The sequence below is a fragment of the Polaromonas sp. P2_G11 genome (genome assembly GCF_056403595.1).
Map to the genome: position 1 here is coordinate 1 of NZ_JBFUFE010000006.1, position 114609 is coordinate 114609.

The window sequence follows — 114609 nt, forward strand, 5'->3', positions numbered from 1 at the left end:
GGGCAACGTCAGGCAGAGCGGCTTTGACGCGGAAGGCCGCGTCGTCAAGACCACGGTCTATGCAACGGCTATCACACCGGCGGATATGGCCGGCTTGCCGGCGGCCGCCAGCGTGGCGCAAATCCAGGCCAGGGTGCTTGCCGCCGCGGGCTCGGACCTGGTGGAGAACCGCGTCTACGACAGGGACGGCCGGCTCACGGCCACGGTCAACGCCCTGGGCGAGGTGGTCAAGTACGTGTATGACGCGGCCGGCAACGTCATTGAGCGCGTGGCCTATGCAAACCGTGTCGCGATGTCCGGTGGCAGCGCCTGGGTGGCTGGCACGACTCCCGCACCGGCCGCCGATGCCGCACACGATCAGCGCCTGCGCACCGTGTACGACCAGCTTGGCCGCGCCGTGCTCTCCGTCGACGGAACCGGCGCCGTCGTCAAGCAGGTCTACGACTCCAACGGCAATGTGCTGGAGCGGCTGGCTTACGCCAGGCCGATAGCGCCGGCAACCACTGCCACCGCTGCGGCCATCACGGCCGCAGTCGTGGCTTCCGGCAGCGATGTGCGCGTGCGCAATGTGTACGACCAGGCCAACCGGCTGGTGTACCGTGCCGACGGCGTCGGCGCCGTCACGCGTTTCGTCTACGACAGCAACGGCAACACCGTCAAGACCGTCCAGTACGCCACGGCCATCGCCGGCTCGGCCGCGCCGGCCAGCGTCACGGCCAGCGCCGCCGACCGCATCACCGTGTTCGCCTATGACAAGGCCAACCGCCAGACCTTCAGCGTCGACGCCCTGGGCGGCATCACACAATTGGTTTACGACAGGAATGGCAATGTGGCGCAACGCCTGAGCTACGCTGCGGCCATGACGGCGCCCACGGCAGCCGGCACGCCCAGCGCCCAGGCGATCCAGTCCGCGGTGGTCCCCGATGCCGCCAACGACCGCATCGAGCGCTTTGCCTACGACCTGGCCAACCGAAAAGTCTTTGACATTGATGCCAACGGCGCGGCCACCGAAACAACATTCGACGCTGCCGGCAACGCCGTGCAGCTCAAGCGCTATGCCGCGCTCGTCAATGTGTCGACCCTTGGCGCCACGGCCTCTGAAGCGGCGGTTCGCGCCTTGCTCGTGGCTGACGCGGCGAACGATCGCGTGGAAAAGCGCGTGTTCGACGCCAGCAACCGCCAGGTCTACGGTGTTGATGCCCTGGGCTATGTCCGCAAGACGGTGTACGACGGCACCGGCGCCATCAAGGGCGTGACTGAATACGCCCTGGCCATACCGGCGGCCACGGCCGGCACGGCCACCGCGATCGCAGGCGCCGTCGTTGCTTCGGCCGCGAATGACCGCAGCAGCAGCTTTGTCTATGACGCCGCGGGCCGCCTGACGGGCAGCACCGATGCGTTGGGTTTCACTGAATCCAATACCTACAACGGACTGGGTGAAAAGCTCAGCTTCACGAACAAGAAATCTGCGACCTGGACCTACGACTACGACGCGGGCGGTCGCCTCATCCAGGAAACCTCACCTCAGGTTTCCTTGACATCCGTGGTGGTGAATGCGGGCGGCAATCTCGAGGTCAATGAGACCGCCTCCGGCGCGGCAGGTGTTGTCACGCGCCTGGCATACGACGCGCTCGGCAACCTCGTTTCCCGCACTGAAGCTTTCGGGCGTGCGGAGCAGCGGCTAACCAGCTATGAATACGACGCCCTCGGCCGGCAGGTCAAGACGACCTACCCCGCGGTGGGCGTGTACAACGCCGCCACCGACAATCTCACGACCAACGGCGCGACAGGCTTGGCCACGCGTACTGAAACGCAGCAGACGCTGTTCAGCCAGGTCAGCTACGACATGCTGGGAAACGCCATCGCCAACCGCGACGTCGCCGGCAACTTCAGCTACAAGGCCTATGACAAGCTTGGCAATGTCAGCTATGAGGTCGACAGCCTGGGCTTTGTGACCGGCTACACACGCAATGTCATGGGCGAGGTCACCCGTCTGGTGCGCTTTGGATCGGCGACGACTTTGCCGAACGGCAACCCTGCAAGCCTGTCGGTGGCTCAGGTCGATGCCGCGGTCAACGGGGCAGGCGTCAACCACGGCATGGACCGCAACCTCCTGACCCAGTATGACCGTGTGGGGCGCGCTGTCCGGATCACCGAGCCGCAGACCTATGTCTACGACCCGGACGCCGCCAACGGCAGCCAGTATTTCATTGCGGGAAAAACCACCCGCAATACCTTTGACGCATTCGGCAACCTGATCCGCGTCGCCTTGCTGAAAAACCCGGCGACCGATACCTGGACATCCACCACCAACTATTTCGACAAGCGTGGCCAGCAAACCGCCAGCGTGGACGCCTTGGGCTACCTGACCACCCAGGCTTTCGACGCCGCTGGAAACCTCAGCGCGCACACCGAATTCGCCACGGCGATCGCGGGCTGGAACAGCGCATCTCCCGCCGCTGCCTCGCCGGCCGCCACTGGCAGCGCCGACGACCGGACCACGCTATACATCTTTGACCGGGGCAACCGCAAGACCTCGGAAGTCAGGGTGAACGTCGAGTACAGCGACAACAGCAATGCGACCAGCGTACGCGGCAACCTGAGTACGACCTACGGCTACGACAGCGTCGGCAACCTGACCCGCACGACTGACGCCGCCGGTGCCTCCACCTACAGCTACTATGACGCCATGGGCCGCGTCACGGCGATTGCGGCCCCTGCACGGGCAAGCACGGCCGACGGCAGCGTGTTGACCCCGTTGACGGTGTTTCGCCGCGATGCCTACGGCAACGTGGTCGTCAAGACCGACTTTGCCAAGGGTGCCAGCGCTGCCAGCGAGAGCGCTTACACCGCGGCAACGGCCGACGCAGCGGATCGCCAGACCATGGCATATTTCGACCGCTCGGGCCATGTGACCCAGCTCGCGGACGCACAAGGCTACAACCACTACAGCTCCTACGATGCGCATGGCAGCATCGCCAAGGAATGGCAAGCCGTCACGGGCAATGACGGTGTCACCAGAACACTGTTTCGGGCTTATCAATACGACAAGCTGGGCCGCCAGACCCACGTCATTGACCCGGCTTCCACCACCGTGCTGCAGGGTGGCCTCAATACGGTGCAGGTCGGCTCGGCCACCACGGTAGCGAATGAGGCGGGATCGCTGACGCTGGCGGGCAGCAACAGTGTTTCCCTGACGTGGTCCAGCTTGGTCAATGCTGCGGGCGGCTTGGTGCGCGTCCAGGTCGACTACCAGACGCTGTCGACCTACAGCCCGGTCGGCTCCAACGAGTCCGGCATTATCTATGGCGGCACGCCCAGCCACGCGGCGAGCCAGGTACAGGATTTCGGCGCCGCTGCCGCGAGTGGCGGCGTTACGTTAGGCTGGGGAAATGCCAGCGCAACAGACGGCGGCATTTCACAGCTCAGCTACATACGTATCTGGCAGCAGGATGCTGGTGGCAACTGGATCGCCAAATGGGAAGGCAGCGCCGCGCAGGCGACCGGCTCCGGCATCACCACCGTCAGCCAGGCGCAAGCCGGCGTGGTGGACACCGCGGTCGAGTACAACGCCTTCGGCGAGATGACGCGCAAGGGCGTCAATGGCGGGCGGCAGGAGTATTTCGACTATGACAACGCCGGCCACATCTGGCGGACTAACGGCGGCGATGGCGTCGACAAGGTCGCGCTCTACGATCTGCAGGGACACCAGACGGCGGACATCCGCAGCGCCGGCTCAGGCCGGGCCAATACCAACCTGCTGGCTTTCACCAGCGCAGACCAGGTTGCTGCGCTGACCGACGTGCGCCGCACCGACATGCGCTACGACGCGATCGGCCATCTGACACAGCAGCTGCAGCCCGAGCGCCTGCAGACGCAAGGCGGAGTGCTGGTGCGCCAGAACGCCACCCACGCTTATGTTTCCTCGTCTTCAAGCATCATCGGGCGCGACGAATCCGGCAACATCCTGGGCTGGACCGGCACCAATAGCGTGTCCTTGAGCTGGACCAGCCTCGCAAGCCTGGGCAGCGGCGACGTCAAGGTGGTCATGGACTACGTGACGCCGATCTATACCAATTTTGTGGGTGCCACCATCATTGGCACCGACGAAGCCGGCCAGCCGATCTATGCCAGGGACGAAGCCGGAAACATCATCGGAACGGTTGTGCAAGCCGGCGGCGCCGCGGGTAGCCGCAGCCAGATACTGACCGCCGAGCAAGGCGCCAGCGGCGTCACCATGAGTTGGCAAGATCCTGCCGGCACCATTAACGGCGGCCTTGGCAGCGTAACGCGCCTGCGTCTCTATAAGAAAGACCTGCAGGGCAACTGGCAGCAAATCAGCGACCAGACCAGCTTGGGCTATAGCGGCAACACCATTGAAGTGGCCGTGCCCACCGACCCCGGGACCGACATCCAGCTGCAGCTGCGCCCTGCGGGCACCGCCGGAAGCGGCGGCTGGAGCAACGTAGCCCTGACCAATTTCGGCGACGCGTTGCGCTTTGACGCGTCCGCACTCGGTATAGGCAACTATGAATACCGGGTGCTGACCACGCCGCCCGGTGCCGCGACGCGGACCACGGCGACCGGCAACCTGTCGATGGCGATGCCGGCCCTGTCAACCATCAGCGCGCCGCTGGGCTTTGTCCAGACCGGCGTTTACGGCTGGGCAAGCCCGGGCGCAGGCGTCGAACAGGTCTTGCGCGTCAGGCCGGCCGGCAGCACTGGTGCCTGGCAGGTCCGTACGGTGGCTCCGCGCGGCGGTGGCTACGATGGCGCCGACGTGAGCAACCTGGGCGCGGGCACCTACGAGTACGAACTGCTCTGGATACACGCCGGGGAGGGAGCTCCCTACGCGCACGCCACCGGCCAGATCGCGGTCGTCGCGCCCTACGTCCAGACCCAGTGGATCACCCCGGCCAATCCGGCCAACTACATCACCGGGTACACGAACGCCCAGTACAGCGCGCCGGTCATGGTGCAAACGGTCACCTACAACGAATCCGGCCAACCCGTCTACACCACGGTGCTGGGTGCCAATTACCAGTGGAGCGGTAATGTCGTTGTCGGCGTTCCTTACCCCGTGTGGACGCTGACCAGCTACACCACGGCGTACTACACCGTGCAGGTGCCGACGCAAGGGCCACCCATCATCATCGGGTACGACGAAAGCATGCAGCCGATTTATGCGCGCGATGAATCCGGCAACATCATCTACCAGACGATTTACGTTCCCACGACTTACAGCTACCAGGCGCCGGTGTATTCGAACGTGTGGTATTTGCCGCCGGACCCGGCTCAGTACATGACGGTCCCGAGCAAGCCTATTTACGGCCCGCCCATCGCGTACCAGGTCGTTGTCGGATACGACGAAAGCACCGGTTACATCTACGGCACGCAACTGGCCGAGCATTACCAGTGGAGCGGCAATGTGGTGGTCGCCGTACCGTATTCGGTCTCTACCTATATCCCGACGCAGTATTACGCCAGCAATACGACGGCAGCGGGCAGCAGCTCGGTCAGCCAGAGTGCTGGTGCCCAGCTGGGGCAAACCGCCGTCCAGAACGGAGACAGCCAGTGGGTTCGCCCGGTCATCAACCAGAAGACCGACCGCTGGGGCAACGTGCTGGAGATCAACGACCCGCGCTCCGCGAACTGGAAAACCAGCTATCGCTACAACGCCAGCAATGAGCTGATCCAGCAGATCCAGCCCGACAGCGGCGGCAACCAGGGCGCAGGCAGCCCGGTGACCAATATCTACTACGACCGCATGGGCCGCCAGGTTGCCCTGAAAGATGCGAACGGCAACGTCAACGGCCAGGTATTTGATGCCGCCGGCAATCTGGTGCAAGACATCCACGCGGACGCCGCCGTATCCAGTTACCGCTACGACGCCTTCGGCAACCGCGTCAAGGCCACCGACGCGCGCGGTTTTGTCACCACCTTTAACTACGACAAACTCAACCGCCTGCTCAGCACCGTGCGCCCGGCTGTGGGCATCTACAGTGTCAACAGCGCTAATTCCGCTTACTACATCGGCACCGGCGCCATTGTGGAGTCCAGCACTTGGGACCAGGCCGGCAACAAGCTGACCGACACCAACGGCAACGGCGAGACCCTGAGCTACACCTACGACCTGCGCGGCAACGTGGTGGCCACCCGCCAGCCGCTGGGCCAGACGGTGCGCGCTACCTTCGACCTGCAGGGACGCAAATCCGGCGAGGTCGACGCCAACGGCTACACCAGCACCTGGAGCTACGATTACTTCGGCCGGCTGTACAGCCACACCGACCTGGGCGGCGCGAAATACAGCTACAGCTACGACAACGCGCGCCAGCTGACTTCGCAGACCAATACCCGTGGCCAGAGCCTGGGCTACATCTACGACGCCGCCGGACAGCTCACCCGCATCACCGACTACGCGCTCGGCAAGGTCACCAGCTACGCCTGGGACCTGGCCGGCCATCAGTTGCGCGAGCAGATGTCGCAGAACGGCACCGTCTACCAGGACAACCACATGGCGTACGACGCCCTGGGCCGCCTGCGCTGGGTGAATGACACCCATGCCTACATCAACATCGACTACGACAAGATGGGCAACCGCACGCACATCCAGACGCACGTCATCAACGGTGACACGGCCAACGACAGCAGCCGCTACTTCCAGTACGACGCGATGAACCGCCAGACCGTGGTGGACGCGGTGGACGCCGCGGGCAATCTCGGCGCCCAGGGCCACCGTATCACCTATGACGGCAGCGGCAACCGCACCAGCGACACCTATTACGGAAACCGGGTCAATGCCGTGCAGGTGGTCGACCACTACAACAGCGTCAGCACCGGCATTCCGGTCTGGGTCCTCAATGAATCCGGCCAGCCGGCCCTGGACGAGTCGGGCAACCCCATCCCCGCACGGGACGAATCTGGAAACATCATCTACCAGACCCAGCAGGTCCCCGTATACCGCACAGACTACGCCGCGGGCCAGGGCCAGACGACGGAGGCCTATGCCTACGACGGGCTGAACCGCCTGACCGGCGTCGTGCGCGACGGCGTGCAGCTGGACTACCGCTTCTATGACGGCGCCAACCGCAGTGTGCAGACCGGCCCGGCGGGCCACCTGCCGGTCGGTTACATCAACGCGCTCAACGGCGGCGCGTCCGGCGCCAGCGGCACCGAAACGCGCATCAACCGTTTCGACGCCAATGGCCGCCTGGTGCATCAGCGCGTGTTCAAGAGCGACGACAGCGCCAAGTACGAGATCGACTACAGCAGCTACGACGCGGCCGGCAACCTGCAAAGCTACACGCTGCAAAACTACGATGGCACGGCCTACACCAACTACTACAGCTACAGCCAGGCGCGTTACGAGGGCTACAAGGAAGCCAGCGTCTACGGCAGCAGCAGCTACTTCCAGCCGGGTACTACCACCAGCTACTACGATGTCAACGGCAACCTGTCCGCCATCACAGACAGCACCAACGGCGCCGCCAACCGCAGCTTCATCAACGACGCAGCCGGCAAGGCCCTGTACACCAACCAGAACGGCCAGGTCCAGCGCCAGCTGATCGTTGGCGGTGAAGTGCTGGGCCGCTACGGCAACGCCGCCGGCGGCGTTAACGTGGCTGACTTCAACTTCGGGTACCAGCCCATCAACGGAAACTACCCGTCGGCCAGCCCGGGCATCTACATCGTGGCACCGGGCGACACGCTGCAAAGCATCGCCAAGGGGGCCTTCGGCGACAGCGCCCTGTGGTACCGCATCGCAGAGGCCAACGGCTTGTCGGGCGACAACGACCTCAAGGTCGGCCAGACCCTGACCATCCCCAACCGCGTGGGGACGCTGAGCAACAACTTCAATACCTTCAAGCCCTACGACCCGAGCGCGATCGTGGGTGACACCACGCCCAACCTGCCCACGCCACCGCCGCCTGCGCAGGATGATGGTGGCTGTGGTGGACTTGGTGCCATTATTGTGGTGATTGTGGTCATCGTGGTAGCGGCAGTGACGCAACAGTACTACCTCATGAACTATGCCGTTCCCGAGGGTGTTGCTTACAGCGCTGCCGCCATAGAAGGAGGCACTGTTACCTTGTCATCTGCTGCCACATATGGGGCGGCAGATATGGCAATCGCCGGCGCTATCGGGGGTGCTGCGGGATCCATAGCAGGGCAACTTGTTGGCAACGCTCTGGGTATTCAGGACGGATTTAGCTGGAAACAGGTCGCAATGGGAGCCATCAGTGGTGGGGTCGCCGGTGGCCTCTCAAACGTGGCTCCTTTGGGCGGACAGGCTAGCAGTCTGGGCAATACCATCGCGCGTGCTGCCTTGAGCAACGCGCTGACGCAGGGGATTGGCGTCGTGACGGGCCTGCAAGACCATTTTGACTGGCGTGGAGTAGCGGCCAGCGCCGTCGGCGCGGGTGTTGGCAACATTGTTGGAGGTGCGCTGGGCAAAACGGATATCAGCCCCTTTGCCGCAAGAGCCATTACCGGCCTAGCCGCGGGTACCGCCACCGCCATCGCCCGGGGCGGCAGGATCGCTGTGCAGCAGATTGCCGCTGATGCGTTTGGCAATGCGTTGGGTAACTCCTTCGTCGATGCTATGCAGCCTACGCAAGGGGGGGGAGCCTACTCGGCGGGGGACTATACGAATGAGATGGATCGGGCAAGCGACAGTTACAACCCAGCCCATGCAGGTGACTATGTCAACGAGATGGACCGGGCTAGCGATAGCTATAACCCTGCGAGCGAGTACGGCTATCGCAATGGATCTGATATTCAGAGCGATGGTGATGGGTACACGGGCGGGCAGGATTGGGCCATCGATCTGGCTGAACGTCGTGCAGCAAGACTAGGCTGGGCCAACTCTTCGACAGCAATAAGAGCGCCTTCCACGCTACGCACGTATACCGTGCGTGAGGGCGATAACCCGGCAAGCATCGGGCGCGCCTTCTTTGGTGACGAACGCGCTGGAGCCCTGATTTTGGCTGACAACGGCCTGAGCGCGTCTGCAAAAGGGGCGCGTAGCTTGCAGATTGGCACAGTACTGACGCTGCGCGATGACATCAGTGCTAGCAGCTTGCGCATTGGAGGGAAATTGATCAGCATGGACTCGGCAATCCGTGCAGAGCAAGCAGAGGCAAGCGCGCAAGCGGCGACCGATAGTTCTGGTTTGTCATGCACGCCAACCAATCCGTATGGAATTGCAACGCCAAGCACGCCACAAGAAGTGGCCGCTTTGATGCGAAGCATGCCGCGCCCGTCGGTGCTAGATCAGTTTAGTGCGGCTGCGCTGAATCAGTATGACGGGCGGGTCATGAAGGCGTGGGATGGCAAGCAGACGGTAGAGATGTCTGCTGGCGATCTAGCCAGAATGAACTCGTTTGGGATGCAAGCAGGGCAGAACTTGGCGGTGTCGTTGGTTGGCGCGGCGCAGTTTTCTCCACCGGGTTTGACGGTAAACACTTTCTTTGCGTCCTTGAATGGGACCACCAATGCCTTGCAAGGGAACTATACGGACGCTGCTTGGAATGGGGCCGAGGTTGTGTTGAACGTTGCAGCCGTTGGTGGCGCAAATAAGGTGGCTTCGCTATTTCGTTCAGAGCTCAATACTGAATTGAACGCAGTGATCCGTTCTGGGCTTGCCAGGGACTTGCCGAGCATGGCAGCGATGGATGGGATTTCGCCTTCCTTTGGGGCGAATATGGGGGGCGCAAGTTTCAGGAGTGAGGCGAAACTCATTGAGCACTTTGAAAAGCATGGATCAGAGTTTCTCTCCCGCAACACTTCCCGCATCGGCAATGCTGACGACTATCTGAGAGTCGGGCAGGACATAATGCAAAACGGACAACAAGTTAGCTATTTCTATGAGCCAGCGAACGAAGTGAGAACGGGCTACGTCTCATTTATGAGAAACCGGCAGAAGACTGGCGAGTCATTGTTCGGATTTGTTGGGACGGATGCGGATGGGTTCATTACTACAATTCATACCAAGCCACGGACAGAGTTATTTGATTTGCTTGGTGATAGCTCTCAGAGCAAGCTCAAGGCCTTTCGTACTGATACTGTGGGGCCATTGCCGCAAAATGGTTGGAAATTCCCATATACAAAATAATCAAATATATTTATGAAGGCTACGACCGTGCAAATGGTTCGACTTGAAAAACTAAGTGAAATTGTTGATGAAGAAGTGATTCTTCGCATTGGCGATTGCGAACTCGTTTGCTTTGCCGGTGGGCGTTTGCGTAACTTAGTCGAGGGTGTCAGCTACCCAGTTAAATTGAGCTTGCTGATATTGAATGACTATCACGTTGAAGAGATAGAAGATGAGTCCGAGCAAAGTGTCATAAGGCAAGGAAGCGCTTACTCTTACAAGATAAAAGGCAGACTTTTTGAAGGGCGCTTGCATGCTTGCGGGTTTGTATTTGAAGACGGCGCCTTTGATTCAGACTACGGCTACCTTGAAGGCAAGATGATATCCATGGACGTTGACAGAATAGACGCCCAATTTTTGCCCATAAAGGCACTTGCGTGAGTGCTGGTTGTTGAATTCCGTCGAAACTGGCCGACTTATGAAAAGTACCCATGGACTGGACCAGAGAGAGTAGGAACTAAGCGGCTAGCAGGACGAGTTACCATTCGAATTCGCTCGATGAACGGTAAGCCAGTGCCAATGAAGGCACTTCGCGTTTTAGGCATCTTCAATGAACCCTTGCAATCGGGTAGTTACGTTGGCAGAGGCCTCGTAGCCCGCAATATAGACTCCTCGGCCTTAGGTGTCTTATGCCCAGGCAGTGCGTCTGGTGAAGGCAGACTGTCTGAGCATCAATTGGGAGAACAATTCGACCGCTGGGGTGAGAATTTAGTTCCAGCCGCTATAGCTGGCCTTCGTCGTATCGAGTACGGTATCTACAGAGGCTAGGGGTGCGGGCGGGATTTCTTGCAAGGCGGTGCGCATCAGTGCTCCCAGCATCGATATACCACTGGCGCTGGCAGCGCTAAGCTCTGTGTTCGAGGGCCGATGACTATCGTCGGGTTGCATTCACCTCACGGCTCGCTCGGTAGCCTGACCCCGAGCGAGCTCGGGCGTAGAAGGTCGGCTTAACCAGAAGAAGTGACTAGTCTCCCGTTATGAACTGTCCGATTTAAGGGGCACGTGACGGCGGCTTAGTTCCGGTGAACCTTGCGCTCCAGCCCAAGGGGTTCACCCCATAGTCAAATCAAATCTCGACGAAATTCAATATGGAGCTGTTTCAACAGGGTTTTTAGGTATGGCGAGCGTCTCCTTTTTGCGGTACCGGCTATGAAATTTATAGCAAAAACATGTACCTCATGCTACGGGATGTAGCCGGGAACTATCATGAAAAGCTAAAGGAACCTAGGCATCCTGCAGCCTCTTTTTTATGGGCGTGAGGGTTGCAAATGATTGCGCTGCAAATCGGAGCTGGCGAAGTCAGTGGGGCAGAATTGGAGTGGGCGCGGGTTGTGCGATCACAGACACCGCGGATGCGGCTTTACCCAATTTCCCAAGCGGATACCCATCAAAAATAATATGCACGCGCGGCGTACCCGATGGGTTCGCGGCCCTGTGCATCACCTTGTTGTCAAAGAACCAGAGCTCCCCGGGCTTCACATTGAAGCGGTTGTTGCCTGACTCCAGTACATTGCACTCGCCGCAGCTGAGCACCAAGTGGTAGCGGTCTCTTCCCTCAAGAGACTCTTCGTCATCGTAGTGCCGGTAAACCTGGTGGTGAGCCGGTAGCTTGACCAACACAACGCGGCCCAGGGCCAGGCCCAGTTCCTGCGCCAAAGAGGTCACGAGCGCATTGGTTTTGGGGTATTTTCTGGAGAAAGCGGTTTCCTCGCTCTCATGGACGCCATTGGCGGGCAGGTAATCGCGTTCATGCTTCTTTCTGTTCCTGACCACAATGGATTGCGTGTGCCTGTGGTGATCAAGAGCCTCCTGCCTGTGGGTGTGAACGCCCCACCAGTAAGGCGCAATGCCTTTCACCTCCGCGGCAATTTCGCGCACATCCACGGTCTTCTGGAACACAAGGTACTTTTGTTCGCCAGCGTCTGCGGGCGGCATGGACTGCATCACGCGGGACAGGCTCCTTAACTGGCGAAAGATGCCCGCCCGTTTCCACAGGGAAAGCTCTTTTCTTTGCAGCCCCATCCGTAAAACCTCCCGCAGGCTTTCGAAATCTGATGATGTCCAGTGCGCCAGGGTGTTTAGCTGAAGCTCGCCGCCGCGGTAAAGCGTGGCCGCTGCGGCCAAGGCATCATGCAGGACTCCGGCATAGAGTTCCTCATGGTCTTTTTTCTGGGCACTCCACAACATCTCCAGATGCCCCCGCATGAAAAAAGGGTCCTGGTCCAGCAGGGTTGCCACATTCCTCAACAGCTCCGGCTCAAAAAGACTCTGGCAAAGAAGGTCTTCAAAAATGCCGCGGGAACAGTTTGCTTTTTGCATGGCAACTCAAGTGTTTTGTGTGAGAAATGGATAAGGCTCGCCTCTGCTTTGTTGTGCGAGCCTGCGCGGGATGATGGTTTAAGTATATTCACGCCACGCGCCGTTGCCGGTGTTTTTGCACTGGAGATTGGCACCGAATCTCGAGGTGAAAAAATGTTGGAAAAGCTTCTGCTGGACACTGCGGCAAATGTTCTTTGGGAAGTTGAGCGCAGTCCGGCAGGCGCTGTAGGCTCTTCCCGCTTTTTGCCCACCGCGTGTCGCGTGGAGGGCGCGTGTGTATGTGAAGCCGCACGCACAACTGCGTCTGACAAAAGAAAAAGCCGGATCGGTCTGAAACCGTCCGGCTTTTCGGGATGTGGTGCCCGGGGCCGGAATCGAACCGGCACGCCTTGCGGCGGGGGATTTTGAGTCCCCTGCGTCTACCAATTTCACCACCCGGGCTGCGAGGAGCGAAGCCTCAAATTATGGCACAGTGTGGCCATGAACTATCCAACCATTGAAGACGCGATTGGCAAAACGCCTCTGGTCGCGCTGCAACGCATTTACGCCGTCGAAAACGCCGCCCGCGGCAACGTCATCCTGGGCAAGCTCGAAGGAAACAACCCCGCAGGTTCCGTGAAAGACCGCCCGGCGCTGTCGATGATCAAGCGCGCGGAAGAGCGCGGCGACATCAAACCCGGCGACACGCTGATTGAAGCCACTTCCGGCAACACGGGCATTGCACTGGCCATGGCCGCGGCGATCAAGGGCTACAAGATGGTCCTGATCATGCCGGAGGACCTGAGCATCGAACGCGCCCAGACCATGAAGGCTTTTGGCGCCGAATTGATCCTGACACCGAAAAGCGCCGGGATTGAATATTCCCGCGACCTGGCCGACCAGATGCAAAAAGAAGGCAAGGGCCGGGTGCTGGACCAGTTCGCCAATCCGGACAATCCGCGCATCCATTACGAGACCACCGGCCCTGAAATATGGACAGATACGTCAGGCAAAGTGACACATTTTGTCAGTGCAATGGGCACAACCGGCACGATTACCGGTGTTTCCCGCTATCTGAAAGAGAAAAACCCGGCGATCAAGGTCATCGGCGCCCAGCCCAGCGAGGGCTCGCGCATTCCCGGCATACGCAAATGGCCACAAGAGTACTTGCCCAAGATCTACGACCCCCGCCAGGTCGATGAACTGGTACTGGTGAGCCAGGCTGACGCTGAGGACATGTGCCGGCGCATGGCGCGGGAAGAGGGCATTTTTGCCGGCATCTCGGCGGCCGGAGCCTGCTGGGTGGCACAGGAAATCGCCAAAACCGTGAAAGACGCCGTGATTGTCTTTGTCGTTTGTGACCGCGGCGACCGCTATCTGTCTACCGGCGTATTTCCGGCTTGAGCCATTTTTTTGAGATCAAAATGGGCTTTGACCCATATGTGACGAGCGCAAGCAGCTATTAAAACGATAGCGGGCTTCTTTCCTCAATATCCTCTTTTCTCTTCCTTTTTTCACCATGACCCACGAATTCAGGTTTTGCCCCAACTGCGCGACGCCGCTGGCCATGGTGTCGCAGATGGAAGACGGCGGCGAGAAGGCCCGGCTGCGTTGCCCGGCCTGCGGCTATACCCACTGGAACAACCCTACGCCCGTGCTGGCAGCCGTGATTGAGTACAACGGCCAGGTTTTGCTGGCCCGCAATGCCGCCTGGCCCGGCAAGATGTACGCGCTCATCACGGGTTTCATGGAAGCCGGGGAAACGCCACAAGGCGGCATAGCCCGTGAAATCAAGGAAGAAACCAGCCTGGACGCCACCTCGCTGGACCTGATCGGCGTCTATGACTTCCAGCGCATGAACCAGATCATCATTGCCTACCATGCGGTCTGCACGGGGGAGGTCAGCCTGTCGCCAGAACTGGTGGACTACCGGCTCTACGACCTGGACAAGCTCAAATGCTGGCCTGCGGGCACAGGTTACGCGCTGGCCGACTGGCTGCGTACGCGCGGCCATGAGCCTGAGTTTGTGGATTGGGCTACCGTGCTGAGCAAAGTGGAACCGGACGGCGACAGCAAGGCCGGGTAAAACCGGATATTGCCGGGCAGAAGGGGCTTTGCGCTTTGCTTAAAATCGCGGCAACCCAAGGATTTTCATGAACATCGACAAAGAACTCGACACCCGCGGCCTCAATTGCCCGCTGCCCATCCTGAAAGCCAAAAAAGCGCTGACGGAAATGCTCAGCGGCCAGCTGCTGCGTGTGGTGTCAACCGACGCCGGCTCTACCCGTGATTTCCAGGCATTTGCCAAACAAACCGGCAACGAACTGGTCGAGCAACAGGTTGCCGGTAGTGACTTTATTCACGTTTTAAAGCGGCGCTGATTCTGTAACAGGCTGTTATCAGGCCACCTGTTTGCGACGTTCACGGCCCGACCAGCCAATTTGCAGGTTGTCCAGGTAATTCCGGAAATACACGCCCACTTCAGGGTGCTCCAGCGCCAGCTCTACGGTTGCTTCCAGGAAACCTTCCTTACTCCCGCAGTCATAGCGTTTGCCTTCGTATTGGAAGGCATACACGCTCTCCTGGCCCAGCAGGCTTGATATGCCGTCGGTGAGCTGCAGCTCGCCACCCACGCCGGAAGTCTGCTTTCGGATGTGCTCAAAAATCGCGGGCGTCAGGATGTAGCGTCCGGCCACACCCATGCGTGAAGGTGCCACTTCCGGCGCCGGTTTTTCGACAATCCTTTTGACTTTCATCAGGCCGGTGCTGGCGCCTTCCGTGGCTACGATGCCGTAACGGCGGGTTTGATCGAGGGGGACCTCTTGCACCGCCAAAATGGATTGCTGGACCTCGGCAAATTGCGCCGCCATCTGGGCCAGCACCGGCTGGCCGCCTTTCGGGCCGACCATCAAGTCGTCGGCCAGCAACACGGCAAAAGCCTCCTGGCCCACCAGGTGCTCGGCGCAGAGCACTGCATGGCCCAAACCCAGGGACCGGGGCTGGCGCACATAAGAAAAATTCATGTCGTCCGGCTGGACTGAGCGCACCAGCGATAGCAGTGCGTGCTTTTGGGCTACTTCAAGTTCGTTCTCTAGTTCATAAGCAGTATCGAAGTGATCTTCGATGGCCCGTTTATTGCGTCCAGTAACAAAAATCATGTGTCGGATGCCTGCGGCGTAGGCTTCTTCCACTGCGTATTGGATCAACGGTTTGTCCACCACAGGGAGCATTTCCTTGGGTTGGGCCTTGGTGGCTGGCAGAAAACGGGTGCCGAGACCAGCAACCGGGAAAACGGCTTTATTTAATGTAAATTTTTGCATCGACTTTGACCGAATAAAAGCCTAAAGTGTTGCGTTGTTGGTACAGCGCGTGGGTCGGACAAATGCCCGAATCTGCGTGAGCACAGCACGCAATCGAGAGTTTGCAGGAAAAAGGATTGACTGAGTGGACATCTTACTTCTTGATGCGTTAGTGCCCGAAGCAATGGCCTGGCTTGAAACCCGGCATGGCGTCGCCTACCATCCAGAGCTTGCCGACGATCTGACATCGCTGCGCAAGATCGCGTACAAAACCAAAGGCATTGTTTTTCCGCGCCAGACTGTGGTCACGCGCGAGTTCCTCGATTTCCTGCCCAGGCTCAAGGCCATCGGGCGCCTGCACGTAGGAACCGACAACACCGACCTGGAGGCCTGCAAGGAGCGCGACATCAAGGTCGTGCATGCCAGCAGCGCCAACGTCCGCTCCAACGCAGAATATCTTTTGAGCAGCCTGTTGTTGCTGTACCGTCGCGGCCTTGTCTCGGCCTTGATGGGACGCCGCCATCCCACGACGCAAATGGGGCGCGAGCTTCATGGCAGCACCGTGGGCATTCTGGGCCTGGCCCCGACGGCGCACACGCTGGCCGGCATGCTGAGCGGGCTCGGCGTGCGGCTTGTTGGCTATGACCCGGCGGTTCATCACACCGCGCCCATTTGGGAGCGCCTGCGCATACAGCCTGTTTCGCTGTCCGAGCTGGTCAGCCAGTCTGATGCGGTGTCAGTGCAGATGCTGTACGCCACCCGGTTCCGGGGTTTCGTGAACGACAAACTGCTGGCGGGCTGCAAGCGCAGCCAGTTGTGGGTTGGCATCAGCCGCAGTGAATTGTTTGATGAAGGCGCATTGGCCGCTGCGCTGTGCGACGGCCGGATTGAGGCCTGCATCCTGGACGGCGCTGAAGCAAGTTTCCTGGGTGACACCTCACCGCTCAAAGGGTTGAAGAACCTGTTTGTTACGCCACGCCTGGGCTCCCACACACGCGAGGCACGCCTGCGCTCGAGCTGGTATGTAGCCCACCGTATGCATGAAGCTCTGGGCACGCAGCACAGCGGCATGGACCAGTTGACCAGCACTCCCATGGGCCTGGAGCCAGGCAGTGTCCCGCCGTCGCAGTGGTCTGAACCTGAATTCATGATCAGATAGATGTTGGCCCCCACGTTCGCTCACTTCGTGTAGCTCTCTGCCCCCCGAGGGGTGCTGCGCCTGCGGTCTGGCAAAGCCAGTCCCGCGGCCCCTGCTGGTGAAGAACCATCCATCTTTTACCGTTGCAGTTGACTGGTCTTGGCGTATACGCAGCTCGCGGGTCTTACGGGGGCTCGCTTCGCATCCCGATCAATAAAAAAAGCCCCGCAATGCGGGGCTTTTTACTGGTGGTGGTCTGGCGCTTATTTCAAACGTGTCAGTTGTTCGCGAATCTTGGCCAGGGCTGCCTGGTTATCGGCCAGGCGCTTGCGTTCCTGTTCCAGTACGGCCGGGGGCACCTTGTTGACGAAGGCTTCATTGGCGAGCTTGGTTTCGGACTTGGTGATTTCTCCTGCCAGGCGGGTTTCTTCCTTTTGCAGGCGAATCTTTTCTGCCGCCAGATCGACTTCCATGTAAAGGCACAGGCGCGCTTCGCCGACGATGGCCACAGGTGCAGACTGCGCTGCAGCGGCCCAACTGGCTTCGTCGTCGAACACCTTCACTTCGCTGAGTTTGGCCAGTGCCTTGAGCACCGGGGCGACGCCCTGCATAAAGGCGGTGTCACCCAGCACATAAAGCGGCATGCGGGTAGCCGGAGACACCTTCATCTCACCGCGCAGATTGCGGCAGGCATCCACGAGCGTCTTGAGTTTGATGACATGCGCTTCTGCTACCACGTCAATTTTCTCGGGCTGGCTTTGCGGGTAAGGCGCGACGCCGATGAATTTGCCTGTTTTGCCGGCGACGGGCGCCACGGTTTGCCACAGCTCTTCCGTGATGAACGGAATCACCGGATGCGCCAGCCGCAGGATGGCTTCGAGTGTGCGGATCAGCGTGCGGCGTGTGGCGCGCTTTTGCGCGTCGGTGCCGGTCTGTATCTGTACCTTGGCAATTTCGAGGTACCAGTCGCAGAATTCGTCCCAGACGAATTGGTAAATGCTTCCGGCGACGTTGTCGAGACGATAGTCGGCAAAGCCCTTGGCCACGTCGGCTTCCACGCGCTGCATAGTCGATGAAATCCAGCGGTCGGCCTGCGAGAAGCTCAGGTAGTTGTGGAACTCGCCGCCGGGTGCGCATTGCTCTTTGGTGTGGTCTTCCAGCCCGCAGTCCTGGCCTTCGCAGTTCATCAGCGTGAAGCGCGTTGCGTTCCAGAGCTTGTTGCAGAAATTGCGATACCCCTCGCAGCGCTTGCTGTCGAAGTTGATGCTGCGTCCCAGGCTCGCGAGCGAAGCGAACGTAAAGCGTAGCGCGTCGGCACCGTAGCCGGGGATGCCGGCCGGAAATTCTTTCTCGGTGTTCTTGCGAACCTGCGGCGCGGTCTCGGGCTTGCGCAGGCCTTGCGAGCGTTTTTCCAGCAAGGGCGCCAGTTCGATGCCGTCGATCAAATCGACCGGGTCCAGCACATTGCCTTCGGACTTGCTCATCTTCTTGCCCTGCGCGTCTTTCACCAGGCCGTGGATGTACACGTGTTTGAAGGGCACCTGGCCGGTGAAGTGCGTCGTCATCATGATCATCCGGGCGACCCAGAAGAAGATGATGTCGTAACCGGTGACCAGCACGCTTGATGGCAAGAAGAGGTCGAGCTCTTTCGTCTTTTCGGGCCAGCCGAGTGACGAGAAGGGCACCAGCGCCGACGAGTACCAGGTGTCGAGTACATCTTCATCGCGCGTGAGTTTTTTACCGGGCGCCTGGGCCTGTGCTGCTGCTTCGTTTTCAGCGACATAGACCTTGCCGTCTTCGTCATACCAGGCCGGGATCTGGTGGCCCCACCAGAGCTGGCGCGAAATGCACCAGTCCTGGATGTTGTTCATCCACTGGTTGTAGGTGTTGACCCATTGCTCGGGCACGAACTTCACGTCGCCGCTGGCCACCGCATCGCGCGCCTTTTGCGAAATGGATTTTCCGGTCGGATCCTGATCGCTCACCTTGCTGAGCGCCACAAACCACTGGTCGGTCAGCATGGGCTCGACCACCGCGCCGGTACGCGCGCACACCGGCACCATGTTTTTGTGCGGCACGGCTTTTTCGAGGAAGCCTTGGGCTTCCAGGTCTTTCAGCACGGCCTTGCGGCAGTCATAACGGTCCAGGCCCTGGTATTGCGCCGGGCCGTTCTCGTTGATCTTCGCGTCCAAGGTGAAGATGGTGATCAGCGGCAGGTTGTGGCGCAGGGCGACCTGGTAGTCGTTGAAGTCGTGCGCGCCGGTGATCTTCACCACGCCGCTACCGAATTCGGGGTCGACATAGTCATCGGTGATCACCGGAATTTTCCGGTCACACAGCGGCAGGTCGACCATCTTGCCGACCAGGTGCTTGTAGCGCTCGTCGTCCGGGTGCACCGCCAGCGCACCGTCGGCCAGCATGGTTTCGGGCCGTGTGGTGGCAATGTGCATGCCGCGCAGCGCCGAGCCGTCAGCGGCTTTCTGCGGGCCGTCGCTGAAGGGGTACTCGATGTGCCACATGAAGCTGTCGCGCTCTTCGTTCTCGACTTCCAGGTCGGACACGGCGGACTTGAGGATCGGGTCCCAGTTCACCAGGCGCTTGCCGCGATAAATCAGGCCCTGCTTGTAAAGCTGCACAAAGGTCGAGGTGACGACCGTCGACATCTTCGGGTCCATGGTGAAGTACTCGTGCTTCCAGGCCACAGAGTCGCCCATGCGGCGCATCTGGCGCGTGATGGTGGTGCCGGACTCTTCCTTCCATTCCCACACCTTGGCGACGAAATTTTTGCGGCCCAGGTCGTGGCGGCTTTCACCCTCGCCCTGAAGCTTGCGCTCCACCACGATCTGCGTGGCGATGCCGGCATGGTCGGTGCCGGGCACCCACAGCGTGTTGTGGCCGCGCATGCGGTGGTAACGCGTGAGCGAATCCATGATGGTCTGGTTGAAGGCATGGCCCATGTGCAGCGTGCCTGTCACATTGGGCGGCGGCAGCTGGATGGAAAACGAAGGCTTGGCCGCGTCCAGCGTGGGTTCGTACTGGCCGCTTTGCTCCCATTCGGGCCCCCAGCGGCTTTCAATGGCGGCCGGCTCGAAGGACTTGGCCAGGCCGTCCAGCCCCGGCGTGGAGACTTTCACGGCCTCGGGGGCTGTGTTGGCGGTATCGGCAAGGGCAGGGGCGGCAGCGTTGGTCATGGGGCAATGAAAAACGGCATCGAAGGGATGCCGCCTTGGGTTGGGTGAAACTCCGCTGATTTTATTCGACTGGGGCTGGCCGTTGCGGCTAGCCGGCCGTTGGCCCTGTAGTGCTCAGGCGTGGCGGGCCGCGGCCACGCAAGCCTGCAGTACTGCGGTGTCGCCCAGCTGGTTGGCCATCAGCAGGATCAGCCGGGCGTTGAGCAGCTCGGATTCCTCCCTGGAGAGGCCCTGGTGGGCGTCCAGCAGGTATTCGTAAAACGCATCGGCGTCCTGAAAATGCAGGCGGGTGATCAGGGGGCTGTCTGGCTTCATGATGGATCCCTTGTTTCGTGGCGGGCGCCCGCACCCATGGCGCTTGCGACGGCGTGAACCACCGAGGCATCCGTACTTTCGCCCGTTGCGGCGACGTGTCCGTCGGGCCGCAGCAGCGCCCAGGCATGGCCAAAAACATGGCAGGTCGCCTGCAGATGGCCTTCGCGGTCGATCACGTGCTCCCTTGCGGCGGCTTTCTCGCCGGGCCCGAGCACTTGCACGCAGCGCACGTCCGCTTCCCTGGAAAGCGCCGCCAGCCGCGCCAGCCCGGCGCCGGATACATCGCAAAACACCAGCAGCAGCAGGCGCCCATGAGCCCACGTCAACAAGTCCAGCAGCTCGCCTGAGCTGCCATCGGCCCAGGAGAAGCCCGCGTTCTGCGTGGCCCGCCCGCCCGCAGGCCCGCAGACGCCGGACCGCGTGTAGTGGTTGGGCGTCGACATGCGCCCGGTGTTCACCAGCTGCCGGGCAAACGGGTGCTCACGCGCCAGATCCAATGCCGCCGTGCGAAACAGCCGCTCCGCGCCGTCGGCCGGCCGCAGAAAGCGCGCGGTGCGGTTGGTGATCAGCACGTTGTGCTTCGCCGCCTCATGCCTTTCGTGGTGATAGCTGTCGAGCAATGCGGGCGCGGCGCGGCCTTGCAGCACAGCGGCCAGCTTCCACGCCAGGTTGTCGGCGTCCTGAACACCCGAATTGCCGCCGCGTGCGCCGAAGGGGCTCATCACATGGGCCGCGTCACCGGCAAAGAACACGCGGCCATGGCGCAGGTTGTCGAGGCATTCGCTGCGGTAGGCATAGGGGCCGACCCAGACGATTTCATAGTCACCATCGTCCAGCACCTGTCCCGCCTGGCTTTTGAACTGCGCCTTCAGGCGGGCGCGCACCACGTCCTCACGGCTGACTTCTTCGGGGTTGGCGTGCGGCGGCATCTGGTAGTCGATGCGCCAGACACCGTCGGCCATCAGGTGTTGCCACACGGCGCGGCCTTCGTTAAAAGGTGCTTCGATCCAGGTGTGGCGCTCCACCGGCGGCGGGTTTTTAAAGCGTACGTCGGCAATGCACCAGCGGTCGTCGCCCTTTTGCGCGGTGACCGTCGCACCGCACCAGGCGCGAAACGGGCTGCGCGAGCCCGTGCAATCGATCACATGTTCGGCCTGCAGGGTGTAGCTGCCCGCAGGCGTTTCAAGCTGCAGCGTCGCGAAGTCGTCGTTTTGCTCAAAGGCCGTGACGCGGTGGCTCCAGCGGAGATCAATGAGGCGGTCCTCAGGCGCGGGTCGGTAGAGCTGCTCCACCAGGAAGCCCTCGACATAAAACTGCTGGATATTGATAAAGGGCGGTTGCCGGCTCAGTGAATGCGTTTGCTGCTGGCGCAGGTCAAACGAATACACCTCGTCGGCGCCCGCAAAGGTGCGGCCCACGCTCCACTGCACCCCTTTGGCGGCGATGCGCTCGTAAATGCCTAGGCGCTTGAAGATTTCCAGGGTTTTCTGGGCATAACAAATGCCGCGCGACGACGCGCCCTTCACGCCCACGGTGTTGTCTTCGTCCAGCAGCAAGGCCTTGATGCCGTACTGCGCCAGCGCACAGGCCAGCGTCAGGCCGGTGATGCCGCCGCCAACGATGACGACGCCGTGCCGTTTGACCTCGCCTGTTTGCAGCTCGGGCGGTTCCACGAACGGGTATTCGGGCAGGGTGTAGCCCGTGCCTTGGGCAAATTCATAGCCGTTGGTGAACGCGGCCGGCAGTGTGGCCGCAGCGGCGCTGCCTTTTGTGCTTGTCTCCGGCATGGATTGTTCCTGCGGTTCTTACGTGTTTTAGGCGTTTTAGCCATACCGGTCAAGCGCAAGCAGCTATCAAAAGAGTAGCAAATGCGAGGCGCCGGCACGCGCTTTTCCTGGAGGCCCGGTGCGGTGGGCAACTCGGACAGTATTGTTTACCTATCCGTAATAAATTTACCATAACGTAATTGATACGATGAATTTGTCTGCCGTACGTCGCTGGCTATGGTTGCCCTTCTTTAATTTGTTAAATTTATTAATAATATTAATTTGATAGTTTTAATTAATGGCATGCATTGATTCCGGCAATTAGACGAATCCCTCCAACAGGTCTATGGTGTTTAGGTCTTCGGTCCTGCGCCAGAAGTCGGGTGTGGGTTTGAAGCATTGGCGATTTGTTCGTTTATCAACCCACGAAGGAGATTTCCATGGCTGCTCTTAAAGGCTCCAGGACGGAAGAGAACCTGAAAGCCGCATTTGCCGGCGAATCACAGGCCAACCGCCGCTACCTGTATTTCGCGAACAAGGCCGACGTTGAGGGCCAGCCCGATGTCGCGGCGCTGTTCCGCTCCACTGCGGAAGGTGAAACCGGCCACGCCCACGGCCACCTCGAATGGCTGGAACAGTGCGGCGACCCCGCGACCGGCCTGCCGTTTGGCGCCACGCGCGACAACCTCAAGTCTGCTGTGGCCGGCGAAACGCACGAGTACACCGACATGTACCCAGGCATGGCCAAAACCGCACGCGACGAAGGCCACGATGAAGTGGCCGACTGGTTTGAGACCCTGGCCAAGGCCGAGCGTTCACACGCCAACCGCTACAGCAAAGCGCTGGCCGAACTGGTCGACTGACTGGATGGACAAGCGTGTCCCTCGCTGCGCCGCGAGGCGTGGCGGGTTTTGGAAAAGATTTCGCACGAGAGTCTTTTCTCAAACCCCCACCTGAGATTCAAAAGAAGAGGCAAGCATGGCCACAGAAGGCAACCTCCAGGCGCCCACGCGCCACGCGATCGACTGGAAAAACCCGGACTTCTACAACGAAGACGCGGCCCTTCACGAGATGGAACGCATCTTCGACATCTGCCATGGGTGCCGCCGCTGCGTGAGTTTGTGCGGCGCTTTCCCTACGCTGTTTGACCTGGTCGACGAAAGCAAGACCGGCGAGGTTGATGGTGTGGACAAGAAGGACTACATGAAAGTGGTCGACCAGTGCTACATGTGCGACCTCTGCTACATGACCAAGTGCCCTTATGTGCCGCCGCACGAGTTCAACCTCGACTTCCCCCACACCATGCTGCGCGCCAAAGCCATCAAGTTCAAGAAGGGCGAGGTGGGTGCGGGTGAACGGTTTTTGTCGTCCACCGATGTGCACGGCCAGTTCGCGGGCATTCCCATCGTGGTCCAGGTGGCCAACGCGGTCAACAAAACCAAACCGGCCCGCGCCGTGATGGAAAAAGTGCTGGGCGTCGACAAAAACGCCTGGCTGCCCGACCTGGCCACGAAAAAATTCCGCTCCGGCGCGCTGGAGTCGCCGCCCCACGCGGTGAAAGACGGCGCCAAGACGCCCGGCAAGGTCGTGATTTATTCCACCTGTTACATCAACTACAACGAGCCTGGCATAGGTGACGACCTGCTCAAGGTGCTGGACCACAACGAAGTGCCCTATGTGCTGGTCGAAAAAGAAAAATGCTGCGGCATGCCCAAGCTGGAGCTCGGCGACCTCGCTTCGGTGAACACCAGCAAGGAGGCCAACATCCCGGTGCTGGTGAAATACGCCAAAGAGGGCTACGCCATCCTGAGCGCCGTACCCAGCTGCACGCTGATGTTCAAGCAGGAGCTGCCGCTGATGTATCCCGACGATGCCGACGTGCAGCTCGTCAAGGAACACATGTGGGACCCGTTTGAATACCTGATGGCCCGCAAGCGCGACGGCCTGCTCAAGACCGAATTCAGCAAGCCGCTGGGCAAGATCAGCTACCAGATCCCCTGCCATGGCCGCGTACAGAACATCGGCAAGAAAACCGAGGAAATGCTCAAGATGGTGCCGGGCACCAGTGTGCACACGCATGAGCGCTGCTCGGGCCACGCCGGCACCTTTGGCGTGAAGGTGCCCTACCACCAGCAGGCCATGAAGATCGGCAAGCCGCTTTTTAAAGCCATGGCCAGCCACAAAGACGGCGGCCTGCCTGACGTCATCAGCAGCGACTGCCCGCTGGGCGGCCACCACATCGCCCAGGGCTTTGACGTCAACAGCCTGGGTGCACCGCCGCAAAAGCACCCGCTCACGCTGATACGCACGGCCTACGGCCTGAAATGAGATCACACCATGAAGACCACCGGAAAGATCACCCGCGAATCCCTGATGACGCTGGAGGCCTACAGTAAATACCGCAAGGAGAACAAGCCGGCCATCATCGCCCACCGCAAGCTGCGCAGCGTGCGCCTGGGTGAGCACATCAACCTGCAGTTTGAAAGCGAAACCAGCATCCGCTACCAGATCCAGGAGATGCTGCGCGTGGAGAAAATCTTTGAAGAAGAGGGCATAGAGCAGGAGATCGAAGCCTATGCCCCACTGATGCCCGACGGGACCAACTGGAAGGGCACGCTGATGCTTGAGTACCCCGACGTCAACGAACGCAAGCGCGAACTGGCCCGGTTGATCGGTGTGGAAGACCGCATGTTCATCGAGGTCGAAGGCCATGCCCGTGTCTACGCCATTGCCGACGAGGACATGGACCGCGAGAACGACGAGAAGACCTCGGCTGTGCACTTTGTGCGCTTTGAGCTGGACGCGGCCATGTGCGCGGCTGTCAAGGCAGGCGCAAGCGTGAAACTGGGCTGCGACCACACGCATTACCCGGCGCACACCACGATTGCGGCTGAAACGCTCGCCTCTTTGGCCAGCGACCTGCGGTAGTTGAAGGCTCATGGCCTGGCGCCACCCTCCTGTCGTAAAGTGGGGGTTTCGCCTTACTTGCCTTACCCCCACAACTCCAAAGCATGCTGTTTCTCATCTCGCCGGCCAAATCCCTGGACTACGACACGTCGCCGCACGTCGCGACCCACACCCAACCCCTCTTCACCCGCCAGTCGGCCCAGTTGATTGACGTGCTCAAAACCCGAACCCCGCAGCAGATCAGCGAACTGATGAAGCTGTCAGATTCGCTCGCAGGCCTGAATGTCGCGCGCTACCAGGCCTGGTCGCCGAAATTCACCGCGAAGAATTCCAAACAGGCCGCGCTGGCGTTTGACGGCGATGTGTATGGTGGCCTCGATGCAAAAACGCTAGGCGAGGCACAACTCGCCTGGGCGCAGGAGCACGTTTGCATTCTGAGCGGCCTTTACGGCGTGCTGCGCCCGCTGGACCGCATGCAGCCCTACCGGCTTGAAATGGGCACGCCGCTGGCCACACCCCAAGGCAAAAATCTTTACCAGTTCTGGGGCTCACAAATCTCCGCCTACCTGAACGAGCGCGCCGCTGCCCACACCACACCGGTCATCGTCAATCTCGCCAGCGAGGAATACTTCAAGGCCGTGGACCGCAAGACGCTCAAGGCGCGCGTGGTGAGCTGCGTCTTTGAGGAATACAAGGCCGGCAAGTACAAGGTCATCAGTTTTTTTGCCAAGCGCGCCCGTGGGCTCATGGTGCGCCATGCGATTGAAAAGAAGCTGTCTACCGTCAAGAAGCTTGAGAGCTTTGACGCCGAAGGCTACCGATTTGATCCCAAAGTGTCCGAACCCGACCGGCTGGTGTTCCGCCGCAAACAGGCCGCCTGAGCAGCCCATCCCCGCATGAGCACGCCCGCCCGGACCGACCAGCAGCTCACGCCGGAAGTGCTGGCGTGGATGACGGCGCAGGCAAACCTCGGCCACTCCAGGGACGAGATTTTTAACGCCATGCTGGCAGCCGGCTGGAACCGCGACGCCGCCACGCGGGCGGTGCGGCTGACGCCCGAAGATCTCGCCGCAGTGGTTGTGCCTGCGCTGGCTTTGCCGGTCACCAACAACATGGTCGATGCCGGCGACAAGTGGGTAGAAATACTTTTTTTCGCCCAGATACCCAATGTCATCGTGCTGGGCAACCTGCTGGGCCCGAGTGAATGCGAGGCGCTGATGGAGGCCGCCCGGCCGCGTCTGGTGCGTTCGCTGACGGTAGACACCAAGACCGGCGGAGAGGAACTCAACCCTGACCGTACCAGCGAGGGCATGTTTTTCAGGCGCGCTGAAAACGCCGTGGTGCGCCAGGTGGAGGCACGTATTGCCAGAATCTTCGGCTGGCCGCAGGAAAACGGCGAAGGGCTGCAGGTACTTCACTATGGGCCCGGCACCGAATACAAGCCGCACTATGACTACTTTGATCCGACCGAGCCCGGCACGCCCGCCATACTGCAGCGTGGCGGCCAGCGCGTGGCGACGCTCATCATGTACCTGCATGAGCCCGAGGAAGGCGGCGCCACGGTGTTCCCCGACATCGAAGTGCGGGTGGCGCCGCGGCGCGGCAATGCGGTGTTTTTCAGTTATCCACTGGCGCTGCCTTCCAGCCTCACGCTGCATGGCGGCGAGCCGGTTACCACTGGCGAGAAATGGATTGCCACCAAATGGCTTCGCCAGCGGGAGTTCACGTAAACCCCTGTCGGACGCTCACTGCGTGTAGCGCCTTCCCCCTTGCAGGGGACGGCGCCTGCGGCCGGGCAAAGCCCGTTCCGCGGCCCCTGCTGGCAGGATGCATGGAGACGCTTCGGCGACGCGGCGATTGACGCGATTCGGGGAGCGGAGACCATAATGCCTTATGAAAATACGAGCCAACAACATCGACATTGAGATTGAAGACACCCACCCCGGTGACGCCACGGGCCGGCCTGTGGTGTTGCTCATCATGGGGCTGGGCATGCAGCTGATTGCCTGGCCGCCGGCCATGGTGCAGGCGATCGCTGATGCCGGCTTTCGTGTGGTGCGCTTTGACAACCGCGATATCGGCCTTTCGCAGCACTTTGACCACCTTGGCTCGCCTAGCCTTTTGTGGGAGGGGCTCAAGTTCCGTATGGGCTGGCGTATCCGGCCGCCCTACAACATTGAAGACATGGCCGCCGACACCGTGGGCGTGCTGGACGCGCTGCAAATCGGCAAGGCACATGTGGTGGGTGTGAGCATGGGCGGCATGATCGCGCAGCGCGTCGCGGTGCTGGCGCCATCGCGCCTGCTCAGCCTGACCAGCATCATGAGTTCCAGCGGCGCGCGCGGCCTGCCGGAAGCCAGCCCGGCTGTGACCCGCGTGCTGCTCAGCCGGCCTGCCGGCAGAGGTGTGCAGGCCGCCATCGACCACACGGTGAAGCTGCTCAAGGCCATCGGCAGCCCGGGCTTTCCCATGGACGATGCCGAGATTCGCGAAAAAGTCGCTGCTGCGGCGCAGCGCAGCTTCCATCCGCAGGGGGTTCTTCGCCAGATGGTGGCCGTTGCCGCTGACGGTGCGCGCGCCTCGGCACTTGCCAGGGTGACGGCGCCGACGCTGGTGGTGCACGGCCAGGCAGATCGGCTGGTGCCCATGGCCTGCGGGCAGGACACGGCAAGACGCATTCCTGGTGCGCGTTTTGAAAGCATTGAAGGCATGGGACACGATTTGCCGCCGGGTGTTGTTGACCGTTTGCTGGCGCTGCTGATCCCCCACTTCAAAGCGGCAAGCTGATACAGCCCATAGCCTGGGGCTTTGTACGGCGGCTTTCAGCCTGGCAGCGGTTAGCGGCGAAAATGGGTGCATGAACACCCCTGAACAATCCCAGCTCGGCAAATCGTCGGCCTATATCGACCAGTACGACGCCTCGCTACTATTCCCGATACCGCGCGAAGGCAAGCGTGCCGAGATCGGCGTCACCGGTACACCGCCGTTTTTCGGCGCAGACATGTGGACGGCGTTTGAGCTGAGCTGGCTCAATATGCGCGGCAAGCCGCAGGTGGCACTGGCCCACATCACCGTGCCTTGCGAATCACCCAACATCGTCGAAAGCAAATCCTTCAAGCTTTACCTCAACAGCTTTAACAACACGCGTTTTGCCGATGCACGCGATGTGCGGGAACGCATTCGCGCCGACCTGAACGGTGCTGTCGGCATGGGCGTGGGCATCAAGACGCTGGGCCCCGAGCTGTTCGACCGCGAACCAGTGCATGAACTCGACGGCCTGAACCTGGACCGGCTCGACGTGGAGTGCATTCATTTCACGCCCACGCCCGAGCTGCTGTTTGCCGAGTTCGACGAACCGCCGGTTGAAGAGACGCTGACCAGCAACCTGCTCAAAAGCAATTGCCTGGTCACTGGCCAGCCCGACTGGGGCAGCGTACAGATTCGCTATGCCGGCCCGCAGATCAACCAGGAAGGCCTGCTGCAGTACCTGGTGAGCTTTCGCAACCACAACGAGTTCCATGAGCAATGTGTGGAGCGCATCTTCATGGACGTCTGGACGCGCTGCAAACCCATGAAGCTCTCGGTATATGCGCGCTACACGCGCCGCGGCGGGCTGGACATCAATCCGTTTCGCACCAGCCATCCGCAGGCGCTGCCGCCCAGCATCAGGACTGCCCGGCAGTAGCGGGCGACCGGCCTGACCATTCGCTGCAGCCAAGGAGGGTTTTCTTGAAAAGCATCTGCTGCGCCGGTGCAATCACCGTTCCCTCCGTATCGTTCCAGATCTGGCGCTGTTCGCAAAGGATGGGCTTGGTGTTGTCCAGAAAATCCGATGCTCCCTGCTGGAAAAAGCGAAGAACCGTTTTGGGATCACACAGCGCTTCTTGGGCGCAAATGGCAATTTCTTCATAAAAAAGAGACAACCGCCCGATAGCGGCGCTGAATTCCGGGTTTCGCCTGTAACGCCCTATGTAGGCGTCGAAGTAGAACTGGGTCTTGAATTTTTTCTTCTGCTCCGCTGAAAGGCTTGGGTCGCGAGCCAGCTCTTCCCGGTACTGTTTGTATTCGCTGGTCACGGCGTCGCTCACGGCCTGCACAATGATGTGGTTTTTCATCATCGCCTCGGACTTGAATTCATTGACGTAGGCGAAGGCGCGATCAACCCGGGCTTTGTCTTTGGCATCGATGTATTGCACGCCGCTGAAGACCGCGCCGACCAGAGCACCCAGCAATGCCGTCCATGGCAGCAGCTGTTCAGGAAGCGTCTTTTGCGCACGGAGCGTGCCCGCAACGGTGGCTGTGCTCATGGCACCACCTTTTTCTGTTTCGGAGGGACGTGATCGTCCGGGCATCGGTCGGGATCCACATGGCAGATGGTGCCTCCGCTCACGCCCAGCTCGGAACTCTGTTTCGCGGACTTGTCATAGGCTACGGGTTTGTCTTTCCCTGCATCGTGTTTTACGGTCGTGGGTTCTGATTTGGCCGGTGCCGGTCTTGTGTAGGTCGGCTTTCCGAGCTGCGCATGGTTGTTCCCCACCGAGAGCAGCAGGGCCAGTACGGTAAATGTGAAGCGGGCCGCAGTGGGGACGGAAGGCGGTGTTTTCACGAACAGCTCCTCGGTTGCACGGGAAACCACTCTAGAACTTGTATCGCACTACTGCATCCTCCAATTGAGGGAGATTCACCGGCTCGGCGCCGCAGGCCTCAGAGGTCGCGGAAATGGTTCAAAGGCGCCAGCGCACTGAAGTCGCCCGCGCGCTTCTCCTTCATGGCCGTCACCGCCTCACGCACATGCGCATTGCTCCAGATCGCGCCCTGCAGCCAGCCCATCTGCTTGAGCGCGTCGTCCACCGAGTGGTCACGCGTGTAGTGGATGGCCTGCTTGGTGCCCCAGATGGCCACCGGCGGCTTGGTGGCAATCTCGCCGGCGCATTGCATGGCGGCCGCCAGCATCGCCTCGGCCGAGTCAAACACTTCATTGACGAGGCCGTAGCCCAGCGCCTTGGCCGCCGGCATTCGCCGCCCGGTGTAAGCCAATTCCTTGACGACCGCCAGCGGCACCAGTTTGGGCAGGCGTTGCAGGGTGCCCACGTCGGCCACCATGCCGATGTTGATTTCCTGGATGCAGAAGAATGCGTCGGCCGTGGCGTAGCGCAGGCAGCAGGCCGTCACCATGTCGACGGCCCCTCCTATGCAGCCGCCCTGGATGGCTGCAATTACCGGAATGCGCAGCGTCTCCAGCTTGGTGAAGGTGGCCTGCATGTCGCCCAGCATGTCAAAGATGGCAGCTCGGCCTTCGGGGCTTTTGTCGTCCATGGCAATGTCGCTGCCAAAGGTTTCCAGCGCCATGCCGGCGCTGAAGTGCTTGCCGGTGCTGGAGATCACTAGCACGCGCGCCTCGCCGGCCTTGTGGATGTGCGTGAGCGCCGCATCCAGCTCGCGCCAGAAGCTCGGGTGCATGGTGTTCATCGCCTCGGGGCGGTTCAGCACCAGGTGGGCGACGTGGCCGGTGATGTTGAGGGTGAAGCAGGTAAGAGGGGGGAGGGGGGTGGCGTTCATGCCGCCACTCTAAGTGAGGCTTCTCTATGCCACAAGGTCCAGCCAGTCACACCTGAGACGCCGCGCAATGTGCGCCCGTGCCCGAACATAGACATACATTCGCGGCGCCAGTGTGCCGAGCACGCACAGCGGGTAGGCCCAGGCCGCCTCAAAGGTAAAGGCCGGCAGCCAGCCCATCCAGCCCATCACCCAGGCCGTCAGCACTATCTCCCAGAGCTGGCATTCAAGCGGGTGCGCCGCTCGCTGCGCCTCGCGCCAGTCCTTGACGCGTTGCAACTGTGCCAGCGTGATGGGGTGCCAGTACGGCGACCGGGCAGGTAGTGATGCCTTGGACGGGTCAGAGGGGTCAGACATAAAGCCTCCGTGCGGAAGCTTCAATGTAAGTTTCGTGAAAGCTTCTGTCAACGGCCCGAAAGGCCTGAAAGAAGCAAAAAAAGCCTCGAAAGGTTTCTGGATACGGCCGGCTAAATCCGGCGGCGGCGCGGCACCACGCTCAGCTGCAGCGTGAGCTTGCCGGGCGACGCGGTCACGGTATAGGCCTGCGGGGCGATGTCGATCAACTGGTCGGCATGCCAGACCTTGATCTGCGCAGCGCCTTCGGGCAACTGCTCGACCTGCGCTACGCCGTCGGCGCCTGTCAGCACGGCCCAGGGCGACTCGCTTACGTACACATGGCCGCGCATCGAGCCGTGAATGTGGCAGCCCAGCAGCACGGCGCCGGCCTTGTTGAAAGTGGCATCAGCGGTTTTGGCAGGTTTGCTTTCGGGCTTGCCGTCGAGCCGGAGCTCGAACCCCTCGCCCGGCGTTGCGTTGAACTGCGCTGCGCCGGCGGCCGAGCCGCGCACATGGTGTTCCCACGGATCGTTGTTGACGAACTGGGCCTTGGCGCCCAGCGCCACCACGCTGACTGCCGGCACAAAACGCATCTTTTCCTGGTAGATCGTCACCTGGGCGGGCAAAGGGCTTTGGGGCGCCCCGGTTTTGGCGGAAGGCACCACGACGACTACGGCGTCCGGCGCCGGCTTGCCTTCCTTGTCGAGCACTTGAATGGAAATGTTTCCGGCTGCAGACCATATGGGTAGTGCGCAAGCAGCTATGAAAAACAGAGCAGATGGCAGTATCCGGGAAGCAGGGCGTATAAGCTTGGGCATGGGATTCTTTCGGCTTAACCTTCGCGGGGAGTCAGCAATGCCAGCACAGCCGCCACCGCGAACAGCGCCAGGACATCACCCCAGAGGTGCCCCATGTTGTGGTGGCCCTGAAACGACTGAACTGCCATCACCCCGCCGTGTGCAATGCTGGACCAGACGGTAAACCAGATGAGGCTGCGGTGCAAGAGAGGGTTACGGGCGGCGAGCATGAGGAAGATCCCCAGCGTTGCATAAAGGGCGAGGATCATCTCCAGGTAATACGAACGCCCTTCCGCATGCCACGACCAGCCTGAAGGCCAGACGACGGTGAGCGGCCACAAGCCGAAAGTGAACGTCACCCCTATCAGCACCAGGGCAATGCGCAGGTATTTGATGCGATCAGCGTCAGTCATTGTTGTCTCTTTCGGATCATCAGAAATCGCGCATTTCGGAAACCTGCTCTCGTGTGCGCTGGAGGTGAGAGCCCGTGAGGCATGGCCTGGGGGTGAACGGCAACAAGAAACCATTGCAGCGCGCATGGCACCGCAATGGCAGTCCGGTTCAAGGGCGGTTTACTTGGCAGCCGGTTTGTACTCGGCCACAGCCTTCGCCAGGTCGCGGGTTTCTTCGCAGGTGGCGCAAATCGCCTGCAGCTTGGCCAGCTGCGCGTCGGCCTGGGCTTTCTGGTTGGTCTTCAGATAGGCAATGCCCGAGTATTCCAGCGCGCCCTTGTGCTTGGGGTCCAGCGCCAGCGCCTTGCCATAGGCGGCAAAGGCATCGTCGTACTTGCCCATCCAGCGGTTGGAATAGCCGAGGTAGTTGTAGGCGTCGGCATTTTTCGGGTCCTTGGCCACCACCTTGTTAAAGCTGCTCACGGCCTCCGACCAGTTCTTGGCGCTGATGGCTTTTTTACCCGCCGCGAAGTCGTCGACCTGGGCGTTTTTGGCTGGCGTGGTTTCGATGTCGGCTGCCAACGCTGCACCGGCCAGGGCCAGGGCGATGACGGGCAATGCGACCAAGTTGCGGATGGAAAAAGTGTTCATGTCGGGCTCCTTGAGATATCAGTTGATTGAAACGCGCTGCAAACCAGCACCTTATACAAACGGTATGACAGGGAAAACGGATGCAGGGCGAGTTGTAATTTATTTGTAAACACCACGGCGGCTGCGCTTGATCGATGGCAGGCTCGCTGATTTCTCATCTGATGGGGAAAGCTGGGCAGCCGTGGGATCACTGGCAGGGCGCTGAAGTCAGCATTTTTACCGCGGTCAAAAAGTCGCCCGGTTTGACCCAGCTCACGTTCCAGTCGCCGGATACAGGGACTTGACGCTTGTGAGCGATGACCATGCGGTGCTTTGGTACCACGAGGATGTATTGCCCATGGACGCCCCAGGCCATGTAAGCGCCACTTAGTGGCGAATCGGCCGGCTCTTCCAGCGTCCACCAAAGGTAGCTGTAGCCAAAGTGACGGCTGGCCGTGCGCGCCGGATGCATTTGCGCGGCCGCGGTGACGGGTGTGGTGATTCGAGTGGCCCATTCTGGGGGAATGAGTTGCTGGCCGCGCCAATTGCCGTGTTGGAGCATCAAGTAGCCCAGCCGCGCCATGTCTCTGGTTGACAAGAAAAAATGATAGGCGGCGTGCCGGGACTTTGTAAGGTCCCCGGTGCGCTGGTGACGAGCGAGGTCGAAGTCTTCAAGCTGCAGCGGCGTCGCAAGATCGTCCGCGAATGTGCGGTAGATGCTGCGATTTGTCAGCGCCTCGAAGACTGTGCCCGCAGCGTTGAAATCCCAGTTGTTGTACAGAAAATAAGTGCCGGGCACTTGTGAGCCGCGCGGTGGCGCCGATGCCAGGTCATCGCCTGTGTTGGCCGCCGGGTGATAGACGCCAGAGCGCGCGGTCAGAAGGTGGCGCAACTTTGCCTGGCGCTCCAGAGGCAATAGACCACCCAGGTCGTCAATGTCGAGGTCGGCCAGTGTTTTCTCCAGATCGATCGTGCCATCTGCGACATATTTCCCATACAGCATCGCCAGCACACTTTTGCGAGCCGAAAACACGATGCTGACGGTATCGACGGGGCCATAGCTGAACAACACCCGGCCGTCCTGCACTGCCAGAACTGCGGTGGAATCAAGGGTTCGCAAGTAGTCGCGTGCAGCATCCAGGCGCTCATGACACGCGGGGCTTAGTGAAGTGGGGGAAATGGGTTCCCACGCCTTCGCCGGAAAGACGGGCGCAGGGGCTGCCGGCGTTGTTGCCCATCCGGCTGCCGGCATCGAAACCAGCAAGGCCGTGACGGAGGCAAGAAAAAAATGCTTCATTCTTGGTCAAATCTTTGCGCAAGGTTGTATCAATCGCCAAACCAAAGAGCCTTCTGGTGCCAGGCGAGATGTTTCTCGCGGGCACGGCAAACTCAGTCGTGCATGACCCGCGCTGTCCCTGACACCTTGATCGAGGCGCCGGGGTTGGGTGGAATTTCGGCGCGCAAGCACGAGCGCATGCCCATGTCTTCACCCTGCACGATATCGATGGCGCCGCCGTGCGGCCACTTCAGGTCGCGCAGGTAGCCTGCAAAAGCGGCTGTGGCTGCACCTGTGGCGGGGTCTTCATACACGCCGCCCGAAGCAAACGGATTCCGGGTGTGAAAAAACCGGGGAGTTTGCGCATGGGCCAGCAGGATGGTCACCAGCCCCGCCTTGTTCATCAACTCGCGGCCCGTGTCCAGGTCATATTGCATGGTCGCCAGTTTGTCGCGGCTCTTCAGAACCAGTACCAGATGGTCTGCGCCGCCATGGGCGAGCGCGGGGGCAATGCGCGGGTCCAGGTCATCCGGTGTGTAGCCGAACAGCGCCAGGGTGGCCAGCACCAGCGGCTGTGGGGCAGCCTGGCTGCGCGTGGGCGGCGATTGCAGCGCGGCGGTGATCGTCTCCCCGTTGCGCCGGCCTTCAACCGTGATGCTGGCCTGGTTCAGGGTCAGCGCAAACACGCCATCGCCATGCTGAAGGGCCAGTGCTGCGCCCAGGGCTATCGTTGCATGGCCGCAGAAGGGCACTTCGGATTCCGGCGAGAAATAGCGCACCCGCCAGCCGGCGCCGCTTGCAACGGCAAAAACTGTTTCCGAGAAGCCAAGCTCCGCAGCGATCCGCTGCATCTCACGGTCATCCGGAAATTGGCCGGCGATCATCACGCCGGCGGGGTTGCCGCCGGTGTTTCCGTCAGAAAAGGCTGCAATCTTCAAGACACTCATCGTTTTCCTTGTGAAATGGAAGGCGGGCTGCTTGCCTGTCCGGCGCAATTCATATTGCGCGCTGCCACCGCAGGCCGAAAGGCAATGCTCGCGGGCCGAACAAAAAATGCAGCACCCTGCGCATGTTGCCGCTGGTGGATCTGGACGAAGCATGCAGCAGCAGCGGGCGCATGGCCATCGCGCTGCCTTGCCCGGCCGTGCAGGTGAACCCGGTTTGGGCCTGGCGGGCTGCTGCGGCGTCCTTCGCCTGCATGCGGCCGTACAGGTGTGACCCCGGAACCACCCGCAGTGGACCGTCCCCCGGGCCGCAGGCATCGATGTGCAAACGCACCGCCACCAGCTGCTCCAGCACCTCGGCAGGCGGCTGGACATAAAGAATGCCTTCCTTCCTGGACCAGCCACTCAGGCTCGCGTGCTCTACGTGATCTGCCACTGGAATGCTCAGGTCCTGGTGCACCGGAACCAGCCAGTTGCGCGACGCCGACTTCTCGAAGTAGGTGCATTGCACAGCCGCAAAACCGGCCGGAACCAAGGGGGCCATTGACACGTGCCGGCGCACTCTTGCTGCGAGCGCCTGGCACCAGGCCTCCGACAGCAGGCAACGTGTTCCCGCCGAGTTGGCGGAAATCCCGGCAAGGCGCGAAGCGGCCGATTCACACTGGGCGGCAGTCAGCACCTGCGGAACAAGTGCGAAGCCCTGCGTGGTGAATGCGGCGTGGTCCATCCCGGCTTGTTTTGCAAAGAGGGGTTGAATGCTCACAGCATCGACTGAAACAGCAAAAGGTACTGGGGATGCTGCGAGACCGTGTTGTGGGAGGTTCCGGGCAGCATCTTCAGCACCGCTGTGCCATTCTTGAAGTGCGCGTGCAACTGGTCGGTGCTGGCTTTCGGAATGACTTCATCGTATTCGGCCGAAATCAGCAGCGTGGGCACGGTGACTTTGGCCGCGTACTTCCAGGACTCGAATTTATCGACAAGAAGCCAGGGGATGGGAAACCAGGGAAAGCGCTTCGCTGCCAGTTCCTCGATGCTGTTGTAGGGCGTCACCAGAATCAGGCGCGACGCCGGCCGCTGGCTGGCCACCCAGACCGCAACGCCTGAACCCAGACTCCTGCCAACCACAGTGACATCCGAATGCATCCGGCTGACATGGTCGAACAAGGCCAGGGCGTCGCTTTGAAGCGCCGCCTCGGTGGGGTTTCCGGTGCTTCCGCCATAACCGCGGTAGTGAAGCAGGTAGAGGGCATGGCCTGGAAAAGCTTCCGAGAAAGACGGCAAATTCGGCGAAACGTCTTCGGCATTGCCCCCGAAGTAAATGATGGCCTTGGGCCCGGCCGTTTGCCGGGCGGTGACCACGAGCGCCGCGTCGGGTGTCTGGAGGTGAAGCGTCGTGGCCGGGCCGCCCCATGACCTCGGCTGCGGGAAGTAGATCAGCGAACGCTGAAACGCAAACAACGCCGCGCAGATGCCCAGGTAAGCGAGCACAAGGGCGATCAAAAAAAACGTCATTGCACGTGCCATAAATGAAGGGAATGGATGTCGCAAAGCCCGGATGCCGGCCCGCTCACCACAGCTTGGCGCAATTGCCGCTGAACACCACGGTTCCGCTCGGGCTGGCGGGTGTGGCGCTGGTCTCCAGCGTTACCACCAGCTTGCTGACTTTGGACAGCAGCTTTTCCGAGGTGTCGGGCAGCATGGAAACCGCCGATCCGCTTGTAGGCACGGCGCCCAGCGAGAACGCCGGGCCATTGGCCGGCACCGCCCACAGCACCAGGGTTCCGGTGGCAGGTGGTGTGATCGGGCCTATGACCTTGACTGTCATGGTCTTGCCGTGGCGCAGCGAACTGGCCAGCAGCTTGCCGTTGCCCTGGGCGTCGGTGAGCAGGCCCACATAGCTTTGCGGCAGCCTTTCGCCGGAGCGCATCGCGATCTGGTCGCTGGACATGAACAGGGTGGGCATGGCGACAAAAAACACGCTTGCCGCGATCACGCCCGCGGCCAGGCCGCCGAAGCCGAAACCAGCAGGTTTGAGCCAGCCCAGCCAGGACGGTTTTGTTTGCGGCGCCTGTTGCGGCGCCGCAGGTTTGGTGCGTGCGGCGATCGCAGCCCACACCCTGGGAGACGGTTTGTGCGCCGGCACCGACATGGCGAGTTGACCCAGCCGGGCCTCCCATTGTGTGACGCGCACGCGCACATCAGCACGGTCGCGCTGCAGGCGCTCAAAGCGGCGGCGCGCGCCATCTTGCAGCGTACCCAGCACATAGGCCGATGCGAGGTGTTCGAGCAATTCGGGGCTGGAATATCTCATGACGCCACCACCCCTTGCGCCGCCAGGCAGCCCTTGAGTTTTTCGAGTCCGCGCCGTATCCAGGCTTTCACCGAGCCCAGCGGCGCGCCCATTTGTGCGGCCACTTCGGTATGTGACATGCCCTGGTAGTAGGCCAGCGCCAGGCTTTGGCGGTAGCTGCCTTCCAGTGCGCTCATGCAGCCTTCGATGTGCAGGGCCTCGGTGGCCTGTTCCAGCAGCTGCATGGCGCTGGGGGTGGGTGTGGCGGTGGTTTCGGTGTCTTCCTCATCCACATCACCGGAGTCGGGCAACTCGCTTTCCTTGCGGCGCGTGCGGGAGCGCAGGGCGTCCAGCGCCTTGTTGCGGACGATGGCAATCAGCCACGTCATGGGTTGAATGGTTTGCCCGTCTACCTCACTGCGGTAGCCGGTGGCATTTTTCCAGATGCTCACGTAAGCCTCTTGCAGCACATCTTCGGCCGCGTGTCCTTGTCCCAATATACGTACGGCAACGCCAAACAGATGCGTGTGGGTGCGTTCATAGACCTGCGCAAAGCAGGCGTGGTCGCCTTGCCCTGCGCCGGCAATCAGCGCCTGCAGGCTGCGGGTGTCCGTGTCGGGGGCCAGTTTCATGCGGCTGAGTATAGGGAGTTACGCCCAAGCGGCAAATCTTCCCCGACTATGGCATTTTTCTCAGAAAAACCTGCATCCAATCGGCGCTTGCTGTCGTTTGTCCCTGGTAGGCCGGGCGCCGCGCCGGCCCACGCCCCCTTCCGCCATGTGGTTGTTGGGACTTTTTTACTTTCTTTTAACCCGGAGACCTGTCAATATTTGCAGGACTCCTCTCAGGAGATCGCCATGACACCGATAGCAACCGCCACCCAACCCAGGCTTCACGCAGGCCTTGCCGCTGCCGCGTTGTGTACTGGACTGCTGCTAAGCGCCTGCGCCGGTGGCCCGGCCGCACCAATGGATGCCAAGCCGGTGCCCGCCGCGCTCAAGCCGGCCGACGGCGAACGCGTGGCCTTCACCTGGCACGCGGTGGGCTCGCAGATCTACGAATGCCGCTCCGGCGACAAGGGCTGGGCCTGGGTGTTTGTTGCGCCAGAAGCGGACCTCTTCAACCAGAAAGACGAAAAAGTCGGCACGCATGGCGCCGGCCCGAACTGGACCGCGCTGGACGGCAGCAAAACCGTGGGCACGGTAAAAGCGCGCGCCGACGGCGAGCGTCCCGCCGACATCCCATTGCTATTGCTGACGGCCAAATCCGCCGGCATGCCCGGCAAGATGGCCACCGTCACCAGCGTGCAGCGCCTGAACACCGAGGGCGGCAATGCGCCGGCCAAAGGCTGCACCGCGCCGGCCGATGCGGGCAAACGCGTCAAGGAAGGCTATACCGCCGACTACGTGTTTTTCACCGCCCAAAAAGCCTGACCCAAAAGCCAGAGGAAGCGAGGCCTGACATGTCCGTGCTCAAGAACCTTTTCAGCGCCAGCAAGAGTCCCAAGCACGATGCCACGGGGCCTGAGACGGGTCCGGTCAAGATGAACCTTGACGAGCGCATGGCGTTTCGGCGCGAGATGCTGTTCGAGGCCATCAAGGTCACGATGCAGGCCCACGGAATTTTGTCGGCCAGCTACAAATTCCGCGTGGTGCGTAACGACAAGCGAGGCCACCAGTACATGGTGCTGGTGGACCTTTCCACCGACTTCCTGGACAACCGGGAAGGTGGGCCGGCCCGGCTGGTCGAGGTGGGTGCGGCTATCGCCAAAAATGCCGCTGCGCGTTACAACCTGCTGGTCAGCGGTGTGTACTGGCAGATCAATGAGCAGATTCAGGCCTTCGCGCCCAGCCGGCCCGTCTCCTTGCCCGCGAGCCAGGATGCGGCCAGCCCACCGCCACCGGTACAACGCCGGGAGCGCGCCACGGCTGAAGAACTCGCGGCCTTTGAAGCCGCCTGGGAGAAGGGGCGGGCGCTGCATATCGGCGACCGGGTCTATTCGTCCGACCTGTCGCCGCTGGAGCCTGATTCCCAGAAGGACGACAGCCGGCGCTAAAAACCTCGGGGCCGGCCGTTCAAGACCTGCGCCTTCGCGGCACCACCGTGAGCTGCATGACGCTTTTGGCCGGCACGGGGCCCACCGTGACCTGCTGCGGCGCGATGTCCACCAGCTGGTCGGGGTGCCAGACTTTCAGCTGCGCGGCACCCTCAGGCAGGTCCTCAAAACTCGCGATGCCTTCCGGGCTGGTTTTGGCCGCCCAGGGGGATTCACTGGCGTAGATATAGCCGCGCATCGAGCCATGGATAAAACAGCCCAGCAAGGTGGCCCCGACAACGCCGGCCTTGTCCAGCGTCACCTCGCTGGACTTGCCCGGTTTTCCGTCGGGCTTGCCTTCCAGCCGCAGTTCGAAGCCGGCATTCGTCGCGTTGAACTGGCCCATGCCGGCAGGTGAGCTGCGCACGTGGTGGTCCCAGGGGTCGTTGTTCACAAACTGAATTTTTGCCCCCACGGGCACCACCGTCACTGCGGGAACAAACTGCATCTTTTCCTGGTGAATGGTGGCCTGCGCGGCCAGCGGCGTCCTGGGCTGGGCGCTTTTGTTGGCGGGTGCCACCACGACCACGGCATCCGGCACCGGTTTGCCGTCTTTGTCGAGCACCGACACCGTGAGACTGGCCGCATGAACCCCTGCGCCGAAGGCGAAGAGCGCGCTAATTGCTGTGAGCTGGATCGCTTTTTTCATGGTTTGACCGCCGTTTCAGGGGGCGTGATGATGTCCCGGTTCATCGGGGCCAGCAGTGCCAGCATTTCATTCTGTTTGCGAAAAGGGACGCCCCTGGCGTCCATGCTTTGCTGAAGCACCTCCACCAGGGCGTGGAAGTCCGATTTTTTGATATCAAGGTTGGCATGCGCGCTCTTCATGTCTGCGCCCTTGTAAATGCAGGGGCCGCCGCTCAGGGCGCAGAGCTGGTCCACCAGCTGCTCTTTCACGCGCTGCTGGTTGGAGGGCTTGAAATGCGGCCCGGTGCGCGGGTCGGCCAGCAGGCGAACCATGAAGTCGTCCATCAGCGCGACCAGGCCGGCTTTCTCACCGAAGGCCTTGTAAAGCTGGTCGTCTTTGGGTGCCGTCTGGGCAAATGCTGCGCCGGCCGTCAACAGGCTTGCCGCGAGGGCAAAAGAAACAAAAGGGTTTTTCATGGGGCGGTTCCTTGAAGGGGTGATTCGTCGGGCTTAAAAAGCGACCTGGGCCGAGAGGTAGTACCCGGTCTGCTTCCGGCTGCCGGTGGTGGCAGGCACGATCACGCCCAGGTCCACATACGCCAGCGTGAGCGAAAGGTTTTTGGTCGGTGCCCAGGCAATAAAGATGTCTTTCCAGTCTTCAGAGCGCAGGCCGTTGCCCAGGCCGGCCGCGCGGCCGGCGCCCTCGAGCTTGTTGCGCATAAAACGGTATTCGGCGCCGATGGCGATGTTTTTGCTGAGCAGGTAAGCCACCGAGAATTCCGGTTGCAGCGTGTACTTGTCTTCGCTGCCGCCCAGCGTGGCGCCATAGCCCAGCAGGCCGTTCTGGTTGGCCTTGGTTGCGCGCAGCGTGCCGTTGAGCAGCAGGCTCTGGCCCAGGAAGAGTTTGGTGGCGCTGACATACACATCCACGCCGTGGCGTTTGGCGCCCAGTGCGGTGAGCGTAGGGTCCAGCCCGGTGGAGCCCAGCGTCTTGTACTGCACGCCCACTGCCACCTGCGGCATCAGCGTGTCGCTGTCCAGGACGGCATCGCCCAGCACGCGAACCTTGGCGCCCACGATGGTCTGTTTCAGGTGCAGCCCGGGCAGGCCCAGGGCCACGCCGGTGCCGCGGGTGTTGAAGTCCTGCTGCGCAATCGACAGCTCGTAGCGGTCATGGATGCCGACGGCCGCGCCGTACACATTCAGGCCGTAGTCGGTGGTGCCGGCGTGGGTGACGTAGGCAGAGCCGCCAATTTCGCCCGCCGTGGCGTTGCTGCCGATGACGGCCCAGGGCGTGAGGCCGCCGCCGGCCGCGCCTTCAATGGTGCTGACACCGCCGGTCAGCAGCAGTTTGCCGGTGTCGGCGTGGGCGCCGGCGCAAAGCAGGGTGAGCAGGCTGGCAATCAGGGGGGGTGATACGGAGTGGCGCATGGTGATCCTGTGGGTGGAAAGGAAAAAGCCGGTTGCCGGCGTCAATGGAAGTGAACCTGTGTGGAATACGGAAAACCGGATTCACTGGATTCAATGAAACGAAAAAAAGATGCGAAAAGAAGCGGGGTCGCTCTTCGAAAGGCTGAATCCGCGGGCCGGCCGTCAACGTATTCAGAACAGCTTGCGGGATGGCCTGGCAGATTGCATGGCTTTCCCACCCGTCAAAACCAGTGTCTGGAGTGCCGAATGCCTGCTTGTTCCCTGTTCATGCGCAATGCGCGTCATCTTTTTAGTACCGTGGCGGCACTGACGCTCTTTGGCGTGAGCGGTGCCCCGTTATGGGCCCAAACGGCGTCCGGACGCGAATGGGTCACGCCGCCGCCCGGCAACGTGGCGCGCGGCCTGGCCCTGTACCAGGCGCGCTGTACGGCATGCCATGCCGTCGACAGCAACAAGATCGGGCCCGCGCACCGCGGTGTGATGGGCCGCCGCGTGGGCAGCCTGCCTGGGTACAAATATTCGGACGAACTGGCGCGCTCGCGATTGCGCTGGACGCCGCAAACCCTCAACGCGTGGCTGGAAGACCCCGAGCAGCTGGTGGCCGGCCAGCGCATGGGCTTTCAGGTGGAAAGCGCGGCGGAGCGTGCTGACCTGATCGCATACCTCGCTACGCTGAAGTGAACAGGCTGCTATCAATTCAGGAGCTGCTTGCGCCAGTCCTGCCTGCCTGGAAGGCCTTTTCTTCATAAACTCTTTGTTCCATGCCCGCCCATGAGAGAAACGCCAGTCCGCCCTGATGCCGCAGCAAATGGGGCCCTGTGGGGACTGCTACCATCGCAGCCATGAAACGACGCGACTTTCTGGCCACCACCACACTCGCTTTTACCGGAGGATTTGCCATGGCCGATGTGCCCAAAGTCCAGTCACTGGATGAAGCGCTGCGCTGGCTGGACAAGGTTGACCAGGCCGCCAGCGTCAAAACCACCGGCCAATGGCCCCTGGTGTCGGTGCTGGAGCACATGGCGCAAAGCGTGGAAATGAGCCTGGACGGCTTTCCGCAGCCGAAAAGCGCGGTGTTCCAGAGCACGGCGGGCGCTGCGGCTTTCGCCTTTTTCAAATGGCGCGGGCAAATGAGCCACAGCCTGAGCGAGCCCATCCCGGGTGCTGCGGCGCTCAGCCGTGAGGGCGACTGGCGGCCCGCGTCGGCGCGGCTGCGCGCGGCCATTACCCGCTTCGCTGGGCACCAGGGCCCGCTCAAGCCGCACTTTGCCTACGGCGCGCTCAGCAAGGCTGATTTTTCACTCGCGCATACCTTCCATATCGCCAACCACCAGGATGAGATTGTCCTGGTAGCGCGCTAGGCACTGCTTAGAAGAGCTGGTCGGTTGCTATTGAATCAGGAGCTGCTCGCGCATGTCCTGATTGGGCTGCAGACACTTTTTGTTCGTAAATACCCTCTTCGCCGGGCTTGGCCAGCGTGGAAGCGCGAACACCGAGCAGGCGCAGTTTTTTGTCCAGCGGCACCCGCTTGAGGCACAGCCCCGCCAGCTGGCGGATGGTTTTCCCGTCCGCGGTGTAGGTGTCTGAGGTCTGGTCGCGTGTCGCGATCTTGAAGTCGTCGTAGCGCAGCTTGATGCCGATGGTTTTGGCCACGTAACCCTTGCGTTGCAGGTCTTCGCCCAGCCGTTCGCACAGGTCGGTAAAGATGGCGCCCAGCGTCGCCTTGTCGCGCACCGCATGCAGGTCGCGGTCAAAAGTGGTTTCGCGGCTCATGCTGACGGGTTCGCTCTCGGTGACCACCGGTCGGTCGTCGCGGCCCCAGGCAGCCTCGTGCATCCAGGCGCCGGTGGCCTTGCCGAAGTTGTCGATCAGCCATTGCGGGTCTTGCGCGGCGAGCTCACCGATGGTGTGAATATGGAGCTTCGCGAGTTTGTCGCCGGACTTCGGGCCGATGCCGTTGATCTTGCGTACGTGCAGCGGCCAGATTTTTTCCTGCAGGTCTGTTTCGTAAATGATGGAAATGCCGTTGGGCTTGTTGAACTCACTCGCCATCTTGGCCAGCAGCTTGTTGGGCGCCACGCCGACGGAGCAGGTCAGGCCCGTCTTTTCAAAAATCGCTTTCTGGATGAGCCGGGCCAGCACGCGCCCGCCTTCACGCTGGCCGCCGGGTACGTCGGTGAAGTCGATATAGACCTCGTCCACGCCGCGGTCCTGCATGAGCGGCGCGATGTCGGTGATGGTGCTTTTGAAGAGCTGGGAGTATTTGCGGATTTCCGAAAAATCGACCGGCAGCACAATGGCCTGCGGGCACAGCCTGGCGGCCTTCATCATGCCCATGGCCGAGCCCACGCCGAACTGCCGTGCCGCATAGGTGGCGGTGGTGATGACGCCGCGGCCCACATAGTCCTTCAGCAGCGGAAAACTTTCCACCGGAATGAAGCGCAGCGCGCGCTCGCCCTGCGCCGCCCGCAGCTCCTCGTCAACCTTGCGCCAGCCGCCGCCTATGACGACCGGCAGGCCCTTGAGCTGCGGGTAGCGCAGCAACTCGACGGAGGCGAAAAACGCGTCCATGTCGAGGTGGGCAATGCGGCGGATTTTGGGTGCGGGGGAGGGGAACGGGGCGCTCACCCGGTAAGCATAGCAATTCGCAATGCCTTGCGCGCGGTCGCCCCGACACGATTTGGCCCTATTTGGCCGGCTCAGCCGCAAGGCTCGTGCGCTCCTTGGTACGGCGCCGGCCAGGCCTTTCGGGCAGCGGTAAGCGGGCGTAAACGGCACTCAGGAAGCGCGGCGCTCTGGCATCATGGCCGGCTTGCCCACTCCTCTTGTCGAAAGTGAAACGCCATGCCCTCCCACGCCACCGGAAGTTTTGAAGTCATGCTCGCGCCGCAATCGCTGGCGAATGCCGATGCCGGCCCGCTGATGGGCCGGCTGTCCATCAACAAGACCTTCAGCGGCGACCTGCAGGCCACCAGCCAGGGCGAGATGCTGAGCGCCGGCACGGCAGTCAAAGGCTCGGCCGGTTATGTCGCGATGGAATGCGTGACGGGCACGCTGCACGGCAAAAGCGGCAGCTTTGTTCTGCAGCACAGCGGCACCATGAACCGTGGTGCGCCGCAGCTGGCGGTGAACGTGGTGCCTGATTCCGGCACCGGCGAGCTCACGGGCCTGAGCGGCACGCTCACCATCCAGATTGCCGACGGCAAGCATTCGTATGCGATGGACTATGAGATATCGCCTCAGGCTTGAGTGAGCGAAATAGGCGTGCCTCAACTTCACCGATTCTGGTTTTCTTTCGAAGACCTCCCACCCTTTTCCATATTGGGCGCTGGTTGTGGCGTAACTGCCTATAGCCATGACGACGCGGTTCAAATACTGAAGGACCGCGTGTTTCAGCAGTCGTTGCCGGCCTGCTCCGTGATTGCGGATGTTGATGTCAGCACGCTGGACGAGAACCACGTGCGGCCCAATATAGGGGTGGTGACACAACGCGGTGTGTGGTTTCCGTTGGGTTATTGAGCGGCTTGGTACCCAAAGACTTACCTGCCGCTTTCCGTCCTCAACTCAGGTCATGTGCGCTGGCAGCATAGGCCAGCTGGTAGCGGCCGGCCAGCGCACCGGGCTGGGCGCCGTGGCGCTCGATACCTTCGCCGAGCGCCTCCTGCTGCAGGGCGTCCAGCGCCGACGCTGCATAGGCGACGGCGACCACGACCCAGTCGGCCGCCTTGTCCTTGCCGCCGCGAATTTGCTGCTCCTTCGTGCTGGCGGCCTGTGGTGTTTCCGTGCGCAACACATGGAAAGCGACGCCACCGGGCTGATTGACGAATGCCGCTCCCCTTGCCGAGAAGTGGCTTAACAATTCGGCATCGCGGCCTTCTGCAGGCGACAGCCGCAAGGTCAGCGCAAGGCGGCCGATGCCGCCCCCCGCGCTGTGCAGCAGACGGCACTGGCTTCTCACCATGTCCCTATGGTGCGGCATCATCTTCGTGGACCAGGGCGTCGGGTTGTTCAGGCGTTCCAGGTAGCCGCTAGAGGTCAGGGTCTCATAGTCCTCCAGTTCATACAGCACGAAAAAACCTTCCGCGCTATCGACGCTGGACCAGCGTGAGCCGCGCAGAAAACCGGGGATGCCCATGCGCTCGGGAAAGTGTTCGTGCGAATGCCAGTGCTCGAACTCTTCACGGTGTTCAGCCGCCATGTTCCACCACATGGCGACGGCGGCTTGTCCCAGGAAGGCCATGGTGTTTACCGCCTCAGGCTCAGTAAGTACCGGGCACAAAGATGCTGGTGTCCACCGCCTTGATGTCGGTACGCCCGCAAAAGGCCATGGTCAGGTCCAGCTCCTTGTGGATGATCTGCAGCGCCTTGGTTACGCCTTCTTCACCCATGGCGCCCAGGCCGTAGAGGAAGGCGCGGCCGATGTAGGTGCCCTTGGCACCCAGGGCGGTGGCTTTCAGCACATCCTGGCCGGAGCGTATGCCGCCGTCCATGTGCACCTCGATCTGGTTACCGACTGCCGCGACGATCTCGGGCAGGCAGGAAATGGAAGACATCGCGCCATCGAGCTGGCGGCCGCCGTGGTTGGAGACCACCAGCGCATCGGCGCCGGAATTGACGGCGAGCTTCGCGTCTTCAACGTCCTGGATGCCCTTGAGGATCAGCTTGCCGCCCCAGCGTTTTTTGATCCACTCCACGTCTCCCCAGTTGAGGGCCGGGTCGAACTGTTTGGCCGTCCACTCAGAGAGCGAGCCCATGTTCTCGACACCCTTGACGTGACCCACGATGTTGCCGAAGCCGTGGCGGCGGGTAGCGAGCATGCCCAGGCCCCAGCGCGGCTTGGTCATCAGGTTGAGGATGGTCGACAGCGTCGGCTTGGGCGGTGCGCTCAGGCCGTTTTTCAAATCCTTGTGGCGCTGGCCGAGGATCTGCAAATCGAGCGTGAGCACCAGTGCCGAGCAATTGGCTGCCTTGGCGCGGTCGATCAGGCTTTCAATGAAAGCGCGGTCCTTCATCACGTAGAGCTGGAACCAGAAGGGGTGGCGGTCTGTGCCGGTGGCCACGTCTTCGATGGAACAGATGCTCATGGTCGAGAGCGTGAAGGGGATGCCGAATTTTTTGGCAGCGCGGGCGCCCAGGATTTCGCCATCAGCGTGCTGCATGCCTGTGAGGCCCGTGGGCGCGATGGCAACCGGCATGGCTACCGGCTGGCCGATCATCGTGGTCGCTGTGCTGCGGTTTTCCATGTTGACGGCCACGCGCTGGCGCAGCTTGATCTTCTGGAAGTCGCTTTCGTTGGCGCGGTAGGTGCTTTCCGTCCACGAGCCGGAGTCGGCGTAGTCGTAAAACATGCGGGGCACCCGCTTTTTGGCCAGGACGCGCAGGTCTTCGATGTTGGTGATCACGGGCATGGGGTCTCCAGACGACAGTTTTTTTGGGGAAGCTGCCGCCATGGTAGCGCCCGTGTTTGCGTTCTTGCGTGAATTCTGGTCCCGAGGCTTTGAAATTATTGATAAGCCACTGTCCCGCATAATCTGCGCCGGTGCGCCCCCGGGGGCGCTACCTCAACAAAAAGCGGCGACCAGGGCCTGTTCGCCAATACAAGGGAATTACTTATGCAACGCACTCTCTTCACACTGATTCCAGTCCTGACGCTCGCACTGCTGGCCGGATGTACCCGCATTGAAACCGGCGAAGTGGGCTTGCGCATCAACTTTGACAAAACCACAGACCCGACCGAGCGTCTGCCGGGCTCCTTTAACCAGACGCTGATCGGCGATATCCTGACCTTCAAGATTCAGGACGTGGCGGTGGCCGTGGACAACATGACCCCGCTGGCGTCCGACAACTCAACCGTCAAGGACTTTGACATGACGGTGGTCTATAACGTCAATCCGACGGCCGTTTCCGAGCTATGGACCACCAAAAACCGGACCTTCCATGGCCTGTCGGACAAAGGCGGCGATATCCTGCTGATGCAGAACTATGTGGCGATGAGCGCGCGCAATGCGGCTTACAAGGTGGCGCGCGAATATGAATCGCTCAAGATGGCCGACAACCGGCCGGCGATTGAGCAGAAAATCCGCGAAAACGTCATCAAGACGCTGACCGAGGAAAAGCTGGCGGACAAGATCACGGTTTCCCAGATCCAGGTACGTGCCATTACCCCCGCCGATGTGATTGTTCAGAGTGCCAACGAACTGGTGCGGGCGCAGAACGAGCTGAAAACCAAAGAGGTCGAGGTGCAGACCGCCAAAAAGGAGGCTGAGCGCATTGCTGCCTTGAACGCCAACGCGGGCGCGATTGGCTACATGAACGCCATGGCCAACCTGAAGATCGCCGAAGGCGTTGCCGCAGGCAAGGTGCATACCATTGTGGTGCCCTATGACTTCAAGGGCATCGTGAACGCAAAATGAGCCTGGGCCGGCGGCGCGCATCCCGCGCTGGCGGGGCTGAAATTATTTCCACACCCCCGCCGCCGCCGCCGCCGTCTCTTACCAGCTGCCGGACGACCCACCACCGCTGCTGGAGCCACCCGACGAACTCCGGCTGCTCGAGCTGGAGCTCGAACTGCTGCCCGACGAGCTGCTGCCATCCCGGTCATCGCGCCCACTGCTGCTGCCGGAACCCCCCGTGAAGAAGCCGAACAGCATCGCCAGCCCGAATGCCATGCCTGTCGGCATCCAGGATTCCCAGTCAGTTAGAAGCAGGTCTGGCGGGTTTTGAAACGCCACATACCCCACAACGCAGGCCACCAGGGCGCTGCGCACGCCAAACTCCACCAGGCTGCGTTTGTAGGCCGCGCGCATACCCATGGCGATCAGGCCGAGCAGTAAACAGCCTATACCGCCTCCCAGGGCGTAGAGCAGGCCCAAACCGAAGCGGTTGGCGCCCACCACGAAGGCAATGCCGACCATGGCGCTGATCGCCAGTGCGATACCACCCGTCACCAGGCGCACCGTGCGGGAACGGCCGCAGCCGAACCCCAGCGCAAACGCCAGCGGCACGGGGAAAGAGAGCAGGATGGCGCCGATGGCGGGACTCTTCAGGACAACCACCGCCACCGCCGGGACGGCCGCGACGACGCCGACCGTCACCGGCCACTTCCAGGTGCGGCGCGCCCGAACCACGCCCACGGCAAAACCCCACAGCAGTGCGGCAATAAAAGCCCAGCCAAAGGGCGTGATGCCACCGCGGCTCGCTTCCGGGGGGTCAATGTCGCCCCGCACCAGCGCGCCGATGTGGCTGATGGCCGCTTCCAGTCCGCCCGCGTAGTCGTTCTTGCGAAACCGCGGCTTCATGTCCTGGTCGATGATGCGGCCCGCCAGCACGTCGGGCACGGTGCCCTCCAGGCCCTGGCCCACCTCGATGCGCATGCGCCTGTCCTCCAGTGCCACCAGGATCAGGATGCCGTCGTCGCGCTGGGTGTCGCCGAGTTTCCATTTCTCAAACACGCGCGTGGCGTATTCCTCGATGGAGTCTTCGCCCGTGGTCGGCAGCATGTACACGACGACTGCTGCGCGCGTGTCTGCTTCGATTGCCAGGATTTGTTCGTTCAGGGCCGCGACCTGGGCTGTGTTCAGCGTGCCGGTGGTGTCGAGCACGCGCGCGCTGTAAGGCGGAACCTGCACCCGGACGGCACCGGCGGGCGTGGCGATTTGCGCGGTATCGCTCGGCGTGGCTCCCTGTGCGGCATCGGACGGCACGTCTGTCTGTCCGGCACGCGCCGGTGCTGCCATGGCATCACCCGCCGCCAGCATGCACAGCGCCACCCACAGAACAACCAGCGTTCTATAGAAAAAACGCCGGGTTTCAGCCGCTGAAGGAAATAACGGGGCGCGTTGAAGGTGAAGCATGGAAGGTTTGGGGTAGAGCATGGCCGGTACAGCGTTGTCGGATGCCGGCGCTGGAAAGATCAACGTGCCGCAGTCGCGCCGCCGCGCACGCTGGCTTCGCGCACACCGGCACCGCGCACTTCGAGCCGTATCTCGTCGGCCACCTTGCCGCCGGCATCGACCAGTTGCACCACATGCCGGCCCGGCCAGGGCATCCACTGCGCTTGGGCCCCGCGCGCAAACTCCTTGCCGTCCATCAGCCAGCGCGTGCCGCGGCCTTCGGCGCTGAAGCTGACGCGCTGGTGTTTCGGCGGGATGTCCGGGTCCAGGGCAATGATGGTGCCGGAGGCAGGGGCGGTGATGCGGGGCGGGGCGTCGGGTTCGGCAACCGGTTTTCTCAAGCCATTTCGTGCTGTAGCCCTTTCAGATCGGGCGCTACCAGCTCCTGAATTCATAGCAAAAACGGTTTGCTCCGTGCCTTTCAGGAACCATTCGTTGCGGGCTGCTTCGAGCGGCGTGCCGCCCTGGTTGCCAAACCGGGTCTGGCTTTGCACCAGGCCGGCGGGCGGCAACGGCGCGCGGCTGGGTTCGGTTTTATGCAGGTAATTCATCACCGCCGCCCAGATGGGGGCGGCGCCCGTGGTGCCGCTCACGTCCCACATGGGCGCGCCGCTGGCATTGCCCACCCACACGCCCACGGTGTAGCGCTGCGAGAAGCCCATGGCCCAGTTGTCGCGCATGTCCTTGCTGGTACCGGTTTTCACGGCGCTCCAGAAGCGGGTGGCCAGGATGCTGTCGGTGCCGAAGGTGCGGGCGCGCGCCATCGGGTCGGCCATGATGTCGGTGGCGATAAAGGCCGCGCGTGCATCCAGCGCGGGCTTGAAGACCGGTTTGGGGTTTCTCGCCAGCGAAGTCGCGCTGTAGCGACCGCCGTTGGCCAGCGTGCGGTAGGCATTGGTGAGGGACAGCAAAGACACCTCGCTGCTGCCCAGCGCCAGGCTGTAGCCGTAATAGTCACCCGACTCCTTGAGCGGCAGGCCCACGGCTTTGAGCTGTTTGTGAAAGGCATCGGGCGTCACCATCACCAGCGTACGCACGGCCGGCACGTTCAGCGACGCACCGAGTGCGGTGCGGGCCGATACCAGGCCCTTGAACTGGCGGTCGTAGTTTTGCGGAATGTAGAGCCCGCCCGCGGTCTGGATCTGCGAGGACGAATCTTCGAGCAGCGACGCTGCGGTGATGCGGCGCTCGGCAATGGCCTCTGCATACAAAAACGGCTTGAGCGTGGAGCCCGGCTGGCGCAGTGCCATCACACCGTCGACTTCGGCGGCGCCGCTCAGTTCGCCCGACGAACCTACCCAGGCCAGCACCTCGCCGGTGGCGTTGTCCAGCACGACAATGGCGCCGTCTTCGACGTGGCGGCCGCGCAGCTCGCGCAGCTGCTGGGTCAGGGTCTGCACGGCAAAACGTTGCAGCGGCGCGCGTGCGGTAGAAACCAGCGTGCGGGGCACGCCCGTACGCCCGGGGGTATCGGCCTGGGCCGCGAGCAGCCGGCGCGCCAGGTGCGGCGCCACGCCTTCACTCGGGTCAAACGCCTTGCGCTGCAGCGCGGCAGTGGCAAGCAGGTCCAGACCCTCGCAGTCGGCCTTGGCCGGCGCTTGCATGGTTTTCAGCACGCCGCAAGCTCGCTGTGACACCTGCGCGGCCTTGGCGTTGGGCGCACGCACCAGCGCGGCGGCGATCGCGGCCTCGCGCTCATCCAGCCCATGCGCAGCCTTGCCAAACAGTGTGCGGCTCAGCGCGTCGATGCCGACAAGTTCGCCGCGAAACGGCACAAGATTCAGGTATGCCTCCAGGATCTGGTCCTTGCGCCAGCGTGCCTCCAGCACCTGGGCCGACACGGTCTGCCCCACCTTTTGCGCCATGCTGCGGCCACCCGCACCGGCGCGCCAGTCCTCGTCGAGCAGTCCGGCCAGCTGCATGCTGAGGGTGGAAGCGCCGCGGGTTTTGGTGTTCCACAGATTGCCCCAGGCCGCTGCAGAGACAGCGCGCCAGTCCACACCGCTGTGCTCGTAAAAGCGCTTGTCCTCACTCAGAATCAGTGCCGTGCGCAGGGCCGGCGACACATCGGGCAGCGCTACCCACTGGCCGCGCCGCACGGCGCTGTCGATGCGCAGGCGCTGGATGACTTCACCACTGCGGTCGAGGATGAGCGTGTCGGAGGGGCGGAAGTCGCGTTTGACTTCGTCGAAGGTGGCGACGGCATGGGCAGGCGATATCGCCCCGCCCGCCAGAGCAAGGGCCAGCGTCAAGCTTGTGAAAATGCGTTTCGGCTCGCGATTCATTTCTTTGTGCAAAGTCTCAGGTTGGTCCGGGTGGCTTGCACCACCGGCAGATAGGCCTCTGAATCGCTAGGAGGGTAGCTCCCCTTGATTTCATCGTCAGACTTTGCGGCGTCAGGCGCGAGGCCTTGCAAAGTCTTGATGCAGGCCGCGCGGTCACCCAGCTTGAATTGTGTGAGAGCAAGGTCGTTCAATACCCAGGCCGATTCAATCCAATGGAGGAATGACTTGCACTGCATTGCAACAGGCTGGATCACAGCCAAGGCGGCAGCGTAGTCTTTCGCCACATAACTCTTCTTGAAATTCTTCTTCGACTCATTAATGCTCTTGCGCACGCAAAGAGGCTCAGGCTTGCGGTACGTCCCCTCAAACCATGCCCGCATGCCGCAGAAATCGCGGCATGCGTCGGCGCCGTTGGTTGAGACCTTGACATCCTGGCCCTCGGTCTTGAAGCTCACCTGGCATGCGGATTTCCCGATCTTCGACTTGCCATCGACGATCACGCCGTCCAGGTCGCATACGTGTGCGTTGGCTCCCGTGGTCTCTATCGCGAACTTTCCGCGCGGCTGAACCCGCAGCGTGCCCGATGCACCGTCACTGATCACGTATTCACCCTCGGCAGGCGTGCTGAACTGTGCAAGGACCAGGTTGGCGCCCAGGAGCATGAATGCATAAAGGGCAAGTTTCACTTTGACGCCTCCAGTCTTTTTCATGCCGGCAACCCAATCTTCGTCGCCGCGTTGAAGAGCTGGAACAGCTGCGCCTGCCACGGCCCCTCGGATTCCACCGCGGTCTGCACCAGCACAGTTTGCGTCACCCGGTCTACCAGCACGCGCTGTCCGTGGTGGCCATTCATCATCATCCAGCTGCCGTCGGCCTTGGGATGCCAGAAGAAATTCTTGTAGCCGAAGCCGCGCATGGCCGTGCCGTGCCGGACTTGCGCATCGGCGGCCGACCATGAGGAGCATTCGTCTATCCATTTTTTGCTGACGACCTGGCGGCCTTCCATGGCGCCGTCCTGCGCGATCAGCTGCGCCAGGCGCGCCCAGTCGCGCAGCCGCGCGCCAAAGCCTATGCAGTTGAACTCCTTGCCTTTGCTGTCGCACAGCCAGCTGGCGCCGCCCTCTGCGCCCAGCGGCTGCCACAGGGCTTCTTCGCAAAAGGCCGCCAGCGGTTTGCCGGTGACCTGGCGGATGACCATGCCGATGGTCAACGGGCACAATTCGTTGTAGTTGTAGCGTGTGCCGGGTGGCTCCTGCACGGCGTTCCAGCCGCGCACCACGGTCTCCAGGTCGCTGCCGCTGCCGAGGAGGGCTTGCGGGTAGATCGTGGGGTTGTCGCGGTCGTGCAGGATGGCCGCGCCGCTGGACATATTGGCCAGGTGGCGCAGGGCAATACCGCCGTGCAGCGTGCCCTTCAGTTCGTCAACGTACATCTGCGGCGTGTCGTCCATGGAACGGATCAGGCCGCGGTCCAGGCAGATGCCCAGCAGCAGGGACGTCACGCTCTTGGCCATGGACCAGCTCGTCATGCGCATGTCGGGTTTGCGGTCGAACTGGTAGGACTCCAGCAGCACCGTACCCTTGCGCGCGATGAGCAGGCCGGTCACCGGCCAGGCCTTGAGATAGTCCGCCGCCGATTGCGCGACCGGCGCGAAGGCCTGGAGGCTTTCGGCCGATGCCGCCTTCAGCGTGGAAGCCTGCGCGGGCGCGGCGATGGGTCGCGCCCGGAACATGGTTTCATAGCCGCCGGAATAATTTCCGACGCGGTAGTCCTTGTCGGTCCAACTGCGGTTGCCGCCCCAGCCGGCCGGGTAGCCGGAGCGTTGCTGCCAGTCGGCGGCGGCCGCGGCCGCCCCGCGCGGCAGGGCAATGCCCGCAGCCAGTGCGACGGCCAGGGAACGCCGCTGGATCATTTTGCGGCTTCCACCTTCACCCGTGCATTCGGCGACTCGCCAAACATCTCGGGCGCATACATGGCCTCGACCCGGCTAGGCGGCAGAGCGAAGTCACCGACGTTGTTCAGTCGCACGGTGTATTCCATCTTCACCACACCCTTGGGCAGGTATTCGTAATAACTGCGGAAGGCCTCAAAGCTGCGCTCTTCAAACGCCGGCCAGCCCGCACCGGTTTTCTTTTCGCCGCTGGTGGCAATTTCGGAATCACGGCCCAGACCGCCGCCGAGGATCGTTGCGCCGCCCGGCACCGGGTCGCTGATCACAACCCAGGTCATGTCGGCGCTGGCGTTGACTTCGAGCGTGATGCGGATCACGTCGCCGCGCGTGTAGACGCCTTTGACGGCCTGCTCCACCGGGGTGATCGTTTTCTTGATTTGGTAGCCAGCGTTGAAAGGCGCCTTCAGCTGGATGGCCGCGATGGATTGCAACGTGAGCCACGGTTTCCCGGGGCCTTGATGCGTCACGGTCAACGTGTCCTTCGCTGCGCTGCCCCAGGGCAGGAACATGCTGTTGTTGCGCAGGTTGCCGGGCGAAGCCGGTGCGCCGAAGAAGGTGGTCTGGTTGGGTGCGCCGGCTGCGTCGGTTGCCTTGACGCGGTCAACCTTGGCCCAGTCCACGCTCGCTACGCTGGCGGCTGCCGCTGCCAGCGTCGCCTTGGTCACGCCCGCTACCGGCGTGGCTTCAAACCTGGCCGAGAACTTGTCGAGGGCCAGGCCACCCCACAGGTTGGCCGTGGTGGTGTGCCACGCACCCTTTTGCTGGCGCGCGATAAAGCCGTTGGCCAGGCGGCCCATGTCGTCTTTCCAGGCGGGGTCGTCCATCACGGCCAGCATCAGGCGCGCGGTGTTCACATCACCGTTGGTCATCAGCCACCACCAGTAGTCGTCCTTCTCGGTGCTGAAGATCAGCTTGGTGCCCTGGAAGGACAGGCGCGAACGCAGCACCTGGTTGGCTTCGGCGATGCGCTGCTCACGCTGCGGCACATCGGCCACGCGTTTCAGGATATTGAGCCAGTCGATCACCGCGTGTGTGGGCCACTGGTTGGGCGCAATCGTGATGCTGCCCAGCATGCGGCCCTGCGCCTTGCCGTAGCGCGAGAGCGCTTCCAGCGCGGCCAGCTTGCGCACGTCGAGGTCTTTGCGTGGGCTCCAGAACTCGCGCTGGATACGGCCTTCCACAAACGCGATCAGGCCGCGCTCCATGGGGGCGCGCGCATCGTCGGGCAGGGCAAACGCCGGGTTGAGGCCAGAGGCTTCGTGCGTGGCGGCCAGCAGGTAGGCCGTCAGTGCATCGCTGCCGCGATTGGCTTCGCCGTCGCGCGGCGGGAAGTAATTGGCCAGGCCATCACTGTCCAGGTAGCTGGGCAGTTGTGCCAGCACGGTCTGCCAGAGCTTGCTGTCGCGCAGTCCCACCGACTTGCTGGTTTTTTGCTCCAGGCAGATGAACGGGTACATCGCGAAATAGTCGCGCACGCCGTCCATGCCTTCGGCCAGTTTCGGCTGCAGCGACATCTTCAGGCCGCCGCGGCCGGGCAGGGCGTCAGCCGGCGGGTTCACGTCCAGCGTGAAGCTGCCGTCGACCTGCACCAGTGTGGCTTGCTGCACGGTCAGTGGTACGGCCGGGATGATGCGCTGACGCGCCTTGAGGCCGTCGCGTGCGCCGGAAATCGTGTCTTTGGCCTCGATCTCCCACAGGATGGCTTCGGCGCGTGTGAACGCGAGCTGCGCCGGCGCGGTGACTATCCAGGCCACCTCACGCGCTTCGCCCGCGGGGATGTCTACCATTTGCGGTTTCAGGTCCAGCATCGTGGCGCGCGGGCTCACTTCCACCTTCATGGCCACCTTGGTGGTGTTGCGCAGCGTCAGTTGCGCGCGGAACTGGTCGTCTTCCCGCACCAGTGGCGGCAGGCCGCTGATGATTTGCAGGTCCTGTGTGGCCTTGATGCTGGTCTGGCCCGTGCCGAAGAGGCCGGTGCCTGCGTCAGCCACTGCCACAATCTTGAAGGTGGTCAGCGCGTCATTGAGCGGCACCATCACCACGGCCTGGCCGTTGGCGTCCAGTTGCACCTTCGGGTTCCACAACAGCAGGGTATCAAGCAGTTCGCGTGTGTTGCTGCGCCCGCCGCCACCGCCGGCTGCTACAGCCTTGCGGCCGAAATGCCTGCGCCCGATGATTTCCATTTGCGCGGTCGAGGTTTCCACGCCCCAGGCGCGGCGCTGCAACATCGCATCCAGCAGGTTCCAGCTGCTGTTGGGCATCAGCTCCAGCAGGGCCTGGTCTACCGCGGCCAGCGCCACTTCGGCATTGGCGGCCGGCTGCCCATTGGGCAGCTTGGCGGTAATGGTTACCTTGGCCTGGCTGCGCACGGCATAGCTTTCCTTGTCGGTTTTCACGCTGACGTCGAGCTGGTGCGCCTTGGTGCCCACACGTATTTCAGCCACGCCCAGGCGGAAGGCCGGTTTGCTCAAGTCGACCAGCGCAGTGGGCGCGACGTATTCACGGCCTTCGTACCAGAAGGATGTCCACCATTCACGTGGTGCCTTGTAGCCCCAGGTGAAGAAGCTGTACCAGGGCACTTCGCGCAGCCGGCCGCGCAGGGCCAGCACGCTCACGTACACATTCGGCCCCCAGCCTTCCTTGATCTGCAGGTTCACCGTCGGGTCCTGGCCGTTGAGCTGTACCACCTGGGTTTCAACAATGCCCTCACGCTCAACGGCGACCAGTGCCGTGGCAAACCGGAAGGGCATGCGCACCTGGAACTTGGCGGTTTCGCCGGGCTGGTAGCTTTTCTTCTCGGGCAGCACGTCCATGCGGTCGTGGTCTTCACCGCCAAACCAGAGCTCGCCCTGGCGGGTGACATACACATTGCTGGCGGCCTGGATGGTGTTGCCGTCCTTGTCCTTGGCCGTCACGATGAGTTCGACCTCACCGGGTTCACCGAGCTTGGTCTCGCACAGCAGCAATCCGCGCGAATCGCTCTTGCCGCTGCAGACGCTGCCGAGGTCTTTGACCTCAGTTTTGTTGTCGTAGGTGTAGAAGCCGCCCACCATGCGCTTGCGGCTGGTGGTGGTGATGCGCGCCACGGCCTTCACCTCGAGCGACACGCCAGGGGCGATCTTGCCGGTCAGGTCAAGCGCCAGCGCCTGGAACTTGATCTTCTGGCTGGAAGACACCCAGCCTTCAGTCTTGATGCCCGCCACCACAGCCGCCGGCCAGACGGTGGAAGTGCTGCGAATGGTCTGCACTTCGCCGTTCGGGTCGGCATAGGTGGCTTCCATCAGCAGCTCCTGCGGCTGCCTGCGCTCGGGAATGTCGTTGATGGTGAGCTTGCCTGCGCCATTGCGGTCCAGCGTCAGCGGGAGTTTGTCGGCAATCACGCGCTGGTCCTGCGAAGAGGTGCTTTCCTCTTCGCCCTGGTTGCCGGCGCTACCGCGGCCGGTGCTCGGTGGCGAGAAGTTGAATTCGTCGAAATCGCTGTAGCTCAGGGACTTGCCGCGCACCAGCGCCGACACCCGTACGGGCAGGGCCACGGCGCCGCCGCCCGCCACGTAATTGATCTGCACGTCGGTTGGCACGGACTTCACATTGACGAGTGGCTTTTTATCGGAAGGATTGATGCGGCCTTCAAGCACCGGCAAACGGAACTCTTCCACACGGAACTGCCCGCTGGAAAAACTGCGCTCGCGGCTGCCGCGTTCGCCCTTGAGCTGCACTTCATACACACCCAGCTTGGCAGCAGGCGGAATGGCAAAGGTGTTTTCGGCGCTTTGCCCGCCCGTGGCGGTCTTGCGCCAGGTGATCGGCTGGGTGTATTGCTGGCCGCTGCCGACATGCGTGATGACCAGCGTGGCGGGTGCGCCCTCGGGCAGGCCAAAACCCTTGCTGGTTTCGGTGCGCAGCAGGTGTTTCATCGACACCGTTTCGCCGGCGCGGAACAGCGTGCGGTCAAAGACAGTGTGTGCCCGTTCGTTGGGCAGCGGGTCGCGGCTGGTCGGCACATTGAAGCGCCAGGGTTCAATGCCCTTGTGCCAGTCGCTCCAGGTGAAGGCGAGGTCTTCAATGCCGGCCACTGTGCTGCGCGCGCTCACGAAATAGGCATTGGCGGAGTCGCTGCCTGGGCAACGAGGCGGCTCGGAAGACAGGCCGCTGAAATTGGCGATGCCCTGTGCGTTGGTGACAGCCTTGGCGATCTCGGTGCCGTTGCAGCCCGAGACGCGCACCGTGGCGCCAGCCACCGGGGCGCCCTTGTCGAGCGTGGTGACCCAGGCCAGCGAGTTCTCGCGGCCCAGCTTGAAGTGCACGCCCAGGTTGGTCACCAGGGCGGAAGTGCGCACATACATGGTCCGGCTATTGCCGTAGCGTTCGTCGAGCAGCGAGCTGCCCAATTTTTGCGAAGCGATCTCGACCACGTGAAAACCGGGTGCCAGCGGGATGCCGACCACCTCAAACGGACGTGGGTCGGTGCCTGCGGCGGGCTTGGGCAGGTCCAGTGTCTTCACGCCGGCCTGGCCGGCCAGCAGCGAGACCATGCGCGACTGCACGTAGTCCCGGTCGCGTGATTCGAGTGGTTTGGGTAGCGGCCCCTTGATATCAGCAGCCGCTGCCTTGCGTGAAACCTGGTAGTCGTCGTAGCGCTGTACCTTGCGGAACCAGGCAATGATGTCGGCGTCGGTGCGGGGCTGGAGGTCGCTGACCTTTCCGGCCGGTGCCGCGCCGGGTGTGAGCCCTTTCACGGGCAGCAGGGCTTCGACATTGCGCAGCGTGACGGGCAGCAGGGCCGGGTCGCCCGGTTTGGTGTTGGGTTCGGCAAAGCGTTCGACGATGCCGAAGGGAGAGGCGGCGAACTTGGCCAATGGCGGCATGGAGCCTGTAGCCACCTTGAGCGGGAAGCTGTCGGCATTGCGCAGCGTGCGGCCCGAAGCATCCTTGAAACCTCTGGGCAGCTCCAGCATGAATTGCCCCTGTTCAGGAAACAGCGGCTTGAAGGTCACGTTGCTGACCAGGCTGTCGCCGTCACTGTTGCCTTCCTCGAAGGCGGGCTTGAACGTGTCCTTGTCGCCCTTCAGGCGTATGGCCTCGGCCAGCTTGCGCGGCACGGGGGTGTTGAAGTTCAGGGTCATGGGCCGCATCGGCAGGCAGGCCGACTGGGCGTTTTCGCGTTCGCAGGTGAAGCTGGCCGCAAACGGCTCGCGTACCTGGAAGTTGTAGCGTTTTTCCACCGAATTGGGTATGCCGCTGGGTGTGCTGACGCCTTTGCCGTACACCAGCTGCACTTTGGCAGCCGATGTCAGGCGCCGGTTGCAGGTCAGGGTGGCGTAGCGCAGCGGATCCTGGGCTGCAGCCTTTTCCAGGCCCAGCGACTTGAGCAGTTCGTTGCGCTCGTTACCGTCGATGAGCTTGACAGGAACACGTTCACCCAGGCCTTCCACGTTGCACCAGACGTTTTCGCGAATGCTGGCCAGTGTGGCGGCGCCGTTGAACTGCAGCACGAAGTACTGTTCTTCGTCGATGCGCTCATAGGTGCCGGGACGGAGGTTCTGGATGAAGGGGCCGCCAGTATTGAATTTATAGGAAGTGTTGCCGCCCACGGGCTGGCTTTTGGGCGACTTGAAGGTGCTGACCACCTGCACCGAACAACTCACGCCAGGTGGCAGGTCGTTTTCAAATTCGAACGCCCATTCGCGTTCATTGATCCAGCGGCCGGAGCCCTTGGTGGCCTGTGCATCACTACAGCTTAGTGACAGCGGGGCAGGCGCCTTGGGATCGCCGAAATTGACGGCGCCTTCGTCAAATTTGGCGACGATTTGCCTGACACGGGCGACTTCGCCTTGCGGCGAAAGGCTGGTGATTTGCAGGGCATGGGCATGCAGCGAGACAGCCGCGATCAGTGCCAAAGCGGCTTTTTTCATTATTGGGCTCACGTTTTCCTCTCCTTCGGGAGGCCAAGCGTAGCCGATTTGGATGTAACAAAATGTCCCGTGAAATGGGCGAAAACCGCTCAAAAAAAAGCGGGCCTGGAGCCCGCTGGTGTGATTTTCAGAGGGCCTCCAGCAAAAAGCGGAGAGCCCCTGCGTCAGGATGCTCAGCTGAAGTTCACCGGCACAAAAATTTTGCTGTCGCCCCGCTGTATCAGAAGCGCCACGGATTTCTCTGCTTTGGCCACGGTGGCGCGCACCTGGTCGATGTTTTTCACCGGAACGCCGTTGATGGACAGCAATACGTCGCCAACCTGCACCCCGGCCATTGCCGCCGGGCCGCTGGCCTGTTGGACCACCAGGCCGTTGTCCACGCCGGCTTCCTGCTTTTCATCGGGCTGCAGCGGGCGCAGCGCCAGGCCCAGCTTGCCCTGGTTGGGCGTGTCCTTTTTGGCTGCGGCCTGGGCCGTCTTCTCGTCGGCATTGGCCAGCCTGGCAGTGACCACCTTGGCGGCGCCCTGCCGCCAGATGTCCAGCCGGATGCTGTCGCCGGGCGCTGCCAGGCCGATCAGCGCGGGCAAGTCGCCCGAGGACACGATGGGCTGGCCGTTCACGCCGCGGATCACGTCACCCGACTGCAGGCCGGCCTTGTCCGCCGGGCCGCCTTTTTCCACACTCGAAACCAGCGCGCCTTCGGGCTTGTCCAGCTTGAAGGAGTCGGCAAAGGACTGGTTGACCTCCTGCACCGCTACCCCCAGGCGCGCATGCTCGACCTTGCCGGTCGCCACGATCTGGTTCTTGATCCGAACGGCCACGTCGACCGGGATGGCGAAAGACACGCCCTGGTAGCCGCCGCTGCGGGTGTAGATCTGCGAATTGATGCCCACGACTTCGCCGCGTGCGTTGAACAGCGGGCCACCCGAGTTGCCCGGGTTGACGGCCACGTCGGTCTGGATGAAAGGTACGGCGCTGTCGTCAGGCAGCGAACGGCCCTTGGCGCTGACCACGCCGGCGGTCACGGTGTTTTCAAAGCCGAAGGGCGAGCCGATGGCCAGCACCCATTCGCCGACCTTGAGCTCGCTGATCTTGCCGAGCGTCACCACGGGCAGGTTTTTGGCGTCAATGCGCAGCACCGCCACGTCGGTCTTGGGGTCGGCGCCCAGCACCTTGGCGCGGTATTCGCGCCGGTCGGTCAGCTTGACGGTGACCTCTTTTGCATCGCGCACCACGTGGGCGTTGGTCAGGATGATGCCGTCGGGGCTGACGATGAAGCCCGAACCCTGACCGCGTGTGGGCATTTCCTGTTGCTGGCCGCCGCGGCCGCCACGGGCCCCCGGGCCCTGCTGGAAGCGTTTGAAGAATTCGAAGAACGGATCACCGGAGGGCGTGTCGTCGTCATCGCCGTCGTCCTGTGCCATCGGGGAGTCGTTTCGTACTTTGGTGATGCCGGTCACGCTGATGTTGACGACCGCCGGGCCGTAGCGTTCGGTGATCTGCGAGAAGTCGGGCAGGGCCATGGGCACCGAGGCTGTGGTGCCGGCGGTGATGGCCGGGGGGACGGCTGCCGTGGCGGCAGGGTGCACAGCATTAAGCGCACTGACGCCGGCGCCACCGATGGCGCCCGCAGCCAGAAGTGCAGCGACAAGCCGGGTATTTTTCAATGCTTCAGATTTCATGGATGGGCTTCCTTGCGTTGAGGGCACACACCGGTGCCGATGGGTACAACTATGGGGCGGCAGCCTTAGGCGGGGCTTAAATTTGCGCGACACAGGAAGGGCAGCGCTGCGGGCGTGAATTTTGATAAAAAGTGGCTGTAGACCACAATAGTACTGCGCGAGCAGCTATAAAAATGGTAGCAAATGATGGCTGCTAGCCGGTGATCTCGCCCGCCGGAAACCGGACTTCAATCCGCAGTCCACCCAGGCGGTCTGACGTGCCGAGCTGTAGCGTCGCGCCGTGCCGCTCGGCAATCACCTTGACGATGGCCAATCCGAGGCCGCTGCCGGCTTCCGGAGAGATCGCCGATCCAGCCGACCCGCCCGCCGTGTCCGTGACGCTGGCGGCACGAAAGAAGCGGTCAAATACGCGGTGGCGGTCTTCTGCGGCGATGCCCGGGCCGCTGTCTTCCACCGTCAATTCCGGCTGTCCGTCCTGCACGCCCACCGACACATCGACCTGGCCCGCCACCGGCGTGTACTTGACGGCGTTGTCCAGCAGGTTGCGCAGCAGGATGCGCAGGGCCTCGCTCTGGCCCTTCACCTGCACAGGCTGCTGAGGCTCGCTGCCCGCCAGGCCCAGGTCAATTTGCCTGTGGCCGGCATGGGGTAATACATCGGCCACGGCCAGCTTCACCACGTCACGCAGGTCCACAAAGGCGGCAGCGGCAGGTGCCTGGCCTGAATCGGCTCCGGCTTGTGCCGTGCCGGCGGCTTCTTCGCGGGCCAGCACCAGCAGCTGCTCGACCAGCCGTATCGCCCGGTCTATGCCCTGGTTCAACCGGCCAATAGCGGCCTCCCGTGCCGCAGGTTCTTCGTCGTTTCGGCGCAGGGCCTGCGCCTGCAGCTTGAGCGCCGTCAGCGGCGAGCGCAATTCGTGCGCCGCATCAGCCACAAAATGCCGCTGCGCCTCGAAAGCGCCGCGCACCCGGCCGAACAGCAGGTTCAGCTCTTCCACTAGCGGCCGCACTTCGTCGGGCAGGCCGTCGTCGGCCAGCGGCGACAAATCGTCGGCCGGGCGCCCGGCCACCTGTCGCCGGGCACGCTCGACAGGCGCCAGCGAACGGCTGATGACCCACCACACGGCCAGCATGAGCAGCGGGGTTAGGTAGGCAAAGGGCAGCACGGCGCGCACAGCCAGCGTGCGGGCGCGCGCCGAGCGGGCGTCCAGGTCTTGCGCAATCTGCACGGTTTGCAGCGCGGTCTGCAGGGTGTAGACGCGGTACCGGTTGCCGTGCGCTTCGACGTCCGAAAAGCCGAGCACTGCGCGCGGCGGAAGCGCCGATCGGGTGGAGCGGAAAATCTGTGTGCCGTCCTGGCCCCAGATCTGCACGTAGACCTCGAAGCGGTCGTCTTCGTCGGTCTCGTCCAGGGGAATGTTGAGTGGAATGCCGCTGCGCAGTGAGCGCGCCATTTGCTGCAAATGGTCGTCGAACATCGCGTCGGCCTGCTGCAGTGCGCCGCGATAGGCGGTGGCCGCCTGCAGCAAGGCGGCCAGGAAGATGGCGGCCAGCACGAACCATAGCAGCCTTCTTCTCAGGGAGTGACTTGCCGGCTTCCTCATTGCTTGGGCACCAGGTACCCCAGACCGCGCACGGTCTGGATCACGTCGTTGCCAAGCTGAATAGGCCCCCACGCTCTCCACTTCGTGTGGTCGCTGCCCCCCGAGGGGGCGCTGCGCCTGCGGCCCGGCAAAGCCGGTTCCGCGGCCCCTGCTGGTGTTTGATCTGCGGGAGTTGTCATTGTTTGGGTACCAAGTATCCAAGGCCGCGCACGGTCTGGATCACGTCGTTGCCGAGTTTTTTGCGTACGCCGTGGATGTAGACCTCGACGGCGTTGCTGCTGATGTCGTCTTTCCAGCTGAAGAGCTTTTCTTCAAGCTGCGCGCGCGACAGCACCACGCCCGGGCGTGCCAGCAGCGGTTCGAGCACCGCCCATTCGCGTGCCGAGAGCGACACCGGCTGGCCGTTGAGGCTGGCCTCACGCGTGGCGGGGTTCAGGCTCACGCCCTTGTGTTCAAACGCCGGCTCGGCCCGGCCCGCACTGCGGCGTATCAGCGCGCGGATGCGTGCCAGCAGTTCGTCGGTGTCATAGGGCTTGACGACGTAGTCGTCGGCGCCGGCATCCAGCCCGGCGATGCGGTCGCCGACCGCATCGCGCGCCGTGGCCACCATCACCGGGGTGGTGTTGCGTCGAGCCCGCAAAGCGCGCAGCACTTCCAGGCCGTCGCGCTTGGGCAGGCCCAGATCCAGCAGCACCAGGTCGTACTGTTCGCTGTTCAGGGCCTCGTCGGCCATGCGGCCGTCACGCACCCAGTCGACGGCATAGTGCTCACCGCGAAGCACCTGTAGCACGGTCTCGCCGATCATGGCGTCGTCTTCAACGAGCAATAAACGCATGTTTCTTTCGTCAAGGGTTAGGCCGCTTGCCTTTTGCAAAGATTATGCGGCGGCGGGACTTAGGCGGGCCTTAAACCACGATGGGCAGGCTGTTTTTCCCGCATGCCCTGCCCAGACGGAGAGCCCGTCCCGAAAGCCTGGCCCTGTAGCGAGCCCGGCGCACTAAAATCACAACACAACAATAGGGAGCTTAGATGGGAGAGTTCATGCGGGCGGGGCGGTTCGTCACAACACACGGCGCTCTTTAGACATGGTGGCCGGCAAGTCCGCGGTCAAGCCGTTCTGGCATCGCCTCAACAAATTCTTCGCATTCCCGTTCCAGGGGGCGCCTTTGGCCTATGGGCTGTTCCTGGCGTTTTGCAGCCTTCTGCCGCAGCTATTCCTTTTCCTCCCGCGGGGGATGATGTGGGTGATTGTCGAACTCGGCATCCTGCTGGCCGCGAGTCGGTACGGCTTCAAGGTCGCCGTGCTCGGCTCGCGCGGAATATCGCGCGCCAGCGATTTTCCATCGCGGCTTGACGACGAGTGGAGCAGCCTTCCCTGGAAGCTGTTCGGCGTCTTCGTGGTGCAGGCCGTTATCCTGGGCCTTGTGGCATCGCTCAACAGCAAGCTCGCCACGGTCGCGACTTTCGCGTTTTCATTCCTGCTTCCGGCGACCGTCATTGTCCTGGTGCAGTCGGGCAGCGCGATGCGCTCGTTGAACCCCGCCGCGATTCTGGGTGTTGTGCGTGTCATCGGCGCGCCTTATCTCGCGCTATGCCTGTTCCTGTTTCTGTTGAGCAGCGGTGCGCAGGTCGCGCTGGTGCTGCTGCTGCCACTGGTCAGCCTCTGGCTGCTGGTGCCGTTGTTCAATTTTGCATTCATCTATTTCGGCTGGGTCATGGCCAGCCTCCTGGGCTACGTGATGTATCAGCACCATGAGGGGCTCGACATCGATCTGCTGCCCGGTGCCGGCGCAGACGACGCGCTACCCGAGCGGCGCAGCCCCGAACAGATCGCGCGCCAGGAAACCGACGCGCTGGTCGCTGAACTGGTGACCGAAGGAGATATCCCCGCCGCGCTCAATATCGCCTACGAAGACCAGCGCATGCGGCCCAGCGACGTCGCTGCGCTGCGGCGTTATCACCGCGTATTGCTGATGGCCGACAAGACGCCGACGCTGGTTGAGAATGCAAAGCGGTTTATTGCGGTGCTGCTGCGGCAGGAGCTGGGAGCCGAGGCCGTCAAGGCCTGGCAGGACTGCCGCGCCCGTGAGCCGGCCTTTGTCATCGAGGATGCGGAGCAGGCCCTGGCCCTGGCGCGCGCCGCCTGGCGCATCAGCGACGCGCAGGCGGCGCTGGCCGTGCTGCGCAGCTTCGACAAGCGTTTTCGCGGCCACGCCGCGATCCCGCAGGCCTACGAACTCATCGCGCGGGTGCTGACCCAGGGCATGAACCGTGCCGACATGGCTCGCCCAGTGCTGGCCGTGCTCGAGGAACGCTATCCCGACAGCGAGGCGACGCGCGAGGTGCGCTGGCTGCTGCGCGACCAGCCGGCCGCCTGAAGTGGCTGAGACGGCGGTTCAGACCTGCGCGAGCGCGCGCGTGGCCATGTCGTTGGGGGCGAGCCGCTGCAGGTGCGGCAGCCAATACAAGGCGCGCTCGCGCTGCCCTGCGCGCAACCAGCCCTGGGCGCAGACGCCCAGCGTGTCGGCGAGTCCCGAATGCTCCGGCGCGCTTTTGAGCAGCGCGCGGCACAACTTGTCGGCGTCATCGAACTGGCGGGCGCGCGTGAAGCGGCGCGCCAGCCGCGCCATGTCATCGGGTTTTAGGCGCGCGCCGGGTTTGGCCTGGTCCAGATAGGTGCGGTAGCTGGCATGCTGCAGTTCCAGTGTGGCGTCATCGCTGGGCGCGAGGCGGAAGATGCGGCGCGCGGCACCGTGGAAATCTTCGCCGGCCGGCTGCAGCCGCGCGGTGTTGAACCAGGCACGCAGCACTTCGCCGTCGGTGGGCCGCAGTTTCGCCGCGGCCCGCCATTGCGCGCAGGCGGCGTCGAATTTCATCTCGGCCGCCAGCCGTTTGGCCTCGGCGACATGCCGCTCGAATCCGTCTTCGGCCTGCTCGGCCGCCGCGGGCGGTGGCGTGAGTTTGCGCCAGTGCATAGCCGCGGCCATTAGAAGCGCACCGGTGAGCAGCCCGCCCAGATGCGCCATATAGGCCACGCCCTTGCCGCCGATGACATGCTGCAGCAGTTCGTTGGCGATCCAGGCGGGCAGCAGCAGCAGCGCGGGCGCTGTGACGTAGTTGAAATAGAAAAACAGCTGGTAAAAAAACCGGATGCGGCGCAGGCGGTACATCACGGCATACATGCCCATCAAGGCCGAGATCGCACCCGAAGCGCCCAAGCCATAACTGCCTTGCCCGGCATAGGCCCAGCCCGCCAACAGCGCGGCACCGAGCGCCCCCGCGAGGTAAAACGCCAGGTAAAGGCCGCGGCCCAGCGCGAGTTCCACGGAAAAACCAAACAGGAAGAGGAACACCATGTTGCCGATCAGGTGGCTGGTGTCAGCGTGCAGGAAGGCCGCGGTGATCCAGGTCACCGGGCGAAACGGCGCGTCTTTGGTATTGTCCTGGGCCCAGTGGGCTGTGAACGGCGCAGGTTGAAGTGCTTCATACCGGCGCCGGTCTTGTTCCCACTGTGGATGGGCCGGGTGGCCGGGCCGGATGATGAGGCCTTCGTGCAAGCGCGCGAGAAAGGTTTTTTCGTGCTCCAGTCCGTCGAGCAGTGCGCCGTAACGGCGCTGCTCCAGCATGCGTCTGGCCGCCGGCGCGCGTGGTGACGCGGTCTCTCCAAGCCAGTCGACGAAGGCCGGCAACTCCAGCGCCGGCAGGCTGCTTGAAAGATAGAACGCTGCGGCCTTTTTCTGGGCATTTTCTTCAGCGCGCTGCGGGCCCCAGAACACCGCCATGTTCACGAGGATCAGCAGAATCGTCAGCCATGGCGGATTGCGCCAGGTCGGCCGGTTTTCCAGCGGAATAGCGTAAAACATGCCTCCGCCGGCGCTTCAGTTCAGCCCAGCCGCACCCGGTGCCGCGCTATCTGCGCCTTCACCTGCGCCGGCGCGGTGCCGCCCAGGATGTTGCGGGCGTTCAACGAGCCGCGCAGGCTCAAGCAGTCGTAGACGTCTTTTTCGATGCTGGGGTTGAATTCCTGCAGTACAGCCAGTGGCAACTCGGACAGGTCCACCGCATGGGTGGTGGCAGCTTTGACGGCGTGGGCCACGGTTTCGTGGGCATCGCGGAAGGGCAGGCCTTTTTTCACCAGGTAGTCGGCCAGGTCGGTGGCGGTGGCGTAGCCGCGTAGCGCGGCCTTTTCCATGGCTTCGGGCTTGACGGTGATGCCGGCCACCATCTCGGCAAAGATGCGCAGCGTGTCCTTGAGCGTGTCGACGGTGTCGAACAGCGGCTCCTTGTCTTCCTGGTTGTCCTTGTTGTAGGCCAGGGGCTGGCCCTTCATCAGCGTGATCAGGCCCATCAGGTGGCCGACCACGCGGCCGGTCTTGCCGCGCGCCAGCTCTGGCACGTCGGGGTTTTTCTTCTGCGGCATGATGGACGAGCCGGTGGTAAAGCGGTCGGGGATGTGGATAAAGCCGAAGTTCTGGCTCATCCACAAGATCAGCTCTTCGCTCATGCGGCTGATATGCACCATGGCGAGCGACGCGGCTGCCGTGAATTCAATCGCGAAGTCACGGTCGCTCACGGCGTCCAGGCTGTTCTGGCAGACCTGTGGCTTGCCGTTTTCGTCGACCATGCCCAGCGTTTTGGCCACGCGTTCGCGGTCCAGCGGGTAGCTGGTGCCGGCCAGTGCTGCAGCACCCAGCGGCAGGCGGTTCACGCGTTTCCTGATCTCCAGCATGCGCTCGGCGTCGCGGCTGAACATTTCCACATAGGCCAGCATGTGGTGGCCAAAACTCACCGGCTGGGCCACCTGCAGGTGGGTGAAGCCGGGCAGGATGACTTCGACATTTTTCTCGGCGATGTCAACCAGCGCTTTTTGCAGGTCGGTCAGCAGCCCGCCGATCAGGTCGATCTCACTGCGCAGCCACAGGCGCACATCGGTGGCGACCTGGTCGTTGCGGCTGCGGCCGGTGTGCAGGCGTTTGCCGGCGTCGCCCACAAGCTGGGTCAGGCGCGCTTCGATGTTGAAGTGCACGTCTTCGAGGTCCAGCTTCCACTCAAAAGCGCCGGAGTCGATTTCGGACGTGATTTGCGTCATGCCTTTCTGGATGTCGGCGTAGTCGGCGGCGGGAATGATCTTTTGCGCTGCCAGCATTTCGGCGTGAGCGAGTGAGCCGGCAATGTCGGCTTGCCACAGGCGCTTGTCAAAAAACAGGCTGGACGTGTAACGCTTCACCAGGTCGCTCATGGGTTCGGAAAAAAGGGCGGACCAGGCTTGGGACTTTTTGTCGAATTGATTCACGTCAGGCTTTCTTTGAGGCAGTCGCTGGCCGGTCTGTGGGGTAAAGCACGCCATTTCGGGCAGTTGTGCAGCCGGCCGGGCCTAAATAGTGTTTAACCCATGGCCGAATCGCCTTGGGCAGTGCAATACTCTTCCCAATGATTTTATCTGGGTGCCGGACCCCGTGGGAAACCCCTGCCGTGCGCTGCCCCAGCTGATCCGTTTTTCCACGATAGCCGAAGAGCCGCCGACGTCCATGAAGCCTGTGCCCGATCAGAAGAATTTCAGCGAATCCACGTTGCTGGGCAGCTTTATTCCGGGCGATGAGGAAGCGGCGCCGCGCACTTCCACGCGTACCAGCATGTTTGATGCTTGCCACGTGGGTGTGGTTTTGCGTGCCGTACTGTTTGTAGAGGCGGTGACCGGCGTGTGTGTGATGTTCGCTGCGCGCGAACCCCTGGACTGGCTGCTGAGCTTTTCACTGCTCACCGGCGGTGTGCTGCCGGCCACCCTGGCCTGGCTGATTGCGGTGTGTGCGCTGAAGGGGCAGTTGAACCGGCTGGAGCCTTCGCACCAGTGGGCGGCGGGTATTGCACTGGGTGTTGTGTCGGGGCTGTACGGCTGTGGCTTGCTGGCCCTGCTGGGCCTGCTCCAGCCGGTGCCCTGGTGGGCCAGTGCGGCGGCGGGTGCCTTGCTGTCCGCCATGATGCTGGCGGGGCTGTTCTGGCGGGCCAAGGCGCGTACGCCGGCAGCCACGGCGGCACGCCTTGCCGAATTGCAATCGCGCATTCGCCCCCATTTTCTTTTCAATACCCTGAACAGCGCCATTGCGCTGGTGCGTGCCGAGCCCGCCAAGGCCGAGGCGGTGCTGGAAGACCTGAGTGAGCTTTTTCGCAGCGCACTGGCCGACCCGGCCGAATCCGTGACGCTCGGCCAGGAGATCGCGCTGGCGCAGCGTTACCTCGCCATTGAGCAGATCCGCTTTGGTGAGCGGCTGCAGGTGCAGTGGAGCCTGGACACCGAAGCGGACCAGGCCAAGCTGCCACCACTGCTGCTGCAGCCGCTGGTAGAAAACGCCGTCAGGCATGGCGTGGAACCCAGCGCCAGCGGCGCGCAGCTGAAAATATCCACCCTCCGGCGAGGCAGCACGGTGGTGATCAAGGTGACCAATTCAACCCCCGCAGGCGCCGGTGAGCGCGGCCACGGGTTGGCGCTGGCCAATGTGCGCGAACGCCTTGCGCTGCTGCATGATGTCGAGGCGAAATTCAAGACCGTGTTCAAGGACGGCATATTTCAGGTTCGACTGGAGATTCCCGCATGACGCTCAAGGTACTGGTAGTTGACGATGAAGCCCTGGCGCGTTCGCGCCTGCGCACCCTGCTGGGCGATTGCACCGCCCCGGCTGCAGTGGCGGCAGCTGAAGCCGCCGATGCTGTTCAGGCCATGAAGGCCTTGCAGCGTGAGTCATTCGATGCGGTGCTGCTTGACATCCGCATGCCCGGCGTTGACGGTATCGCGCTGGCACGCACCATTGCTTCACTTGCACAGCCACCTGCCCTGGTGTTTGTCACGGCCCATTCCGAACATGCCGTACAGGCCTTTGAACTGGAGGCCGTCGACTACCTCACGAAGCCGGTGCGCCTGGAACGCCTGCAGCAAGCGTTGCAGAAGGTAGAGCGTTTGGGCCAGTCTGCCCGGATGTCCACGGCGGATGTGGCGGAAGAAACGCTCATCATCCAGGACCGCGGCCGCACCGAACGTGTGCCGCTGGCCGAGGTGCTGTATTTCAAAGCCGAACTCAAATACATCACTGTGCGTACCGCGACCCGCAGCTACATACTCGATGGTTCCCTGAGCGAGCTGGAAGAGCGCCACGCGACCCGTTTCATGCGCATTCACCGCAACGCACTGATTGCGCGCCGGGCCGTGCGCGCGCTGGAAAAACATTTTGATCCAGAAGAGGGCGAGGGCTGGGCGGTACGGCTCAATGGTATTGATGAACTGCTGGCGGTGTCCAGGCGCCAGCTCAGCGCCGTTCGGGAAGCCATTGCGGCCTGATTTCATTTCTCTTGCTGCTTCTTCCAATCCAAAATCCTGTTTATGCATACACGTGCCGATTTCATCCAGCGGCACGTCCGCCGCTTCAGCAATGAGCCTGCCGTAGAGCGCCAGCTCGTACGCGACTTCTTCGGTGGCAAGACTGGCTTTTATGTTGATATAGGGGCTAACGATCCGGTGCTGGATTCGCAATCTCAGCATCTGGAACAGATGGGTTGGACGGGCCTCCTCGTGGAACCTGACCCGGACTGTTGTGAACTGCTGCGCAGGAGTCGAACCGGCGTGGTCATTGAAATGGCTTGTTCCAGCCCTGAAAACGCAGGAAGGTACCTGGATTTGAATCGGGCCGGACCCCATTCAACGCTCGAAGCGAGGCCTATTGCCATGGGCGCCGTGGTCCGTTCAACGGTACAGGTACGGTGCGAGACGCTGGATGCCATCCTGGAAGGAAATGCTGTGCCAGAGGGATTTGATTTCCTGTCGATCGACATCGAAGGGCACGAACTGGTTGCGTTGTCCGGTTTCAACTTTGCACGCTGGCAGCCCCGCCTGGTGCTGATTGAGGATCACGTGACCCATCATAAAAAGCACGACCTGATGCGCGACAACGGCTACCAGCTGATCCTGCGAACCGGCTTGAACAGCTGGTACGTTCCGGCGAAAGCGTCCTACACATTTTCCTGGCCAGCTCGGTTTGAATACCTGCGTAAGTACTATCTGGGGCTTCCATTGCGCAAATTTCGTTACGCGCGCCCCGGCACAAAAACGGATATGGGAGACACATGAACGAAGAACCCGCAGAGCGTGTCGTACGCGCGGCGCCGCCAGTAGTGCCGGGCGATCCTGAACAGCTGCATGTTCGGGTTCCGGTCGATATCCGCAGCATGTCGCTGGTGGTACTGGCGGGTCTGGCCTGCCTGTTTGTACTGCACTGGGCCAAGGCCGTCTTTATTCCGGTGATGCTGGGTGTGCTGTTCAGCTATGCTTTTTCACCGGTGGTCAACTGGTTTGAAACGAAACGCGTTCCACGCTGGCTGAGCGCCGCCGTGGTGTTGTTGACGATTGTGGGCAGCATCGGTGCGACGGCGTATTCGCTCAGCGACGAAGCGGCGCAGCTGCTGGAAGCGCTGCCGGCTGCGGCGCAGAAATTCCGCCAGGCCGTGAAGGTGCGCACCAACCAGTCTGACAGTGCCCTGGAAACCGTACAGAAAGCAGCCGCACAGCTTGAGCAGGCCGCGCAGGAAAGTGCTGCGACCAGCAACACGCGAGGGGCGATGCGTGTCGTGGTTGAGCCTGCCCGTTTCAACATCAAAAATTATCTCTGGTCAGGCACCATCGGGCTGATTGCACTGATCGGCCAGGCGACCGTGGTGATTTTCTTTACCTACTTCCTGATGCTTTCGGGCGACAGCTTCCGGCGCAAGCTGATCAAGCTTGCGGGCTCCAGCATCAGCAGCAAAAAAATCACGCTGCAGGCGCTCAATGAGATCACCGACCAGATTCAGCGCTACCTGCAGGTGCAGCTGCTGACCAGTGCGCTGGTCGGGGTGTTGACCTGGCTTGCGCTTTGGGCGTTGCGGCTGGAAAACCCCGCCGTGTGGGGCGTTGCCGCTGCCGTGCTGAACCTGATTCCTTACGTAGGCTCGCTGGTCACGGCGGCGACATCGGCCCTGGTGGCCTTTATGCAATTTGGCTCGCTCAACATGGCGCTGGCTGTGGGTGGGGCCTCGCTGGCTATTCACACCGTGGTGGGTAACCTCCTGACGCCGTGGCTTACCAGCCGCGCCAGCCGTATGAGTCCGGTGGCGGTGTTCGTCGGCTTGCTGGCCTGGGGCTGGCTTTGGGGGGTATGGGGCCTGTTGCTCGGCATTCCCATCCTGATGATTGTCAAATCGATTTGCGACCGCATCGATGACCTGAAGCCGATTGGTGAGTTTCTCGGCAGTTGATATGGCCCCCACGCTGGAATAAAGCCCCCACGGTCGCTCACTTCGTGTAGCTCCCTGCCCCCCGAGGGGGCCGCTGCGCCTGCGGTCTGGCAAAGCCAGTCCCGCGGCCCCGGCTGGCCTGGAGCGTCTGGGGTACTTTTATGATCTTGTTGTACTAAATTGATGAGAAAGAGAAAAAGTCATGATGGAACTGCTGACTGATCCGCAAATGTGGATTGCTTTTGCCACGCTCACTGCGTTGGAGCTGGTGCTGGGCATTGACAACATTATTTTCATCTCCATCCTGGTGGACAAGCTGCCCAAGGACAAGCAGGAACTGGCCCGGCGCCTGGGCCTTTTTATGGCGATGTTCATGCGCATTGGCTTGCTGTTTGTGCTGTCGTGGATCATCGGGCTGGTGGATCCGCTGTTCACCATTTTGAAGCAGGAAATCTCGGGGCGCGACCTGATCCTGATTGCCGGTGGCCTGTTCCTGATCTGGAAGAGCACCGGCGAAATTCACCAGTCGATGGAGGGCGAGGAAGGCCACGCCTCCAGTGCGGTCAAGGCCACATTTGCGGCCGTGATCGTGCAGATCATGATTGTCGACATGGTGTTCTCGCTGGACTCCATCATCACCGCAGTCGGCATGGTTGACAGCCTCCCGGTCATGATTGCCGCGGTCATCGCTTCGGTGGGCCTCATGATGCTGTTCGCTCCGGCCATCGGCCGCTTTGTCTCCGACCACCCGACCATCAAGATGCTGGCGCTGTCCTTCCTTGTCGTCGTCGGTGTGGTGCTGATCGCCGAGGGCCTGGACCATCATGTGCCCAAGGGCTATGTCTACTTTGCCATGGCGTTTTCTGTGGCGGTGGAAATGCTCAACATCCGCATGCGCAAGAAAAAGAGCAAGCCGGTGCATCTGAGAAATGCCTATGTCGATGGCGACAAGGCAGACGTGGCCGACAAGCGCAAGCCCTGAGACGGGTCGCTGCCCGTGACACGCCCGCGCTGCGCCGCGTGCCTTCGCCCACAAAGCGCCTGCATCTGCGCCTGGATCAGGCCGACGGCGCATGAAGCGGAAGTGCTTATCCTCCAGCACCCGCTGGAGGTCGACCACGCCAAAAACAGTGCCTGCCTGCTGCATCTGAGCTTGCCGCGCAGCCGGATGCTGACGGGTGAAGCCTTTGACGAGGCTGGCTTGCATGATGTGCTGAAAGAGACGAGGTACACCGTGCTCCTGTATCCGCAGACGCCGGAAGACAAAGCAGCCGCCGTGGATACCGCGCAACTCAAAGACCCGTCGCGCGTGCGGCTCGTGGTGCTGGACAGCACCTGGCGCAAAAGCCGCAAGATGCTGCACCTGAGTCCGGTGCTGCGGCAACTCCCTCGCTTGTCGCTGGAGGATATGCCGGCCTCAAACTACCTGATCCGCAAGGCGCACAAGCCGGGGCAGCTCTCAACATTGGAGGCAACGTGCGCGGCACTGGCGCAATTGGAAAGTGATCCCGAAAAATATCAGCCGTTGCTCAAAGCCTTTGACGGGTTTGTCGCGCAGCAGCTGGCTTTCGTTCCGAAGTAATTCGGTTCCCGTTCAGTCGCCCAGGTCGATCACACCGGCCAGCGGCACTCCGCTGGGGGCCTCATAGTCCGCAATCACGGCAGCGCGCCCTGTATGCGCTGAAATGTCTTGAAGCCGTCCTTTGACGAAGGCAATCGAGGGTGCATCCAGCGCGGCAAAGGGCTCATCCAGCAACAACACCGCCGCACCCGATGCAAACGCCGCTGTCAGCCAGACCTTGCGCTTCGACCCGGTGGACAGCATGAAAAGCTGCTTGCCCATGTGCGGCTCAAGCCCGAGGCCGTCGACCAGCGGCACTACCAAATTCGCATCAAAACCCGGGTACCGGCTGCGAACATCTTCGAAATACTGCGCCGGCGTGAGTTGATCAAACGTGTTGGCGCGCGGCTCCATCCAGAAGAGCTGCCGGCGGTAAGCGTCGGGCTTGTCGTTGAGCGAGATGCCATTGAGCGTCAACTTTCCCTTATCGGCAGGCAAGGCCCCCGCCAGTAAACGAAGCAGGGTGCTCTTGCCGCGCCCGTCGCCGCCTTGCACCAGCGTGACGCCTGGCGGGATTTCGCCGGACCAGTTGGCAAGGATTTCAACCTGTGGGTTGGGGTAGCGGAACCACAGGTCTTCGATGGTGAGCATGCTGGTGTTTGACAGGGTGGCTTGATAGAGGATCTTTGAAATATCTATTCGGAGGAAAGCTAGGCCACGTGAGCAATCGCCTTCAGTTGGCGCAGGCGCATGACAAGGCTTTCTGCCGCGACCTCGGTTGCCACCGGGATTGATACGGGCGTACCTTCCAGCACTGAATCTGTGGCTGCCTTCGCCTCGCTCAACGACATGGCTGCAGTCTCTTGAAGCAACTTGGAATGAGAAACCTTGAGGAAGCCGGCTTCCCAGCCAGTGATGATGACGGTGTGCATTTGACGGCCTGATTCTTGAATTGGTGCGAGAGTCTGGGCAAATGTTAATCTGCAATTTTGGGTCCTATGCCGGGCCACTATTCAATTGGACAAGAAAGTTGCAGTTATGAGCTTCGGAAAAACCACCCCCATCCTTCGCATCTTCGATGAAGCCAAGGCCAGGGAGTTTTACATCGACTTCCTCGGCTTCAAGGTCGATTGGGAGCATCGCTTTGAGCCCGGCATGCCGCTCTATCTGCAAATCTCCAAAGGCGGCTGCGTGCTGCATTTGTCGGAGCACCACGGCGACTGCAGCCCGGGCGCGGCGATGCGGATTGAAACGGATGGGCTTGATGCGTATCACCAGCAGCTTCTGGCGAAGAACTACAAGCACGCCCGTCCCGGAATTGAAGACACAGCGTGGGAGAGCCGGGATATGTCGGTCAGGGACCCTTTTGGCAACCGGCTGACATTTACCAATGCCATCAGCACCTGACCTCACCTCTTTCATCCGCTTCACTTGACTGCACTTTGCAAACCGGGTGAATCTCACGCCTGCGTGCTCTAAAACCTCAAATCTTGACTGCCGTCAAGAACGCCGTGTCAGGTGCGCCCCCGCTCTTGATTTCCGTCAAGAACACTTCATGGTCGCAGGTTCACCATGGGTGCTGCAGAAGGAGACACCCATGACCTCGACCCACGCGCCCCCTCTTCCAGGCCTCGCCTTACGCTGTTACCGGCTGACGCCGGGAGGCCGCGCCTGTGTGGACACGGTCAATACCAAAGCGCAGACCACGGGCTCGTTGTCGCGCTACCTGCACGATGTACTGGAGATGTGCGGCACGGGCGTGTGGTTTGAGCAGTTGCAGCAGTTCATGCCGCCGCGATCACTTGATGAATCCTTGCGTTCGTTGCTGGCGTCGGGCCTGATTGAAGCCGTGGATGCGGGCGAAGTGCCTGTGCACCTGCCCCCTGCGAGGCGCCGCACACCGTCGATGTTGGGCGACCTGACGAACGCCTGAGATGCCCTGGAGTCAAAGAAGGGGCGTTTATAGGTAAAAAAGGCTTCCAGCCCATACGTGAAAAGCGCGAGCAGCTATTAAATCAATAGCGGCCCGAAATTCAACTTTCTTCAGCCTGCACCAGCAACGCTGCTTGCGCCGGCAGCTCGGCCAGCAGCACCACCTGTCCTGGCGTGATCACCAGGTCGGGCTTGAAGCTGTCTTCTGCGGCAAGCCCTGCGCGTTGCCACCGAAGCTTCACCACGCGCTCCTGCAGGCGCAGCGTGATTTCAAACGAGGGCCAGTGCCCCGGCACGCGGGGCGACAGCGACAGCGCGCCTTGCTGCACCTTGAGGCCCAGAATGTTTTCCAGCGCCGCGCGGTGCAGCCACGCAGCCGAGCCGGTGTACCAGCTCCAGCCGCCGCGGCCTACATAGGGGGCCGCGCCATAGATGTCACCCGCCATCACATAAGGCTCCAGCTCATAGGCGGGGCCACGAGCGGGATGCTCGCTGCGGTGGGCCGGGCTCAGTGCCTTGAAGCTTTCCCAGGCGGATTCGGTGTCGCCGGTGATGGCTTGCGCCATCATGGCCCAGACGGCGGCATGCGAGTACTGACCGCCGTTTTCACGCACGCCTGGCGGGTAGGCCTGGATGTAGCCCGGGTTGTTGTCCGACTTTTCCAGCGGTGGCGCCAGCAGGCGCAGCAGGCCCGCTTCGTTGTCCACCAGCTGTTCATTCATGGCCTGCATGGCCGGGCCGATGAAGGCCTCGGTGGAGGCGCCGGAAAGGACCGACCAGGCTTGTGCAATCAGGTCGATGCGGCATTCATCATTGGTGGAGGAGCCGAGCGGTGCGCCGTTGTCAAAGAACGCCCGGCGGAACCAGGCACCGTCCCAGCCCGCGTCGTGCAGGGCGGCAACCCAGCCGGAGCGGGCCTGGCGCCAGCGTTGCGCGCGGCCGTCGTCGCCGCGCGATGCGGCCAGGGGCAGAAAGTCATTGACCACGCGGCATAAAAACCAGCCCAGCCAGACAGACTCGCCGCGGCCTTCGTGGCCCACGCGGTTCATGCCGTCGTTCCAGTCACCCGTGCCCATGAGCGGAAGGCCGTGTGCGCCGATGGCCAGGCTGCGGTCCAGGGTACGGGCGCAGTGTTCGAACACCGTGGCGGTTTGTCCGCTGGTTTGCGGCGCGTAATACGCGTCTTCCGCACCTTCGGGAATCGACGGTCCGTCGATGAAGGCAACCTCTTCATCCAGGATGCTGGTGTCGCCTGTGACCTGGACATACCAGGCGCAGGCATAGGGCAGCCACAGCAAGTCGTCCGAAAAATGGGTGCGCACGCCTTCACCGCCGGGCGCGTGCCACCAGTGCTGGACGTCCCCCTCGGGGAATTGGCGCGAGGCGTTCAGCATGATTTGCGCACGCAGGCGGCCCGGTTCAATGACGGCGAAGGCCATGGCGTCCTGCAACTGGTCCCGAAAGCCGAATGCGCCGCCGGCCTGGTAGAAACCGGCCTTGGACCACAGGCGCGACACCAGTGTCTGGTAGAGCAGCCAGCGGTTGACCAGGGCGTCAAACAGCGGATCGGGCGTCTGCACCTGGACTTTGCCCAGCAACCCGGACCAATAAGCCTTGACCTGTTCAAGCGCCTGCGCCGCATCTTTGCCTTGCCAGCTGCGTGCCAGTTGCAGCGCCTGCGTGGCGTCCCCGGCATGGCCGAGGAGGAAGGTGAACGCAAGAGTCTGGCCGGGAGGCAGGGAGAACTCGCCTGCCAGTGCAGAACAGGGGTCCGCACCGCCGGCAGCATTCTGGCCCAGGGCGGAAGGAAGCACCAGCCGGCCTGTTGCGTCGAAAAATTCGCTTCGGTCGCAGGTCCACTCGGGTGTGCCGGGCAAACCGGTCAGCGACAGGAACGCCGTGCTGCCGCCGAAGCCCGCCCGGCTTTCACGCTGCTGCGCAAACACGGCTGTCAGCAGGCTGTCTTTGTCTTTCCACGCATGGATGGTGCGGCGTTCGTGGCGTGCAGCGCCCATCTGCCATTCGACCATGGCCAGGGCGCGCAACTTGCGCGTGGCGCTGCCCTGGTTATGAAGCGTGACCTGCACCAGTTTGACCGGATCAGTCTGATCCACAAAAAAAGTGGTTTCCGCATGAAGCGCACCGTGCTGGCATTCGAAGACGGTGTAACCCTGGCCGTGACGCACACGGCAGGCAGGCGCCGGGCCGTGTTGTGCCGACGGGCTTAGTGCCAGCACTTGCTGTGTGTCCACGTCCTGCAGCAGATAGTGCTCGAAGGTGGGATCCGCCACCGGGTCGTTGGACCAGGGCGTGACCTGGTGCAGCCGGCTGTTGACTGCCCATGTGTAGCCGGCGCCGGTCTCCGACACCTGAAAGCCGAAAGAGGGATTCGCGATCACGTTGATCCATGGTCGGGGCGGACGATGCAGGCTGTCAACGTCAAACCGGAACTCGCCGGTGCCGGCATCGAAGTGTCCCCGGGGTGTTTGCAGTGCTCCTGGCTGCCCGGTGGCGCTGGCAGAACCGGAGGAGAGTGCCGGCAGCGGACGGGTGGCGGGGCCCGCACGGCGCTGGGCGTTGGCCGTGTTGCGCAGCGCTGCGGCCTGTTGTTCAAGCGGCCTGCCGTCTGCCACAAGAATGACGCGTGCCAACCCCGTCAGTGCGGCTTTTTCCGAGGGCACGATTTCCTGGTCGCGCAGCAGGTAAAAGCCACCGGCGTCGCTGCGCGGAAAGCTATTTTCCGTTTGTTGCAGTGTGCGGTCGCGCAGCGCCAGGATGTCGCGTTGCAAGGGCATCAGGTAGGAGTTGACTTCGCTGTTGAGGATGACCACGTCGGTACCCAGCCCGCAGAAACTCCACCAGGGCTGGGCCCGCAGCAATGAATGCACCAGCGCCATCCCGTTGCTGGAGTGGATGAGCACCAGTACGATGGGTTTGTCTCCCGAGATGCCGAAACGCCAGAGCTGGCGCTGGTCCAGCAGGCCGCGTTCCGCCATCGGCCGGGCACAGCTGTACATCAGTGCGGTGTTGAGGTCCTGCAACGCCGCGTTTTCCTCGGGGTCGACCCCGAGGTCGCGCAGGCGCACCTGGGCCAGCGTGGCGGCCATGCGGGTAGCGCGCTCCACGTGCATGGGCTGCAGGTATTTGTCGATGCGTGCCGCGAGTTCGTCGCTGCTGGACGCGGCGGCTGTGGCAAAGCTGAGCCGGGCCACGCCGCCCGCCGGAATGCGGATGCGAAGACGCAGGCCCGCAACCGGGTCCAGCCCGTTGATGGGTGAGCCGTCCTGGCCGTGCGCCTCTGCCCGCAGTGCCGGGTGGCCGGGCTCGCGGTTACGGCCCAGAAAGGCGCGGCGGTCCGAGATGAAATCGATGGCGCGGACGTTGGCTTCTGAATTGGCGAGGAAATGTGCGACCGCCATGACAGGATCGCCCTGCAGCCGGGGTTTGCGTGACAGCAGCAGGGCGCGCCATTCGGGATGCCAGCGTGTCTGGACAAACAGGTTCGAAAATGCCGGATGGGCCTCGTCGGCGCGCGGGTCGGTCAATACCGCTTCAAAGCATGAAATCACGTCGAGCGTCATCTCCGTGGCCGACAGGTTGCGCAGCGTGACGTTGCGCATTTCAGTGTCGTCCTCGGGGCTGACCAGCACGCTGGTGCTTGCCTCCAGCTGATCGGAATTCACGTCAAATTGCACGCGGTCCGGCAGGTAGGTGGCCTTGTATTGCCAGCCGGGATGCGGCGCCGGATGTTGCGTCAGGGACCAGGCCTGCTCCTGGCCGGACGGACGCAGGTAGATGAAGGTACCGCAGGCATCGCGAAGCAGGTCATCGCGCCAGCGGGTGATGTTGTAGGTCTTGCCTGCGGTGCGCCAGCGGCTGACACCGGCCCCATTGGCGCGCAGGGCGACGCTGTAACGCCCATTGGACAGCAGCTGTGTAGGTTGCCAGCCGGGCATGGCCGGGTCGATCTCACGCGAATGGTACAGCCGTGCTTCGGCCAGCTCCGCGGGTTCGGGCAATGCGCGCGGGTCTGCGCTTTCGATGATCTGGCGCGGCGTCTTTTCATGCAGCAGCGATTCGAAAGCCTGCACCAGCGGCGCCGAAGCGAACCAGCGGCGCGGCGCTTCGTTGCACAGCACATTGCACAGTGCCACCAGCGACATGCCCTGGTGGTGCGCCATGTAGGTGTTGACCAGGCTCATCGCCTGGGCGCCCGGTTGCCTGGCGACGGTGAAATCCAGCGCGTCGGCAAAACCGTATTCGCCGCGCGCACCCCATTGCTCAAGCTGGCGCAGGTTAGCCACCGCCTCCTGCGGCGTGAACTGGGATGCCATGATGCTGGCATAGGGCGCCACGACGCGGTCGGCCGGCGGGGTCCGTCGAAGGGCCAGCCGCGGCACGCCAAACGGCGAATACTGGTAGGCCAGCGTATGGTCCTGCCCAAAGTAGGCCGACTCCGAAACGCCCCATGGCAGGCCCTGTGCCTGGCCCCAGGCCTGCTGCTCCTTGACGGCCGCAAGGCCGGACACATGCAGCAGGCCCTCGTCGGGCTCGCTCATGACCAGCGAAGGCATCAGGTATTCAAACATCGAGCCCGACCAGGACTTCAGGCCGGGCGTTACGCCCACCGTCAGGAAGGCGCGGCCCAACGCCAGCCAGTGGCGCCGCGGCACATCACCTTTGGCAATCGCCAGGAAGCTGGTCAGGCGCGCCTCCGAGGCGATCAGGTCGTAATAGCTGGCGTCAAGTGCCTGCTCGTGCACACGCAGCCCGATATGAAACAGGTGGCGCTTGGGGCTGTAAAGGCCGCCGAAATCCATCGCCATACAAAGCTTTTCACAGCGGGCACCCAATTCCAGGAGCTCGGCGGATTCGCCTGGCAAGGTTTCCTGGTGCGCCGCCAGCTGGCGAACACACTGCGCGACGGCCAGCAGGTGGCCGGCCAGGTTACCGCTGTCTACGGTGGAAACATAGGCCGGAGGCAGCACCTGCAGCGACCGGGTTTCATACCAGTTAAGCAGGTGGCCCTGGTGCTTGGGCAGGGCTTCGACCGTGCCCAGCGTGGCGCCCAGCCGCGCGATCAGCTCGGCGGCGGATATCCAGTTGAACTCGCGCGCGCAGGCTGCAGCCATCAGGTACAGGCCGATGTTGGTCGGCGAGGTGCGGTGTGCGATCGTCGGTTCCGGCTCCATTTGCAGGTTGTCCGGCGGCAGGTGGTGGTCTTCGGGGCCGACGCAGCGTTCAAAGAAGCGCCAGGTCTGGGCCGCCAGCTTCATCAGGTAGGCGCGGTCAGTGGCGCTGAGTGACAGATATGGCGCGCGAACAGCCGGCTTGCTGCCCCACCAGGCCACTGCGGGCGCCAGCGCCCACAGCAGGAAAAGCACCGGACCGATCAGGGGGTGCGGCCCCCAGCACGCGGCTGTGCCCAGCGCGAGGCATAACGCGGACACCGGGGCATGGTTGCGGACAAAAGCGCCCAGCGTGTACTGGGCGGAAGCCTGCGCCTGGGCGGCGGTGGTCCACTGCAGCAGATGGCGGCGGCTGATGGCCATGCGCCAGAGGGCCCGTGTGATGGCGTCGAACGACAGGGCGGCCAGGGCGGGCAGCTGGCTCAATTGCCAAAGCGCCTGGGCCATGCTGCGCGCCACATCGCGCATGCCGACGTCAAAGAAGTGCCCCCAGGCGATGCCTCGCCGCGTTGGAACCAGCCCTGCCAGCGCACCCATCAAGGGGCCGGCCAGGAATGCCAGCACGGTGAAAACCAGTGCCGTCGCCACAGGCAGCGCACCCGTGAATATTGTCCAGGTTAGAAGCGCGAAGCAGGCCGGGGCGATCATCGAGCGGCGCAGGTTATCCGCCATGCGCCACAGGCCCAGGGCATCAATGCCGTAGCGCTTCGCATGCAGCATCAGCGGCAGCAATTGCCAGTCGCCGCGCGTCCAGCGGTGCACACGTGATGCGGCCACGCCTGCGTGATGAGGATGGTCTTCCATCAGCACGACATCGCCTGCGTAGCCGCAGCGGGCAATGCTGCCTTCCAGCAGGTCGTGGCTCAGGATGGCGCCGTCGGGCATGCGGCTGTCCAGCACGGCATGCACGGCCTCGACATGCAGCAGGCCCTTGCCGATGAAGTTGCCCATGCCGAACACGTCCTGGTACAGGTCGGAGGTGCCGTTGCTGTAAGGATCCAGGCCGCGCTGGCCTGCAAACATCGCATGGAAAGGTGAACGCTCGTGATGGGCCGACAGGGGCATGGCCACGCGGGGCTGCAGGATGCCGTAGCCGGCGGTCACGCGCCGCGTCTCGCGATTGACGTGCGGCGTGTTCAGCGGGTGCGCAGCGATGGCCACCAGTTCGCGCAGGGAACCCGCCGGCAGGCTGGTGTCGCTGTCAAGCGTCAGCACGTAGCGTATGCCCGGTGCCAGCTGCATGTTGACGTCCACAGGGATAAATGGCGATGACGAGTGTCCGGCCAGTTGCCGCAACAGCATTTCGATCTTGCCCCGCTTGCGTTCCGCTCCGATCCAGCGGCGCTCCGTCGCGGACCAGCTGCGCGGGCGATGCAGCAGTAAAAACCTTGCCGGTGAGGCTGGGCTCGCCGGCGGGCAGGCTGCGTTGAGCGCGCGCAGTTTGACAAGGACGTCCTCGAGCAGCTCTGCATCGCCGGCCATGCTCTCGGCGTCGGCGTCGCCCCAGTCTGTCAGCAAGGCAAACTGCGCATGGGTTTCGCGGCTGGCCAGCCAGTGCAGCTGCAGGCGGTGCACCAGTTCGCTGTTGGCGCAAGCTGAAGAAAGCATCGAAGGGATCACCACCAGCACGCGGTGTTCAGCCGGGATGCCCGTGCTGAAGTCGAGACGGGCCAGGGGTTGTATGCGTGTGGATTCAGCGATCAGCCGGTGGATCAGCGCAGCGACCACTTCCGACGCGGGCCAGGCCATCAGCACCAGGGCTACCCACGCCGTCCAGGACAGCATGGCGAGCGGGTGCGCAGCCCAACTGAGCAACGCAGCGGTTCCGGCAATCCATGCGGCTGCGTAGAGCGGCAGGCGCCAGCCACGCGGTGTTTCAGGGGCCGGCGATGGTTTGTGGGGACCCGCCGCGGGCTGCAATGCTGCTTCCAGCAGGGGGCGGCCCGGTCCTATCAGGTAGTAGCCGGCAGTGTGGGCCGCCAGGGCGTTGTTGGGCTGGTGCGCGGCAGCCAGCACCGCTTCGGCGACGGCGCGCTCGGATTTACCGGTTTGCTGCGCCAGTCGCTCCATGGCGCGCGTGATCTGTTGGCGCGTCATCTCGCTTTCGCGGGAAAAGCTCGGCAGCCGGCGCAAGACCTGCAGGGAATGGCTGACCGGCTCGATCAGCTCCACCCACTCCACCTGGCCTATGAGCCGCAGGGTGGTGATGATGTTGCTGACGGTCAGGTTGGCGGCGACCTGGGTGGTTTGCCCTTCGCCGATCATGCCTAAGGCATCGCCGCAATGCTTTTCCGTCCAGCGGACGAGGGGTGGAGCCGAAGGCGAGTCCGGCTCTTCACGTTCGGCAGGCATGCGCTGCCAGAGCTGCGTGAGATAGCTGCGTTCAAGGCCATGGGCCTGCATCAGGCCATACAGCTCGTCGAGATCCTGCAGGCTCAGTACGCCGGCCTTGTCCCAGGTGGCATGCGCCACTTCGCGGGCCACCTTGTTCCAGGCGATGCGGTCGGCCATACGGCGCAGGTTTTCCAGCAGGACCACGCGCAGCGTGGTCGGCAAGGCCCAGAGTTCGCCGAGATTGAGTTCACTGACCTCCTGGTAGGCATGCAGGAAGGCCGTGAAGAGCTCCGGGTCCAGCACGCTGTCGGTGTGCGCTACATAGGCCCAGGCAATACCGTATACCCGGGGAAGGCCCTCCAGCGGCTTGCTCGCCAGCTTGGGCAGATCCGCGTAGTAGCGCAGGGGGACGCCATCCTGGATCTGTTGCAGCTGGGCTTCGACAAGGTGGAAATTGTCGAGCAGCCATTCGGCGGCCGGCGTTACGTAGTGGCCTGTCAGCGAAGTCAGGGCAATGTAGTCGTAGGCAAGACGGATGGCGGCGATGTTTTCCTGCACGCGCGGGAAAAAAGGCGGACCGTGATCAGGGCTGCCGGCAGGCCTGACGGGCTGGGCTGCGGCCAGACTGCGGCCGTGCTCCTCAAAGCGTTGTGCACCGAAAAGTTCGGCGCGGATGGGCTGCTCTGCGCCGCCCTGGCGGGAGGCGAGCAGTTGCCGGGCGTAGGCGCTTAGGGTGTCCAGCCGCTCGATGACCGCGGTGGTCACGCGCTCAGGCTACGGCTAACAGGCCAAGAAAAATAGCCAGTATGGCCGCGACTGTGATGATGCGCGGTGAGGCCAGGGAGTGCGCGGACTGAAGCCCGGACTGGAGCGTAAAAAACCGGCTGCGCGAATGCGCGCACTGATCCATGTGTGACGCCAGATCGGCGGCGTCGGTGGAAACAAAATCGTTTTGAATGGCGGACGGTGAGTCGGCCATGATCTCCAGGGTAGTCATGATTTTGCGCTCCGGGGGTAAGCTGGTTTGGGCAACGCGTGGCGAAATACCCGCATTGCTCCGTGTCTGACACCATGCTACGCACCGGCCCCTCGCGGGGCCATCAGAAGACGCTGGAGTTTGTCTAGGACAAGGCCTACAGTATGCGCCCCTGGCAATACCCCTACGGCGGGAAACCTCTCACGCGCTGCATGGCTGCCTGTTGTTCACTGCCGTTCAGCCTGTGTTGCGCAGGCCCGCGGCAATCCCGTTGATGGAGATGTGAATGCCGGTTTGCACCCGCTGGTCGGCCTGGCCGGCGCGGTAGCGCCGCACCAGCTCCACCTGGAGGTGGTGCAGGGGGTCGATATACGGAAAACGGTGGCGGATGGAGCGCTGCAGGGCCGCGTTGCCCGCCAGCCGCTGCTTTTCCCCTGTGATCAGCGTCAGCGCCTCGGCCGTACGATGCCATTCGGACTCAATCGCACTGAAGATTTTTTTGCGCAGGCGCGCATCGCCCACCAGCTCCGAATAACGTGAGGCCAACGCCAGGTCGCTCTTGGCCAGCACCATGTCCATGTTGCTGAGCAGGGTGCGGAAAAACGGCCACTGCTTGTACATTTTTTGCAGCAATGCCAACGCTTCCCTGCGGCTGGCGGGCGTACCGCCCTGCTGGAGGAATTGCTCGATGGCCGAGCCGAAGCCGTACCAGCCGGGCAGGGTCAGGCGGCACTGGCCCCAGCTGAAACCCCAGGGAATCGCACGCAGGTCTTCAATTTTCTGCGAAGCTTTGCGTGACGCCGGGCGGGATCCGATGTTGAGTTCCGCAATCTCGCGGATTGGCGTGGAGCCAAAGAAGTATTCAGTGAACCCGGGGGTTTCGTAAACCAGGTTGCGGTAGGCCGCCATGCTGGCCTGTGACAACTCGGCGGCGGCTTGCAAAAAGGCCTTGGTAGCGGGCTTGGTCGGCTGCAGCAGTGTGGCCTCCAGCGTGGCGGCCACCAGCGTTTCCAGGTTGCGCCGGCCGATTTCCGGATTGGCGTATTTGGAGCCGATCACTTCGCCTTGCTCGGTCAAACGGATCTGGCCACGCACCGTGCCGGGCGGCTGCGCCAGGATGGCCTGGTAGCTCGGACCGCCACCGCGGCCGACCGTGCCGCCGCGGCCATGGAACATCCGCAACTGGATGTTGTGCGAGTTGGCCAGTTCGTCGAACAGCTCGACCAGCGCGATCTCGGCGCGGTACAACTCCCAGTTGCTGGTGAAGATGCCGCCATCCTTGTTGCTGTCGGAATAACCCAGCATGATGTCCTGCTCGGCACCGCTGCGCTTGACCAGCTGGGCGATGCCGGGCAGGGCATAGAACTCGCGCATGATGGGCGCGGCATTGCGCAGGTCTTCGATGGTTTCGAACAGCGGCACGACGATCAGGTCGTTGGTGGCGTGGCTGTCGAGCGTGGCGTGCATGAGGCCGACTTCTTTTTGCAGCAGCAGCACCTCGAGCAGATCGCTCACGGTCTCGGTATGGCTGATGATGTAGTGGCGGATGGCTTCCTTTCCGAAGCGGGCGCGCGCCGTGCGGGCCGCCTCAAAAATCGCCAGTTCACCGCGGGCGTGGGCTGAATATGCGGTGCCGACCACGCGCAGCGGCCGTGCATCGTTGAGCAGGCCCATCAGCAGCGCGCGTTTGGCCGCTTCGTCCAGCTTGCCGTAATTCGCCTCGATGCGTGCAACGGCCAGCAGTTCGGCCACCACTTCTTCGTGCTTGTCGGAACTCTGGCGCAGGTCGACCGTGGCCAGGTGAAAGCCGAACACTTCGACCGCGCGGATCAGCGGGTGCAGGCGCTGAGCGATCAGTGCTTCGCCGTGATGGGCCTTGAGGGAGTCTTCGATGGTGCGCAGGTCGGCCAGGAAGTCTTCCGACTTGAGGTAGGCGTTTTGCGGCGCCACGGCATGGCGCGCGGCATCGCCGCCGGTCAGGTCCTTGAGTGTGGCGGCCAGGCGTGCGTAGACGCCGGTGAGGGCGCGGCGGTAGGGCTCGTCCTTGCGGTGTTCACTGGTATCGGGTGAGCTTTCGGCGAGCAGCCGCATCGCGGGGCTGAACTCGACCAGCATGGCTGACAGCGAGAGCTCGCCGCCCAGGAAATGCACCTCGGTCAGGTAGTGGCGCAGCGCCACTTCTGCCTGCCGGCCCAGCGCGTAATTGAGGGTGTCGGCGCTGACGTTGGGATTGCCGTCGCGGTCGCCGCCTATCCATTGGCCCATGCGCAGAAAACTGTGCACCGGCTGGTTGCCCAGCTCGCGTTCCAGGTTGGCGTAAAGCTTGGGAATTTCCCGCAGGAAAGTGGCTTCGTAGTAGCTCAGCGCATTTTCGATTTCATCGGCGACGGTGAGTTTGGAAAAACGCAGCAGTCGGGTTTGCCACAGCTGCATGACGCGGGCGCGAAGCTGCGCTTCATTGGCGGTCAGCTCGCGCGGTGTCAGCGCATCCTTGGCGGCGTTGACAGCTTGCGCCAACGCCTTGATGTCGTCCCGCGCCGTCAGCAGCAGGGCGATGTCGCGCTCGGCGTCCAGGATGCTTTTGCGCTGCACTTCGGTCGGGTGGGCGGTCAGCACCGGCGAGACAAAGCTGTGCGCCAGGGTGGTGGAAATGGTTTTGGTCGAGATGCCGGCCCAGCGCAGTCGGGCCAGCGCTACGTCGATGCTGCCTTCCTGGGTGTCGCCCGCGCGCTCATGCACTGCGCGGCGGCGGATGTGGTGGCGGTCTTCGGCCAGGTTGGCCAGGTGGCTGAAATAAGTGAAGGCGCGGATCACGCTGACCGTCTGGTCGCCTGACAGGCCCTTGAGCAATTTTTTGAGCGACTTGTCGGCTTCGGGATCGGCGTCGCGCCGGAAGCTGACGGAGAGCTTGCGCACCTGCTCGATCAGTTCGTAGGCGGCAACGCCTTCCTGCTCGCGGATCACGTCGCCCAGGATACGGCCCAAAAGGCGGATGTCTTCGACCAGCGGGCGTTCGTTGTCTCTGGAACGACTGAACGTTTTGGTTGCACCGGCCGCGGCGGCGTCTTTGGCGCCCTCGTTGACGTTTGGTTTAACCCTCTTGGCGCGCGCGGAAGTGACCATCTCTACCCTCTAGTTCTTTAGCCTTGCATGCTAGCATTCACTTCCCCCCAAGTATTACAAGCAGGTTACGAGTGTCCGCAGCGTTTGAATCCAGACCGAATGATATGAAAAAAGTGGTCATCGCCACCCGCGAAAGCCGCCTGGCGATGTGGCAGGCCGAGCATGTGAAGGCGCTGCTGGAGTCGCGCCTGGGCTGGCAGGTGGAACTGCTGGGCATGACCACACAGGGCGACCAGATACTGGACCGCTCGCTGAGCAAGGTCGGCGGCAAGGGCCTGTTCGTCAAGGAACTCGAAGTGGCGCTCAGCGAAGGGCGGGCCGACCTGGCGGTGCATTCGCTGAAAGATGTGCCCATGGACCTGCCCGAAGGTTTTGCGCTGGCCTGTGTGCTGGAGCGGGAAGACCCGCGCGATGCTTTTGTCTCAAATCAATTTGCCACACTCGCGGATCTGCCGCAGGGCGCCGTGGTGGGCACTTCCAGCCTGCGCCGGCTGGTGCTGCTCAAGGCCATGCGTCCCGACCTGGTCGTACAGCCGCTACGCGGCAACCTCGACACGCGCCTGCGCAAGCTCGACGAAGGCCAGTACCAGGCCATCGTGCTGGCGGCTGCGGGCCTGAAGCGCCTGGGTCTGGAGTCACGCATCCGCAGCGCATTCGAGCCCGAAGACATGTTGCCGGCCGCAGGCCAGGGCGCCCTGGGCATTGAAGTGTGCGCCGACCGCGCCGACCTGATGGCCGCGCTTGCCACGCTGGCGCACCAGCCGACCTGGCTGGCGGTAACGGCCGAGCGCACGGTGTCGCGCGCCATGGGCGGCAGTTGTTCCATGCCGCTGGCGGCCTTTACGCAGGGTGCTGCTAACGGGGACGCAATGCAACTCAATGCCGCCTGGGGCGACCCGGCCAGCGCCGAGGCGCCATCCGCCATTGCGGGCCCACTGGCGCCGCTGGTACAGGTCAACCAGACCGCCGTGGTGCGCAGTTTTGCCGAGGCCGAGGCCCTGGGCGAGGCCGTGGCGGCACAGTTGCGCGCCGGCGGCGCCGTGTGGGCCGGCAAAGCCCCGGGCGCCTGATGCTACAGGCGCCGGTGCCTCCGGGTGGCACTATGACCCGCGTCATCGTGACGCGGCCCGAGCAGGATGCGCAGCACTGGGTGCAGCAGCTGCAGCAGGGGGGCTTTGCCGCCGAGGCCCTGCCGCTGATTGATATCGCCCCCGCTCTGGATACGGCCGCGCTGGAGGGCGTCTGGCAAACACTGGGCCAATACGCCGCCTGCATGTTTGTCAGCGGCAATGCGGTGGAGTACTTTTTCAAACAAAAAATGGCTGCAGCCCATACGGGACAAGCGCAAGTAGCTATCAATAGCATAGCGAATGCCGATACAACGCTGCCGGCTGCGCTGCGTTTTCTGGCGCCCGGGCCGGGCACTGTGACGGCTTTGGTAGCCGCCGGGGTTCCTGCCGGGCAGATCGATGCGCCGCCGGCCGATGCGGCCCAGTTTGATTCGGAAGCCCTGTGGGCCGTGATAGGCGAGCGCGACTGGCAGGGCAAGCGCGTGTTGGTGGTGCGGGGGGAGGGTGCTGCCTCGTCTGGGGCCACGGCATCTTCCGGCCGCGACTGGATCGCCCGCCAGTGGGAGGCTGCTGGTGCGCAGGTGGATTTTGTGGGGGTTTACCGGCGCCTTGCGTCTGTGCTCGACGAAACGCAACTTCAGCGCGCGCGCGCGGCCACCGTGGATGGGTCTGTATGGCTCTTCAGCAGCTCTGAAGCCGTGGCCAACCTGACGGCCTTGCCTGCGCTGGCCGGGGTAGACTGGCGCCGCGCCCGCGCGGTGGCCACGCATCCGCGGATTGAGGAAGCCGTGCGTGCTGCCGGTTGGGGTGTTGTTGTGGCGTCACGTCCTGCCCTGAAGGACATCAGGGACACACTTGCCTCGATAGAATCTCTTTATCCATGAGTGACAGCCCTAACGCCCAGCCTCCATCCTCCACGCCAGACAACGAGCCGGTGCTGGAACGCGCGCTGGTGCCGCTTCCCCCGCAACCCGTTTCGCCCGACGTCTGGGTGGTGCCGCGCAAATGGGCGTTTCTGGTTGCCGCGCTGGCGGCTGCGGGAATGCTGGTAAGCGGCTTGTTGTGGCAAAAACTCGGCAATATCCAGGAAGAGCTGGCCCGCCGCAGCATTGATTCCGGCGCGCAGGCCATTGAAGCGCGCACACTGGCGCGCCAGGCCCAGGAAGGTACGCGCGAACTTTCCGCACGGCTGGCCATCCAGGAAACCCGCATCAGCGAAGTCAGCCTGCAGCGCACCCAGCTGGAGGAGCTCATGCAGAGCCTGTCGCGCTCGCGCGATGAGAATCTGGTGGTTGATGTGGAGTCGGCCCTGCGCCTGGCCCAGCAGCAGGCCCAGCTCACCGGCAGCGCCGAACCGCTACTGGCCGCACTCAAGTCGGCCGACCAGCGCCTGTCGCGCGCCGCGCAGCCGCGCCTGAACCCGCTGCAACGCGCCATTGCCAAAGACATGGACCGCATCAAGGCCGCAACGCTGACCGACGTGCCGGTTCTCATGCTCAAGCTCGACGAACTGGTCCGCATGGCAGACGACCTGCCGGTGGCCAACGCCATGGTGGCAGCCGGCCAGCGTCCATTGCCCGCGGCGGCCGCGCCGGCTTCCGCGCCGCGCGCTGCTGCGTCGGCGGCATCTTCCGCCAGCAAGCCTTCCATGCTGGGATTCGACAAGCTGGCTCTCGATGCCTGGTCGCAGCGCACGCTGGACAACCTGCGCGAAGAAGCACGCAAGCTGCTGCGCGTGAGCCGCATTGACCAGCCCGAGGCCGCCCTTGTGTCGCCGGAGCAGTCGTTTTTCCTGCGGGAGAACCTCAAGCTGCGCCTGCTCAATGCGCGCCTGGGCCTGTTGTCGCGGCAGACGGATTCGGTGCGCGCCGACCTTGGTAGTGCCAATGCCTGGTTGGGCAAATATTTTGATGCCTCGTCCCGCAAAACGCAGGCCGCAGCGCAGTTGCTGGCCCAGGTCCAGGGCCAGCTGAAAACCAGCGAGCTTCCGCGCCTGGACGAAACCATGGCCGCGCTGGCCACAGCGGCCGCAGGCCGCTGAGCGGGAAAAGGCAGGAACCAGCAATGCGCGCCGCCCTCTGGCTTTTGGCCCTGTTTGGCGTAGCCGTTGCCGTGGCCCTGTTTACGGGCAACAACCAGGCCGTGGTTACCATCTTCTGGCCGCCGCACCGTGTCGATATTTCCTTCAACCTGATGGTGATGCTGCTGGCAGCGCTTTTCCTGGTGCTGTACCTGGCCTTGCGCGCGCTGTCGGCGGTGTTTTCGCTGCCGGCGGAAGCCAGGCGCTGGCGTGCCCAGCAAAAGGAGCGCGCCATGTACGGCGCCCTCATGGATTCTCTGGCGCATCTGCTGGCGGGGCGCTACATCCGCTCGACCAAGTCGGCACAAAATGCGCTTGCGCAGGCAAAGAGCCTGAACCTGCTGACCGACGAATCCGGCCATGTGACAGGCCACAGCACCAGCCGCGGCAGACAGTTGCGTTCGCTGGCCCATCTTCTGGTGGCCGAAGCCGCGCAGGCGCTCCAAAACAAGAGCTTGCGCGACCAGCACCTGCAATTGGCGTTGAAGAGCTCACGCCATGCGCAGGAAGTGCGCGAGGGCGTGCAGTTCCGTGCGGCTCGCTGGGCGCTGGACGACCGTGACGCGGGTGCGGCACTGGATTGGCTGGGCCAGCTTCCGCAGGGGGCATCGCGCCGCACGCTGGCCCTGCGCATGAAGCTGCGTGCCTCGCGGCATGCGCGGCACACGGCGCAAGCGCTGGAAACCGCGCGCCTGCTGGCCAAGCACCGCGCTTTTTCGCAGGCGGCGGCGCAAAGCATTGTGCGCGGCCTGGCCCTGGAGCTGCTGAACGATGCGCACGACCCCGCGCAGCTGCAGCAGGCCTGGTTCTCTCTGGATGACACCGAACGCGCCATGCCCGAGCTGGTGGTGCATGCGGCGTCGCGCCTGATGGCGCTGCACGGTGACCCGGAACTGGCCCGCAGCTGGCTGCTGCAGGTCTGGGACCGCACGATGCAGCCTCGCTCGGAGATCGGCGACAACCTGCGCATCAAGCTGATCAGCGTGCTCGAAACAGGCCTCGATTCGCTGGACGCGGCCTGGCTGGCCCGCATTGAAAACGCACAGCTCAGCCGTCCACGCGATGCCAACCTGCAATACCTGGCGGGCATGGCTTGCCTGAGCCGCCAACTCTGGGGCAAGTCCCGCCAGTTGCTGACGCAGGCGGCGCCGGCGCTTCAGGATGTAACGCTTCACCGCAATGCCTGGCGCGCCCTGGCGCTGCTGGCTGAGCAGCGTGAGGACGAGGCGGGTGCTGCGCAAGCTTACAAGCGCGCCGCGCAGATATAAGACAGGCTCTGAGCGCGCGCCTCGTTCCTGGCGGGCATGCCGCCCGCCGTGGCAGGCTTAGGGCTTGACCACCTGAGCCGCTTTGGCCCGCTGCACATAACCCTGGTAAGCCGGCAAAGCGATGGCGGCGATGATGCCGATGACCACGATGATGGGAAACATCAGGGCGCCGATTTTGACCAGCGTGGTGTTGGGAGGCGGAGGGGCGCCAAAGCGGTTGCTGCCCTCGGTTCCCGAATTGAAAATCCAGACCAATCCCACCAGGGGGATGAAGGCCAGGATCGCCGTCCAGCCGCTCCATCCCATGTCGTGGCTGCGCTGGATAGTCAGCAGGATGAGAAAAAGAAAATAGGGAATCATGACCACGAAACCAACGATGCCCGCTGCGGCGCCGGCGCCGGCAGCGCCTGCCAGCATGCTGAGTCCGAAGACGCCCACCAGCAAAAGCAGGTAACCCACAAAGGTGCGGGCCAGGTACCGCATGCGTCCGACGCGACCCCTGGCAGAGAACCACTTGACGGGTTGTGTATCTCCCTCACGGTCATACACATCAGCGACAGCCGCGCGCGGTGCGGCATAAGGATTCATGGCTTCAGACATTTCTCTTTCCCTCCTGTTGTTGAAAAACGAAGAATAACCGCTGCCGGGCTGAATGCAATGCCCGCTTACAGCAGGCCGGCGCGTTTGACCGCGTGGTAGCGGTTCACCAGCGAGACGGCCAGTTGCGTCGGCTCCACATCCATCGACAGCGGGTCATTGCCGACCACCCGCGCAAAGGCATCGCGCCGCGACTGCCCGAAGAGGTGGGCTGCCGCGACATCCACGGCATCCGCCGGGCTGGACAGCGCCTGGCCGGCGATGCGGCCAAGCACCCGCTCGCGCAGGCTCGCCACCAGGACGAGGTGCTTGCGGCGTAATAGTTTGAGCGCGGGACGCAGCTCAGCCGAATCCTCGTCGCGGAAGTTGGTGAGCACTATCACCAGTGCACGGCGACGTTGTACACGCAGCAGTTCCTGCGCCGCCATGAGATAGTCCGAATGCATGGCGCCGGGCTGGATGTCGTGCAGGCGGTTCATGAGGGCATTGAGTGTGGCGGCGCCTTTGCGGGGCGCAAAGTCACGCCGATGCCCGGGCAAACCGCCGAAAGTCATTGCGCCGACCTCGTCGCCTTCTTTCAGTGCGACATAGCTCAGCAGCATCAGCGCGTTGAGGGCCTCGTCGAAATGGCTGCTGCCGCGCAGCTCTTGCTCCGGGCTGCTTTCATCAGCGCGCATGCGGCGGCCGCAGTCCAGCAGGAAAAACACACACTGGTCGCGGTCGTCCTGGAATTCGCGCACGATGGGCCGCTGGTGGCGCAGTGTGGCCTTCCAGTCGATGTGCCGCAGGGAGTCCCCGGTTTTGTAATCAGCAAGCTGGCGGAAATCAGTGCCCAGCCCGCGCTGGACATAGGTTTTAATGCCGATCTGGGCGAGCCGCCGGTCACCGGAAAGCCAGGCATAGCGGGCCAGTGCGGCAAAGTTGGGATAGACACGCAGCTTCCCGGGCTGGCCTAGCGCCTGCTGCACCTCGAGACAGCCGCCGCGGGTGTGCCAGCGCAGCTGGGTCGTGCCGAAAAGGGCGACGCCGCGCTCTCTCGCGGTCACCGTGTATCGCAACTCGGCGCGCGAAGCCGGTGGCACGGTGACGGCCTGTGGCAGGCCTTCAAAGGTAAACCGCGGATCGACCTCATCGAACACCGTCACTGCCCAGGCCAGGGGGCCGTCATTGACCAGCGCCAGTGTCAGCACCGTTGGCACGCCCAGTGAAAAAGCGCCGGGCAGCGTGCGCTCAATGCGCAGCGGCGCTGTCCTCCACAGGCGCAGGCTGCGCCAGAGATCAAAAATGGCGCCTGCCAGCGCCGCCAGCAAGACGGCGCCGGCCAGTATCGCGACCCGGTCAACCGGCAAACCCCCGAGCAAGGCCAGCGCGACGGCCGCCGTGATGCAAGCCAGCACCCTGACGGTCGTTTTTGCGGGGATCACCAACCAGCGCATGAGTTGCGGCCTAGAGACGGGGGGCCTGGACGCTGCCCAGGGCACTGCGCAGCAAGTCGTCAACACCCAGGCCTTCCAGCTGCGCATCGGGCGAAATCATCACCCGGTGGCGCAAGGCCGGCAGGGCCTGCCGTGCCACATCGTCGGGTGTGATGAAGTCCCGTCCGTGCATGAGCGCGCCGGCCCGTGCAGCCCGCACTAGGGCCATGGTGCCGCGCGGCCCTGCCCCCGACGAAAGGCCTGGCCAGTCGCGCGTGGCGCGGGCGATGCGGACCGCATAGTCAATGACCTGTTCGTGCGCCTGCACCAGGCTGGCCAGCCGCTGCAGTTCAAGCACCTGCGCGTCGTCCAGGCACGGCCTGACCGCATCAAGCGGCAACTGGTTGCCGGCACGCTGGCCGGTGGTCAGCTGCACGATCGCCTTTTCTTCAGCATGGCTGGGGAAGTCGATGTTGATCTTGAGCAGGAACCGGTCCAGCTGCGCCTCCGGCAGAGGGTAGGTGCCTTCGGTATCGATCGGGTTTTGTGTCGCCATCACCATGAAGGGACGGGGCAGCGGCATGGCCTTTCCTTCGAGCGTGACCTGGTATTCCTGCATCACTTCAAGCAAGGCGCTCTGGGTTTTGGCTGGTGCGCGGTTGATTTCATCCGCCAGCAGCAGGTGCGTGAACACCGGTCCCTGGTGTACCCGCAGCGTGCCGATGCCGGCTTCGCTCCGGGTCGATGGGTCCAGCACGGAATGACCCGTGATGTCCGAAGGCATCAGGTCGGGCGTGAATTGCACGCGGGCGTAGCGCAGGCTCATGGCTTGCGCCAATGCGCGCGCCAGCAATGTCTTGCCCAGTCCCGGTACACCCTCAATCAGGACGTGGCCGGATGCGACCAGCGCCACCAGGGTCTGGTCGACGGCTTCCGATTGGCCGACCACGGCTTTGCCGACCTCCTGGCGCAGGGTTTGCAGCGACTCGGCTGCGCGGCTCAGTTCTTCGTTGGGAATGAATGACATGGTGTTTCTCGGTTCAGGATGAAGGAGGAGATGAAGCGGCAGATGAGGCGCTGGGTGAGGCGCCGGGTGAAACGGGAGACGTGAAAGCTGTTGGCTGCCGCGTGTCGGGCCCCGTGGCGTCGAGGCGCCGGCGGGCGGTTTCGATCAATTCGAGGTCGGCGGCCAGCACGCCGGGGTTGCGCGACCTGACTGCCTGGGCGCGTTCCAGCAACAGGGCGTCCAGGCCGGTGGCGCGTGCGATCTCGACTGTGCGTTGCTTCGGATCAAGCTGTGAAAACCGGCGCAATTGCCGGGTGGCCGACTCGTGCAGCGCGCGAAGCTGCGCTGTATGCAAGGCCTTCGGCCCGTGCATATGCAGAAAACGCGCCGTACCGCGCACTTGCTCGGCCATCGAGCGCCGGTGAGCGCTTGCGGACGCTGCCAACGGCCCGAAGCGCACGCTGGCGCGCCACAGGGCCAGCGCCAGCGCCAGCAAGCCGAGCAACAGGGCGGCCCAGGCCTGGTGCCACAGCCAGGGCATGAAGGGCTCCCGGGCCTCTTCGGCAACAAACCAGAATTCAGTGCCGGCGCGCGCCTGCAATGCCGCGGCCGCCAGCTGCGCATTGTCGGCGCGCAGCAGGTTGCTATTGTCCAGCAGGTTCCATCCACCGAGCACGGTGACCGTGCCCTGGCCGACCTGCACGCGCACGGCCTCAGTGCCGGCCGTGCCGCGCAGGGACCACAGCGGTGCGGCCAGCCGATTCACCGGCAGGTACTGGGGGCTGAAATATGCGCCGCAGGCGCGATAGACACGGCTGTCGGCGTAGCTCGCGATGACCTCGGCGGGCTCTTCCAGCGCGCGGCAGTCCATGTCCTTGACGGGTTTGGCCAACGGGCGCGGCGGCATCGCGGGCGACTCCCACTTCAAGGGGCTTTGCTCCGTGACGGGTAGCCAGTCCTTTAGCGATTTATGGCCGGCCAGGAAGCCCGGGATGACCAGATGCCCACCCTGTGCCACCCAGGCACGCAGGCGCTGCGCGCGTTCAGGGAACAGGTCCCAGTTGCGCGACACCAGCACCAGCCGGGCTTGCGGCGGCGGCATGGCATCCAGGCTTTTGTGCCGCACGACCCGCGCACCCAGGGCGACCAGCAGTTTTTCGGTGGCGTAAAGCGGGTTGGTGAGGGCCTCACCCTTGGCTGGCGTGGGTGTGTCGACGTCCACCCATTCGGTGGCCGACATCAGCCAGGCGCTACCCGCCAGCAACAGCACGCCGAGCAGGATGAGGATCAGTCGGTCCCTCATGCGATGGCTTTCGCCGGGGCGATGGATGCGCCCAGCCGCGCGTCAAATTCGGCGCACAGCGCCAGCACGCCGGCCGTGGGCGGCAGGCGTCCGCCATAGGCCGCCAGCTGCCAGGCGGTCACCAGTCGCGCGAAAAACTCCAGCGACATGGGCGCCAGCCGGCCCTCGCTGAGAGCCACGCATTCGCCTTCGGTGCTGGCGTTCCGGATGGGCACCGCATGCAGGTGGACCAGGCGGGAAAGCGCGCCGCGGTAGAGCAGCGACAGCGCGGGCCGCCGCTGGCCGCGCTGCCAGAGCGACGCGACTTCGGCGCCCACATCGTCGGGCAGGCTTTCAGGCCGTATGTCCAGGCTGCCGATATGGCTGGGCAGGGGCGCCATCCGGTGCCGGCCGCCGCCGGCCCGCACCTTCACCCAGCGCCGTATGCCGACCACCAGCCAGGCCAGGGCCAGCGCGCCCAGCGCCCACACGAGCAGGCGCGCGCCCTCGGACACCTTGGCCACCAAATCCTTGAGCCAGTTGAGGCTGTCGCGATCCTTCTTTTTGTCTTCCGGCTTTTTGTCCTGGCTCTTGAAGCGCAGGGATTTTTCGCTCTTGCTGCTGGGCAGGTTGGGATCGGCACGAACCCGGTCGGCGGCCGATTGCACCTGCTGGCGCGAGGGCGGCTCGGCTGGCGCCGCAGCCGGGTTGGCCCACGATGACATACCCGCCATCACGACGCAGGCCGCGGCCCATCGCCATGAAAAGCACCTTGCGGCGGCGTGGCGAGAAGCCATCATGGCCGGCCTTTCGCCGCTGCGGGGGTGAAAGCACGGCGGAATTCCTGTTCGATGTCCCATGCCTCGAGTTCAACGCGCCGGTTCAGGTACATCGCAAATCCGGCGGCCACAAAAAAGGGCTCGATCAAACCGACGACGAAAGCGTACACCGCTGCAAAAAGCAGGCTTTGCGCCGAAGCCTCCGAGTCGAGCAGCCAACGCCAGACGTCTCCGAAGCTGCCTTCAGGAGCGAACCACAGCAGCGCCGACAGGATTGCGAGTTCGAGCGCGATCTCGACATTGGCAAAAATCATCTGCATGCCGGCGCCCGCACCACGGCGCCCGCGCAGCAATTGGTCGCGCCGCTTGCGCCTGGCGCCGCCGCGTTGGCCTTCGAGCTGATCGACGGCCTGCGTGAATGAACGCCAGGGAGACAGGCGCCGCCACAGCAGTGTCCGGAGCAACTGGCCGCCCCAGACCATCCCACGGCGCTGCCAGAGGTCGTTCCACCGCGTGGGCTGGCCGAACACCGCGCGTGACAGGATGAACAACAAGGTACGGTCAAACCAGGGCTTGAGCCAGAAAATCAACAGCCCGGGGAGCCAGCCGGCAAACTCCGCCGTGCACAGCACCAGCACGATGACGACCACATACATGGGCAGGAAAGTGCGCCAGATGGAATCGGCATGGCGGCGCACCAGTGCGACACCCAGGTCCGCGGCTTCGGCCATGGGCCGCGGCCGCAGTGCAACGGCGAGTGCATCAACCTGCATGGTGTTTTCCGGGGTCCGCGGGGACGGCGCGCGGCCTTCCCTGCCACCCGAGGTAAGCCAGCACCAGCGCCCAGCAGGCTGCGCCCGCACCATATTTCACAGCGGGCGTGACCCATCGCGCCGAAGACCAGAAGGCCTCGACGGCGGCAGCGATCAGCAGGAGGCCGATGACGCCGTAAATCACCACGATGGCGTGGCGGGCCGCCAGCCGGAGCGCCTCTAGCCGGGTATGCCGGCCCGGCGCGATCAGTGCATAGCCCAGCCTGAGTCCCGCGGCGCCCGCCAGCACGATGGCGGTCAGTTCAAAGGCGCCGTGGGTGATGACGAAGGAGCAGAAGTTCTGCCCGTGGCCGGCGGCGATCAGGTAGCCGCCGACGGCGCCTATCTGCACCCCATTGAACAGCAGCACGCCGGCGCTGCCGACCCCGCCGAAGATGCCGGCCGCGAAGCAGCGAAAGCCGATGCCGATGTTGTGCATGACGTAATAGCCGAACATCTGCCAGTCACCACCGGCGTCGCGGTTGCGCCCGAAGGACCTTGCACTGTCGCTGTACATGCCGTCGAACTGCTGCACTTGCGCCGCGTCCATCAGGTGCAGGATGAAACCGGGGTCGCGGTAAGTCGCCAGGCCGGCAGCCAGTAGCGGCAGCACGAACAGCAGGAACGCCACCAGCAGGTAGGCCCGGTGCGCGCGTACGGCTTGCGGGAAGTCAACCAGCGCCAGCCGTCCAAGGCGCGCCAGGCCGTAGTCGTGCTGCCGGTAAATCAGCCGATGCGCGCCTTGCGTCAATGTTTCGAGCCTTTGCGTCAGGTGAACGGGATAGGCGCGAGCCTGCGCCAGCGCCAGGTGCTCGCAAACACGGCGGTAGAGGGTGGCCAGCCGCGCACCGTCGAACTTGCGCTGGGTTTCGGCGATACCGATCACCGTTTCGAGTTCGGTCCAGAGGGGCGCATACAGGGCTTCAAATTGCAGAGGCGTCATCGGCGCGCGTCTCCTTCACGCCGGCCCATCAGCCATTGCGCCAGCCCGAGCAGGCGTTGTGTGGCGCTGCTGCCTGGCACACCTGTGCCAAGCACGGGCTCTGCCAGCGCTGCGAGTTCGCCGAAACGTTCAGGGGTTAATCGCGTTGCACGGCCGGCCCAGGAGAGCACCGAGGCCTGTTCGGTCGCGGATAGCGGCCGTGCGGGGGCCAGCGGATCAGCCAAGGGAACATCGCCATGAAGCTTGACTGATTCGCTAAACACCACAAGGGTGCCGGCGGCCAGGTCACCCAGCCGTTTGCTGTCGCTGCGCCAGAGGACGCAGAGCAGTCCGGCACCAAACAGCGCCGGCATGAAGTCGGCGGCCCGCAGGAGGTTGCGGGTCAGCGAGGCGGCAGGCGTTACCGGCAGGCCGGAATCCATCACCACACGCAAGCCCATCGCGCGCTTGCCAGGGGTGGCCGCGGCGCGGGTCAACTCGAACACCACGGGATAAAACCACTCGAGGCCGAAGTAGGTCACCAGCAGGATTGCCGCGCCCGCCTTGCCCATTGCTCCGACCACTACGGCCACAGCGATAAACAGGCAGGACCGTATGGCCAGGTCAATCAGGTAGGCTTGCCCGCGTGCCACGATGCCGGCGGGCCGTAAGGACAATGTGATGCCCTCCGGTGTTTCGGCCGTGTACAGCGTGTCGAGGCGCGCGGTTGTCACAGGGCTGGGCTGCCTGTCAGATCTTGAAGACCACGGTGTCCGCAATCTCGTCATGCAGGCAGCGACGGGATTTCCGGAAAATCATCAGGCAGTCCAGCAGGGAATAGACCCACAGGACGACCACCATGATGCTGGCCGCGAACCCCGCGCCATATCGGAGGGCCAGGCGCTTGACGGAAACGGACTCTCCCGAAGGTCGGGCAATGCGTATCTTGAGCAAGACCTTGCCAATCGTCTGGCCCCGTGTCGCGAGCAGGTAGCCGTTGAGCACAAGAAAAATCAGGGCGCCGACACCCATGCTCACCAGATCGACGGACCACATGTCGCGTCCTTCCGTGTTCCAGGGATTGAAGGGCGTCAGTACCGACACCAGCCAAAGGAAGAGGGACTGAATAACAGCGTCGAGCATCACGGCGCAAAATCGCCGCATGCGACTGGCCAGCTCAGGCCCCTCTGACGCCGCGACCACGTCGTCTACGCTGGCCTGCGGCGGCGCATAGCGCGCATCGTGCTGCGGATTGTCCATCGTCCTCTCCCCATGCCTATTTTGTTGGGTTGATTCTAGGGCCTCTTAACGACATTGCTGCAAGATAGGAAGGACGTAAAAAAGGCCCGCATTTGCGGGCCTTTTGGTGAGGTGCCGCTTATGCGGCAGAGGTCGGCGCGTTTACTGGCCGGCCGATTGTTCGAAAGGCAGCTTCACAGCGCCGAGATCGCGCCTGGTCTCGACCAGCACCAGCGGGCCTTCGTCGGCGACCACCAGCGGTGGGCGCTCACGCGGTACGTGGACCGGCTTGGCTTCGGCGGCGATGGCGGCTTTGGCTTCGGCGATCTTGGCGGCATCTGAGTTGACCCACTGCAAGCCTGAGGACTGGGCGACCTGAACCAGGTCCTGCAGGGGCAAGTCGTAAGACTGAACCTTGGGCAGGCTGGCAGCAACCGGCACAGCGGCTGGCGCCGGTGCGGGGGCAGGAGCTGCTACGGGTGCGGCAACGGCTGCTGGGGTCACGTAGGCTGGAGCCAGTACAGCAACCGGAACGGCGGCAGCCACCGGTGCTACAAATTCAGGAGCTGCTTGCGCACGCTGCTCTTGGGCTTGCGGCTGATTAGGTTCCGAAAATTCGGCTTGCCCGCTTGCCTGTCCGGCTTCTGCAGGTTGCTCGCTGCGCTCACCGTTTTCGCCGCGTTCGCGGCGGTCACGGCCATAGCGGTCCCGGCTGCGGCGTTCGCGTGGCTGGCGTTGGTCTTCGGCCTGGCCGTTTTGTGCAGGGGCGATCACATTGCCGGCATCGTCCAGTACGGGGGCTGCCGCTACGGCTTCAGGATTGAAGCCGGCGCTGCCTTCAGCGGCAGCATTCTGGCCTTCGGCGCCTTCAGGGCGGTCTGTGCGGCGGTCGTTGCGACGGCCGTTGCGGTCGCCGCGGTCACGGCGGCCTTCACCACGCTCTCCACGCGGTTCACGGTTGCCTTGTGGGCGTTCGCCGTCTTGCGGTGCGCGTTCCTGGCGCGGCTCGCCGGCTTCACCGCCCATGGCGGCTGCCATGGCGGCCTGGTTGGCCAGTGCGAGGTCCTGCTCGACGGAGTCGCGCTGAATGCGCTCACCACCGCGCTCGCCACGTTCACCGCGCTCGCGGCGGCCGCGGCCTTCGCGGCTGGGGTTTTCGCTGCGGGGCTGGTCGCCGGCATTTTCAGGACGGCTTTCGCCGCGGGCTTCACCGGCTGGGCGTTCCTGGCGGCCGGCTTCGTTGCGGCCTTCCGGGTTGCGTTCGCGGCGCTCGCCGCCACGGCCTTCATTGCGGCCTTCGCCACGGCCCTGGCCCTCTGGGCGTGGTTCGCGTCCTTCGCGGTTTTCGCCTCGGCCTTCACCGCCGCGTCCTTCGCTGCGGCCACGCCCACCGCGGCGGCCGTCGCGGCCTCCGCGTTCGCCGCCACGGTCCGAACGCTCACCGCGTCCATCGCCACGGCCATCGCGGCTTTCACGTCGGCCTTCGCCGCGCTCGTCTTTTTTCACTTCTTTGGCGGCAGGTGCCGGGGCTGGCGCTTCCGCGCCGCCGAAAAGGCTCTTGATCCAGCCGAAGAAGCCTTTTTCTGCGGGTGCAGCTGCTACCGGGGCAGGGCGGCGCGACTGGGGCTTGGGAGCCGCCTGTGGCGCCACTTCCGGCTTGGGCGGCGCGATCGGCGCAGGTGCATCGGGCAAGACGCCCTTGATGATGGGCTCCTGCTTGTTGTGCTTTTCCTGGCTGCGGCGCGTGACGGTGGTCGGATCCTCGATTTCGTCGGCCATCTTGTAGCTGGCGGCGATGTTGTCCAGGCGCGGGTCGTCGTGCTTCAGGCGTTCCAGGCGGTAGTTGGGGGTTTCCAGCGTCTTGTTGGGAACCAGCAGCACGTTGATACGCTGCTTGACTTCGATCTTGGCGATCTCGGAGCGCTTTTCGTTCAGCAGGAAAGACGCCACGTCGACCGGGACCTGGCACAACACCGAGGCCGTGCTGTCCTTGAGGGACTCTTCCTGGATGATTCGCAGGATCTGCAGTGCCGAGCTTTCGGTGTCGCGGATATGGCCGGAGCCGCCGCAACGCGGGCAGGGGATGGACGCGCCTTCCGACAGGGCGGGGCGCAGGCGCTGGCGGCTCATTTCCATGAGGCCGAATTTGCTGATGGTGCCGAACTGCACGCGGGCGCGGTCTTGCCGCAGCGCGTCGCGCAGGCGGTTTTCCACGTCGCGGCGGTTGCGCGACTCTTCCATGTCGATAAAGTCGATGACGATCAGGCCGCCCAGATCGCGCAAACGCATCTGGCGCGCCACTTCGTCGGCGGCTTCGAGGTTGGTGCGGGTGGCGGTTTCTTCGATGTCGCCGCCCTTGATGGCGCGGGCGGAGTTGACGTCGACCGAAACCAGCGCTTCGGTGTGGTCAATGACGATGGCGCCGCCGGAGGGCAACTGCACGGTGCGCGCGTAAGCCGACTCGATCTGGTGCTCGATCTGGAAGCGGCTGAACAGCGGCGCGTCGTCGCGGTAGCGCTTGACGCGGTGCTCGTGCTCGGGCATCACGTGGGCCATGAACTGGCGGGCCTGCTCGTAGACGTCGTCGGTGTCGAACAGGATGTCGCCGATGTCGCTGTTGAAGTAGTCGCGGATGGCGCGGATCACGAGGCTGGATTCCTGGTAAATCAGGTAGGCGCCCTTGCCGCCCTTGCCGGCGCCGTCAATCGCGGTCCAGAGCTTGAGCAGGTAGTTCAGGTCCCACTGCAGCTCCGGCGCGCTGCGGCCGATACCGGCGGTGCGCGCGATGATGGACATCCCGTTGGGATATTCCAGCTGGTCCATGTTTTCTTTAAGCTCGGCCCGGTCTTCGCCTTCGATACGGCGGCTTACGCCACCGCCGCGCGGGTTGTTGGGCATCAGGACCACATAGCGGCCTGCCAGGGAAACGAAGGTGGTGAGGGCCGCGCCCTTGTTGCCGCGTTCTTCTTTTTCGACCTGGACCAGCAGTTCCTGGCCTTCACGGATCACATCGTTGATGCGCGCCTGGTTGACGGGCACACCCTGGGCGAAGTATTGCTTGGAGATTTCCTTGAACGGCAGGAAGCCGTGGCGGTCTTCGCCGTAGTCGACGAAGCAGGCTTCGAGTGAGGGCTCGACGCGGGTGACGACGGCCTTGTAGATGTTGCCCTTGCGCTGTTCGCGCCCTTCAATTTCAATTTCGTAATCGAGGAGTTTTTGTCCATCGACGATCGCCAGACGGCGTTCTTCAGCCTGTGTGGCGTTTACCAGCATCCGTTTCATGGGTAGCCTTCCTTATCGTTCTTCGTTTTGATGTCATGTCTTGAACATCAATCACATGCCCAAAATGGGCCAACGACGCCGGAGGGACGCAGTGCGAACTGGAGGAATTGCCGGAGAGCTTTTGACAGCGCGCGGCCGACCGAAGTGAATCGGTCAGCGACGTGGTCTGGGCGTAGGCGCGTGGATGGAGCGAGCAGGGGTCAAACGGGTGGATGCTACAAAAAGAGTAGCTGCTTGCGCCCACTGTACAAGGGCTGGCGGCTGATTTATGCCAAAAGCAGGGCCCACGAATGTCGTGAGGCGCCGCAGGCACATATAAATCAGACTGACCAGTGTTGTCATCAGAGGGCTACCGTTAAGGACTTGATCTCGACTGGATCCGCATGCAGCCTGTTGTTCATGACTTGGGCTGCACACATGGTATTCCGTAGTGTTGTTCGCAAAACGTCGACTCTTCTACCGTGCAAAGACGCTCGCCGCGAGGTGCCTTGCACTCGTCGCTTGCGGGCAATTGCCGGCGTGGGCATCGACCTTCCAGCGAGGCTGCTTGTTTGCCTTTTCAGGGCCGGGGACTTGCGTGGACTAAACTCCAGACAAATCAACCACTTACAGCGCATCGCTAGTGAAACACATTATAGGGTCAGCAAAGGGCTTGGCAAGGAAACCCGGGAAAACACCGGTATGGCCGCCCGCAGCCGTGTCCGCGCCCACCCCGGCGCCATCCACTCCACCGGCGGCGGCCCCGGCCTCGCCGCAGGCCACGCTGGTGACGGTAGATGAAGACTATGCGGGCCAGCGCCTCGACAATTTCCTGATCCGCCAACTCAAGGGCGTGCCCAAAACCCATGTCTACCGCATCATCCGAAGCGGTGAAGTGAGGGTTAACAAGGGCCGGGCGCAGGCCGATACGCGGGTGGAGACCGGCGACATCGTGCGCCTGCCGCCGGTTCGCACCTCTGAGCGGGCCGGGCAAAAGGCCGAGGCCATGGCCCAGGAAATCGCCCGCCACGGCGCGAGTTCGACTACGGGCGGCTATGCGCCGTCCCGCGAATTCCCGATTCTGTTTGAAGACGACTTTGTGCTGGCCATCGACAAACCGGCCGGTGTGGCTGTGCACGGCGGCAGCGGCGTGAGCTTCGGCGTGATCGAACAGCTGCGCATGGCCAGGCCCGAGGCTGACTTTCTGGAGCTGGTGCACCGGCTGGACCGCGAAACCAGCGGCATCTTGCTGATCGCCAAGCGGCGCATGGCGCTCAAGCTGCTGCAGGAGCAGTTCCGGGAGCGTGAAACCGACAAGGTCTACCTGGCGTTGGTCGGCGGCGACTGGCCGGCCAATCACCGCGTGATCGACAAGGCGTTGCACAAGTATTTATTGCCCGATGGCGAGCGGCGTGTGAAGGTGGTGCCCAACGACCACCCCGACGGCATGCGTTCGGTGACGCTGGTCAAGGTCAAGTCGGCTTTTCCTGCCAGTCCGCTGGCGCCCGCAACGCCCTTCACCCTGCTCGAAGTCACAATCAAGACCGGCCGCACGCACCAGATCCGCGTGCATCTGTCCAATGAGGGGCATCCGATTGCCGGTGACGACAAATACGGAGACTTTGAACTGAACCGGGCGCTGCAGAGGTCCGCCCCGGGCACGGCATCGCTCAAACGCATGTTTCTGCACGCCTGGAGCCTGAAATTTAACCATCCCAAACTGCGCAAGGTCGTGCACCTGCAGGCGCCTTTGCCGCCTGAGCTGCAGCAGTTTTTGCCGGCGCAGGTTTCCACATGATTCACAGGGGCCATGAAGCGCCTGGCTCAAACAGTGCAGCCAAGCCGATACGGGGAAGGTTCAGCGGCCTGGCCGGAACAGTGCTGATGTTTGTTTTTGCCGGTCCTGCCCTGTACGGTGTGGCGTATTACCTGGTGGCAGGTGAGCTTGGGCGCGGCGAATTCCGGTGGAGCGAAGTGCCCTCGGTCATCTTTTGGCCGCTTCTGACGGAATTCATGTTCTGGGTGTCGTGGGGGAATGTTGAAACGATGCTTCTGTTTCCGCTCCCCACCCTTTTGGCGGCCGCGGTTTTTTGGCTGTTGAACAGGCGTGTGGTGCCTTCCTTGAACGCCGTGTCTGCGTTTCGTTTTGTTGTTTCCAGATCGGCAATCTGCCTGGTGGTTTGTGTGTGCGCTTTTGTGACCTTGAATCCAGGGACAGTGACGCAGGGATGGGATGCACTGTATTTTTACAATCCCCACAACCGGCATCCGTTCGACGACTCAGGGTGGGGGTTTCTTGAAAACTATGGACCGCTGTTCCATTTGACGGTGCTCGACCTGACAAGCGTCTTGTTGGGCGCAATTCACGGGTTCTCGTCGTGGTGGCTCCGTAAAAGCCGGAACAACTGACGCCTGCATTTCAATGTATGTCCATGTGCGCGCATAGGCAGGCCTTCCCTAAGACAATATCTCCATGCAAACCCGAAATTTCGATCTGATCGCTTTCGACTGGGATGGCACGCTGTTTGATTCGACCAAAATCATCGTGCGCTGTATCCAGGCCGCGGTGCGTGATGTGGGCGGCACGGTCCCCACCGACAAGGAAGCCGGCTACGTCATCGGCCTGGGCCTCATGCAGGCGCTGGCTCATGCCGCGCCTGATGTACCCCCCGAAAAGTATCCCCAACTGGGCGAGCGCTACCGCCATCACTATGCTGCGCATTACGACGACCTGAGCCTGTTTGAGGGCGTGCTTCCCCTGCTCGACGCCCTGAAAGCGCGCGGTCACCTGCTCGCGGTGGCCACCGGCAAGTCGCGCCGCGGCCTTGACGAAGTACTGCGCACCATAGAGCTCAAGGGCGTGTTCGACGGATCCCGCACGGCTGACGAGACGGCAGGCAAGCCCGATCCGCGCATGCTGCATGAGCTCATGGCGGAGTTTGGTATTCCCGCGGGGCGCGTGCTGATGGTGGGCGACACCACCCATGACCTCCAGATGGCGGTCAATGCTGCTTGTGCCAGTGTGGGAGTGAGTTATGGCGCGCATGAGCCGGACACATTTACCGCGCTGTCGCCGCGCCATGTCGCGCATTCGGTGCAGGAACTGCACGACTGGCTGCTGGCCCACGGGTAGTTTTCGATGACGTCCACGGAACCCCGGCAAGCTTTGTGCAATAGCCGCGACCTGCTTGAAGGCGGGTTGGCAGTGCCGTTCGACGTCATTTATGCCGGGCAGACCTGCCGCGCCTTTGCGGTCCGTTACGAAGGAATGGTCCACGCGTATCTCAATCGCTGCACCCATGTCGCGATGGAGCTGGACTGGCAGCCCAACCGGGTGTTTGATACCGGGGGGCAGTGGCTTTTATGCGCCAGCCATGGCGCCGTTTACCGTCCGGATACCGGCCTGTGCGCCGGCGGGCCTTGCCAGGGAGGGCTGGTCAAAATCGAGCTTTCAGAAATTGAAGGGGTTGTTTATTGGCATTCTGCTTACAACCTTAAACCGCTACAGTTCTAATACCTCTCTAAACTATCGCCCATGAACGACCCCCATCGCCCCGACCCTCCCATGGACTCTGATTCGCTGCGCGAATCGGATTTCCGGCCCAACCAGCCGGAATCCCTTCCGCCTTATCCCCAGGCCAGAAAATCCGCCGTTGACCCTTCCGCCCCCGGCTGGGAGCGCGCGACGCTTGAGAAACTGGCTTTTGCTGCGCTCAACGAACAAAAAGCCACGCGACGCTGGAAAACCTTTGTGCGCCTGTCCTGGCTGGCGTTTTTCATCGCTCTGGTATGGATGGCACTGCACCGCGGCACGCCTGCCAGCGATGCGACTGTTCCGCACACGGCCGTGGTGGAAATAAAGGGTGAAATCGCCGCGGGCGCCGACGCCAGCGCCGAGTTCGTCAACGCTGCGCTGCGTGCCGCCTTTGAAGACGAAGGCGCCAAGGCGGTTGTGCTGCTGATCAATTCGCCGGGGGGCAGCCCGGTGCAGGCCGGCATGATGAACGACGAAATCCTGCGCCTGAAGGCCAAGCACAAGAAGCCGGTTTACGCTGTGGTCGAAGAAACCTGCGCCTCCGCCGCTTATTACATCGCTGTTTCGGCCGACAAGATTTACGTCGACAAGGCCAGCATTGTGGGCAGCATCGGTGTACTGATGGATGGCTTTGGCTTCACAGGCCTGATGGACAAGCTGGGCGTGGAGCGCCGCTTGCTGACGGCCGGCGAAAACAAGGGATTCCTTGATCCGTTCAGCCCGCAAAGTGAAAAACAAAAGGTCTTTGCACAGGCCATGCTGGACCAGATCCACCAGCAGTTCATCGCGGTGGTCAAAGCCGGCCGCGGTAAACGCCTGAAGGAAACGCCCGAGATGTTCAGCGGCCTGTTCTGGAGCGGCCAGCAGGCGGTGGAACTGGGCCTGGCCGACCAGCTCGGCAACCTTGAGTATGTGGCCCGCGAAGTGGTCAAGACCGACGAGATCATTGACTACACCCGTCGCGACAATGTGGCCGAACGGTTGGCCAAGAAGTTTGGCGCGGCGATGGGCGAAGGCGCAATGAAGGCCTTCAAGGCGATTCCGGCGCTTCGCTAGGACGACCTCTTGAGAAGGTGATGGCCCTTGCCAAAAAGCCCGCTTCGCGCGGGCTTTTTTGTTCCTGTCTGGCGCTCTAGCGGCCGATACAGAAAACGGTTGGCAATTCCAGTGGTGCCTGGAGTTTGTCGCGTTTCCAGCCGCTGACCTGCGCGCTGCGGGACCAGCCTTTGGTCATCGTCAGGCCGCAGCTCAGCGCCAGCCGGGTGTTGCCCTGCAGTGTTTGCAGCAGCGACTGGAACAAAGCCGCATTGCGATAGGGTGTTTCGATGAAGAGCTGGGTCTGGCCGGATTTGAGTGCCAGGGATTCCAGTTCCCGGATACGCTGGACGCGCTCGGCCGGTGCCTGCGGCAAGTAGCCTGCAAACGCAAAATTCTGACCGTTCAGACCGCTCGCTGCCAGCGCCAGCATCAGCGACATCGGGCCCGTCAGCGGCACAACCTCCAGCCCCAGGTCATGGGCGGCGCGTACCACCGAGGATCCGGGATCGGCAATGGCAGGCATGCCGGCTTCGCTGACCAGGCCCATGTCGCGGCTTTCCACGGCCGCCATCAAAAGGGGGCGCGCGTCGAAGTTGCCGGTGTGGTCGCCTTTTTTGTGAACCTCCCGTGGCAGCTCCTGGATTTGCTGCGACTGCAGCGGCGTGCTGAGCGGCTGCAGCGCGTCGATACGCTTGAGGTAGGCGCGCGTGCTTTTCGCGTTTTCGCAGATCCAGCAGGAGAGCCTGGCGGCGATTTGCACGGTGCCCAGCGGCATGACATCCTGCAGAGGGGCAAGGTCGTCGCAGCCGAAGTCAAGCGGTGCGGGCACCAGGTAAAGTTTCCCTTTTGTTGCGCCGCTCATGGCTGGCTCCCGCGGGCTGAAAGCAACTTCACGCCTGCGGCTTCGATGAGCCTGCAGGTGCGGATCAGCGGCAAGCCGATCAGCGCAGTCGGGTCGTCATTGTCGATCGATTCAAGCAGCGCGATGCCGAGGCCTTCGCTTTTGGCGCTGCCCGCGCAATCGTACGGTTGCTCGGTGCGCAGGTAGTTTTCAATTTCGTCATCCGTCAGCGCGCGGAATTTCACCCTCACTGCGGCCAGACTTTTCGCTTCATAACCGCTGTCCAGGCACACGACGGCCACAGCCGTCTGAAAAATGACGGTTTGCCCTCGCATCCGGCGCAGCTGGATGACGGCGTTTTCGTGGGTGCCCGGCTTGCCGAGCGGCTGGCCGTCGAGGTCTGCAACCTGGTCGGAACCGATGACAACCGCGTCGGGAAATGCCTTGGCGACAGCCCGGGCCTTGGCCAGGGCCAGCCGCTCGGCCAGTGGGCCAGGGAGTTCGCCGGCATGGGGCGTTTCGTCCACGTCGGGCGCGACCACCTCAAACGGGATATGCAACCGCTGCAGCAATTCCCGGCGATAGCGGGAGGTCGAGCCCAAAATCAGGGGGCGGTTTTGCCCGGTGTGTCTGGAGATTGCGGCAGGGTCGGAGACAGGATTCATGCCTTGATTCTCTTACACTGCACACATGTCCAGATCCCTGCAGCCCAACCGACTCAACATGACCGCTTTCGCCCAGGATGGCGTGGCGCTTTCCGAGACTACTTTGCTACGAAATATGGAGCGCCTTGCGCACGAAGCGCAAGGGTTGCAGGCTGATTCGGCAGTGAAATGGCAGGCGGTCGGCGAATTGCGCCCACGCCCGGGCGTTGAAGACGACGTATGGTTGCATCTGACGGCTGAGGCCGTTGTGCCTTTAACCTGCCAGCGCTGTATGGGTGTGGTTGCCACACCTGTAGAGGTGGACCAGTGGTACCGCTTTGTGGCCAATGAAGACATTGCCATGGCCGAGGACGACCAGTCTGAAGAGGATTTGCTGGTGATGGAGCCCCAGTTCGATTTGCTCGCTGTGCTGGAAGATGAATTGCTGATGGCCCTGCCGCTGGTGCCCATGCACGAGGTGTGTCCTGTCGCGCCCAAACTGCAGGCGGGCGACCTTGGTGACAATGCAGATTCGGTGGACGAGGGTAGTGAAAAACCCAATCCCTTTGCGGTTCTGGCGCAGCTTAAAGCAAAAAAGTAGTAATTTAGAATTACATATTTCTCAGGTAAAGCTCCTGGATTTGTCGGCATTTCACCAGTCGCGGGTTGAGGTGATGAAATTTCTCTCGCATCGAGCTATAATCAAAGGCTTCGCGTACCAATGCGGTGAATACGGTGACATGGCGTTTAGACCGCCTTGGGCCGATATTCAGGTCCAGCTGTCTGAACTCGGATTTTGGTGCGTAATTTACCAACCTTACACCCCATCAGGAGCGGATCATGGCCGTCCAGCAGAACAAAAAGTCACCTTCGAAGCGCGGCATGCACCGCTCGCACAACGCACTCACCGTGCCAGGCATTGCCGTGGAATCCACCACCGGCGAAACCCACCTGCGCCACCACATCAGCCCTACCGGTTTTTACCGTGGCCGCAAGGTGCTGAAAACCAAATCCGAAGCGTAATTCCACGCTTTGAGCATGGGCCCGCACTCATCCTGCGGGCCTTTCTTTTGCCTGAATTCCACTCTCTCTTGACTGCACCGGTCGCCCCATGATCAGGATCGCTGTCGATGCCATGGGCGGCGATATCGGCCCAGCCGTCACGCTCCCGGCCAGCCTGGCATTCCTGGATGGTCATCCGGATGCTGCTGTGGTGCTGGTCGGCCAGCCTGAAGTCCTCGCCGGGCACCCGTTGTACCCCCGCCTTCAAGCCCATCCGCGCTGCCAGATCGTTCCGGCCAGCGAGATCGTCACCATGGACGATCCCATCGAGATCGCCTTGCGGCGCAAGAAGAACTCCTCGATGCGGGTCGCGATGAACCAGGTCAAGGATGGTGTGGCCCAGGCGGCCGTGTCGGCCGGCAATACCGGCGCCTTGATGGCCATTGCCCGCTATGTCCTCAAAACCCTGGAGGGCATAGACCGTCCGGCCATTGCTACCCAGCTGCCCAATGCCCTGGGCGGCGCCACCACGGTGCTGGACCTGGGTGCCAATGTCGACTGCACCGAAGATCACCTGCTGCAGTTTGCCGTGATGGGATCCGCCCTTGTGGCAGCCATCACCAGCAACCCCACGCCCAGTGTCGGCCTGCTCAATATTGGCGAAGAGGCGATAAAAGGTAGTGAAATTATAAAAAAAGCCGGCGAATTGTTGCGTTCTGCGTCTAATTCCGGTGATTTGAATTTTTACGGGAATGTCGAAGGTAACGATATTTTCAAGGGAACGACCGATATCGTCGTCTGTGACGGTTTTGTGGGCAACGTCGCGCTCAAGGCTAGTGAAGGTCTTGCAAGCATGATCGGCGGCTTCATAAAAGCTGAGTTTTCCCGCAATGTTTTGACAAAAATTGCGGCCATCATTGCTTATCCGGTGCTAACTGCGTTTAAAAATCGGGTTGACCACAGGCGATACAACGGCGCCGCCCTGCTCGGTCTTCAAGGTCTGGTTTTCAAAAGCCACGGCTCAGCGGACGCCTTTGCTTTTGAGACGGCGCTGAATCGGGCTTATGATGCGGCTCGGAACAATTTGCTTGAGAGAGTGCGCGAACGCATAGCCCATGCGGCCCCTTTGCTGGTGGCAGCGCAGGCGGCGCCCCCTGCTGATGCGCCTGTCGACACCTCCTCAATGCCAGTTGACTCAGCAGTCTCAACACCGGCCACTTATTAATGACCCGTTACTCACGCATCACCGGCACCGGTAGTTATTTGCCGCCGCGCCGACTGACCAATGCCGAATTGGCCGCCGACCTGGCGACCCGGGGTGTAGAAACCTCCGATGAATGGATTGTGGAGCGCACCGGCATCCGGGCCCGCCACTTTGCCGCGTCCGACGTGACCAGCAGCGACCTGGGTGTAGAAGCCGCCAAAAATGCCCTGCAGGCCGCGGGTCTGCAGGCTGCCGATATCGACCTCATCATCGTGGCGACCTCGACCCCGGACATGGTGTTTCCCTCGGCAGCCTGCATTTTGCAGAACAAACTGGGCATCGCCGGTTGCCCGGCCTTTGACGTGCAAGCTGTGTGCAGCGGGTTCGTCTATGCATTGACCGTGGCCGACGCCATGATCCGCACCGGTTCGGCCAGCAAAGCGCTGGTGATCGGCGCTGAAGTGTTCTCGCGCATCCTGGACTTTTCAGACCGGACCACCTGTGTGCTTTTTGGCGATGGCGCCGGCGCCGTGGTGCTCGAAACCTCGGACACGCCCGGCATTCTTGCCAGCGACCTGCATGCCGACGGCAGGCATGTCGGCATCCTGTGTGTGCCGGGCAATGTCTCGGGTGGTCAGATCCTGGGCGACCCCTTGCTCAAGATGGACGGTCAGGCCGTGTTCAAGCTGGCTGTGGGCGTGCTCGAAAGCGCCGCGCGCGCTACGCTGGCAAAAGCCAACATGACTGATGCCGACATCGACTGGCTGATTCCACATCAGGCCAACATCCGCATCATGCAGAGCACGGCCAAAAAACTGAAGATGCCGCTCGAGAAGCTGATTGTCACCGTCGACCAGCACGGAAACACCTCTGCGGCTTCTATCCCGCTCGCGCTGGATGTAGCCGTGCGCAGCGGCAAGATCCAAAAAGGCGACACACTCATGCTCGAAGGTGTGGGCGGCGGCTTTACCTGGGGTGCGGTGCTTCTCAACTACTGAGTGGCTCCCACCCATCTGCCAGGCTTTCACAGACAGGTGGGCATTTGAATTTCAGACCGTCCGGTGCATGGGATCGCCTTGCAGCAGCCTTGCTGGTGCTGGCTTTCGTCCTGGCTGGGTGGAAAATCCTGCAGCGCCCACCGGCCACCCCTTTTGCGGCATTGCCGTCCAGCCCTTCAGCTGATGCCGTCAAGTCCTTGCCTCGCGCGGGCTTGCCGGCACAGCAACTTTCGCCGGACGGCCGCTTTCGTTTTGATGCGCAATTTGTCTCATCTTCTCCCGGCCAGGCTGTGCATGCAGCTTCCCTCGTGGAGTTGCGCGATGGTCGCTTGCGCGCGGTCTGGTTTTCGGGCTCGCGCGAAGGCGCGGGGGATGTCACCATCCAGACCGCGGTGATGGACCCCGCCAGTCTGCGCTGGAGCGCGGAAAGCACGCTGTTCAACCGTCAAACACTTCAGCAGGGCCTGTGGCGCTATGTCAAGAAACTGGGCAATCCGGTGATCGCCCGCGCGCCCGATGGTTCACTCTGCCTGTGGATGGTCAACGTTTCGTTGGGCGGATGGGCGGGCAGCTCTATCAGCTGGGCGCGTTCCACGGATGAAGGCGCGACCTGGAGCATGCCACGCCGCCTGGTGACGTCGCCCTTCCTGAACATCAGTACGCTGGTCAAAGGAGCACCCGTCAGCTTTGAAAGCGGCGAAACCGGCTTGCCGGTGTACCACGAGTTCGTCACCAAATTCGGAGAAGTGCTGCGTATCAACGCTCTGGGCCAGGTCGTCGACAAAGTTCGCGTTCCCGGTAGTCGCACCGGTCTGCAGCCGGTTGTGCTGGTTTCGGGGCCAGAGAAGGCGCAGGTCTACATGCGCTCAGGCAATGCCACGGCGCTGATGGCTTCAGATACCACGGATGCCGGCAAGACCTGGTCGCGCGCGCATGCAAGCACCTGGCCCAATCCGGACTCCGCTGTGGCCGGCGTCATGACGAACATCGGCACGCAATGGTTGGCCCTGAACCCGGCGCCCCGAAATCGCGAAATGCTGGCCTTGTTGCAAACGGCGGCGGGCGGCTCGTTTGACGGGCTAAGCCCATGGATCGTCGAATCGTCCGCCAACCCGCAGTTGCGCACGTCCCTCATCGACTATGAGCGCCTGCTGACTCAGGAGCTCAAAGCCCGCGGCGCCAGCGACGGCGAAGCCCAGTCCTATGTAGCCAGTGCCCGGCGCCAGTTGTGCGGAGACCAGAGCTGCTCCCAGGAATTTTCTTATCCTTACTTGCTGCAAACCCGCGACGGCTACCTGCATCTCGTCTATACCTGGCATCGCACGCGCATCAAGCACGTGCGGCTGGATCCCCTGCAAACCCTCCAGGCCGCGCAAGCGGCGACCGGCCATGCTTCCTCCGGCAAATGATCTGATCGCCTTGTTCGGCATCAACCTGGTGCTCAGCGCCGGGTGTCTGCGGCTGCTGAGCTGGCGGCATGGCGCCACGCTGTGGCGCAAGTTTGCTACTGCCGCGGTGTTTGTACTTCTGTGGTGCCCGGTGGGGCCGGCCCGTTTACCGCTCGTGGCCTATGTGCGCGGCATCAGCTCGGACCTGAGCATTTCTTTGGTGGCACTCGCCTGTCTTGGCATGTACCAGCGCCTGTCGGGCGTCCGCTTGACGGATACCCGCGAGTGCATGCTGGTGAGTGTTGTCCTTGCTGTGGGCGCATTGTTCTTGTACCCGTTGGCCCTGGGCTGGGGTGACTGGGATGCCTACCGGCTGGGCTGGGGTTCGCCAGTTCTCTGGGCGGTGCTTCTGGCGCTGTCGCTGGCATGCTGGGCCAGGGGATTTCGTTTGCTGCCCTTGCTGATCGCTCTGGCTTTACTGGCCTGGGCTGCGGGGTCGCTGGAGTCCACCAATTTGTGGGACTACCTGATAGACCCCTGGCTGGCCGTTGCGGCTATCTATCAGTGCGTCAAATCGGCTGTCGGATGGGGTTTTGCACGGCTGCGTGGTGCGCACAATGGCGCTATACCGTCGTCAGTCTGACAGACTGTGCTTCAAAAAATGACTGTTCATCTTCTTAAAATGCATGCGGATGCTTTTCAGCGATCCAAGAATTCGACCCATGGAGTAATCATTTGAAATCGTTTGCTATTGTTTTTCCCGGCCAGGGTTCGCAGTCGGTCGGCATGCTGGACGCCTGGGGCGACCATCCGGTGGTTGTGCAGGCGCTGGCCGAAGCTTCCGAGGCGCTTGGCGAGGATGTCGGCCGACTGATCAAGGACGGCCCCAAGGAGGCGCTGGCGCTGACCACGAACACGCAGCCTGTCATGCTGGTCGCCGGCGTGGCGGCTTACCGTGCCTGGATGGCCGAAACCGGTACCGCGCCGGCCGCGGTCGCGGGCCACTCGCTGGGTGAATACTCCGCTCTGGTGGCTTCAGGCGTGTTGACGCTCGCGCAAGCCGCACCGTTGGTGCGCTTTCGTGCGCAG

General features: G+C 62.8%; 96 protein-coding genes and 1 tRNA gene (1 of these 97 only partly in view). 45 read left to right on the top strand and 52 right to left on the bottom strand.

Annotated elements, in window-relative coordinates:
* Positions 1-85: 85 nt before the first annotated feature.
* Together AC1DWQ_RS20135 and AC1DWQ_RS20140 are read left to right on the top strand one after the other, a co-directional pair.
* Positions 86-10114 (top strand): LysM peptidoglycan-binding domain-containing protein, encoded by a 10029-nt coding sequence (locus AC1DWQ_RS20135; RefSeq protein ID WP_477671231.1) that lies wholly within the window; start codon positions 86-88, stop codon positions 10112-10114.
* Between the two features lie 12 nt (positions 10115-10126).
* Positions 10127-10534: a hypothetical protein gene (locus AC1DWQ_RS20140; RefSeq protein WP_477671232.1), complete on the top strand. Its 408-nt coding sequence runs from the start codon at positions 10127-10129 to the stop codon at positions 10532-10534.
* Positions 10535-11452: 918 nt separating this feature from the next.
* Here the strand turns inward: AC1DWQ_RS20140 and AC1DWQ_RS20145 are convergent.
* Positions 11453-12472, bottom strand: coding sequence for an aspartyl/asparaginyl beta-hydroxylase domain-containing protein (locus AC1DWQ_RS20145; protein ID WP_477671233.1), 1020 nt, complete (start codon positions 12470-12472; stop codon positions 11453-11455).
* A gap of 356 nt (positions 12473-12828) precedes the next feature.
* A tRNA-Leu gene (locus AC1DWQ_RS20150) sits at positions 12829-12913 on the bottom strand.
* Positions 12914-12952: 39 nt separating this feature from the next.
* On the opposite strand from AC1DWQ_RS20150, the gene cysM reads away from it, so the two are divergent.
* From cysM to AC1DWQ_RS20165, 3 genes are all read left to right on the top strand, one after another.
* Positions 12953-13855 carry a cysteine synthase CysM gene (cysM, locus tag AC1DWQ_RS20155; protein ID WP_477671234.1) on the top strand — a complete coding sequence of 301 codons (903 nt, stop codon included), beginning with the start codon at positions 12953-12955 and terminating at the stop codon, positions 13853-13855.
* Positions 13856-13970: 115 nt separating this feature from the next.
* Positions 13971-14537 (top strand): NUDIX hydrolase, encoded by a 567-nt coding sequence (locus AC1DWQ_RS20160; protein ID WP_477671235.1) that lies wholly within the window; start codon positions 13971-13973, stop codon positions 14535-14537.
* Between the two features lie 67 nt (positions 14538-14604).
* Entirely contained in the window at positions 14605-14832 is a 228-nt protein-coding gene (locus AC1DWQ_RS20165) for a sulfurtransferase TusA family protein (protein WP_007867181.1), read from the top strand.
* A gap of 18 nt (positions 14833-14850) precedes the next feature.
* Here the strand turns inward: AC1DWQ_RS20165 and galU are convergent, their stop codons facing one another.
* Positions 14851-15771 (bottom strand): UTP--glucose-1-phosphate uridylyltransferase GalU, encoded by a 921-nt coding sequence (galU, locus tag AC1DWQ_RS20170; RefSeq protein WP_477671236.1) that lies wholly within the window; start codon positions 15769-15771, stop codon positions 14851-14853.
* 124 nt (positions 15772-15895) lie between these two features.
* Between galU and AC1DWQ_RS20175 the strand changes: the two genes are divergently transcribed.
* Positions 15896-16909: an NAD(P)-dependent oxidoreductase gene (locus AC1DWQ_RS20175; RefSeq protein WP_477671237.1), complete on the top strand. Its 1014-nt coding sequence runs from the start codon at positions 15896-15898 to the stop codon at positions 16907-16909.
* A gap of 242 nt (positions 16910-17151) precedes the next feature.
* On the opposite strand, the gene AC1DWQ_RS20180 is transcribed toward AC1DWQ_RS20175, so the two are convergent.
* From AC1DWQ_RS20180 to AC1DWQ_RS20190, 3 genes are all read right to left on the bottom strand, one after another.
* Positions 17152-20079 (bottom strand): valine--tRNA ligase, encoded by a 2928-nt coding sequence (locus tag AC1DWQ_RS20180; RefSeq protein ID WP_477671238.1) that lies wholly within the window; start codon positions 20077-20079, stop codon positions 17152-17154.
* A gap of 114 nt (positions 20080-20193) precedes the next feature.
* Complete coding sequence (locus AC1DWQ_RS20185; RefSeq protein WP_477671239.1) at positions 20194-20394, bottom strand: DUF2783 domain-containing protein; 201 nt, start codon at positions 20392-20394, stop codon at positions 20194-20196.
* Complete coding sequence (locus AC1DWQ_RS20190; protein ID WP_477671240.1) at positions 20391-22181, bottom strand: FAD-dependent oxidoreductase; 1791 nt, start codon at positions 22179-22181, stop codon at positions 20391-20393. The genes AC1DWQ_RS20185 and AC1DWQ_RS20190 overlap by 4 nt, the downstream gene beginning before the upstream one ends.
* Positions 22182-22600: 419 nt before the next feature.
* Between AC1DWQ_RS20190 and AC1DWQ_RS20195 the strand changes: the two genes are divergently transcribed.
* The 7 genes from AC1DWQ_RS20195 (at position 22601) to queF (ending at position 28752) form a co-directional block, all read left to right on the top strand.
* On the top strand, positions 22601-23023 hold the full coding sequence (locus tag AC1DWQ_RS20195; RefSeq protein ID WP_007867167.1) for a rubrerythrin family protein: 423 nt from the start codon (positions 22601-22603) through the stop codon (positions 23021-23023).
* A gap of 115 nt (positions 23024-23138) precedes the next feature.
* Positions 23139-24488 carry a (Fe-S)-binding protein gene (locus tag AC1DWQ_RS20200; protein ID WP_477671241.1) on the top strand — a complete coding sequence of 450 codons (1350 nt, stop codon included), beginning with the start codon at positions 23139-23141 and terminating at the stop codon, positions 24486-24488.
* Positions 24489-24497: 9 nt separating this feature from the next.
* Complete coding sequence (locus AC1DWQ_RS20205; RefSeq protein WP_477671242.1) at positions 24498-25088, top strand: DUF3501 family protein; 591 nt, start codon at positions 24498-24500, stop codon at positions 25086-25088.
* An 83-nt stretch (positions 25089-25171) separates the two neighbouring features.
* Positions 25172-25948, top strand: coding sequence for a peroxide stress protein YaaA (gene yaaA / locus AC1DWQ_RS20210; protein ID WP_477671243.1), 777 nt, complete (start codon positions 25172-25174; stop codon positions 25946-25948).
* A 15-nt stretch (positions 25949-25963) separates the two neighbouring features.
* A complete protein-coding gene (locus AC1DWQ_RS20215) occupies positions 25964-26797 on the top strand; it encodes a 2OG-Fe(II) oxygenase (protein ID WP_477671244.1) in 834 nt (277 codons plus the stop codon).
* A 163-nt stretch (positions 26798-26960) separates the two neighbouring features.
* Positions 26961-27854, top strand: a complete 894-nt coding sequence (locus tag AC1DWQ_RS20220; protein ID WP_477671245.1) for an alpha/beta fold hydrolase — start codon at positions 26961-26963, stop codon at positions 27852-27854.
* Between the two features lie 70 nt (positions 27855-27924).
* Positions 27925-28752 carry an NADPH-dependent 7-cyano-7-deazaguanine reductase QueF gene (queF, locus tag AC1DWQ_RS20225; protein WP_477671246.1) on the top strand — a complete coding sequence of 276 codons (828 nt, stop codon included), beginning with the start codon at positions 27925-27927 and terminating at the stop codon, positions 28750-28752.
* Here queF and AC1DWQ_RS20230 read toward each other — a convergent pair.
* From AC1DWQ_RS20230 to AC1DWQ_RS20290, 13 genes are all read right to left on the bottom strand, one after another.
* Positions 28733-29374 carry a hypothetical protein gene (locus tag AC1DWQ_RS20230; RefSeq protein WP_477671247.1) on the bottom strand — a complete coding sequence of 214 codons (642 nt, stop codon included), beginning with the start codon at positions 29372-29374 and terminating at the stop codon, positions 28733-28735. The two genes, queF and AC1DWQ_RS20230, sit on opposite strands and share 20 nt — an antisense overlap.
* A complete protein-coding gene (locus tag AC1DWQ_RS20235) occupies positions 29371-29673 on the bottom strand; it encodes a hypothetical protein (protein WP_477671248.1) in 303 nt (100 codons plus the stop codon). Before AC1DWQ_RS20235 ends, AC1DWQ_RS20230 begins: the two co-directional genes overlap by 4 nt.
* Positions 29674-29771: 98 nt before the next feature.
* The gene (locus tag AC1DWQ_RS20240) at positions 29772-30626 is read right to left on the bottom strand and encodes an enoyl-CoA hydratase-related protein (protein ID WP_477671249.1); all 855 of its coding nucleotides are present in this window, start codon (positions 30624-30626) and stop codon (positions 29772-29774) included.
* A 24-nt stretch (positions 30627-30650) separates the two neighbouring features.
* Positions 30651-30980 carry a hypothetical protein gene (locus AC1DWQ_RS20245; protein ID WP_477671250.1) on the bottom strand — a complete coding sequence of 110 codons (330 nt, stop codon included), beginning with the start codon at positions 30978-30980 and terminating at the stop codon, positions 30651-30653.
* 110 nt (positions 30981-31090) lie between these two features.
* Positions 31091-31669, bottom strand: a complete 579-nt coding sequence (locus AC1DWQ_RS20250) for a cupredoxin domain-containing protein (protein WP_477671251.1) — start codon at positions 31667-31669, stop codon at positions 31091-31093.
* Between the two features lie 122 nt (positions 31670-31791).
* Positions 31792-32169: a DUF6632 domain-containing protein gene (locus AC1DWQ_RS20255; protein ID WP_477671252.1), complete on the bottom strand. Its 378-nt coding sequence runs from the start codon at positions 32167-32169 to the stop codon at positions 31792-31794.
* A 159-nt stretch (positions 32170-32328) separates the two neighbouring features.
* Positions 32329-32799 carry a tetratricopeptide repeat protein gene (locus AC1DWQ_RS20260; RefSeq protein WP_477671253.1) on the bottom strand — a complete coding sequence of 157 codons (471 nt, stop codon included), beginning with the start codon at positions 32797-32799 and terminating at the stop codon, positions 32329-32331.
* A gap of 187 nt (positions 32800-32986) precedes the next feature.
* A complete protein-coding gene (locus AC1DWQ_RS20265; RefSeq protein WP_457279458.1) occupies positions 32987-34075 on the bottom strand; it encodes a serine hydrolase domain-containing protein in 1089 nt (362 codons plus the stop codon).
* Positions 34076-34167: 92 nt separating this feature from the next.
* Entirely contained in the window at positions 34168-35001 is an 834-nt protein-coding gene (locus tag AC1DWQ_RS20270) for a PhzF family phenazine biosynthesis protein (RefSeq protein WP_477671254.1), read from the bottom strand.
* A gap of 49 nt (positions 35002-35050) precedes the next feature.
* Positions 35051-35725, bottom strand: coding sequence for a phytanoyl-CoA dioxygenase family protein (locus AC1DWQ_RS20275; RefSeq protein ID WP_477671255.1), 675 nt, complete (start codon positions 35723-35725; stop codon positions 35051-35053).
* Between the two features lie 32 nt (positions 35726-35757).
* Positions 35758-36510, bottom strand: a complete 753-nt coding sequence (locus tag AC1DWQ_RS20280) for an alpha/beta hydrolase (RefSeq protein WP_477671256.1) — start codon at positions 36508-36510, stop codon at positions 35758-35760.
* 55 nt (positions 36511-36565) lie between these two features.
* On the bottom strand, positions 36566-37309 hold the full coding sequence (locus AC1DWQ_RS20285) for an anti-sigma factor (protein WP_477671257.1): 744 nt from the start codon (positions 37307-37309) through the stop codon (positions 36566-36568).
* Positions 37306-37920, bottom strand: a complete 615-nt coding sequence (locus tag AC1DWQ_RS20290) for an RNA polymerase sigma factor (protein WP_477671258.1) — start codon at positions 37918-37920, stop codon at positions 37306-37308. The genes AC1DWQ_RS20285 and AC1DWQ_RS20290 overlap by 4 nt, the downstream gene beginning before the upstream one ends.
* A 225-nt stretch (positions 37921-38145) precedes the next feature.
* Here AC1DWQ_RS20290 and AC1DWQ_RS20295 point away from each other — a divergent pair, with 225 nt between their 5' ends.
* Entirely contained in the window at positions 38146-38721 is a 576-nt protein-coding gene (locus tag AC1DWQ_RS20295) for a DUF3455 domain-containing protein (RefSeq protein ID WP_477671259.1), read from the top strand.
* A gap of 29 nt (positions 38722-38750) precedes the next feature.
* Complete coding sequence (locus tag AC1DWQ_RS20300) at positions 38751-39344, top strand: hypothetical protein (protein ID WP_477671260.1); 594 nt, start codon at positions 38751-38753, stop codon at positions 39342-39344.
* Between the two features lie 19 nt (positions 39345-39363).
* Here AC1DWQ_RS20300 and AC1DWQ_RS20305 read toward each other — a convergent pair whose 3' ends face one another.
* From AC1DWQ_RS20305 to AC1DWQ_RS20315, 3 genes are read right to left on the bottom strand one after another with little or no spacing between them, the layout of a single operon-like run.
* Positions 39364-40032: a cupredoxin domain-containing protein gene (locus AC1DWQ_RS20305; RefSeq protein ID WP_477671261.1), complete on the bottom strand. Its 669-nt coding sequence runs from the start codon at positions 40030-40032 to the stop codon at positions 39364-39366.
* Entirely contained in the window at positions 40029-40487 is a 459-nt protein-coding gene (locus AC1DWQ_RS20310; RefSeq protein ID WP_477671262.1) for a group I truncated hemoglobin, read from the bottom strand. The genes AC1DWQ_RS20305 and AC1DWQ_RS20310 overlap by 4 nt, the downstream gene beginning before the upstream one ends.
* Positions 40488-40520: 33 nt before the next feature.
* Entirely contained in the window at positions 40521-41441 is a 921-nt protein-coding gene (locus AC1DWQ_RS20315; protein WP_477671263.1) for a DUF3034 family protein, read from the bottom strand.
* A gap of 246 nt (positions 41442-41687) precedes the next feature.
* Between AC1DWQ_RS20315 and AC1DWQ_RS20320 the strand changes: the two genes are divergently transcribed.
* Together AC1DWQ_RS20320 and AC1DWQ_RS20325 are read left to right on the top strand one after the other, a co-directional pair.
* Positions 41688-42122, top strand: a complete 435-nt coding sequence (locus AC1DWQ_RS20320; protein WP_477671264.1) for a c-type cytochrome — start codon at positions 41688-41690, stop codon at positions 42120-42122.
* A gap of 161 nt (positions 42123-42283) precedes the next feature.
* Positions 42284-42802, top strand: coding sequence for a DUF1569 domain-containing protein (locus AC1DWQ_RS20325; RefSeq protein WP_477671265.1), 519 nt, complete (start codon positions 42284-42286; stop codon positions 42800-42802).
* 7 nt (positions 42803-42809) lie between these two features.
* Here AC1DWQ_RS20325 and AC1DWQ_RS20330 read toward each other — a convergent pair whose 3' ends face one another.
* Positions 42810-44012, bottom strand: a complete 1203-nt coding sequence (locus AC1DWQ_RS20330; protein ID WP_477671266.1) for a Y-family DNA polymerase — start codon at positions 44010-44012, stop codon at positions 42810-42812.
* A 273-nt stretch (positions 44013-44285) separates the two neighbouring features.
* Between AC1DWQ_RS20330 and AC1DWQ_RS20335 the strand changes: the two genes are divergently transcribed.
* Positions 44286-44690 carry a DUF3224 domain-containing protein gene (locus tag AC1DWQ_RS20335; RefSeq protein ID WP_477671267.1) on the top strand — a complete coding sequence of 135 codons (405 nt, stop codon included), beginning with the start codon at positions 44286-44288 and terminating at the stop codon, positions 44688-44690.
* 138 nt (positions 44691-44828) lie between these two features.
* Entirely contained in the window at positions 44829-44960 is a 132-nt protein-coding gene (locus AC1DWQ_RS20340; RefSeq protein ID WP_477671268.1) for a hypothetical protein, read from the top strand.
* A gap of 40 nt (positions 44961-45000) precedes the next feature.
* On the opposite strand, the gene AC1DWQ_RS20345 is transcribed toward AC1DWQ_RS20340, so the two are convergent.
* Both AC1DWQ_RS20345 and AC1DWQ_RS20350 read right to left on the bottom strand, forming a co-directional pair.
* A complete protein-coding gene (locus AC1DWQ_RS20345; RefSeq protein WP_477671269.1) occupies positions 45001-45681 on the bottom strand; it encodes a hypothetical protein in 681 nt (226 codons plus the stop codon).
* A 19-nt stretch (positions 45682-45700) separates the two neighbouring features.
* Positions 45701-46849: an alpha-hydroxy acid oxidase gene (locus AC1DWQ_RS20350; RefSeq protein ID WP_477671270.1), complete on the bottom strand. Its 1149-nt coding sequence runs from the start codon at positions 46847-46849 to the stop codon at positions 45701-45703.
* 204 nt (positions 46850-47053) lie between these two features.
* On the opposite strand from AC1DWQ_RS20350, the gene AC1DWQ_RS20355 reads away from it, so the two are divergent.
* Positions 47054-47854, top strand: coding sequence for an SPFH domain-containing protein (locus tag AC1DWQ_RS20355; protein WP_477671271.1), 801 nt, complete (start codon positions 47054-47056; stop codon positions 47852-47854).
* A gap of 78 nt (positions 47855-47932) precedes the next feature.
* On the opposite strand, the gene AC1DWQ_RS20360 is transcribed toward AC1DWQ_RS20355, so the two are convergent.
* The 8 genes from AC1DWQ_RS20360 to AC1DWQ_RS20395 form a co-directional block, all read right to left on the bottom strand.
* A complete protein-coding gene (locus AC1DWQ_RS20360; protein WP_477671272.1) occupies positions 47933-49294 on the bottom strand; it encodes a TPM domain-containing protein in 1362 nt (453 codons plus the stop codon).
* Positions 49295-49353: 59 nt separating this feature from the next.
* Entirely contained in the window at positions 49354-51618 is a 2265-nt protein-coding gene (gene pbpC / locus AC1DWQ_RS20365; protein ID WP_477671273.1) for a penicillin-binding protein 1C, read from the bottom strand.
* Positions 51615-52385 carry a hypothetical protein gene (locus AC1DWQ_RS20370; RefSeq protein WP_477671274.1) on the bottom strand — a complete coding sequence of 257 codons (771 nt, stop codon included), beginning with the start codon at positions 52383-52385 and terminating at the stop codon, positions 51615-51617. Before AC1DWQ_RS20370 ends, pbpC begins: the two co-directional genes overlap by 4 nt.
* Positions 52325-53530 (bottom strand): serine hydrolase domain-containing protein, encoded by a 1206-nt coding sequence (locus tag AC1DWQ_RS20375; RefSeq protein WP_477671275.1) that lies wholly within the window; start codon positions 53528-53530, stop codon positions 52325-52327. Before AC1DWQ_RS20375 ends, AC1DWQ_RS20370 begins: the two co-directional genes overlap by 61 nt.
* Entirely contained in the window at positions 53527-59481 is a 5955-nt protein-coding gene (locus AC1DWQ_RS20380; protein WP_477671613.1) for an alpha-2-macroglobulin family protein, read from the bottom strand. Before AC1DWQ_RS20380 ends, AC1DWQ_RS20375 begins: the two co-directional genes overlap by 4 nt.
* A gap of 173 nt (positions 59482-59654) precedes the next feature.
* Positions 59655-61163 (bottom strand): Do family serine endopeptidase, encoded by a 1509-nt coding sequence (locus AC1DWQ_RS20385; protein WP_477671276.1) that lies wholly within the window; start codon positions 61161-61163, stop codon positions 59655-59657.
* 193 nt (positions 61164-61356) lie between these two features.
* A complete protein-coding gene (locus AC1DWQ_RS20390; RefSeq protein ID WP_477671277.1) occupies positions 61357-62766 on the bottom strand; it encodes an ATP-binding protein in 1410 nt (469 codons plus the stop codon).
* Between the two features lie 175 nt (positions 62767-62941).
* Positions 62942-63601 carry a response regulator gene (locus AC1DWQ_RS20395; RefSeq protein WP_457279431.1) on the bottom strand — a complete coding sequence of 220 codons (660 nt, stop codon included), beginning with the start codon at positions 63599-63601 and terminating at the stop codon, positions 62942-62944.
* Between the two features lie 250 nt (positions 63602-63851).
* On the opposite strand from AC1DWQ_RS20395, the gene AC1DWQ_RS20400 reads away from it, so the two are divergent.
* Positions 63852-65144, top strand: a complete 1293-nt coding sequence (locus AC1DWQ_RS20400) for a tetratricopeptide repeat protein (protein ID WP_477671278.1) — start codon at positions 63852-63854, stop codon at positions 65142-65144.
* 18 nt (positions 65145-65162) lie between these two features.
* Here the strand turns inward: AC1DWQ_RS20400 and AC1DWQ_RS20405 are convergent, their stop codons facing one another.
* Together AC1DWQ_RS20405 and argH are read right to left on the bottom strand one after the other, a co-directional pair.
* Positions 65163-66629: a rhomboid family intramembrane serine protease gene (locus AC1DWQ_RS20405; RefSeq protein WP_477671279.1), complete on the bottom strand. Its 1467-nt coding sequence runs from the start codon at positions 66627-66629 to the stop codon at positions 65163-65165.
* 20 nt (positions 66630-66649) lie between these two features.
* Positions 66650-68059: an argininosuccinate lyase gene (argH, locus tag AC1DWQ_RS20410; protein ID WP_477671280.1), complete on the bottom strand. Its 1410-nt coding sequence runs from the start codon at positions 68057-68059 to the stop codon at positions 66650-66652.
* Between the two features lie 235 nt (positions 68060-68294).
* Between argH and AC1DWQ_RS20415 the strand changes: the two genes are divergently transcribed.
* The 6 genes from AC1DWQ_RS20415 to AC1DWQ_RS20440 all read left to right on the top strand — a co-directional run bounded on the left by AC1DWQ_RS20415 (position 68295) and on the right by AC1DWQ_RS20440 (position 73606).
* Positions 68295-69359 carry a sensor histidine kinase gene (locus AC1DWQ_RS20415; protein WP_477671281.1) on the top strand — a complete coding sequence of 355 codons (1065 nt, stop codon included), beginning with the start codon at positions 68295-68297 and terminating at the stop codon, positions 69357-69359.
* A complete protein-coding gene (locus AC1DWQ_RS20420) occupies positions 69356-70096 on the top strand; it encodes a LytR/AlgR family response regulator transcription factor (protein ID WP_477671282.1) in 741 nt (246 codons plus the stop codon). The genes AC1DWQ_RS20415 and AC1DWQ_RS20420 overlap by 4 nt, the downstream gene beginning before the upstream one ends.
* A 42-nt stretch (positions 70097-70138) precedes the next feature.
* The gene (locus AC1DWQ_RS20425) at positions 70139-70882 is read left to right on the top strand and encodes an FkbM family methyltransferase (RefSeq protein WP_477671283.1); all 744 of its coding nucleotides are present in this window, start codon (positions 70139-70141) and stop codon (positions 70880-70882) included.
* Entirely contained in the window at positions 70879-72045 is a 1167-nt protein-coding gene (locus AC1DWQ_RS20430; protein WP_477671284.1) for an AI-2E family transporter, read from the top strand. Before AC1DWQ_RS20425 ends, AC1DWQ_RS20430 begins: the two co-directional genes overlap by 4 nt.
* A gap of 181 nt (positions 72046-72226) precedes the next feature.
* Complete coding sequence (locus tag AC1DWQ_RS20435) at positions 72227-73006, top strand: TerC family protein (protein ID WP_477671285.1); 780 nt, start codon at positions 72227-72229, stop codon at positions 73004-73006.
* A 15-nt stretch (positions 73007-73021) separates the two neighbouring features.
* Positions 73022-73606 (top strand): tRNA-uridine aminocarboxypropyltransferase, encoded by a 585-nt coding sequence (locus tag AC1DWQ_RS20440; RefSeq protein WP_477671286.1) that lies wholly within the window; start codon positions 73022-73024, stop codon positions 73604-73606.
* Positions 73607-73618: 12 nt separating this feature from the next.
* Here AC1DWQ_RS20440 and AC1DWQ_RS20445 read toward each other — a convergent pair whose 3' ends face one another.
* Positions 73619-74236: an ABC transporter ATP-binding protein gene (locus AC1DWQ_RS20445; RefSeq protein WP_477671287.1), complete on the bottom strand. Its 618-nt coding sequence runs from the start codon at positions 74234-74236 to the stop codon at positions 73619-73621.
* A 59-nt stretch (positions 74237-74295) separates the two neighbouring features.
* Positions 74296-74517 carry a hypothetical protein gene (locus AC1DWQ_RS20450; RefSeq protein WP_477671288.1) on the bottom strand — a complete coding sequence of 74 codons (222 nt, stop codon included), beginning with the start codon at positions 74515-74517 and terminating at the stop codon, positions 74296-74298.
* Positions 74518-74623: 106 nt separating this feature from the next.
* On the opposite strand from AC1DWQ_RS20450, the gene AC1DWQ_RS20455 reads away from it, so the two are divergent.
* A complete protein-coding gene (locus AC1DWQ_RS20455) occupies positions 74624-74992 on the top strand; it encodes a glyoxalase superfamily protein (protein ID WP_477671289.1) in 369 nt (122 codons plus the stop codon).
* 190 nt (positions 74993-75182) lie between these two features.
* Positions 75183-75518 (top strand): hypothetical protein, encoded by a 336-nt coding sequence (locus tag AC1DWQ_RS20460; RefSeq protein WP_477671290.1) that lies wholly within the window; start codon positions 75183-75185, stop codon positions 75516-75518.
* Between the two features lie 100 nt (positions 75519-75618).
* On the opposite strand, the gene AC1DWQ_RS20465 is transcribed toward AC1DWQ_RS20460, so the two are convergent.
* The 3 genes from AC1DWQ_RS20465 to ppc all read right to left on the bottom strand — a co-directional run bounded on the left by AC1DWQ_RS20465 (position 75619) and on the right by ppc (position 87139).
* Complete coding sequence (locus AC1DWQ_RS20465; RefSeq protein WP_477671291.1) at positions 75619-83805, bottom strand: glycoside hydrolase family 94 protein; 8187 nt, start codon at positions 83803-83805, stop codon at positions 75619-75621.
* A gap of 4 nt (positions 83806-83809) precedes the next feature.
* Entirely contained in the window at positions 83810-84037 is a 228-nt protein-coding gene (locus AC1DWQ_RS20470) for a hypothetical protein (protein ID WP_457279414.1), read from the bottom strand.
* 216 nt (positions 84038-84253) lie between these two features.
* Complete coding sequence (gene ppc / locus AC1DWQ_RS20475; RefSeq protein ID WP_477671292.1) at positions 84254-87139, bottom strand: phosphoenolpyruvate carboxylase; 2886 nt, start codon at positions 87137-87139, stop codon at positions 84254-84256.
* A gap of 104 nt (positions 87140-87243) precedes the next feature.
* Here ppc and hemC point away from each other — a divergent pair, with 104 nt between their 5' ends.
* Genes hemC through AC1DWQ_RS20495 form a run of 4 tightly spaced genes read left to right on the top strand, consistent with a single transcriptional unit; the run spans position 87244 to position 91557 of the window.
* A complete protein-coding gene (gene hemC / locus AC1DWQ_RS20480) occupies positions 87244-88209 on the top strand; it encodes a hydroxymethylbilane synthase (protein WP_477671293.1) in 966 nt (321 codons plus the stop codon).
* Positions 88210-88241: 32 nt separating this feature from the next.
* On the top strand, positions 88242-89093 hold the full coding sequence (locus AC1DWQ_RS20485; protein ID WP_477671294.1) for a uroporphyrinogen-III synthase: 852 nt from the start codon (positions 88242-88244) through the stop codon (positions 89091-89093).
* Positions 89090-90250, top strand: coding sequence for a uroporphyrinogen-III C-methyltransferase (locus AC1DWQ_RS20490; protein ID WP_477671295.1), 1161 nt, complete (start codon positions 89090-89092; stop codon positions 90248-90250). The genes AC1DWQ_RS20485 and AC1DWQ_RS20490 overlap by 4 nt, the downstream gene beginning before the upstream one ends.
* 23 nt (positions 90251-90273) lie before the next feature.
* Positions 90274-91557, top strand: coding sequence for a heme biosynthesis HemY N-terminal domain-containing protein (locus AC1DWQ_RS20495; protein WP_477671296.1), 1284 nt, complete (start codon positions 90274-90276; stop codon positions 91555-91557).
* 57 nt (positions 91558-91614) lie between these two features.
* Here the strand turns inward: AC1DWQ_RS20495 and AC1DWQ_RS20500 are convergent, their stop codons facing one another.
* From AC1DWQ_RS20500 to AC1DWQ_RS20545, 10 genes are all read right to left on the bottom strand, one after another.
* Positions 91615-92157, bottom strand: coding sequence for a DUF805 domain-containing protein (locus tag AC1DWQ_RS20500; protein WP_477671297.1), 543 nt, complete (start codon positions 92155-92157; stop codon positions 91615-91617).
* Between the two features lie 65 nt (positions 92158-92222).
* Entirely contained in the window at positions 92223-93590 is a 1368-nt protein-coding gene (locus AC1DWQ_RS20505) for a DUF58 domain-containing protein (RefSeq protein WP_477671298.1), read from the bottom strand.
* A gap of 10 nt (positions 93591-93600) precedes the next feature.
* Positions 93601-94596 (bottom strand): AAA family ATPase, encoded by a 996-nt coding sequence (locus AC1DWQ_RS20510; RefSeq protein ID WP_457279406.1) that lies wholly within the window; start codon positions 94594-94596, stop codon positions 93601-93603.
* Between the two features lie 13 nt (positions 94597-94609).
* Complete coding sequence (locus AC1DWQ_RS20515) at positions 94610-95878, bottom strand: DUF4350 domain-containing protein (RefSeq protein WP_477671299.1); 1269 nt, start codon at positions 95876-95878, stop codon at positions 94610-94612.
* Positions 95875-96657, bottom strand: coding sequence for a DUF4129 domain-containing protein (locus AC1DWQ_RS20520; protein WP_477671300.1), 783 nt, complete (start codon positions 96655-96657; stop codon positions 95875-95877). Before AC1DWQ_RS20520 ends, AC1DWQ_RS20515 begins: the two co-directional genes overlap by 4 nt.
* Positions 96654-97409 (bottom strand): hypothetical protein, encoded by a 756-nt coding sequence (locus tag AC1DWQ_RS20525; protein ID WP_477671301.1) that lies wholly within the window; start codon positions 97407-97409, stop codon positions 96654-96656. Before AC1DWQ_RS20525 ends, AC1DWQ_RS20520 begins: the two co-directional genes overlap by 4 nt.
* Entirely contained in the window at positions 97399-98391 is a 993-nt protein-coding gene (locus AC1DWQ_RS20530; RefSeq protein ID WP_477671302.1) for a stage II sporulation protein M, read from the bottom strand. The genes AC1DWQ_RS20525 and AC1DWQ_RS20530 overlap by 11 nt, the downstream gene beginning before the upstream one ends.
* Complete coding sequence (locus AC1DWQ_RS20535; protein WP_477671303.1) at positions 98388-99104, bottom strand: RDD family protein; 717 nt, start codon at positions 99102-99104, stop codon at positions 98388-98390. The genes AC1DWQ_RS20530 and AC1DWQ_RS20535 overlap by 4 nt, the downstream gene beginning before the upstream one ends.
* A 16-nt stretch (positions 99105-99120) precedes the next feature.
* Positions 99121-99630: an RDD family protein gene (locus AC1DWQ_RS20540; RefSeq protein WP_477671304.1), complete on the bottom strand. Its 510-nt coding sequence runs from the start codon at positions 99628-99630 to the stop codon at positions 99121-99123.
* Between the two features lie 141 nt (positions 99631-99771).
* Positions 99772-102891: an Rne/Rng family ribonuclease gene (locus AC1DWQ_RS20545; RefSeq protein ID WP_477671305.1), complete on the bottom strand. Its 3120-nt coding sequence runs from the start codon at positions 102889-102891 to the stop codon at positions 99772-99774.
* A 622-nt stretch (positions 102892-103513) separates the two neighbouring features.
* Here AC1DWQ_RS20545 and AC1DWQ_RS20550 point away from each other — a divergent pair.
* From AC1DWQ_RS20550 to AC1DWQ_RS20570, 5 genes are all read left to right on the top strand, one after another.
* A complete protein-coding gene (locus tag AC1DWQ_RS20550) occupies positions 103514-104668 on the top strand; it encodes an RluA family pseudouridine synthase (protein WP_477671306.1) in 1155 nt (384 codons plus the stop codon).
* A gap of 86 nt (positions 104669-104754) precedes the next feature.
* Entirely contained in the window at positions 104755-105279 is a 525-nt protein-coding gene (locus AC1DWQ_RS20555; protein ID WP_477671307.1) for a hypothetical protein, read from the top strand.
* 64 nt (positions 105280-105343) lie between these two features.
* Positions 105344-106003 carry an HAD family hydrolase gene (locus tag AC1DWQ_RS20560; protein ID WP_477671308.1) on the top strand — a complete coding sequence of 220 codons (660 nt, stop codon included), beginning with the start codon at positions 105344-105346 and terminating at the stop codon, positions 106001-106003.
* A 6-nt stretch (positions 106004-106009) separates the two neighbouring features.
* Positions 106010-106384, top strand: a complete 375-nt coding sequence (locus AC1DWQ_RS20565) for a Rieske (2Fe-2S) protein (protein WP_477671309.1) — start codon at positions 106010-106012, stop codon at positions 106382-106384.
* 21 nt (positions 106385-106405) lie between these two features.
* On the top strand, positions 106406-107461 hold the full coding sequence (locus AC1DWQ_RS20570) for a S49 family peptidase (protein WP_477671310.1): 1056 nt from the start codon (positions 106406-106408) through the stop codon (positions 107459-107461).
* A gap of 76 nt (positions 107462-107537) precedes the next feature.
* On the opposite strand, the gene AC1DWQ_RS20575 is transcribed toward AC1DWQ_RS20570, so the two are convergent.
* Positions 107538-108305, bottom strand: coding sequence for an SAM-dependent methyltransferase (locus AC1DWQ_RS20575; RefSeq protein ID WP_477671311.1), 768 nt, complete (start codon positions 108303-108305; stop codon positions 107538-107540).
* Positions 108302-108949, bottom strand: coding sequence for a Maf family protein (locus tag AC1DWQ_RS20580; protein ID WP_477671312.1), 648 nt, complete (start codon positions 108947-108949; stop codon positions 108302-108304). The genes AC1DWQ_RS20575 and AC1DWQ_RS20580 overlap by 4 nt, the downstream gene beginning before the upstream one ends.
* Positions 108950-108974: 25 nt before the next feature.
* On the opposite strand from AC1DWQ_RS20580, the gene AC1DWQ_RS20585 reads away from it, so the two are divergent.
* The 7 genes from AC1DWQ_RS20585 to fabD all read left to right on the top strand — a co-directional run.
* Complete coding sequence (locus tag AC1DWQ_RS20585; protein WP_477671313.1) at positions 108975-109529, top strand: YceD family protein; 555 nt, start codon at positions 108975-108977, stop codon at positions 109527-109529.
* Positions 109530-109768: 239 nt separating this feature from the next.
* Complete coding sequence (gene rpmF, locus AC1DWQ_RS20590) at positions 109769-109951, top strand: 50S ribosomal protein L32 (protein ID WP_007873878.1); 183 nt, start codon at positions 109769-109771, stop codon at positions 109949-109951.
* Positions 109952-110039: 88 nt separating this feature from the next.
* Positions 110040-111155, top strand: a complete 1116-nt coding sequence (gene plsX / locus AC1DWQ_RS20595) for a phosphate acyltransferase PlsX (protein ID WP_477671314.1) — start codon at positions 110040-110042, stop codon at positions 111153-111155.
* The gene (locus AC1DWQ_RS20600) at positions 111155-112132 is read left to right on the top strand and encodes a beta-ketoacyl-ACP synthase III (RefSeq protein WP_477671315.1); all 978 of its coding nucleotides are present in this window, start codon (positions 111155-111157) and stop codon (positions 112130-112132) included. The genes plsX and AC1DWQ_RS20600 overlap by 1 nt, the downstream gene beginning before the upstream one ends.
* A gap of 44 nt (positions 112133-112176) precedes the next feature.
* Positions 112177-113541, top strand: a complete 1365-nt coding sequence (locus AC1DWQ_RS20605) for a sialidase family protein (RefSeq protein WP_477671316.1) — start codon at positions 112177-112179, stop codon at positions 113539-113541.
* Positions 113522-114163 carry a hypothetical protein gene (locus AC1DWQ_RS20610; RefSeq protein WP_477671317.1) on the top strand — a complete coding sequence of 214 codons (642 nt, stop codon included), beginning with the start codon at positions 113522-113524 and terminating at the stop codon, positions 114161-114163. Before AC1DWQ_RS20605 ends, AC1DWQ_RS20610 begins: the two co-directional genes overlap by 20 nt.
* A 92-nt stretch (positions 114164-114255) precedes the next feature.
* Positions 114256-114609: the beginning of an ACP S-malonyltransferase gene (fabD, locus tag AC1DWQ_RS20615; protein ID WP_477671318.1), read on the top strand. It continues 597 nt past the right edge of the window; the window shows 354 of its 951 coding nt (coding positions 1-354); it begins with the start codon at positions 114256-114258; the stop codon falls past the right edge of the window.

Excerpts from the sequence above, each read along its gene's own strand:
- AC1DWQ_RS20555 (WP_477671307.1), top strand. The coding sequence starts at position 104,755 with ATGTTTGTTTTTGCCGGTCCTGCCCTGTACGGTGTGGCGTATTACCTG.
- AC1DWQ_RS20565 (WP_477671309.1), top strand. The coding sequence starts at position 106,010 with ATGACGTCCACGGAACCCCGGCAAGCTTTGTGCAATAGCCGCGACCTG.
- AC1DWQ_RS20505 (WP_477671298.1), bottom strand. The coding sequence starts at position 93,590 with ATGCGCTGGTTGGTGATCCCCGCAAAAACGACCGTCAGGGTGCTGGCT.
- AC1DWQ_RS20435 (WP_477671285.1), top strand. The coding sequence starts at position 72,227 with ATGATGGAACTGCTGACTGATCCGCAAATGTGGATTGCTTTTGCCACG.
- AC1DWQ_RS20575 (WP_477671311.1), bottom strand. The coding sequence starts at position 108,305 with ATGAGCGGCGCAACAAAAGGGAAACTTTACCTGGTGCCCGCACCGCTT.
- AC1DWQ_RS20415 (WP_477671281.1), top strand. The coding sequence starts at position 68,295 with ATGAAGCCTGTGCCCGATCAGAAGAATTTCAGCGAATCCACGTTGCTG.
- AC1DWQ_RS20290 (WP_477671258.1), bottom strand. The coding sequence starts at position 37,920 with ATGAAACTGGCCCCCGACACGGACACCCGCAGCCTGCAGGCGCTGATT.
- AC1DWQ_RS20240 (WP_477671249.1), bottom strand. The coding sequence starts at position 30,626 with ATGAACGCCACCCCCCTCCCCCCTCTTACCTGCTTCACCCTCAACATC.
- AC1DWQ_RS20320 (WP_477671264.1), top strand. The coding sequence starts at position 41,688 with ATGCCTGCTTGTTCCCTGTTCATGCGCAATGCGCGTCATCTTTTTAGT.
- AC1DWQ_RS20405 (WP_477671279.1), bottom strand. The coding sequence starts at position 66,629 with ATGTTTTACGCTATTCCGCTGGAAAACCGGCCGACCTGGCGCAATCCG.
- AC1DWQ_RS20295 (WP_477671259.1), top strand. The coding sequence starts at position 38,146 with ATGACACCGATAGCAACCGCCACCCAACCCAGGCTTCACGCAGGCCTT.
- AC1DWQ_RS20260 (WP_477671253.1), bottom strand. The coding sequence starts at position 32,799 with ATGAACACTTTTTCCATCCGCAACTTGGTCGCATTGCCCGTCATCGCC.
- AC1DWQ_RS20490 (WP_477671295.1), top strand. The coding sequence starts at position 89,090 with ATGAGTGACAGCCCTAACGCCCAGCCTCCATCCTCCACGCCAGACAAC.
- AC1DWQ_RS20515 (WP_477671299.1), bottom strand. The coding sequence starts at position 95,878 with ATGAGGGACCGACTGATCCTCATCCTGCTCGGCGTGCTGTTGCTGGCG.
- queF (WP_477671246.1), top strand. The coding sequence starts at position 27,925 with ATGAACACCCCTGAACAATCCCAGCTCGGCAAATCGTCGGCCTATATC.
- AC1DWQ_RS20400 (WP_477671278.1), top strand. The coding sequence starts at position 63,852 with ATGGTGGCCGGCAAGTCCGCGGTCAAGCCGTTCTGGCATCGCCTCAAC.
- hemC (WP_477671293.1), top strand. The coding sequence starts at position 87,244 with ATGAAAAAAGTGGTCATCGCCACCCGCGAAAGCCGCCTGGCGATGTGG.
- AC1DWQ_RS20510 (WP_457279406.1), bottom strand. The coding sequence starts at position 94,596 with ATGTCATTCATTCCCAACGAAGAACTGAGCCGCGCAGCCGAGTCGCTG.
- galU (WP_477671236.1), bottom strand. The coding sequence starts at position 15,771 with ATGCAAAAATTTACATTAAATAAAGCCGTTTTCCCGGTTGCTGGTCTC.
- AC1DWQ_RS20545 (WP_477671305.1), bottom strand. The coding sequence starts at position 102,891 with ATGAAACGGATGCTGGTAAACGCCACACAGGCTGAAGAACGCCGTCTG.
- AC1DWQ_RS20145 (WP_477671233.1), bottom strand. The coding sequence starts at position 12,472 with ATGCAAAAAGCAAACTGTTCCCGCGGCATTTTTGAAGACCTTCTTTGC.
- AC1DWQ_RS20560 (WP_477671308.1), top strand. The coding sequence starts at position 105,344 with ATGCAAACCCGAAATTTCGATCTGATCGCTTTCGACTGGGATGGCACG.
- AC1DWQ_RS20335 (WP_477671267.1), top strand. The coding sequence starts at position 44,286 with ATGCCCTCCCACGCCACCGGAAGTTTTGAAGTCATGCTCGCGCCGCAA.
- AC1DWQ_RS20395 (WP_457279431.1), bottom strand. The coding sequence starts at position 63,601 with ATGCGTTTATTGCTCGTTGAAGACGACGCCATGATCGGCGAGACCGTG.
- AC1DWQ_RS20160 (WP_477671235.1), top strand. The coding sequence starts at position 13,971 with ATGACCCACGAATTCAGGTTTTGCCCCAACTGCGCGACGCCGCTGGCC.
- AC1DWQ_RS20180 (WP_477671238.1), bottom strand. The coding sequence starts at position 20,079 with ATGACCAACGCTGCCGCCCCTGCCCTTGCCGATACCGCCAACACAGCC.
- AC1DWQ_RS20165 (WP_007867181.1), top strand. The coding sequence starts at position 14,605 with ATGAACATCGACAAAGAACTCGACACCCGCGGCCTCAATTGCCCGCTG.
- AC1DWQ_RS20245 (WP_477671250.1), bottom strand. The coding sequence starts at position 30,980 with ATGTCTGACCCCTCTGACCCGTCCAAGGCATCACTACCTGCCCGGTCG.
- AC1DWQ_RS20470 (WP_457279414.1), bottom strand. The coding sequence starts at position 84,037 with ATGACTACCCTGGAGATCATGGCCGACTCACCGTCCGCCATTCAAAAC.
- rpmF (WP_007873878.1), top strand. The coding sequence starts at position 109,769 with ATGGCCGTCCAGCAGAACAAAAAGTCACCTTCGAAGCGCGGCATGCAC.
- AC1DWQ_RS20420 (WP_477671282.1), top strand. The coding sequence starts at position 69,356 with ATGACGCTCAAGGTACTGGTAGTTGACGATGAAGCCCTGGCGCGTTCG.
- AC1DWQ_RS20585 (WP_477671313.1), top strand. The coding sequence starts at position 108,975 with ATGTCCAGATCCCTGCAGCCCAACCGACTCAACATGACCGCTTTCGCC.
- AC1DWQ_RS20425 (WP_477671283.1), top strand. The coding sequence starts at position 70,139 with ATGCATACACGTGCCGATTTCATCCAGCGGCACGTCCGCCGCTTCAGC.
- AC1DWQ_RS20330 (WP_477671266.1), bottom strand. The coding sequence starts at position 44,012 with ATGGACGCGTTTTTCGCCTCCGTCGAGTTGCTGCGCTACCCGCAGCTC.
- AC1DWQ_RS20520 (WP_477671300.1), bottom strand. The coding sequence starts at position 96,657 with ATGATGGCTTCTCGCCACGCCGCCGCAAGGTGCTTTTCATGGCGATGG.
- AC1DWQ_RS20135 (WP_477671231.1), top strand. The coding sequence starts at position 86 with ATGGCCGGCTTGCCGGCGGCCGCCAGCGTGGCGCAAATCCAGGCCAGG.
- AC1DWQ_RS20195 (WP_007867167.1), top strand. The coding sequence starts at position 22,601 with ATGGCTGCTCTTAAAGGCTCCAGGACGGAAGAGAACCTGAAAGCCGCA.
- AC1DWQ_RS20375 (WP_477671275.1), bottom strand. The coding sequence starts at position 53,530 with ATGATCCAGCGGCGTTCCCTGGCCGTCGCACTGGCTGCGGGCATTGCC.
- AC1DWQ_RS20380 (WP_477671613.1), bottom strand. The coding sequence starts at position 59,481 with ATGAAAAAAGCCGCTTTGGCACTGATCGCGGCTGTCTCGCTGCATGCC.
- AC1DWQ_RS20205 (WP_477671242.1), top strand. The coding sequence starts at position 24,498 with ATGAAGACCACCGGAAAGATCACCCGCGAATCCCTGATGACGCTGGAG.
- AC1DWQ_RS20300 (WP_477671260.1), top strand. The coding sequence starts at position 38,751 with ATGTCCGTGCTCAAGAACCTTTTCAGCGCCAGCAAGAGTCCCAAGCAC.
- AC1DWQ_RS20580 (WP_477671312.1), bottom strand. The coding sequence starts at position 108,949 with ATGAATCCTGTCTCCGACCCTGCCGCAATCTCCAGACACACCGGGCAA.
- AC1DWQ_RS20315 (WP_477671263.1), bottom strand. The coding sequence starts at position 41,441 with ATGCGCCACTCCGTATCACCCCCCCTGATTGCCAGCCTGCTCACCCTG.
- AC1DWQ_RS20280 (WP_477671256.1), bottom strand. The coding sequence starts at position 36,510 with ATGACGTTTTTTTTGATCGCCCTTGTGCTCGCTTACCTGGGCATCTGC.
- AC1DWQ_RS20285 (WP_477671257.1), bottom strand. The coding sequence starts at position 37,309 with ATGAGATATTCCAGCCCCGAATTGCTCGAACACCTCGCATCGGCCTAT.
- AC1DWQ_RS20390 (WP_477671277.1), bottom strand. The coding sequence starts at position 62,766 with ATGAGGAAGCCGGCAAGTCACTCCCTGAGAAGAAGGCTGCTATGGTTC.
- AC1DWQ_RS20360 (WP_477671272.1), bottom strand. The coding sequence starts at position 49,294 with ATGCTTCACCTTCAACGCGCCCCGTTATTTCCTTCAGCGGCTGAAACC.
- AC1DWQ_RS20430 (WP_477671284.1), top strand. The coding sequence starts at position 70,879 with ATGAACGAAGAACCCGCAGAGCGTGTCGTACGCGCGGCGCCGCCAGTA.
- AC1DWQ_RS20345 (WP_477671269.1), bottom strand. The coding sequence starts at position 45,681 with ATGGCCTTCCTGGGACAAGCCGCCGTCGCCATGTGGTGGAACATGGCG.
- AC1DWQ_RS20275 (WP_477671255.1), bottom strand. The coding sequence starts at position 35,725 with ATGGACCACGCCGCATTCACCACGCAGGGCTTCGCACTTGTTCCGCAG.
- AC1DWQ_RS20265 (WP_457279458.1), bottom strand. The coding sequence starts at position 34,075 with ATGAAGCATTTTTTTCTTGCCTCCGTCACGGCCTTGCTGGTTTCGATG.
- AC1DWQ_RS20305 (WP_477671261.1), bottom strand. The coding sequence starts at position 40,032 with ATGAAAAAAGCGATCCAGCTCACAGCAATTAGCGCGCTCTTCGCCTTC.
- AC1DWQ_RS20525 (WP_477671301.1), bottom strand. The coding sequence starts at position 97,409 with ATGCAGGTTGATGCACTCGCCGTTGCACTGCGGCCGCGGCCCATGGCC.
- AC1DWQ_RS20185 (WP_477671239.1), bottom strand. The coding sequence starts at position 20,394 with ATGAAGCCAGACAGCCCCCTGATCACCCGCCTGCATTTTCAGGACGCC.
- AC1DWQ_RS20255 (WP_477671252.1), bottom strand. The coding sequence starts at position 32,169 with ATGACTGACGCTGATCGCATCAAATACCTGCGCATTGCCCTGGTGCTG.
- AC1DWQ_RS20350 (WP_477671270.1), bottom strand. The coding sequence starts at position 46,849 with ATGCCCGTGATCACCAACATCGAAGACCTGCGCGTCCTGGCCAAAAAG.
- AC1DWQ_RS20385 (WP_477671276.1), bottom strand. The coding sequence starts at position 61,163 with ATGAAATCTGAAGCATTGAAAAATACCCGGCTTGTCGCTGCACTTCTG.
- cysM (WP_477671234.1), top strand. The coding sequence starts at position 12,953 with ATGAACTATCCAACCATTGAAGACGCGATTGGCAAAACGCCTCTGGTC.
- AC1DWQ_RS20140 (WP_477671232.1), top strand. The coding sequence starts at position 10,127 with ATGAAGGCTACGACCGTGCAAATGGTTCGACTTGAAAAACTAAGTGAA.
- AC1DWQ_RS20610 (WP_477671317.1), top strand. The coding sequence starts at position 113,522 with ATGCTTCCTCCGGCAAATGATCTGATCGCCTTGTTCGGCATCAACCTG.
- AC1DWQ_RS20455 (WP_477671289.1), top strand. The coding sequence starts at position 74,624 with ATGAGCTTCGGAAAAACCACCCCCATCCTTCGCATCTTCGATGAAGCC.
- AC1DWQ_RS20270 (WP_477671254.1), bottom strand. The coding sequence starts at position 35,001 with ATGAGTGTCTTGAAGATTGCAGCCTTTTCTGACGGAAACACCGGCGGC.
- AC1DWQ_RS20310 (WP_477671262.1), bottom strand. The coding sequence starts at position 40,487 with ATGAAAAACCCTTTTGTTTCTTTTGCCCTCGCGGCAAGCCTGTTGACG.
- AC1DWQ_RS20220 (WP_477671245.1), top strand. The coding sequence starts at position 26,961 with ATGAAAATACGAGCCAACAACATCGACATTGAGATTGAAGACACCCAC.
- AC1DWQ_RS20190 (WP_477671240.1), bottom strand. The coding sequence starts at position 22,181 with ATGCCGGAGACAAGCACAAAAGGCAGCGCCGCTGCGGCCACACTGCCG.
- AC1DWQ_RS20530 (WP_477671302.1), bottom strand. The coding sequence starts at position 98,391 with ATGACGCCTCTGCAATTTGAAGCCCTGTATGCGCCCCTCTGGACCGAA.
- AC1DWQ_RS20325 (WP_477671265.1), top strand. The coding sequence starts at position 42,284 with ATGAAACGACGCGACTTTCTGGCCACCACCACACTCGCTTTTACCGGA.
- AC1DWQ_RS20230 (WP_477671247.1), bottom strand. The coding sequence starts at position 29,374 with ATGAGCACAGCCACCGTTGCGGGCACGCTCCGTGCGCAAAAGACGCTT.
- AC1DWQ_RS20450 (WP_477671288.1), bottom strand. The coding sequence starts at position 74,517 with ATGCACACCGTCATCATCACTGGCTGGGAAGCCGGCTTCCTCAAGGTT.
- AC1DWQ_RS20600 (WP_477671315.1), top strand. The coding sequence starts at position 111,155 with ATGACCCGTTACTCACGCATCACCGGCACCGGTAGTTATTTGCCGCCG.
- AC1DWQ_RS20540 (WP_477671304.1), bottom strand. The coding sequence starts at position 99,630 with ATGGACAATCCGCAGCACGATGCGCGCTATGCGCCGCCGCAGGCCAGC.
- plsX (WP_477671314.1), top strand. The coding sequence starts at position 110,040 with ATGATCAGGATCGCTGTCGATGCCATGGGCGGCGATATCGGCCCAGCC.
- ppc (WP_477671292.1), bottom strand. The coding sequence starts at position 87,139 with ATGGTCACTTCCGCGCGCGCCAAGAGGGTTAAACCAAACGTCAACGAG.
- yaaA (WP_477671243.1), top strand. The coding sequence starts at position 25,172 with ATGCTGTTTCTCATCTCGCCGGCCAAATCCCTGGACTACGACACGTCG.
- AC1DWQ_RS20445 (WP_477671287.1), bottom strand. The coding sequence starts at position 74,236 with ATGCTCACCATCGAAGACCTGTGGTTCCGCTACCCCAACCCACAGGTT.
- pbpC (WP_477671273.1), bottom strand. The coding sequence starts at position 51,618 with ATGAATCGCGAGCCGAAACGCATTTTCACAAGCTTGACGCTGGCCCTT.
- AC1DWQ_RS20460 (WP_477671290.1), top strand. The coding sequence starts at position 75,183 with ATGACCTCGACCCACGCGCCCCCTCTTCCAGGCCTCGCCTTACGCTGT.
- AC1DWQ_RS20570 (WP_477671310.1), top strand. The coding sequence starts at position 106,406 with ATGAACGACCCCCATCGCCCCGACCCTCCCATGGACTCTGATTCGCTG.
- AC1DWQ_RS20485 (WP_477671294.1), top strand. The coding sequence starts at position 88,242 with ATGACCCGCGTCATCGTGACGCGGCCCGAGCAGGATGCGCAGCACTGG.
- AC1DWQ_RS20495 (WP_477671296.1), top strand. The coding sequence starts at position 90,274 with ATGCGCGCCGCCCTCTGGCTTTTGGCCCTGTTTGGCGTAGCCGTTGCC.
- AC1DWQ_RS20355 (WP_477671271.1), top strand. The coding sequence starts at position 47,054 with ATGCAACGCACTCTCTTCACACTGATTCCAGTCCTGACGCTCGCACTG.
- AC1DWQ_RS20200 (WP_477671241.1), top strand. The coding sequence starts at position 23,139 with ATGGCCACAGAAGGCAACCTCCAGGCGCCCACGCGCCACGCGATCGAC.
- AC1DWQ_RS20500 (WP_477671297.1), bottom strand. The coding sequence starts at position 92,157 with ATGTCTGAAGCCATGAATCCTTATGCCGCACCGCGCGCGGCTGTCGCT.
- AC1DWQ_RS20215 (WP_477671244.1), top strand. The coding sequence starts at position 25,964 with ATGAGCACGCCCGCCCGGACCGACCAGCAGCTCACGCCGGAAGTGCTG.